Source organism: Brevibacterium spongiae, from assembly GCF_026168515.1.
In the GTDB taxonomy this organism is placed as follows: Bacteria; Actinomycetota; Actinomycetes; order Actinomycetales; family Brevibacteriaceae; genus Brevibacterium; species Brevibacterium spongiae.
The window spans coordinates 2,698,982-2,814,324 of sequence record NZ_CP093443.1 but is presented as its reverse complement, the minus strand read 5'-3'; the positions used below and the strand labels follow the sequence as shown (position 1 = coordinate 2,814,324).

The 115,343-nt window shown below is 65.7% G+C and carries 106 protein-coding genes and 3 tRNA genes (2 of these 109 running past the window's edge); 83 read left to right on the top strand and 26 right to left on the bottom strand.

Going from position 1 to position 115,343, the window contains the following annotated elements; all coding sequences use genetic code 11:
- The 8 genes from epsC to mdlC all read left to right on the top strand — a co-directional run.
- Positions 1-644: the 3' portion of a serine O-acetyltransferase EpsC gene (gene epsC / locus L1F31_RS12620; RefSeq protein ID WP_265417630.1), read on the top strand. The gene continues 103 nt to the left of window position 1, outside the view; the window shows 644 of its 747 coding nt (coding positions 104-747); the start codon falls outside the window, past its left edge; the stop codon is at positions 642-644.
- Positions 645-814: 170 nt separating this feature from the next.
- The gene (locus L1F31_RS12615; RefSeq protein WP_265417629.1) at positions 815-2,005 is read left to right on the top strand and encodes an LLM class flavin-dependent oxidoreductase; all 1,191 of its coding nucleotides are present in this window, start codon (positions 815-817) and stop codon (positions 2,003-2,005) included.
- Positions 2,002-2,715: an NAD(P)H-dependent oxidoreductase gene (locus L1F31_RS12610; RefSeq protein WP_265417628.1), complete on the top strand. Its 714-nt coding sequence runs from the start codon at positions 2,002-2,004 to the stop codon at positions 2,713-2,715. The genes L1F31_RS12615 and L1F31_RS12610 overlap by 4 nt, the downstream gene beginning before the upstream one ends.
- A gap of 1 nt (position 2,716) precedes the next feature.
- Positions 2,717-3,181, top strand: a complete 465-nt coding sequence (locus L1F31_RS12605; protein WP_265417627.1) for a MarR family winged helix-turn-helix transcriptional regulator — start codon at positions 2,717-2,719, stop codon at positions 3,179-3,181.
- Positions 3,182-3,294: 113 nt separating this feature from the next.
- The gene (locus L1F31_RS12600; RefSeq protein WP_265417626.1) at positions 3,295-4,239 is read left to right on the top strand and encodes a 2-hydroxyacid dehydrogenase; all 945 of its coding nucleotides are present in this window, start codon (positions 3,295-3,297) and stop codon (positions 4,237-4,239) included.
- A gap of 166 nt (positions 4,240-4,405) precedes the next feature.
- On the top strand, positions 4,406-6,118 hold the full coding sequence (gene ilvD, locus L1F31_RS12595) for a dihydroxy-acid dehydratase (protein ID WP_265417625.1): 1,713 nt from the start codon (positions 4,406-4,408) through the stop codon (positions 6,116-6,118).
- A 156-nt stretch (positions 6,119-6,274) separates the two neighbouring features.
- Positions 6,275-7,216, top strand: a complete 942-nt coding sequence (locus L1F31_RS12590; protein WP_265417624.1) for a D-2-hydroxyacid dehydrogenase family protein — start codon at positions 6,275-6,277, stop codon at positions 7,214-7,216.
- 95 nt (positions 7,217-7,311) lie between these two features.
- Positions 7,312-8,931 (top strand): benzoylformate decarboxylase, encoded by a 1,620-nt coding sequence (mdlC, locus tag L1F31_RS12585; protein WP_265417623.1) that lies wholly within the window; start codon positions 7,312-7,314, stop codon positions 8,929-8,931.
- 132 nt (positions 8,932-9,063) lie between these two features.
- Here the strand turns inward: mdlC and L1F31_RS12580 are convergent, their stop codons facing one another.
- Positions 9,064-9,885, bottom strand: coding sequence for an aldo/keto reductase (locus L1F31_RS12580; RefSeq protein WP_265417622.1), 822 nt, complete (start codon positions 9,883-9,885; stop codon positions 9,064-9,066).
- Positions 9,886-10,010: 125 nt separating this feature from the next.
- Positions 10,011-11,381 carry a PTS transporter subunit EIIC gene (locus L1F31_RS12575; RefSeq protein ID WP_265417621.1) on the bottom strand — a complete coding sequence of 457 codons (1,371 nt, stop codon included), beginning with the start codon at positions 11,379-11,381 and terminating at the stop codon, positions 10,011-10,013.
- 27 nt (positions 11,382-11,408) lie between these two features.
- On the opposite strand from L1F31_RS12575, the gene L1F31_RS12570 reads away from it, so the two are divergent.
- A complete protein-coding gene (locus tag L1F31_RS12570; protein WP_265417620.1) occupies positions 11,409-11,771 on the top strand; it encodes a PTS sugar transporter subunit IIB in 363 nt (120 codons plus the stop codon).
- Positions 11,772-11,894: 123 nt separating this feature from the next.
- The gene (locus L1F31_RS12565) at positions 11,895-12,347 is read left to right on the top strand and encodes a PTS sugar transporter subunit IIA (RefSeq protein WP_265417619.1); all 453 of its coding nucleotides are present in this window, start codon (positions 11,895-11,897) and stop codon (positions 12,345-12,347) included.
- A 24-nt stretch (positions 12,348-12,371) separates the two neighbouring features.
- Here L1F31_RS12565 and L1F31_RS12560 read toward each other — a convergent pair whose 3' ends face one another.
- On the bottom strand, positions 12,372-12,890 hold the full coding sequence (locus L1F31_RS12560; RefSeq protein WP_265417618.1) for an adenine phosphoribosyltransferase: 519 nt from the start codon (positions 12,888-12,890) through the stop codon (positions 12,372-12,374).
- Positions 12,891-12,979: 89 nt separating this feature from the next.
- On the opposite strand from L1F31_RS12560, the gene L1F31_RS12555 reads away from it, so the two are divergent.
- Together L1F31_RS12555 and L1F31_RS12550 are read left to right on the top strand one after the other, a co-directional pair.
- A complete protein-coding gene (locus L1F31_RS12555; protein ID WP_265417617.1) occupies positions 12,980-13,594 on the top strand; it encodes a protein-L-isoaspartate O-methyltransferase family protein in 615 nt (204 codons plus the stop codon).
- Between the two features lie 244 nt (positions 13,595-13,838).
- Positions 13,839-14,849 (top strand): hypothetical protein, encoded by a 1,011-nt coding sequence (locus L1F31_RS12550; protein ID WP_265417616.1) that lies wholly within the window; start codon positions 13,839-13,841, stop codon positions 14,847-14,849.
- A 109-nt stretch (positions 14,850-14,958) separates the two neighbouring features.
- Here L1F31_RS12550 and L1F31_RS12545 read toward each other — a convergent pair whose 3' ends face one another.
- Complete coding sequence (locus L1F31_RS12545; protein ID WP_265417615.1) at positions 14,959-16,815, bottom strand: ABC transporter ATP-binding protein; 1,857 nt, start codon at positions 16,813-16,815, stop codon at positions 14,959-14,961.
- Positions 16,812-18,602 (bottom strand): ABC transporter ATP-binding protein, encoded by a 1,791-nt coding sequence (locus L1F31_RS12540; protein WP_265417614.1) that lies wholly within the window; start codon positions 18,600-18,602, stop codon positions 16,812-16,814. The genes L1F31_RS12545 and L1F31_RS12540 overlap by 4 nt, the downstream gene beginning before the upstream one ends.
- A 407-nt stretch (positions 18,603-19,009) precedes the next feature.
- Between L1F31_RS12540 and L1F31_RS12535 the strand changes: the two genes are divergently transcribed.
- From L1F31_RS12535 to serA, 5 genes are all read left to right on the top strand, one after another.
- Entirely contained in the window at positions 19,010-20,944 is a 1,935-nt protein-coding gene (locus tag L1F31_RS12535) for an acetolactate synthase large subunit (protein WP_265417613.1), read from the top strand.
- On the top strand, positions 20,941-21,456 hold the full coding sequence (gene ilvN / locus L1F31_RS12530; protein ID WP_265417612.1) for an acetolactate synthase small subunit: 516 nt from the start codon (positions 20,941-20,943) through the stop codon (positions 21,454-21,456). Before L1F31_RS12535 ends, ilvN begins: the two co-directional genes overlap by 4 nt.
- 180 nt (positions 21,457-21,636) lie before the next feature.
- The gene (gene ilvC, locus L1F31_RS12525; RefSeq protein WP_167197632.1) at positions 21,637-22,668 is read left to right on the top strand and encodes a ketol-acid reductoisomerase; all 1,032 of its coding nucleotides are present in this window, start codon (positions 21,637-21,639) and stop codon (positions 22,666-22,668) included.
- 128 nt (positions 22,669-22,796) lie between these two features.
- On the top strand, positions 22,797-24,089 hold the full coding sequence (locus L1F31_RS12520; protein ID WP_265417611.1) for a GNAT family N-acetyltransferase: 1,293 nt from the start codon (positions 22,797-22,799) through the stop codon (positions 24,087-24,089).
- A 109-nt stretch (positions 24,090-24,198) separates the two neighbouring features.
- Positions 24,199-25,791, top strand: a complete 1,593-nt coding sequence (gene serA / locus L1F31_RS12515; protein WP_265417610.1) for a phosphoglycerate dehydrogenase — start codon at positions 24,199-24,201, stop codon at positions 25,789-25,791.
- Positions 25,792-25,853: 62 nt separating this feature from the next.
- Here the strand turns inward: serA and L1F31_RS12510 are convergent, their stop codons facing one another.
- Positions 25,854-26,609: a phosphatase PAP2 family protein gene (locus L1F31_RS12510; RefSeq protein WP_265417609.1), complete on the bottom strand. Its 756-nt coding sequence runs from the start codon at positions 26,607-26,609 to the stop codon at positions 25,854-25,856.
- Between the two features lie 20 nt (positions 26,610-26,629).
- Positions 26,630-27,481 carry an HpcH/HpaI aldolase/citrate lyase family protein gene (locus L1F31_RS12505; RefSeq protein ID WP_265417608.1) on the bottom strand — a complete coding sequence of 284 codons (852 nt, stop codon included), beginning with the start codon at positions 27,479-27,481 and terminating at the stop codon, positions 26,630-26,632.
- A 211-nt stretch (positions 27,482-27,692) separates the two neighbouring features.
- Between L1F31_RS12505 and L1F31_RS12500 the strand changes: the two genes are divergently transcribed.
- From L1F31_RS12500 to L1F31_RS12455, 10 genes are all read left to right on the top strand, one after another.
- The gene (locus L1F31_RS12500; RefSeq protein ID WP_265417607.1) at positions 27,693-28,730 is read left to right on the top strand and encodes a 3-isopropylmalate dehydrogenase; all 1,038 of its coding nucleotides are present in this window, start codon (positions 27,693-27,695) and stop codon (positions 28,728-28,730) included.
- Positions 28,731-28,926: 196 nt separating this feature from the next.
- A complete protein-coding gene (locus tag L1F31_RS12495; protein WP_265417606.1) occupies positions 28,927-30,018 on the top strand; it encodes a branched-chain amino acid aminotransferase in 1,092 nt (363 codons plus the stop codon).
- Positions 30,019-30,199: 181 nt separating this feature from the next.
- A complete protein-coding gene (locus L1F31_RS12490) occupies positions 30,200-31,660 on the top strand; it encodes an MFS transporter (protein ID WP_265417605.1) in 1,461 nt (486 codons plus the stop codon).
- Between the two features lie 103 nt (positions 31,661-31,763).
- Positions 31,764-33,371 carry an HNH endonuclease gene (locus tag L1F31_RS12485; RefSeq protein ID WP_265417604.1) on the top strand — a complete coding sequence of 536 codons (1,608 nt, stop codon included), beginning with the start codon at positions 31,764-31,766 and terminating at the stop codon, positions 33,369-33,371.
- A gap of 69 nt (positions 33,372-33,440) precedes the next feature.
- Positions 33,441-34,109, top strand: a complete 669-nt coding sequence (locus L1F31_RS12480) for a GNAT family N-acetyltransferase (protein ID WP_265417603.1) — start codon at positions 33,441-33,443, stop codon at positions 34,107-34,109.
- 13 nt (positions 34,110-34,122) lie between these two features.
- Positions 34,123-36,375, top strand: a complete 2,253-nt coding sequence (locus L1F31_RS12475; protein ID WP_265417602.1) for a prolyl oligopeptidase family serine peptidase — start codon at positions 34,123-34,125, stop codon at positions 36,373-36,375.
- A 9-nt stretch (positions 36,376-36,384) separates the two neighbouring features.
- Positions 36,385-37,464: a lipoate-protein ligase small subunit gene (lplB, locus tag L1F31_RS12470; protein WP_265417601.1), complete on the top strand. Its 1,080-nt coding sequence runs from the start codon at positions 36,385-36,387 to the stop codon at positions 37,462-37,464.
- Entirely contained in the window at positions 37,443-38,321 is an 879-nt protein-coding gene (locus L1F31_RS12465; RefSeq protein ID WP_265417600.1) for a Type 1 glutamine amidotransferase-like domain-containing protein, read from the top strand. The genes lplB and L1F31_RS12465 overlap by 22 nt, the downstream gene beginning before the upstream one ends.
- Before the next feature lie 94 nt (positions 38,322-38,415).
- Entirely contained in the window at positions 38,416-39,201 is a 786-nt protein-coding gene (thyX, locus tag L1F31_RS12460; RefSeq protein ID WP_265417599.1) for an FAD-dependent thymidylate synthase, read from the top strand.
- Positions 39,202-39,269: 68 nt separating this feature from the next.
- Entirely contained in the window at positions 39,270-39,848 is a 579-nt protein-coding gene (locus L1F31_RS12455; RefSeq protein ID WP_265417598.1) for a maltokinase N-terminal cap-like domain-containing protein, read from the top strand.
- 81 nt (positions 39,849-39,929) lie between these two features.
- Here L1F31_RS12455 and L1F31_RS12450 read toward each other — a convergent pair whose 3' ends face one another.
- From L1F31_RS12450 to L1F31_RS12440, 3 genes are all read right to left on the bottom strand, one after another.
- Positions 39,930-40,985, bottom strand: coding sequence for a zinc-binding dehydrogenase (locus L1F31_RS12450; protein WP_265417597.1), 1,056 nt, complete (start codon positions 40,983-40,985; stop codon positions 39,930-39,932).
- A gap of 83 nt (positions 40,986-41,068) precedes the next feature.
- Positions 41,069-42,037, bottom strand: a complete 969-nt coding sequence (locus L1F31_RS12445; RefSeq protein ID WP_346732463.1) for a 3-methyladenine DNA glycosylase — start codon at positions 42,035-42,037, stop codon at positions 41,069-41,071.
- 61 nt (positions 42,038-42,098) lie between these two features.
- Positions 42,099-45,017 (bottom strand): ATP-dependent RNA helicase, encoded by a 2,919-nt coding sequence (locus L1F31_RS12440; protein ID WP_265417596.1) that lies wholly within the window; start codon positions 45,015-45,017, stop codon positions 42,099-42,101.
- 129 nt (positions 45,018-45,146) lie between these two features.
- On the opposite strand from L1F31_RS12440, the gene L1F31_RS12435 reads away from it, so the two are divergent.
- The 5 genes from L1F31_RS12435 (at position 45,147) to L1F31_RS12415 (ending at position 49,194) form a co-directional block, all read left to right on the top strand.
- Positions 45,147-45,953 (top strand): fumarylacetoacetate hydrolase family protein, encoded by an 807-nt coding sequence (locus L1F31_RS12435; RefSeq protein WP_265417595.1) that lies wholly within the window; start codon positions 45,147-45,149, stop codon positions 45,951-45,953.
- Between the two features lie 163 nt (positions 45,954-46,116).
- On the top strand, positions 46,117-47,529 hold the full coding sequence (gltX, locus tag L1F31_RS12430) for a glutamate--tRNA ligase (protein ID WP_429860968.1): 1,413 nt from the start codon (positions 46,117-46,119) through the stop codon (positions 47,527-47,529).
- A gap of 2 nt (positions 47,530-47,531) precedes the next feature.
- On the top strand, positions 47,532-48,830 hold the full coding sequence (locus tag L1F31_RS12425; protein WP_265417593.1) for an alpha/beta fold hydrolase: 1,299 nt from the start codon (positions 47,532-47,534) through the stop codon (positions 48,828-48,830).
- A gap of 182 nt (positions 48,831-49,012) precedes the next feature.
- Positions 49,013-49,084: transfer RNA gene (locus tag L1F31_RS12420), tRNA-Gln, on the top strand.
- A gap of 37 nt (positions 49,085-49,121) precedes the next feature.
- A tRNA-Glu gene (locus tag L1F31_RS12415) sits at positions 49,122-49,194 on the top strand.
- A gap of 152 nt (positions 49,195-49,346) precedes the next feature.
- On the opposite strand, the gene L1F31_RS12410 is transcribed toward L1F31_RS12415, so the two are convergent.
- Together L1F31_RS12410 and L1F31_RS12405 are read right to left on the bottom strand one after the other, a co-directional pair.
- The gene (locus L1F31_RS12410) at positions 49,347-50,090 is read right to left on the bottom strand and encodes a DUF4282 domain-containing protein (protein WP_265417592.1); all 744 of its coding nucleotides are present in this window, start codon (positions 50,088-50,090) and stop codon (positions 49,347-49,349) included.
- 195 nt (positions 50,091-50,285) lie between these two features.
- Positions 50,286-51,398, bottom strand: a complete 1,113-nt coding sequence (locus tag L1F31_RS12405) for an aldose 1-epimerase family protein (RefSeq protein ID WP_265417591.1) — start codon at positions 51,396-51,398, stop codon at positions 50,286-50,288.
- Between the two features lie 116 nt (positions 51,399-51,514).
- On the opposite strand from L1F31_RS12405, the gene galT reads away from it, so the two are divergent.
- From galT to L1F31_RS12390, 3 genes are all read left to right on the top strand, one after another.
- Positions 51,515-52,747 (top strand): galactose-1-phosphate uridylyltransferase, encoded by a 1,233-nt coding sequence (gene galT, locus L1F31_RS12400; RefSeq protein ID WP_265417590.1) that lies wholly within the window; start codon positions 51,515-51,517, stop codon positions 52,745-52,747.
- Positions 52,744-54,030: a galactokinase gene (galK, locus tag L1F31_RS12395; protein ID WP_265417589.1), complete on the top strand. Its 1,287-nt coding sequence runs from the start codon at positions 52,744-52,746 to the stop codon at positions 54,028-54,030. The genes galT and galK overlap by 4 nt, the downstream gene beginning before the upstream one ends.
- Before the next feature lie 133 nt (positions 54,031-54,163).
- Complete coding sequence (locus L1F31_RS12390; protein ID WP_265417588.1) at positions 54,164-55,003, top strand: alpha/beta fold hydrolase; 840 nt, start codon at positions 54,164-54,166, stop codon at positions 55,001-55,003.
- A gap of 37 nt (positions 55,004-55,040) precedes the next feature.
- Here L1F31_RS12390 and L1F31_RS12385 read toward each other — a convergent pair whose 3' ends face one another.
- The 4 genes from L1F31_RS12385 to L1F31_RS12370 form a co-directional block, all read right to left on the bottom strand.
- Entirely contained in the window at positions 55,041-55,328 is a 288-nt protein-coding gene (locus L1F31_RS12385; protein WP_265417587.1) for a hypothetical protein, read from the bottom strand.
- 11 nt (positions 55,329-55,339) lie between these two features.
- A complete protein-coding gene (locus L1F31_RS12380) occupies positions 55,340-57,037 on the bottom strand; it encodes a sodium:solute symporter family protein (protein ID WP_265417586.1) in 1,698 nt (565 codons plus the stop codon).
- Positions 57,038-57,197: 160 nt separating this feature from the next.
- Positions 57,198-57,956 (bottom strand): DeoR/GlpR family DNA-binding transcription regulator, encoded by a 759-nt coding sequence (locus tag L1F31_RS12375; RefSeq protein WP_265417585.1) that lies wholly within the window; start codon positions 57,954-57,956, stop codon positions 57,198-57,200.
- 93 nt (positions 57,957-58,049) lie between these two features.
- Entirely contained in the window at positions 58,050-58,766 is a 717-nt protein-coding gene (locus L1F31_RS12370; protein WP_265417584.1) for an IclR family transcriptional regulator, read from the bottom strand.
- Between the two features lie 176 nt (positions 58,767-58,942).
- Here L1F31_RS12370 and leuC point away from each other — a divergent pair, with 176 nt between their 5' ends.
- From leuC to L1F31_RS12335, 7 genes are all read left to right on the top strand, one after another.
- Positions 58,943-60,427, top strand: a complete 1,485-nt coding sequence (gene leuC, locus L1F31_RS12365; RefSeq protein ID WP_265417583.1) for a 3-isopropylmalate dehydratase large subunit — start codon at positions 58,943-58,945, stop codon at positions 60,425-60,427.
- Between the two features lie 16 nt (positions 60,428-60,443).
- A complete protein-coding gene (leuD, locus tag L1F31_RS12360; protein WP_265417582.1) occupies positions 60,444-61,043 on the top strand; it encodes a 3-isopropylmalate dehydratase small subunit in 600 nt (199 codons plus the stop codon).
- A gap of 205 nt (positions 61,044-61,248) precedes the next feature.
- Positions 61,249-62,565: a UDP-N-acetylglucosamine 1-carboxyvinyltransferase gene (murA, locus tag L1F31_RS12355; protein ID WP_265417581.1), complete on the top strand. Its 1,317-nt coding sequence runs from the start codon at positions 61,249-61,251 to the stop codon at positions 62,563-62,565.
- Complete coding sequence (locus L1F31_RS12350) at positions 62,562-63,329, top strand: lysophospholipid acyltransferase family protein (RefSeq protein ID WP_265417580.1); 768 nt, start codon at positions 62,562-62,564, stop codon at positions 63,327-63,329. Before murA ends, L1F31_RS12350 begins: the two co-directional genes overlap by 4 nt.
- The gene (locus tag L1F31_RS12345) at positions 63,326-64,339 is read left to right on the top strand and encodes an NAD(P)H-dependent glycerol-3-phosphate dehydrogenase (protein WP_265417579.1); all 1,014 of its coding nucleotides are present in this window, start codon (positions 63,326-63,328) and stop codon (positions 64,337-64,339) included. Before L1F31_RS12350 ends, L1F31_RS12345 begins: the two co-directional genes overlap by 4 nt.
- 8 nt (positions 64,340-64,347) lie before the next feature.
- Positions 64,348-64,881 carry a YbhB/YbcL family Raf kinase inhibitor-like protein gene (locus tag L1F31_RS12340; protein ID WP_265417578.1) on the top strand — a complete coding sequence of 178 codons (534 nt, stop codon included), beginning with the start codon at positions 64,348-64,350 and terminating at the stop codon, positions 64,879-64,881.
- 90 nt (positions 64,882-64,971) lie between these two features.
- Positions 64,972-66,087, top strand: coding sequence for a D-alanine--D-alanine ligase family protein (locus L1F31_RS12335; RefSeq protein ID WP_265417577.1), 1,116 nt, complete (start codon positions 64,972-64,974; stop codon positions 66,085-66,087).
- 45 nt (positions 66,088-66,132) lie between these two features.
- Here the strand turns inward: L1F31_RS12335 and L1F31_RS12330 are convergent, their stop codons facing one another.
- Complete coding sequence (locus tag L1F31_RS12330; protein WP_265417576.1) at positions 66,133-66,657, bottom strand: DUF3515 domain-containing protein; 525 nt, start codon at positions 66,655-66,657, stop codon at positions 66,133-66,135.
- A gap of 32 nt (positions 66,658-66,689) precedes the next feature.
- On the opposite strand from L1F31_RS12330, the gene thiL reads away from it, so the two are divergent.
- From thiL to rsmD, 4 genes are read left to right on the top strand one after another with little or no spacing between them, the layout of a single operon-like run.
- The gene (thiL, locus tag L1F31_RS12325; RefSeq protein WP_265417575.1) at positions 66,690-67,715 is read left to right on the top strand and encodes a thiamine-phosphate kinase; all 1,026 of its coding nucleotides are present in this window, start codon (positions 66,690-66,692) and stop codon (positions 67,713-67,715) included.
- Between the two features lies 1 nt (position 67,716).
- The gene (locus tag L1F31_RS12320) at positions 67,717-69,333 is read left to right on the top strand and encodes a DAK2 domain-containing protein (protein ID WP_265417574.1); all 1,617 of its coding nucleotides are present in this window, start codon (positions 67,717-67,719) and stop codon (positions 69,331-69,333) included.
- Positions 69,330-71,477 (top strand): ATP-dependent DNA helicase RecG, encoded by a 2,148-nt coding sequence (locus L1F31_RS12315; RefSeq protein WP_265417573.1) that lies wholly within the window; start codon positions 69,330-69,332, stop codon positions 71,475-71,477. Before L1F31_RS12320 ends, L1F31_RS12315 begins: the two co-directional genes overlap by 4 nt.
- 10 nt (positions 71,478-71,487) lie before the next feature.
- Positions 71,488-72,066: a 16S rRNA (guanine(966)-N(2))-methyltransferase RsmD gene (rsmD, locus tag L1F31_RS12310; RefSeq protein ID WP_265417572.1), complete on the top strand. Its 579-nt coding sequence runs from the start codon at positions 71,488-71,490 to the stop codon at positions 72,064-72,066.
- Between the two features lie 3 nt (positions 72,067-72,069).
- On the opposite strand, the gene ehuA is transcribed toward rsmD, so the two are convergent.
- Genes ehuA through ehuB form a run of 4 tightly spaced genes read right to left on the bottom strand, consistent with a single transcriptional unit; the run spans position 72,070 to position 75,249 of the window.
- Positions 72,070-72,903, bottom strand: a complete 834-nt coding sequence (ehuA, locus tag L1F31_RS12305; protein ID WP_283255773.1) for an ectoine/hydroxyectoine ABC transporter ATP-binding protein EhuA — start codon at positions 72,901-72,903, stop codon at positions 72,070-72,072.
- A complete protein-coding gene (gene ehuD / locus L1F31_RS12300; RefSeq protein WP_265417571.1) occupies positions 72,890-73,549 on the bottom strand; it encodes an ectoine/hydroxyectoine ABC transporter permease subunit EhuD in 660 nt (219 codons plus the stop codon). The genes ehuA and ehuD overlap by 14 nt, the downstream gene beginning before the upstream one ends.
- Positions 73,546-74,352: an ectoine/hydroxyectoine ABC transporter permease subunit EhuC gene (ehuC, locus tag L1F31_RS12295; protein WP_265417570.1), complete on the bottom strand. Its 807-nt coding sequence runs from the start codon at positions 74,350-74,352 to the stop codon at positions 73,546-73,548. The genes ehuD and ehuC overlap by 4 nt, the downstream gene beginning before the upstream one ends.
- 21 nt (positions 74,353-74,373) lie before the next feature.
- Positions 74,374-75,249, bottom strand: coding sequence for an ectoine/hydroxyectoine ABC transporter substrate-binding protein EhuB (ehuB, locus tag L1F31_RS12290; RefSeq protein ID WP_265417569.1), 876 nt, complete (start codon positions 75,247-75,249; stop codon positions 74,374-74,376).
- Between the two features lie 116 nt (positions 75,250-75,365).
- Between ehuB and L1F31_RS12285 the strand changes: the two genes are divergently transcribed.
- The 9 genes from L1F31_RS12285 to L1F31_RS12245 all read left to right on the top strand — a co-directional run bounded on the left by L1F31_RS12285 (position 75,366) and on the right by L1F31_RS12245 (position 81,757).
- Entirely contained in the window at positions 75,366-76,124 is a 759-nt protein-coding gene (locus L1F31_RS12285) for a GntR family transcriptional regulator (RefSeq protein WP_265417568.1), read from the top strand.
- A gap of 101 nt (positions 76,125-76,225) precedes the next feature.
- Entirely contained in the window at positions 76,226-76,687 is a 462-nt protein-coding gene (locus L1F31_RS12280; RefSeq protein ID WP_265417567.1) for a hypothetical protein, read from the top strand.
- 24 nt (positions 76,688-76,711) lie between these two features.
- Positions 76,712-77,236: a pantetheine-phosphate adenylyltransferase gene (coaD, locus tag L1F31_RS12275; protein ID WP_265417566.1), complete on the top strand. Its 525-nt coding sequence runs from the start codon at positions 76,712-76,714 to the stop codon at positions 77,234-77,236.
- A gap of 3 nt (positions 77,237-77,239) precedes the next feature.
- Entirely contained in the window at positions 77,240-78,430 is a 1,191-nt protein-coding gene (locus L1F31_RS12270; protein WP_265417565.1) for an MFS transporter, read from the top strand.
- A gap of 167 nt (positions 78,431-78,597) precedes the next feature.
- Complete coding sequence (locus L1F31_RS12265) at positions 78,598-79,161, top strand: YceD family protein (RefSeq protein ID WP_265417564.1); 564 nt, start codon at positions 78,598-78,600, stop codon at positions 79,159-79,161.
- Between the two features lie 2 nt (positions 79,162-79,163).
- Positions 79,164-79,367, top strand: a complete 204-nt coding sequence (gene rpmF, locus L1F31_RS12260) for a 50S ribosomal protein L32 (protein WP_025777330.1) — start codon at positions 79,164-79,166, stop codon at positions 79,365-79,367.
- Positions 79,368-79,371: 4 nt separating this feature from the next.
- A complete protein-coding gene (rnc, locus tag L1F31_RS12255; protein ID WP_265417563.1) occupies positions 79,372-80,076 on the top strand; it encodes a ribonuclease III in 705 nt (234 codons plus the stop codon).
- A gap of 49 nt (positions 80,077-80,125) precedes the next feature.
- A complete protein-coding gene (mutM, locus tag L1F31_RS12250; protein ID WP_265417562.1) occupies positions 80,126-81,070 on the top strand; it encodes a bifunctional DNA-formamidopyrimidine glycosylase/DNA-(apurinic or apyrimidinic site) lyase in 945 nt (314 codons plus the stop codon).
- A 291-nt stretch (positions 81,071-81,361) separates the two neighbouring features.
- Entirely contained in the window at positions 81,362-81,757 is a 396-nt protein-coding gene (locus L1F31_RS12245) for a DoxX family protein (RefSeq protein WP_265417561.1), read from the top strand.
- Positions 81,758-81,781: 24 nt separating this feature from the next.
- On the opposite strand, the gene L1F31_RS12240 is transcribed toward L1F31_RS12245, so the two are convergent.
- From L1F31_RS12240 to L1F31_RS12230, 3 genes are all read right to left on the bottom strand, one after another.
- Positions 81,782-82,321 carry a hypothetical protein gene (locus L1F31_RS12240; protein ID WP_265417560.1) on the bottom strand — a complete coding sequence of 180 codons (540 nt, stop codon included), beginning with the start codon at positions 82,319-82,321 and terminating at the stop codon, positions 81,782-81,784.
- A gap of 373 nt (positions 82,322-82,694) precedes the next feature.
- A complete protein-coding gene (locus L1F31_RS12235) occupies positions 82,695-84,560 on the bottom strand; it encodes a BCCT family transporter (RefSeq protein WP_265417559.1) in 1,866 nt (621 codons plus the stop codon).
- A gap of 281 nt (positions 84,561-84,841) precedes the next feature.
- A tRNA-Asn gene (locus L1F31_RS12230) sits at positions 84,842-84,914 on the bottom strand.
- An 86-nt stretch (positions 84,915-85,000) separates the two neighbouring features.
- Here L1F31_RS12230 and smc point away from each other — a divergent pair.
- The 18 genes from smc to L1F31_RS12140 all read left to right on the top strand — a co-directional run bounded on the left by smc (position 85,001) and on the right by L1F31_RS12140 (position 103,772).
- A complete protein-coding gene (gene smc, locus L1F31_RS12225; protein ID WP_265417558.1) occupies positions 85,001-88,597 on the top strand; it encodes a chromosome segregation protein SMC in 3,597 nt (1,198 codons plus the stop codon).
- 188 nt (positions 88,598-88,785) lie between these two features.
- Positions 88,786-89,187, top strand: coding sequence for a hypothetical protein (locus L1F31_RS12220; RefSeq protein WP_265417557.1), 402 nt, complete (start codon positions 88,786-88,788; stop codon positions 89,185-89,187).
- Between the two features lie 112 nt (positions 89,188-89,299).
- Positions 89,300-90,442, top strand: a complete 1,143-nt coding sequence (gene ftsY / locus L1F31_RS12215; RefSeq protein WP_265417556.1) for a signal recognition particle-docking protein FtsY — start codon at positions 89,300-89,302, stop codon at positions 90,440-90,442.
- Between the two features lie 218 nt (positions 90,443-90,660).
- The gene (locus L1F31_RS12210; RefSeq protein ID WP_265417555.1) at positions 90,661-91,881 is read left to right on the top strand and encodes an ammonium transporter; all 1,221 of its coding nucleotides are present in this window, start codon (positions 90,661-90,663) and stop codon (positions 91,879-91,881) included.
- Between the two features lie 294 nt (positions 91,882-92,175).
- Positions 92,176-93,786, top strand: coding sequence for a signal recognition particle protein (gene ffh, locus L1F31_RS12205; RefSeq protein WP_265417554.1), 1,611 nt, complete (start codon positions 92,176-92,178; stop codon positions 93,784-93,786).
- Between the two features lie 157 nt (positions 93,787-93,943).
- Complete coding sequence (gene rpsP / locus L1F31_RS12200) at positions 93,944-94,378, top strand: 30S ribosomal protein S16 (RefSeq protein WP_265417553.1); 435 nt, start codon at positions 93,944-93,946, stop codon at positions 94,376-94,378.
- 1 nt (position 94,379) lies between these two features.
- A complete protein-coding gene (locus L1F31_RS12195; protein WP_265417552.1) occupies positions 94,380-94,610 on the top strand; it encodes an RNA-binding protein in 231 nt (76 codons plus the stop codon).
- A 119-nt stretch (positions 94,611-94,729) separates the two neighbouring features.
- Positions 94,730-95,230: a ribosome maturation factor RimM gene (gene rimM / locus L1F31_RS12190; protein ID WP_265417551.1), complete on the top strand. Its 501-nt coding sequence runs from the start codon at positions 94,730-94,732 to the stop codon at positions 95,228-95,230.
- A gap of 119 nt (positions 95,231-95,349) precedes the next feature.
- Positions 95,350-96,198 carry a tRNA (guanosine(37)-N1)-methyltransferase TrmD gene (trmD, locus tag L1F31_RS12185; protein ID WP_265420434.1) on the top strand — a complete coding sequence of 283 codons (849 nt, stop codon included), beginning with the start codon at positions 95,350-95,352 and terminating at the stop codon, positions 96,196-96,198.
- A 173-nt stretch (positions 96,199-96,371) separates the two neighbouring features.
- On the top strand, positions 96,372-96,713 hold the full coding sequence (gene rplS, locus L1F31_RS12180; protein ID WP_209323302.1) for a 50S ribosomal protein L19: 342 nt from the start codon (positions 96,372-96,374) through the stop codon (positions 96,711-96,713).
- Positions 96,714-96,744: 31 nt separating this feature from the next.
- Positions 96,745-97,368: a signal peptidase I gene (gene lepB / locus L1F31_RS12175; protein WP_265417550.1), complete on the top strand. Its 624-nt coding sequence runs from the start codon at positions 96,745-96,747 to the stop codon at positions 97,366-97,368.
- A 157-nt stretch (positions 97,369-97,525) separates the two neighbouring features.
- Positions 97,526-98,182, top strand: a complete 657-nt coding sequence (gene lepB, locus L1F31_RS12170; protein WP_265417549.1) for a signal peptidase I — start codon at positions 97,526-97,528, stop codon at positions 98,180-98,182.
- On the top strand, positions 98,182-98,913 hold the full coding sequence (gene rnhB, locus L1F31_RS12165; RefSeq protein ID WP_265417548.1) for a ribonuclease HII: 732 nt from the start codon (positions 98,182-98,184) through the stop codon (positions 98,911-98,913). The genes lepB (L1F31_RS12170) and rnhB overlap by 1 nt, the downstream gene beginning before the upstream one ends.
- The gene (locus L1F31_RS12160) at positions 98,900-99,217 is read left to right on the top strand and encodes a DUF2469 domain-containing protein (RefSeq protein WP_265417547.1); all 318 of its coding nucleotides are present in this window, start codon (positions 98,900-98,902) and stop codon (positions 99,215-99,217) included. The genes rnhB and L1F31_RS12160 overlap by 14 nt, the downstream gene beginning before the upstream one ends.
- 187 nt (positions 99,218-99,404) lie before the next feature.
- The gene (locus L1F31_RS12155) at positions 99,405-99,806 is read left to right on the top strand and encodes a YraN family protein (RefSeq protein ID WP_265417546.1); all 402 of its coding nucleotides are present in this window, start codon (positions 99,405-99,407) and stop codon (positions 99,804-99,806) included.
- Positions 99,803-101,458 (top strand): YifB family Mg chelatase-like AAA ATPase, encoded by a 1,656-nt coding sequence (locus tag L1F31_RS12150; RefSeq protein WP_265417545.1) that lies wholly within the window; start codon positions 99,803-99,805, stop codon positions 101,456-101,458. The genes L1F31_RS12155 and L1F31_RS12150 overlap by 4 nt, the downstream gene beginning before the upstream one ends.
- A complete protein-coding gene (dprA, locus tag L1F31_RS12145) occupies positions 101,455-102,717 on the top strand; it encodes a DNA-processing protein DprA (RefSeq protein ID WP_265417544.1) in 1,263 nt (420 codons plus the stop codon). Before L1F31_RS12150 ends, dprA begins: the two co-directional genes overlap by 4 nt.
- 38 nt (positions 102,718-102,755) lie before the next feature.
- Entirely contained in the window at positions 102,756-103,772 is a 1,017-nt protein-coding gene (locus tag L1F31_RS12140; protein ID WP_265417543.1) for a tyrosine recombinase XerC, read from the top strand.
- A gap of 69 nt (positions 103,773-103,841) precedes the next feature.
- Here L1F31_RS12140 and L1F31_RS12135 read toward each other — a convergent pair whose 3' ends face one another.
- Positions 103,842-104,837 (bottom strand): D-alanyl-D-alanine carboxypeptidase family protein, encoded by a 996-nt coding sequence (locus L1F31_RS12135; protein WP_265417542.1) that lies wholly within the window; start codon positions 104,835-104,837, stop codon positions 103,842-103,844.
- 550 nt (positions 104,838-105,387) lie between these two features.
- Between L1F31_RS12135 and rpsB the strand changes: the two genes are divergently transcribed.
- From rpsB to L1F31_RS12090, 9 genes are all read left to right on the top strand, one after another.
- On the top strand, positions 105,388-106,341 hold the full coding sequence (gene rpsB, locus L1F31_RS12130) for a 30S ribosomal protein S2 (protein WP_265417541.1): 954 nt from the start codon (positions 105,388-105,390) through the stop codon (positions 106,339-106,341).
- A 33-nt stretch (positions 106,342-106,374) separates the two neighbouring features.
- A complete protein-coding gene (tsf, locus tag L1F31_RS12125; protein ID WP_265417540.1) occupies positions 106,375-107,202 on the top strand; it encodes a translation elongation factor Ts in 828 nt (275 codons plus the stop codon).
- A 185-nt stretch (positions 107,203-107,387) separates the two neighbouring features.
- The gene (pyrH, locus tag L1F31_RS12120; protein WP_265417539.1) at positions 107,388-108,140 is read left to right on the top strand and encodes a UMP kinase; all 753 of its coding nucleotides are present in this window, start codon (positions 107,388-107,390) and stop codon (positions 108,138-108,140) included.
- A gap of 137 nt (positions 108,141-108,277) precedes the next feature.
- Positions 108,278-108,835, top strand: coding sequence for a ribosome recycling factor (gene frr, locus L1F31_RS12115; protein WP_265417538.1), 558 nt, complete (start codon positions 108,278-108,280; stop codon positions 108,833-108,835).
- Positions 108,835-109,857, top strand: a complete 1,023-nt coding sequence (locus tag L1F31_RS12110) for a phosphatidate cytidylyltransferase (RefSeq protein WP_265417537.1) — start codon at positions 108,835-108,837, stop codon at positions 109,855-109,857. Before frr ends, L1F31_RS12110 begins: the two co-directional genes overlap by 1 nt.
- Positions 109,858-110,000: 143 nt before the next feature.
- Positions 110,001-111,233, top strand: a complete 1,233-nt coding sequence (rlmN, locus tag L1F31_RS12105; RefSeq protein WP_429860967.1) for a 23S rRNA (adenine(2503)-C(2))-methyltransferase RlmN — start codon at positions 110,001-110,003, stop codon at positions 111,231-111,233.
- 99 nt (positions 111,234-111,332) lie between these two features.
- On the top strand, positions 111,333-111,893 hold the full coding sequence (locus tag L1F31_RS12100) for a DivIVA domain-containing protein (protein ID WP_265417535.1): 561 nt from the start codon (positions 111,333-111,335) through the stop codon (positions 111,891-111,893).
- Positions 111,886-112,590 carry a hypothetical protein gene (locus L1F31_RS12095; protein WP_265417534.1) on the top strand — a complete coding sequence of 235 codons (705 nt, stop codon included), beginning with the start codon at positions 111,886-111,888 and terminating at the stop codon, positions 112,588-112,590. The genes L1F31_RS12100 and L1F31_RS12095 overlap by 8 nt, the downstream gene beginning before the upstream one ends.
- A 79-nt stretch (positions 112,591-112,669) precedes the next feature.
- Positions 112,670-113,554 carry a N5-glutamine methyltransferase family protein gene (locus L1F31_RS12090; protein ID WP_265417533.1) on the top strand — a complete coding sequence of 295 codons (885 nt, stop codon included), beginning with the start codon at positions 112,670-112,672 and terminating at the stop codon, positions 113,552-113,554.
- A gap of 59 nt (positions 113,555-113,613) precedes the next feature.
- Here L1F31_RS12090 and L1F31_RS12085 read toward each other — a convergent pair whose 3' ends face one another.
- The gene (locus L1F31_RS12085) at positions 113,614-114,813 is read right to left on the bottom strand and encodes an acyl-CoA dehydrogenase family protein (RefSeq protein ID WP_265417532.1); all 1,200 of its coding nucleotides are present in this window, start codon (positions 114,811-114,813) and stop codon (positions 113,614-113,616) included.
- Between the two features lie 159 nt (positions 114,814-114,972).
- Here L1F31_RS12085 and dxr point away from each other — a divergent pair, with 159 nt between their 5' ends.
- On the top strand, positions 114,973-115,343 hold the 5' end (the start) of the coding sequence (gene dxr / locus L1F31_RS12080; RefSeq protein ID WP_265417531.1) for a 1-deoxy-D-xylulose-5-phosphate reductoisomerase. It continues 874 nt past the right edge of the window; 371 of the gene's 1,245 nt are visible here — the first part of the coding sequence; it begins with the start codon at positions 114,973-114,975; the stop codon falls past the right edge of the window.

Here is a 115,343-nt window from a genome sequence, read left to right as displayed (position 1 = left end):
TGCGTCGACGCGACCCCGCGGCGACGAGTGACTTCGTGTCTCTTGTCTCCTACCCCGGGATGCACGCGATCTGGGCTCACCGAGGACTGCACAGGCTCTGGCAGTACGAAGCGGGCAGGACTCCGGCTCGTCTCCTGTCGCAGATGGTGCGCACCCTGACCGGGGTCGAGATCCATCCGGGAGCGAAGATCGGCCGCAGGTTCTTCATCGATCATGCCAATGGAGTCGTCATCGGCGAGACCTCGGAGATCGGCGATGACGTCATGCTCTATCACCAGGTCACCCTCGGCGGCACCTCGATGGAGCAGAAGAAGCGCCATCCCACGATCGGCAACCACGTGCTCGTCGGCGCGGGGGCGAAGATCCTCGGCCCCGTCGTCGTCGGCGACAACTCTGCGGTCGGAGCCAATGCCGTCGTCGTCAAGGACGTGGCAGCGGACTCGAGCGCCGTGGGAATCCCCGCGACCGTGCGGCCGAAGAAGTCAGCAGCGACCGGGAAAGCCGACAGGGGAGAGGCAGGTGGGTCGAGTCCTGCCGGCTCAAGCTCCGCCGGTTCGCGATCTGCCGCCTCGAGCACCGTATCCGGTGACGAAGAGGCGAACCGCCCCGACTTCGTCCTCGAGGATCCCGCCCTCTGGATCTGAACTCAGCGGCTCACCACAGAAACGCCCCGCCTCACCGACGGGGCGTTTCTGTGCCCTTCGCCACCCGGGGAATACTTCTGCGACCCAATCTGTTAAGATTTCAACTAAATACTTCAAAATTGAAGTGAGACAGGTTCGAGCAGTTCGACCAGCACGCCTCAGGAGCAGACATGGAATTCGGAATCTTCACCATCGGCGACGTCACGACCGACCCCACCGACGGCACCACAGTCAGCGAACACCAGCGGATCAAGAACACCGTCGAGATCGCAAAGAAGGCCGAAGAGGTCGGCCTCGACGTCTTCGCCACAGGTCAGCACCACAACCCGCCCTTCGTGGCCCCGGCGAACCCGCCGATCCTGCTGGCCAATATCGCCGCACAGACCGAGAAGCTCGAACTCTCCACGGCGACGACGCTCATCACCACGACCGATCCCGTGCGCATCGCCGAGGACTACTCCTACGCCCAGCACCTCTCGGACGGCCGCATCAGCCTGATCATGGGCCGCGGAAACACCGGTCCTGTCTACCCGTGGTTCGGCAAGGACATCCGCGCCGGAATCCCGCTGGCGGTCGAGAACTACAACCTCCTCTACCGCCTGTGGCGTGAGAAGAATATCGACTGGGAAGGCAAGTTCCGCACTCCGCTGGGCGGCTTCACCGTCACCCCGTTCCCGCTGGACGATGTGCCGCCGTTCGTGTGGCACGGATCGATCCGCAGCCCCGAGATCGCCGAGCAGGCCGCCTACTACGGCGACGGATTCTTCCACAACAACATCTTCTGGCCGACCTCGCACACCGCGCGGATGGTTCAGCTCTACCGCCAGCGTTACGAATACTACGGCCACGGCAAGGCCAGCCAGGCGATCGTCGGCCTCGGCGGTCAGGTATTCATGCGCAAGAACTCCCAGGACGCCGTCCGCGAGTTCCGTCCCTACTTCGACAACGCCCCGGTCTACGGCCACGGGCCCAGCCTCGAGGACTTCTCGACGCAGACTCCGCTGACCGTCGGGTCACCCCAGCAGGTCATCGAGCGGACCCTGAGCTTCCGCGACTGGGCCGGAGACTACCAGCGCCAGCTCTTCCTCATCGACCATGCGGGACTGCCGCAGAAGACCGTGCTCGAACAGCTCGACCTGCTCGGCGAAGAGGTCATCCCCGTTCTCCGCGAGGAGTTCGCGAAGGGCCGGCCGGTCGATGTCCCCGATGCCCCGACCCACGAATCCCTCGTCATCCGGCACCGCGAAGGCCGCGACCCGATCCCCGGAGGCGGAGAGGGATCGCGTGCGTTCGAAGACCGGCAGGCACGCGCCGCCGAAGCGGCCCAGAATGCGACACAGGAAGGAGCGAATCGCTCATGAGCACGAACACGATGCACATCGTGGCCGTGACCACCTCGCTCAGCGAGGACTCGACCACACTCAAACTCACCGATCGAGTGCTCGCATCTGCCGCCTCGGCGGGGGAATCGGTGAGCATCGACGTGACCACGGACGTCATCAACGTCCGCAACCTCGCCACCGCGATCACGGACATGACCCTGACCGGGTTCCGTTCCGAAGCCCTCGAGTCGGCCTTCGCGACCATCGCCGCAGCCGATGCGATCGTCACCGTCGCGCCGGTGTACAAGGCCGCCCCGGTCGGTCTGCACACCCTGTTCTGGCAGCTGATCGATGACAAAGCGCTGAGCCGCAAGCCCGTGCTCATCGGCTCCACCGGCGGCACGGCGCGCCATTCCCTGGCCGGGGACGCGGTGCTGCGGCCGATGCTGTCCTACCTCAAGGGCATCGTCGTGCCCACGACTGTCTTCGCCGCGACCGATGACTGGGGGACCGTCGAGGGCGGCCGGGCGCTGACCGCCCGGATCCGCCAGGCGGGGGAGGAGCTCGTGTCCCTGACCGCGACGATCATCGGGGCCGGAAACGACGACCTCGCCGAGGTGGCCGACCCCGATCCGCGCGGAGGTGCAGGGTCGGGTGCGACCACGGGCGCCGCCTCGGCGAATCGCGGAATCGTCGACGAATTCGACCCCGCGAACGTCACCCCTTTCGCGCAGCTGCTCGAGTGCTGAGATGACGGAGATCAGGTTCGGGCTCGGGAAGGAGGCGCTGGCGCAGAACGCGTGGCGAACCTATTTCGAGACCTCGCTGCGCCTCCGTCAGGCCCTCGAAGTCCAGCTCAAGGACGATGCGGGGCTCGACGTCAGCGACTACAACACGCTGCTCCTGCTGTGGGAAGCGCCGGAGCGGACGCTGACGATGAGCGCCCTGGCGAAGAAGCTCGTCTTCTCGCCATCGCGGCTGAACTATCGGATCAAGGTCCTCGTCGACGCGGGGCTCGTGACGAAGACGAAATGCCTCGAAGACGGGCGTGCCCATAATGTGGCACTCACCGAGGCGGGGGCGCGGGCATTCCTGTCCGCCGGGTCCCAGCACAAGAGCTATGTCGACGAGGTCTTCTTCGACCATGTCAGCGACGCCGAACTCGAGGTGATCGAGGCCGTCTTCACACGGATCGGGAACTCCCTGCCCGAGTGATGAAGCGGGCCCCGGCCGAGTGATGAAGCGGGTTCCTCCCGTGTGCTGAGGCCCGCCATCTCAGAGTGACGAAGTTCTCGGCACGGGGCGGGTCTGCGTGCCACAATGTGGGCATGTCCATCACCACAATCGCCTTCCCGAACTCCGAGCTCCGCAACCGAGTGATCGCTCGGATCCCCGCTCACCAGCGTGCGAACGTCGACCTCGTCGTCTTCTCCGATGCCGAACGGTCGGCCAAGCTCAGCCGCGACGATGTCGACGTCGTCGTCCTGCCCTACCTGGATTCCGGACCGACGATCGAGCTGCTCGACGAACTGCCCAACCTGCGCTTGGTGATCACGCAGACGACCGGATTCGACCCCGTCTCCCACCTGCCCGAACGCGGGATCCAGGTGGCGACCGCCTCGGGCGTGCACACCGGAGGAACCGCCGAGCTCGCTCTGGCACTGACCCTGGCCAGCCTGCGCGGAATCGACGACGCCGTGCGCTCGCAGGTCTCGCGGGTGTGGGAGCACCATCGCTACCGTTCGCTGCAGGACCGTCGCGTGATGATCATCGGCGTCGGTGAGATCGGCTCGGCCATCGCCGACCGCTTCGACCCCTTCGAAGTCCAGCTCACCCGAGTGGCCTCGACCGCGCGTGAGGACGAGCGCGGGAAGATCCACGGCGTCGACGAGCTGCCGGAGCTTCTGCCCCACACCGAGGTGGGCGTGCTCATCACCCCGCTCAACGAGGGCACGAACCGCCTCGTCGATGAGAAGTTCCTCAGCCTGCTTCCCGACAATGCGCTCATCGTCAATGTCGCCCGCGGCAAGGTGGTCGACACGGATGCGCTCGTGGCCGAGCTCGCCACCGGCCGACTCCATGCCGCCCTCGACGTCACCGACCCGGAGCCGCTGCCGCGCAACCACGCACTGTGGGGCACCCCGAACACCCTCATTACGCCCCACGTCGGAGGCGACACCTCGGCGTTCGAGCCCCGAGTCGTGAAGATCCTCGCCGAGCAGGTCAGGCGGATCAACGACGGGCAGCAGCCGGTCAACCTCATCAAGGCCTGAGACGCCGTGAGCTGGGGCCCGAGGCGCCGGCAATAGGTCACGCGAATCTGACCTAAGCAGGGCCGGAACACGGCCTCGCGGCTGGACTCTCGCATGGTGCCCAGAAGTGGTTCCACCATGCGAGAGTCCGGCGTGCGGATGCTGAAATCGGGCGTAGCATGCCTGCATGAGCATCGATACAGACAACACCACTCCCGACATCAAACCCCGTTCTCGCGATGTCACGGACGGCCTCGAGGCCACCGCCGCACGCGGCATGCTGCGCGCCGTCGGCATGGGCGACGACGACTGGGTGAAGCCGCAGGTCGCGATCGCGACCTCGTGGAACGAGATCACCCCCTGCAACATGTCGCTGCAGCGTCTCGGTTCGGCCGCCAAGGAAGGCGTCCACGAGGCCGGTGGCTTCCCCCTGGAATTCGGCACCATCTCCGTCTCGGACGGGATCTCGATGGGCCACGAGGGAATGCACTACTCGCTGGTCTCCCGTGAGGTCATCACCGACTCCGTGGAGACCGTGATGAGCGCCGAACGCCTCGACGGCTCCGTGCTCATGGCCGGCTGCGACAAGTCGATCCCCGGTATGCTCATGGCCTCCGCCCGCCTCGGGCTCTCGAGCGTCTTCCTCTACAACGGTTCGATCATGCCCGGAACCGCGAAGATGGAGGACGGCTCGGAGAGGGAAGTCACCCTCATCGACGCTTTCGAGGCTGTCGGCGCCTGCCGTGCGGGCACCATGTCCCAGAAGGACGTCGACGCCATCGAGCGCGCCGTCTGCCCCGGTGAGGGTGCCTGCGGCGGAATGTACACCGCGAACACGATGGCTTCGGCCGCCGAGGCCATGGGCATGTCCCTGCCGGGTTCGGCCGCACCGCCGGCCATCCACCGCAACCGCACGATGTTCGCCCGCAAGTCCGGCGAGGCAGTCGTCAACATGCTGCGCCAGGGCATCACCACGAAGGACATCATCACCCGCGAATCGCTGCACAACGCGATCGCTGTGGTCATGGCCTTCGGCGGTTCGACGAACGCGGTCCTCCACCTGCTGGCCATCGCCCACGAGGCCGGAGTGGAGCTCGATCTCGATGACTTCAACCGCATCGGCGACAAGGTTCCGCACCTGGGCAACGTCAAGCCCTTCGGCCAGTACGTGATGAACGACGTCTTCAAGATCGGCGGCGTACCCGTGATCATGAAGGCCCTCCTCGACGCCGGTCTGCTCAACGGCGACTGCCTGACCGTGACCGGCAAGACCGTGGCCGAGAACCTCGAGTCGATCAACCCGCCGGATCCGGACGGGAAGATCCTGCGTGCCCTCAACAACCCGATCCACGCCACCGGTGGCCTCACCGTGCTGCAGGGATCGCTGGCGCCCGAGGGTGCCGTCGTGAAGTCCGCGGGCTTCGACGCCGATGTCTTCGAAGGCACCGCTCGCGTCTTCGACCAGGAGAAGCCGGCGATGGATGCCGTGCTGAACGGCGAACTGAAGAAGGGCGACGTCGTCGTCATCCGCTACGAAGGACCCAAGGGCGGACCCGGAATGCGCGAGATGCTCGCGATCACCGGCGCCATCAAGGGCGCGGGTATCGGCAAGGACGTCCTGCTGCTCACCGACGGCCGCTTCTCCGGCGGTTCGACCGGTCTGTGCATCGGCCACATCGCCCCCGAGGCGGTCGACGGCGGCCCGATCGCGCTCGTCGAGGACGGTGACAAGATCACCGTCGACATCGCGGCCCGCTCGATCGAGCTCCACGTCGACGAGGAGGTGCTGGCCGAGCGTCGCAAGTCCTGGACGATCCCGGACAACCATCGCCTCACCGGCGTGCTCGGCAAGTACGCGAAGCTCGTGCAGTCGGCGTCGAAGGGTGCAGTCTGCTTCTGATCCAGCTCAAGGTCCGTTGCTGACTCCGGTCGCCCCCGGGTGACGCTCAGCGGCACGGGCCGAATCCACCATCGCCGAGGCGGTGCAGACGTCACGTCTGCACCGCCTCGGCGATCGGCTCTAGGATGTAGGTCACACGAATTCAGGAGGGGAAACTTGCGCATCGTCGTTCTCGATGATTTTCAAGAGGTGGCAGCCACATTCGCGGACTGGAACGCCCTCGACGCCGACGTCGAGTTCATCTCGCGCCCCATCGTCGACGACGATGACCTGGTGAAGGTCCTCCACGGCGCCGAGGTGGTTGTGGCGATGCGTGAGAGAACCGCCTTCACCGACGGTCGGCTGGAACGGCTGCCGGACCTGCGTCTGCTCGTGACCACGGGGAGGGTCAACGCCTCCATCGACGTGGAGGCGGCGCGATCGCAGGGGATCGTGGTCTGCGGAACCGAGTCGACCACCTCGGCGACACCGGAACTGACCTGGGGACTCATCCTTTCGGTCCTGCGCAGCATCCCGGCCGAGGACGCCGCTGTCCGAGGCGGCGGCTGGCAGTCGACGGTCGGTGGAGACCTCGACGGGCACCGCCTCGGCGTGGTCGGTCTGGGACGTCTGGGAACGAAGGTCGCACGAGTCGGAGCGGCCTTCGGTATGGAGGTCGTGGCGTGGAGCCAGAACCTCGACGCCGAACGGGCCGACGGCCTGGGCGTGCGAGCAGTGAGCAAGGACGAACTCTTCTCCACCGCGGACGTGGTCTCCATCCACTACAAGCTGAGCGAACGCAGCCGAGGACTCGTCGGAGCTGCGGAACTCGAGGCGATGAAGCCAGGCAGCATCCTCGTCAACACCTCCCGCGCGGGACTCGTCGACACCGATGCGCTCATCACCGTGCTGGAAGCCGGCGGGATCCGCGGCGCGGGACTCGACGTCCACGACGAAGAACCGCTGCCGGTCGACCATCGACTGCGCAGCACACCGCGCACCGTGCTCACCCCGCACCTGGGCTACGTCACCGAAGACACCTACCGAATCTTCTTCACGCAGGCTGTCGAGGACATCGCCGCCTGGATTTCGGGAGAGCCGATCCGCGTGATCGGCTGAGCCGGAACGTATGAGCCACGGCTATGGTGAGGTGAGAGGGACGCCATCCCTCGTCGCCCCACCGCGAGAGCACGCAAAACGAAAGCAGAGGCACAATGGCCGATCAGCCCGAAGGTGAGAAGACAGTCCTCGACGCGAGTCTGGAGGTCTTTCGTGCCCACGGGATGACGACGATCTTCGGCAACCCGGGCTCGAACGAACTGCCGTTCCTCGCCGGGCTCGGTGACGACTTCCGCTTCATCCTCGGTCTGCACGAGCAGGTCGTCGTCGGCATGGCCGAAGGATACGCACGCGCCACCGGACGGCCCGCGCTGGTCAACCTGCATGCCGCCTCGGGGTCGGGAAATGGCATGGGCGCCCTGACGAACGCCCACTACGGCCACGTTCCGCTCGTCGTCCTCGCTGGTCAGCAGGTTCGCCGAACCGTCGGCCAGGAGACGATGCTGGCCAATGTCGACGCCTCGACTCTGCCCGCCCCGCTGGTGAAATACTCACACGAGCCGCTGTCGGCCACCGACGTGCCGCGCACCCTGTCGCAGGCCGCATTCGAGGCAGCCACCGAACCGAGCGGGCCCGTCTACGTGTCCGTCCCCCTCGACGACTGGGACGAGCCAGCACTTGCCGATGACGAACTGTTGGCGAAGCGTTCGGTGACGACGGCAGGAACCATGCCGGATTCGCTGCGCGGCGAACTCACCGACGTCCTCGACGGGGCGCAGAATCCAGCCCTCGTCCTCGGCCCGCAGGTCGATGCCGCGGCCGTCGCTGATCCGACGGTCTATGAGGACGCGGTGGTGCTGGCCGAGCGCCTGAACGCCTCCGTCTACGTCGCACCCTCACCGACGCGGTGCCCGTTCCCCACGACCCACCCGAACTTCGAAGGCGTGCTGGTGCCTGGAATCCGATCGGTGCGCGACCGACTGTCCGGCCATGACGTCGTCCTCGTCATGGGCGCCGCCACCTTCAGATACCACCGCTGGGAACCGGCGAACTACCTGGAGCCGGGCACCGAGGTCATCCAGATCACCCAGGATCCACGGGAGGCGACGCGGGCACCGTTCGGCCGCGCCGTCGTCGCCGATGTCGCCGGTGCGCTCGCCGACCTCGCGGAGGCGACGACCGATCGAGGAACTCGCCGAGGCGACCGCGGGTCCCGAACCGTCACCGCTCCTGCCCGATCGGAGCAGGGGATGGCCGGCACCGAGGTGCTCGATGTCCTCAACGAGCACGTCGACGACAGTGTCGTCTACGTCAATGAGACGACCACCCTCGACCTCGACTACCTCGAGCGGATCGTCATCGACCGGCCCGGAATGTATCACTTCCCGGCCTCGGGAGGACTGGGCTTCGGGTTGCCGGTCGCCGTCGGCATGGCCCTCGGCGACCCGGAGAAGACCGTTGTCGCCACCGTGGGCGACGGTTCTGCGAACTACGGGCTCACGGCTCTGTACACGGCCGCTCAGCTGGGCACGAAGACGATCTTCGTCATCGTCAACAACTCCGGATACGGTGCGCTGTCCGGATTCGCAGAGCGCATGGGAGTCCCGGACACCCCGGGCCTGACCCTGGGCACGATCGACTTCGTCTCCCTGGCACAGGGATACGGTGTTCCGGCCAGCCGGACGACGACTCGCGAGGAGTTCGACGCCGCCTACCGGGAAGCGCTGCAGGCCGACGGACCGGTGCTCATCGACGCCGTTGTCCTCGGCGCCTGAGGACAACCGGCGGAATGAACGCCTGACCGAGAACGACGAAGCCGCCGGAGAGTCGGAACTCTTCGGCGGCTTCGTCGTTCTCAGCGGTCCAGACTAGGGGAGGGCCGCCTCGGCGAGGTATTGCTGACGGGGTCAGTTCACCTCGGCGGGATCGGCGGAGACGCGACCGCCGTTTTCGAGCGCATCGATGGCTGCCACCTCGGCGTCCGTGAGTTCGAAGTCGAAGACGGAGAAGTTCTGCTCCATGCGGTCGCGGTTGTTCGACTTCGGGAAGACGATGTGCCCCTTCTGCAGGTGCCAGCGGATGATGGTCTGGGCCCAGGACTTCTCGTGGTCGGCGGCGATCTCACCGATGACGGTGCTCGCGTAGTCGACCTTGCCCTGTCCCAGCGGTCCCCAGGCTTCGATCTTGATGTCGTTCTCGGTCAGCAGCGGACGGGTCTCGACCTGCTGGAACTGAGGGTGGACCTCGATCTGGTCGACGGCGGGGATGATGCCGGTGTCGAGGATCTCGGGCAGGAACCGGTGGTCGAAGTTCGACACGCCGATCGAGGTGGTCAGGCCCTGATCGCGGTAGGAGGGGAAGGCCTCCCACGTCTCGACGGAATTCTTGTTCTGCGGGGTCGGCCAATGAATGAGGTAGAGATCGACGTGGTCGAGGCCGAGCTTCTCCAGGGATTCGCCGAGGGCGCGTTTGGACTCCTCTGCGCCGTGGCGGTCGTTCCACAGCTTGGTCGTCACGAAGAGTTCGTCACGGGCGATCCCGGACTTCGCGATGGCCCGGCCCACACCTTCCTCGTTGCCGTAGACGGCGGCGGTGTCGATGTGGCGGTAGCCGACTTCGAGGGCGTCGGTGACGATGCGTTCCGTCTCGTCGGGGTCGACCTTGAAGACGCCGAAGCCCAGCTGAGGGATCGTCTTGCCGTCGTTGAGAGTGAGTGTGGGAACCGTCATGGTGCCGCCTTTCGTCACGTATGCACTGGTCAGGACGGAGCCGAGGCTGATCGGGTCCGCCGGTTCGGCACCCGGTGAGAGCGCCGAACCGAGCCAATAACGTCACCGAGGCCCGGAACATTCCTTCAGCTTCTGCCTTCGTCCTGTGCGCGTTTCTTGCCCGTGGATTCCTCGGCAGCGATCTGGGCCTCGTCGAAGACCGACGGAGCACCCGTGCCGGTGTCGGTTTCGTCTTCGCGACCCGGGGTATGCAGGTTGAACTTGATGATCGCCCAGCGGAACAGGAAGTAGTAGATGACGGCGTAGGCCAGGCCGATGACGAGCAGGAGCAGGACGGGCCCGATGCCGCCGGAGAGTTCGGACGCTCGACCGAGGTTGAGCAGATAGTCCAGCGCACCGGCCGAGAAGCCGAATCCGGATTTGATTCCGAGTGCATTCACCACCACAAACGACGTGCCGGTGAGCACGGCGTGGACCGCGTAGAGCGGGAATGCGACATAGGCGAAGGCGTATTCGAGCGGCTCGGTGATACCGGTGACGAAAGAGGTCAGCGCCACCGAGAGCATGATGCCGCCGACGACCTTGCGGCGGTTCGGATGGGCGGTGTGATAGATGGCCAGGGCCGCGGCCGGAAGGGCGAACATCATGATCGGGAAGAACCCGGTCATGAACGATCCCGTCCAGTCCGCCGTGCCGTCCGCGCCGGAGAAGAAACAGGTGATGTCGCCGTGCGCGGTGTCTCCCGATGCGGTCGTGCACGAACCCAGCTGGAACCACGGCAGATTGTTCAGCAGGTGGTGCAGCCCGAAGGGGATGAGGAGGCGGTTGATCGTGCCGAAGACGAACCCGGTGCCCGGATTGGCTCCGTGCTCCATGAGGAAGCCGCCCACGCCCTTGTTGATGAGAGCGTCGAAGACGGGGTAGATCAGGGCCATGACCACGGCAATGACCATCGACGCGACCGCGGTGACGATCGGAACGAAACGACGACCGCCGAAGAAACCGAGGTAGGTCGGCAGTTTGATCCGGTGATAGCGCTGATAGAGCAGGGCGGTGATGATGCCGACGACGATTCCGCCGAGCACTCCGAAGTTGATGACGTTCTCACCCTCGCCGTTGTCCGAGCCGAAGCTCGGAGACATGGCCGTGAAGACTCCGGTGAGGACCATATACCCGACGACCGCGGCCAGCGCGGTGGAGCCGTCGGCCTTCTTCGCGAATCCGATGGCCACACCGACGGCGAAGATCAACGGCAGGTTGTCGAACAGAGCAGAACCAGCGGCCGCGAAGACCGTCGCCACCGGCAGCAGCCAACTTGCGAACTGGCCGAGTCCGTCTGCACCGAGCATGTCCGGCTGACCGAAGCGCATCAGCAGGGCCGCGGCAGGCAGGACAGCGATCGGAAGCATGAGAGAGCGGCCGATGCGTTGGAGTTGGGCGAATCCCGGTATCGCCTTCCTGCGTTTCTTCGGTGCCTCAGCGGATGGGATGGCCATCGGATTCCTCCTCGGAAGCCTCAGCGGATGGGATGGCCATCGGATTCCTCCTCGGAAGTGGGGCAGTCGGTCACGAGTCGCCGTAGACTTGTGACGCAGATCGCAGAACGTGAAATCGACGCCGGCGCATCAGCGCCGGAGATGAAGGTGACAGACATGGACAAAGCAGCGCAGATCCTCGCCGGCCTGGGCGGTGCCGACAACATCGACGACATCGAAGCGTGCATCACCCGGCTGCGGGTCGAGGTCGACGATGACTCGCTCGTCAATGAGCAGGCGCTCACCGCAGCCGGTGCCTTCGGTGTGGTGGTCCAGGGCAGCGCGGTCCAGGTCGTCGTCGGTCCGGAGGCCGACAACCTCGTCGATGACATCGAAGACCTCATGGGCTGAGTCACGTCTTCGTCTCCTCTGCTCGCCGGTGAGCAACTTCTGGTCGACAGTGAGCCTTGTCTGTACTCTGAGGTCAGTCTAGGCGAAATATTTCTGATTTTGGAGAAAGGCGGCCTGCTGACTATGGCAGTCACAATCGCTGCACCCATCACCGGCACGGTGGTGCCCCTGACGGGCGTTCCCGACCCGGTATTCGCAAAGGCGCTCGTCGGTCCCGGAGCTGCCATCGACCCCGGTGAGGGTGCGACGCTGACGGTCACGGCGCCCGTCTCTGGAAAGCTGACGAGCCTCAAACCTCATGCATTCGTCATCTCCCACCGGCCCGATCAGGGAGTGCTCGTCCACCTGGGCATCGACACAGTCCATCTGGGAGGCGCAGGTTTCACCCTCCGCGCCGAGGCCGGGCAGCAGGTCGAGGCCGGTGACGAGATCATCGTCTGGGACCTGGCTGCCGCACGGCAGGCAGAGAAGTCCGTGGTCGTACCGGTCGTCGTCCTCGAAGCCGACGTCGAGGACCTGAGCGTCGCCGAGGCGGGGCCGATCGATGCGGGCGACAGCCTCATCCGTATCGGCTGAGGCGTCTGAGTCAGTTGAGGCGTCTCACTCCGCGAAGAGGGTATGAACCTCGCCCGTGTGCTCGCGTCCGCCGAGCGCGGTGAGCTCAAGGACGACGGCTGAGCCGATGACTTCGGCGCCGAGATCGGCGACCAGTGATTGAGCAGCTGTGAGCGTTCCTCCGGTGGCGAGGATGTCATCGATGAGGAGGACGCGCTCGCCCTTCTTCAGGACATCGGGGCCTTCGATGGTGGCGGTGCCGTATTCGAGCGTGTAAGACACAGCGGCTGCCGGGCGGGGGAGCTTTCCGGCCTTGCGGATCGGCAGGATTCCGACGCCCGTCATTGCGGAGATCGCACCGGCGAAGAGGAAGCCGCGGGCTTCGAGTCCGCCGACGATATCGAACTGTCCGGCGAACGGTGCGATGAGCGCCTCGGTGACGGCCCGCATCGCCGGACCATCGGCCAGCAGCGGGGAGATGTCGCGGAAGATCACTCCCGGTTCGGGATAGTCCGGAATCGAGGTGATGAGGCTCTGGGCGCGGTCAAGATCAGATTGAGTCACGGCACAACGATACTCGGTGGCGGCATTGCGCCCTCCGCATGTACCGGCACAATGGGAAGGGCAGGAGATCTCTGGGGATCGGAGGAACCATGTCATCGGAGGCGCCGCACGATCGAATCGCCGAGGCGTTCGCCCGGATTCCGCGCGAACCGTTCCTGCCGGTGGCGGAACGCCGGAACGCCTCCGACGATGTACCCCTGCCGATCGGGCACGGACAGACGAATTCGCAGCCGCGCACCGTTACGGACATGCTCCGCCTGCTTGATCCGCAGCCGGGCGACACCGTCCTCGACCTCGGATCAGGCTCCGGGTGGACCTCGATGCTGCTTGCCGTCCTCGTCGGTCCGACCGGGCGAGTGGTCGGCGTCGAACGGCATGCGCAGCTCGTCGAATCCTCGCGGGAAGCAATCGAGGCCGTCACCGCCGAGTTCGCAGACCGCGAGACCCTCGCCGAGGTGGCTATCCACGAAGCCGCCCCAGGTGCCCTCGGACTCCCGGCTGAGGCCCCGTTCGACCGGATCCTCGTCTCCGCCGGTGCCGACTCACTGCCCGACGAGATCGTCGATCAGCTGGCCGTCGGCGCCACGATGGTCGTTCCCGTCGCGGGGGAGATGCTCCGAGCCGTCCGTGGCGGGCGCGACACAGACGAACTGACGATCACTCGGCACGGCTGGTACCGGTTCGTGCCGCTGATCAGCGAGTGACCTGGTCACTGCCGTCGGAGAATGCCCTCCACGACCAGTTGGGAGCCGGGCGCCCGAGTACGGCTTGAGCGACCGCCGCGCGATTCGATACCAGCTTGGTGAACCTGCAACAGCTCGGTGCAGGGGCCGAGCTGTTGCAGGTTCACCAGGCTGATAATGCGCGGCGAGCTATTCGCGAGAGCAGGCGATGAGCATTGCTATACAGTTTATTGTAGTTTGGTAGCGTTTGAATCATAATGATGTGATGTATCAGGTTTTCGTGACGGAAGGGCTTCGACGCCTTGGACTCTCGGACCGCGATATCCGCACAGCTGTCGGCTGTTGTCTGGAGCGAATTGCCCGCGGCCGCTTTGCCGTAGTGGGTACTTGCTCCAATCCCGGCCACGCCAAGATTTGGTCCTCGCTGGCCGAAGGTGATGTCGATGAGCTCGAAAGGATAGGCGACAAACGCGATGCCATCGAACGTGTGAAGATACTTATCCGAGCGCGCGCCGATCTCGTCAACAAGCAGGCGGAAATATCCTCGGAGGCTTGGCATGAAGTCTTCTCGCATCTCTCCGCTGCTCTGCTGTGGCAACTAGAGGTGGTGCAGATTCCGCACTCGCGAGTGGAAGTGATTCGTCCCAATACCAGCGGCCGATTCGCCCACCTGATCGTTCGCCGGAGAGCAGTCTGCGACGAACACGTCAAGCTGCTTGGAGACACCGCGCTCACCTCCATGGCTCGGACTCTCATCGACGTTGCTCGAGATTACGATCTCGACACCAGCGTTCCCATGCTCGACGATGCTCTGCGGAGGAACGTCGTGACGAAGCGAGAGCTGCGCACGGTGGTCGACACCTGCAAAGAGAGACGTAATCTCCGACGTGTCGAGATAGGGCTGGAGTTGGCTGACAGCCGGCGAGAGTCTCCTGGCGAATCCATCGTCGCCGTCCGACTCTTCGAAGTCGGCCTGGGCGGCTTCGAGCCCCAGGTTGAGATCTTCGATGAGAACGGTTTCTTCGTGGCGCGCACCGACTTCGCTCACAGGTCGTCCAAAACGATCATCGAGTTCGACGGTCGAGCCAAGTACACGCTCGATAGTCGCGACCATCGGCGAGAGTTCGATCGTGAACGGGAGAGAGAGCGGCGGCTGCGCGCATTGGGCTATCACGTCGTCCGTGTGTTTTGGAAGGATCTGTGGCGGTGGCAGACGTTCACCGACATCGAGCGGGTCGTGCGCGCCCGGACGCAGCAACGGGCAGCGGTCCGCTGAGCATGGTTCTCACGTCCAGCTTGGTGAACCTGCAACAGCTCGGTGCAGGGACCAAGCTGTTGCAGGTTCACCAAGCCAGTGATGACGAGGGGCAAGAAACGGGTGGACTTCACACGAGGGAGTCGCGCCAGGCCTGGTGCAGCTGCGCGAACTTGCCGGTGCCGGAGATGAGTTCGTCCGGTGTTCCGTCCTCGATGATCCGGCCGGATTCCATGACGAGCACGCGGTCGGCGATCTCGACGGTGGACAAGCGGTGGGCGATGATGATCGCAGTCCGGCCCTCGAGCACCGTGGCCAGAGCGTTCTGCACCAGGCGTTCGGACGGGATGTCGAGGTGAGCGGTCGCCTCGTCGAGGACGACGACATCCGGATCGGCGAGGAACACTCGGGCGAATGACACGAGCTGACGCTGTCCAGAACTCAGCCGACCGCCGCGCTTCTTGACATCCGTGGCATAGCCCTCGGGCAGCCGTCTGATGTACGCATCCAAGCCGACGGCGGTCGCTGCGGCAACAACATCCTCGTCGCTGGCGTTCGGGTTGCCGATGCGGATGTTGTCGGCGATGGTGCCGGCGAAGAGGAACGACTCCTGAGTGACCATGACGACCGATGATCGCAGCTGCGCATCATCGAGGTCACGCAGATCCACCTCGTCGAGGGTGATCCGACCAACGCTTGGATCGTAGAAGCGGGTGACGAGCTTGACCAGCGTTGACTTGCCCGCGCCGGTGGCCCCGACGAGCGCGACGATCTGCCCCGCAGGGATGTGGAGGCTGAAGCGGGGGAGGACATCGGGGCCGTCTGCGTACGCGAAGCGGACCTGATCGAGATCGAGCGCGCGGCCATTGGCAGGTTTCGTCGCTGCGGAGTCGGCATCATCCGCAGACGGGACCGCACTGCTCGCGTGCGCAGGCAGCGCACGTGGCTGGGTCGGCTCGACCACCTCGGGGTCGGTGTCGAGGACCGCCGCGATCTTCTCCAACGCCGCCGAGGCGGACTGATAGAGATTGAACGCCTGCACGAGTTCGTCGAGTGGGCCGTAGAAACGGCGCAGGTAGAGGATGAACGCGGCGAGCACGCCGACCTGCGTCCACCCCTCGATGACGAGCCACGCACCGATGACGATGATGACCGTCTGCGTGACGTTGCCGATCAGCCGCGTCCACCCGGCGAACCACGCCACCCCGCGCAGGGCATCGGTGTTCGCATCACGATAGCGAGCATCCTGATCGCTCAGGGTCCCGCGCCGCTCGGGCTGACGGCGATACGCCTGCACGGCGCGGATGCCGCCCATCGTCTCGACGAAGTGGACGATGACCTTCGCAATCGACGTCCGCGTCCGCCGGTAGGCGCTGCGCTGAGTCGAATGCGCGGACTTCGTGATGAAGAACAGCGGCACGAACCCGGCGAAGACGACGATCGCCAGCGGTATATCGAGGACCACCAGGGTGACGGCGATGAAGAGCATCTGCAGCACCGCCAGCGCCGTATCGAAGAGCGAATACGACAGGAACTGCTGCACCGACTCCATGTCCGAGGTCTGCCGGGACACGAGCCGACCCGAGGTCGACTTCTCGTGATAGCCCAGGTCAAGACGCTGCACATGAGTGAAGACCCGCTCTCGCAGGGTGAAGAGGATCTTCTGCGCAGTGATCCCGACCAGCCGGGTCGACGTGAACGCCAGAATCGCCCCGGCGACCGCCGAGACGATGAAGAGCGTGACCGCCCGAATCAGCGGATCCATATCGCCGTCGATCGCCGCCGGAACGCCGTTATCGAGGGCGTCGGCGATGAAGACCGGCCCGATGACCATGAATACGGCTGTGAGCACGACGATGACGGCGAGGAACACAACCATTGCCAGATGCGGTCTGACCAGCGACATCAGCAGGGCGCGCGCCTTCTTCGCAATCTCCGGCGGCAGCTGCTCGATTTCGTCGTCGCTGTCGAGACGGGGCATGCTCATGAGGGTCCTCCTTCCGTCGCCGAGGCGGCCGTCCCCGGATGCGTGTGCGCATCGGACTTCGCGCTCGCCCCCATGAGCTCGCGGTAGAGCTTCGAGGATTCGAGCAGCTGTTCGTGCGTGCCCAGTGCCGCAACCCGTCCTTCATCGAGCACAGCCACGACATCGGCCAGCGCCGCCGTAGAGGGGCGGTGGGCGATGATGAGCGTCGTCGAATCCGGCAGGATCTCCCGCAGAGCCCGCTGCACCCGATCCTCGGTGTCGACATCGACGGCCGAGAGCGGATCGTCGAGGACGAGGACCCGCGGGCGACCGATGACCGCTCGGGCCAAAGCGAGGCGCTGACGCTGACCGCCGGACAGAGACAGTCCCTGCTCGCCGACCTGCGTGTCCAACCCATCGGGCAGTCGGGAGACGAAGTCCTTCGCCGCCGCGATCTCGAGGGCCTCCCAGATCTCATCCTCGCTCGCGCCGGGCGCACCCATCTCGACATTCTCGGCGACCGACGTCGAAAACAGAATCGGATCCTCGAAGGACACGGAGACGAGGTGGCGCAGCTCGTTGACCGGCATATCCCGGATATCGACGTCGTCGATGCTCACCGTCCCGGCGGAGACGTCTTGCAGCCGGGGCACCAACGACGCCAGCGTCGTCTTCCCCGAGCCGGTCGCCCCGACGAGAGCGAGGGTCTGACCGGGCGCGATGGTGAGATCGAGGCCCTGCAGGGTCAGCCGTTCGGTATCGGCGAAATGGAAGTCGACATCGTCGAAGCGCAGCTTCCCGCTGTACCGCCCGACCTCGGGAGCATCGTCGACACCGCCGTCGGTATCGGTGATGTCGTGGCGGATGTCGATGACCTCCCAGTACCTGCCGGCGGCGGTCAGCGCCATGAGCGCATCGGCGAGCAGGAAGCCGAGCATCTCGATGGGCATACGCAGCACCATCGAGATCGTCACGGCCGCCACGACCGTGCCGATCGTCGTCCAGCCTTCGATGACTCCCCAGGTGCCCACGGCGACGATCGCCGCCTGCGCCAGAGTCGGCAGCAGCAGAAGCACGCTCCACAGCCACGAGTCGAGCTTCGCCTTGCGGACCTCCAGGGACTTCAGCCGGGTCGAGATCTCGGAGAAGCGCTCGGCGGCCCAGGGGGAGCGGCCGAAGGACTTGAGGATGCGGATGCCCTGAATGGATTCCTCGACGTCCGTGGTCAGTTCGCCCATCGTGTCCTGCGACCGGCGGGAGGTCTCGCGGTAGTGCTTCTCGAAGACGGCGACCGCGATGATCGCCGGCACCGCCATGATGATCATGATCAGACCGAACACCGGCTGCATGATCACGAGCATCACCGTGCCGACGGCGAGCACGATCGGTGTGGAGAGGAGGAACGGCAGACCGAACGCGAAGAAGCGACGCAGCTGGGACAGATCATTCACCGCGCGCGAGAGCAGCTGGCCGGACTCCCAGGAATCATGGATCGCCACCGAGGTGTACTGCAGACGATCGAACAGACGCGAACGCCACGTCACCTCCCAATGCGAGACGACGGGAGCGACGACCATGCGCCTCGCCCACATTCCGACCGCCTCGGCGATGCCGATGAACAGCACCCCGAGAACCGGCAGCCACAAGGCCGACAGATCGCGGTGGGCGATGGGCCCGTCGACGATGTATCCGGTGATCACCGGGATGATGAGCTGGATTCCGTTGGCCAGGAGAGTGAGGACGAGTACGAGGGCGTACACGCCGATGCGTGAGCGGAGATCAGGCCAGAAACGGAGGAGGGGGCGCACGATACTCCAGCCTAGTCGGACACTGTGACCTATTCCACGAATCCGGCAAACGGGCTTCCCGTTTCTCTGTGCGCTGAATCGGACTGTCTTTCTGCGCTGAATGACACTGCTGAATAGCGCTGACGGGCCGTGGACGGTGGGCAGATGTGATCGCGGCGCCGCCTCGGTGAGTCTCGCATGACGACTATCCGAAGTCTCGAATTCTGGGACGAACGTTTGCGAGGTTTGACACCCTCAAGCGCTGCGGTGAACTATTGAGGCATGACTCACCTTCTTGTCGTCGTTATTAGCCAGCGCGCGGATCTTCCGTAGCCTGTCGAGACGACACGTTCCGCGCGCCCCTACCGAATCCGGAGGGGCTTTTTTAATGCGGAGATGAGAAGGAAACCTAGGAAGGATAGGAATCGATGGCAGCCAAGCCCTCGACCGCGAAGGACACGGGCACTCAACCCGCGTCCGCACCGGTCACAGCCACACCGTCCAGTATTCGCCGCAACACCGGCCCCGAGGTCCTCACCGGCGCGCAGGCGATCGTCCGCAGCCTCGAGAAGCTCGAGGTCGACACGGTATTCGGGCTTCCCGGCGGCACCATCCTTCCCACCTATGACCCGCTCTTCGAGACCGAGAAGATCCGCCATATCCTCGTCCGCCATGAGCAGGGCGCCGGCCACGCGGCCGAAGGCTATGCGGCCGCATCCGGCAAGCTCGGCGTGTGCATCGCCACCTCGGGTCCGGGTGCGACCAACCTCATCACGGCGCTGGCCGACGCGAACATGGACTCCGTGCCGATGCTCGCGATCACCGGCCAGCAGGCCTCGACGCTGCTCGGCACCGACGCATTCCAGGAAGCCGATATCGTCGGCATGACGATGCCGGTGACCAAGCACAGCTTCCTCGTCACTCGCGCCGAGGATATCCCCGGAGTCCTCGTCAACGCCCACCACATCGCAACCACCGGTCGTCCCGGCCCCGTGCTCGTCGACATCACCAAGGACGCCCAGACCGGCACGGCTCCGTTCGTCTGGCCGGAGGAGCCGGCGCTGCCCGGCTACCGCCCGATCCTCAAGCCGCACGCCAAGCAGATCCGCGAGGCCGCGCGTCTGATGTCGGAGGCTCAGCGCCCCGTGTTCTACATCGGCGGCGGAGTCATCCGCTCGGAGGCCGAGAAGGAGCTGCTGCGCCTGGCCGAGGCCACGAACATCCCCGTGGTCACCACGCTCATGGCCCGAGGAGCTTTCCCCGACTCTCACCAGCTGCACCTGGGCATGCCCGGAATGCACGGCAGCGTGCCTGCCGTCACCGCCTTCCAGAAGGCCGACCTGCTCATCGCCATCGGCGCCCGCTTCGACGACCGAGTGACCGGCAAGCTCGATTCCTTCGCCCCGAACGCGCAGGTCATCCACGCCGATATCGACCCGGCCGAGATCGGCAAGAACCGCGAGGTCGATGTCGCGATCGTCGGCGATGCCCGCGAAGTGCTCGCCGAGATGCTCGCGGAGATGCGCAGCAAGTTCCCCAAGGCCCTGGAGCGTCAGCGCGAACCGTGGTGGCGCTTCCTCAATCGTCTCAAGCAGACCTATCCGCTCGGCTATGAGACGCACGGCGAACTGTGCGATCCGCAGTACGTCATCTCCCGGATCTCCGCTCTCACCGGCCCCGAGGCTGTCTATGCCGCAGGAGTGGGACAGCACCAGATGTGGGCGGCTCAGTTCATCGAGTTCGAGCGTCCCAAATCCTGGCTGAACTCCGGCGGACTCGGCACCATGGGCTACTCCGTGCCCGCAGCGATGGGTGCGAAGGTCGGTCAGCCCGACCGTGTCGTGTGGGCGATCGACGGTGACGGCTGCTTCCAGATGACCAATCAGGAACTGGCCACCTGCGCGCTCAACAACATCCCGATCAAGGTCGCGATCATCAACAACTCGTCCCTGGGCATGGTCCGCCAGTGGCAGACCCTGTTCTACGACGGCCGCTACTCGAACACCGACCTCAACACCGGTCACGAGACGATCCGCATCCCCGACTTCGTCAAACTGGCCGAAGCCTACGGCTGCGAAGCGCTGCGCGTGGACCGCAACGAGGATGTCGACGCCGCGATCGAGAAGGCGCTGTCGATCAATGACCGACCGGTCGTCCTCGACTTCACAGTCCCGCCGGATGCGATGGTGTGGCCGATGGTCGCGGCAGGTGTGTCGAACGATGAGATCGAGTACGCCCGCGGCATCCGCCCCGAATTCGACGGGGAGGGCGAAGAGGAAGCCGAGGCCGCCATCGCCGAGGCTGGAGCGAACGAAGACGGCACGGTGCGTTCCGTGGCTGAGATCGAAGGAGGCCTGGAATGAACAACAGCCGGCACACACTCTCTGTCCTGGTCGAGAACAAGCCCGGTGTGCTCACCCGGTTCACCGGGCTCATCGCCCGTCGCGGCTTCAACATCCACAGCCTCGCCGTCGGTGTGACCGAGCACGAAGAGCTCTCGCGGATCACGGTGGTCGTCGACGTCAACGATGTTCCCCTGGAACAGGTGACGAAGCAGCTGAACAAGCTCGTCAACGTCATCAAGATCGTCGAGCTCGAACCCGAGACCTCGGTGCGTCGTGCGCACATCATCTACAAGGTCAAGGCGAATACGGCGACACGTCCGCAGGTCGCCTCGGCGGTGGAGATGTTCCGAGCGAAGATCGTCGACGTCGGACCTGATTCCGTGAGCATCGAGGCCACCGGTGAGCTCGGCAAGGTCGAAGCGCTGCGCGAGGTCCTCGAACCCTTCGGGATCAAGGAGATCGTGCAGTCGGGAACCGTGGCCATCGGCCGCGGAGCGAAGTCGATCACCGACCGTGCCCTGCGCAGCTGACGAACACTGCGCAGCTGACGAAGAATACGGAACCGCGCGGTCACGACCGACTGCGCGGCCGCCTCGGCGAAGATTTTCGCGTTCCAACTTGTGGAACCCCTGACATCTCAAAACGTGAGCAGCAATACCGAACTGTGAAACAATGGGGACATCACCCCGTAAGCATAAGGAGCTAGAACTATGGCAGCAGAACGCTATTACGACGACAATGCAGACCTGTCGATCATCCAGGGCAAGAAGGTCGCCGTCATCGGCTACGGCAGCCAGGGCCACGCCCACTCGCTGAGCCTGCGCGACTCCGGCGCAGAAGTCCGCATCGGTCTCAAGGAAGGCTCGGCCAGCCGCGACAAGGCAGCAGCCGAAGGCCTCGAGGTCGGCACCCCCGCCGAGGTGGCCGCATGGGCCGATGTCATCACCATCGCCGCTCCCGACCAGGTTCAGGCCGAGATCTTCAACAGCGAGATCAAGGATCAGCTGGCTCCCGGCAAGACCCTCGTGTTCATCCACGGCTTCAACATCCGCTACGACTACATCAAGGCTCCCGAGGGCGTCGACGTCATCATGGTCGCCCCGAAGGGACCCGGCCACGTGGTCCGTCGTGAGTTCGTCGACGGCCGCGGTGTGCCCGTGCTCGTCGCCGTCGAGGTCGACGCCTCCGGCAAGGCCTGGGACACCGTCCTGTCCTACGCCAAGGGCATCGGCGGCCTGCGCGCCGGCGGCATCAAGACCACCTTCACCGAGGAGACCGAGACCGACCTGTTCGGTGAGCAGACCGTGCTCTGCGGCGGTGTCTCGCACCTCGTCCAGTACGGTTTCGAGACCCTGACCGAGGCCGGCTACCAGCCTGAGATCGCCTACTTCGAGGTCCTCCACGAGCTCAAGCTCATCGTCGACCTCATGGTCGAGGGCGGCATCGCCAAGCAGCGTTGGTCCTGCTCCGACACCGCCGAGTACGGCGACTACGTCTCCGGCCCGCGCGTCATCACCCCCGAGGTGAAGGAGAACATGAAGGGCGTCCTCGACGACATCCAGAACGGAAAGTTCGCCGAGCGCTTCATGAACGACCAGAAGAACGGCGCACCGGAGTTCAAGGAGCTGCGCGCCAAGGAAGAGCAGCACCCGATCGAGTCCACCGGTCGCGAACTGCGCAAGATGTTCGCATGGCTCAAGGACTCGGACGACGACTACACCGAGGGCACTGCCGCTCGCTGAGTCTGATCGCTCGACACTGAGCAGAACTGAGCAGAGGAGCCCCGGACACCGTTTGGTGTCCGGGGCTCCTGCGCATTCACCCGGGAGAATCTTCCGATGGCGGCACCGAACTGGACTACTGTGGGTGTGTGACGAATTACAGATTCGAAGACTTCGAGCCCACCATCGACGAAGCCACCGGCGATCCGGATGAGCGCACCAAGGCGTACTTCGCCTCGACGAGCGTCGGCTTCCACGACCCCCGCTCCACGGATAAGGCCCTGGTCGGACGAGTGAAGCGGGCGATCGCCGATGGGCGCAAGCTCACGGCCGTCTACGCCGACCAGGAGTTCGGACACGGACTGGACTCGTCCATCCCGGTCGCGACCTTCGCGTGGTTCGAAAAGCTCGTCAATGTCGGCGGCGGCCGACTGGTCCCCGGCCACCTCATCACCTGGATCACGGTGCGCCCGACGCATCGCCGTCGCGGACTCCTCCGATCGCTCATGACCACGGACCTCGCCGAGGCGAAGGCCGCCGGCTACCCGTTCGCCGCGCTGACCGCGACCGAAGGCGGAATCTACTCGCGGTTCGGATTCGGCGTGGCGACCTGGCTGCGTTCGATCGAGGTCGACACCTCACCCGGGTTCAAGATGGTCCGCGAACCCGATCGCCGCGTCGAGATGTGCCTGCCCAGTGAGCTGCGCGAACTGGCTCCGAAGATCTACCACCGTTTCATGCGCACCTCGCCCGGGGCGATGGAGCGCCAGCAGACTTACATCGAACGCGCCACCGGTGCCCTCAACGTCGAGACCGGCGAAGAGGACCGCGGGGTCCGCGCGGCTCTGCACTTCGACGAACAGGGTGAGCCCGATGGCTATGTGTCCTACAAGTTCGCCGGCTGGTCGAAGTCGCCGCCGACCGTTGACATCATCGACTTCGTGGCCGCCACCGATGCGGCCTACGCCTCCCTGTGGTCGTTCCTCGCCGCCATCGACCTCTCGACCCGCGTGACCTTCGGCGAGTCCGCCGAATACTCGCCGCTGCCGTGGCTGCTCACCGATTCGCGGCGCGTGAAGACCGTCGCCAGCGAGGACAACATCTGGATCCGCATCCTCGACGTCAAGGCCGCGCTCGAGGCCCGACCCTGGTACGTGCCCGGGACGCTGACGATCGACATCGACGATTCCCTCGACCTCGCCGGCGGGCGGTACACGATCACATCGAACGGCACCGATGCCGAGGTGACCCCCGCCTCCGATTCGACGCCGGCAGATCTGGGGCTCGGCATCGCCGAGCTCGGTTCCCTGTTCCTCGGCGGTGCCGATCCCGTCATCCTCGCCCGGGCTGGACGCATCGATGAGCACACACCGGGGTCCGCTGTGCTCGCCAGTGCGATGTTCAGTCTCGGCCGGGCGCCGTATTCGCCGAACGGCTTCTGATCCGGCTGGCAGTTCTGTTGAGCGATTGTTCCCAGAATCTGAGACCTTGTGAAGGAATCCTGAAAGTCTCATAAGGTGGACGCGTCCCGGACGCAACAGGAGGAAATCAGTGCCCAAGCCCGTCGTGCTCATCGCCGAAGAACTGTCACCGGCCACCATCGAAGCTCTCGGAGGAGACTTCGAGATCCGTCACACCGAGGGCGCTGACCGATCCCAGCTCCTGCCCGCCATCGCCGACGCCGATGCGATCCTCGTCCGGTCGGCCACGCAGGTCGATGCCGAAGCCATCAACGCTGCGAAGAACCTCAAGGTCATCGCCCGCGCCGGAGTCGGACTCGACAATGTCGATGTCCCCGCAGCCACCTCGGCGGGTGTCATGGTCGTCAACGCACCCACGTCGAACATCATCTCCGCAGCCGAGCTGACGATGGCTCACATCCTCGGTTCGGCTCGCTACTTCGGTGCCGGAAACACTTCGCTGAAGGCAGGGGAATGGAACCGGAAGAAGTACACCGGCGTCGAACTCTACGAGAAGACCCTGGGCATCGTCGGCCTCGGCCGCATCGGCGGACTCGTCGCCGAGCGCGCGAAGGCCTTCGGCATGCGCCTCGTCGGCTACGATCCCTACATCACTCAGGCCCGTGCGGCTCAGATGGGCGTCGAGGTCCTCGACCTGCCTGGTCTGCTCGCCGTGTCCGACTTCGTCACCGTGCACATGCCCAAGACGCCGGAGACCGTCGGCATGATCAGCACCGAGGAGCTCAAGGCCGCCAAGCCCGGAACCCGGTTCATCAACGTCGCCCGCGGCGGCATCATCGACGAGGCGGCCCTGGCCGAGGCCGTGGCCAGCGGTGAGGTCGGGGGAGCCGGAATCGACGTCTGGAACGTCGAACCGCCGGAGCACTCGGCGCTCATGGACCTCGACGCCGTCAACGTCACCCCGCACCTGGGCGCCTCGACGCACGAGGCGCAGGAGAAGGCCGGTGTGGCCGTCGCGAAGTCCGTGCGCAAGGCCCTGGCCGGCGAACTCGTCCCCGATGCGGTCAACGTCGCCGGTGGTGCCATCCACGAGGATGTGCGCCCGGGAATCCCGCTGGCTGAGCGCCTCGGTCGGGTCGTCAATGCGCTGGCCGACTCCTCGGTCACGCACTTCAAGGTCGAGGTCAACGGTGAGATCGCGGACAAGGACGTCTCCGTCCTCAAGCTGTCGGCTCTCAAGGGTCTGTTCAAGGACGTCGTGTCCGATCAGGTCTCCTATGTCAATGCTCCGCTGCTGGCCGAGGAGCGCGGGATCGGCGTCGAACTCGTCACCGACCCGTACTGCGAATCGTTCCGCAATATCACCCGCCTGACGGCGACGACGAGCACCGGTCAGCGGATCTCCGTGTCGGGAACCGTGACGGGGCCGAAGCTCGTGCAGAAGCTCACCGAGGTCGACGGGTACTCACTCGAGATCGAGCTGACGGACAACCTGCTGATCTTCCGCTACGAGGACCGTCCGGGCATCATCGGCCAGCTGGGTCTGGCTCTCGGGGCCAACAACGTCAACATCGCCGGCATGCAGGTCTCGCCCGCATCGACGAGCAATGAGGCGCTCTCCGTTCTGGCCGTGGACTCGGTCGTCTCCGACGAGGTCGTCAAGGCTGTGGCCGGTGCCGTGAATGCCTCGGCCTTCACCGGTGTTTCGCTGCAGGAGGACTGAGGCTGAACCGACAGGGTCCGACGCCGACCGTCAGGGATCGACGCTGACTCGACAGGGCCCGTTCACCCGGCAAGCCACATGGCCAGCCGAGGTGAGCGGGCCCTCATCGCTGTCCGGGTCCAGATCTCGTCGACGGCGACGGCCACGGCGATGCCGAGGAGAGCCCCGGCGAGGGCGTCGGTGAGCCAATGGACCTGCAGCGCCGTGCGCGACCACATCATCGCGAGAATCCACACCGCCGCGAGCACGAACGACCAATGGAACTTCAGTGCCCCGATCTTCGTGGCGGGTTGGGGTGATGCGGTCGGATCGATCCGCGCGGATGCGGCCGGGGCCGGCTGGGACTGCGAGTCGGGCTGGGGCGGCAGGACCGCCTCGGTGCGGGTGCGGAGATGATGGGCACGGGCGGCGATGATCGCCAGGCTGGTCGCCAGGGCGGCCGCGCCCATCGAATGCCCGGACGGGTAGGAGTAGCCGAGAGACTCGTAGAGCTGATCGCCGGGCCGCAGCCGGGTGACGATCACTTTGAGCACCTCAGAGGCTGCGATGCCCGCGAGCATCGCTGTGACTAGGAAGATCGCGGCGCGGAACCGCTTGCGGAGAGCGAAGAAGGCGGTGAGCACGCCGGTGCAGATGGCCACACCGGTCCCGCCGCCTACCTCGGCGAGGGCGACGGCGACCCAGTAGGGCACGCTCCCGTGATCGATGCCGACGAGGCTCAGCCACGACTCATCGAGTCCGGTGGGCCCGATGTGGTCGAGGCGCAGCCACAGGCCGAAGGCGATGACGGCCAGGATCGCCGGCAGGCACGACCACACCAGCCAGGACGGCTGCCGGATCAGGCGTTCCAGAGGCCGTAGGTGTCAGCCAGCGATGCGATCTTCTTCGCACGGGCCAGACGCGGCAGGTAGGAGCCGTCGGTGATCTCGGATCCGCCCTGCGCGGCCTCGAGCATCTGGCGGGCCCAGTCGCGTTCGTCCTCGCTCGGGCTCATCGCCTCGTTGAGGGTGTTGACCTGGTCGACGCTGAGGACGAGCTTGCCGGTCATGCCCATCATGTGGGTGACCTCGGCGTCGGACCAGACCTTCGCATCGTCGGCGTCGGCGGCAGACGGGCCGTCGATGGGGCCGGGCAGACCGCCCATGCGGGAGGCGATGGTCAGCCGTGATCGCGCATAGGCCAGAGCCATCGGGTCGCCGGAGAATCCGGTGTCCTTGCGGAAGTCGTTCGTGCCGAATGCGAGTCGGAAGGTTCCCGGCGCCTCGGCGATGCGGGTGGCGTTCTCGACTCCGCGAGCGGATTCGAGCAGCGCGAGCACCGGCAGGCCGGCCTTGGCACGCATGGCGGTGTAGGAGACCTGTTCGGGGCGTTCGGTCTCCGGCAGCATCACTCCGCGCATGCCGGGGAGCATGGCGACGGCGGCGAGGTCGTCGTCCCAGAATTCCGATTCCATCTTGTTGATGCGCACCCAGGCCGACATTCCGTTCTCAAGCGCGCGCACCACGTTGTCGCGAGCTTCGAGCTTCTTGTCGTCGGGCACTGAGGCCTCGAGGTCGAAGATGACGGAATCCGCTTCCGAGGTCTGCGCGGGAGTGAAGAGCTCCTCTTTGGCAGCGTTGACGAGCAGCCAGGACCGGGAGAGCTTGGCGGGCAGGGCTGCGGCACGGGCATTGCGGATGGTTTCAGTCAATGATCGACTTTCTCTCGGGGCTGGGATCTGGACGCCCCCACGGGGTTTGGGGTGCTATGTCCATCTTCGTCGCTGCCGAGGCAGATGTGTAGCCGGCAACAGTGATTGAGACGTGAAATTGTTCATGGTGACACAGGAGTGCGCCGAGGATGCGTGTCCATATCGTAGGACGCAGTAGTTGAATGGTGAGATGGAGTTCTATTCTGTGACTATGAAGTTCTCAATCGCAGTCATGCCCGGAGATGGAATCGGCAACGAGGTCGTCCCCGAAGGCCTCAAAGTCCTCCAGCGCGCCATCGACGTCTCGGGCGAGCCCGTCGAGCTCGAACTCACCGACTACTTCGTCGGCGCGCAGCGTTGGCACGAAACCGGCGAGACTCTCACCGACGAAGAGCTCGAATCGCTGCGGAAACATGATGCCATCTTCTTCGGCGCCTGCGGAGATCCGTCCGTGCCTTCGGGCGTGCTCGAGCGCGGAGTCATCCTCAAGATGCGCTTCGGGCTCAGCCATGCCGTCAACCTGCGGCCCTCGAAGCTGTTCTCCGGAGTGACGAGTCCGCTGGCGAATCCCGGCGAGATCGACTTCGTCGTCGTCCGCGAGGGGACCGAAGGCTCCTATACGGGATCGGGCGGATCGGTGCGCACCGACACCCCGCAGGAGGTCGCAACCGAGGTCTCGGTCAACACCTGGTACGGAGTCGAGCGCGCCGTGCGCGATGCCTTCGAGCGTGCGCAGTCGCGGAACAAGAAGCTCACCTACGTCCACAAGCACAATGTCATGGTCCATGCAGGGCATCTGTGGCGTCGCGTCGTCGAGAAGGTCGGGCAGGAATACCCCGAGGTGGCCGTCAACTACGAGCACACCGATGCGTGCACGATCTACATGGTCACGGACCCGAGTCGGTACGACGTCATCGTCACCGACAACCTCTTCGGCGACATCCTCACCGACCTGGCTGCTGCGGTGACCGGCGGAATCGGCTTGGCCGCCTCGGGCAACCTCAACGTCGAAGGCACGGCGCCCAGCCTGTTCGAGCCCATCCACGGATCGGCTCCTGACATCGCAGGTCAGCAGATCGCCGACCCCACGGCATCGATCCTCTCGGGAGCCCTCATGGCCTCCCACCTCGGACTCGACGTCGTGGCGAAGTCGATCGAGGCGGCCGTCGAAGCCGACCTCGCCGAACGTGACGGAACGAAGCGGACCACCGCCGAGGTGGGCGACGCGATCGCAGCACGGCTGGGCTGAGGTCCCGCCCCGATAGGACGATCACCGCGGTCGGCGGCATTATCGTGAACGCCGCGACCGCCTCGGCGAGGTGCGGAACCGAGCGACGAATATCCCCGACTGCAGGGACGATGAAGCCATCACCCCGGTGCGACGAGCGCCGGGGTGATGGACTACCCTGACAGTGTCACTCATCACAAATGAGAAAAGAGTTCTAATGACTGAGTTTGCCGTTCTCAAGAATGTCCAGCCGCAACCCGAGCTGGTGCGCGAGGACATCAAGAAGGACCCCGGTTTCGGGCTGTACTTCACCGATCACATGGCGCATGTCAGGTACACCCTCGATGACGGCTGGCACGGACACGAGGTCCGTCCCTACGGACCGCTGGTCCTCGACCCCGCTGCTGCAGTGTTCCACTACGCGCAGGAGATCTTCGAGGGGATGAAGGCCTACCGTCACGCGGACGGTTCGGTGTGGACGTTCCGTCCTGAGCGCAATGCCGCGCGCATCAACAAGTCCGCCGAGCGTCTTGCACTGCCGCAGATCTCGGAATCCGACTTCATCGACTCGATCAAGGCCCTGGTCTCACTCGACCAGCAGTGGGTGCCCACTCCGGAATCCGAGGCCGATGAATCGAGCCTGTACCTGCGCCCGTTCATGGTGGCCACCGAACGGTTCCTGGGTGTGCGCTCCAGCCATGAGGTCGACTACTACGTCATCGCCAGCCCCGCCGGACCGTACTTCTCGGGCGGCATCGAGCCCGTCTCGATCTGGCTGTCGCGGAACTTCAACCGTGCGGGCGCCGGAGGCACCGGATTCGCCAAGTGCGGCGGAAACTACGCGGCCTCGCTGGCTGCGCAGAACGAGGCAGCGGCTCAGGGCTGCCAGCAGGTGCTGTTCACCGATGCAGCCGAGGGCAAGTACATCGAGGAGCTCGGTGGAATGAACCTCATGCTCGTGACCAAGGACGGGCGCCTGCTCACCCCGGCTCTCGGCGATTCGATCCTCGACGGCGTGACTCGTCGTTCCCTGCTCGACCTGGCTCCCGAGCTGGGGCTCGAGCCTGAAGAGCGGAAGCTGACGATCGATGAGTGGCGCGAGGGCGCCGCCAACGGCGACATCGTCGAAGCCTTCGCCTGCGGCACCGCTGCAGTTGTGACGCCGATCGGCCGAGTCGTCGGCAGCGAATACACGATCGACCACGGCGAAAAGCCCGGTGAGAAGACCATGGAGTTCCGCAAGACGCTGCTCGACATCCAGTACGGGCGCGCCGAGGACAAGAATAACTGGATGGTCCGCCTGGCCTGAGGCCTCCGGGGTGATTCCAAGCTGACACTTCTGGGTTCGGGCTGACAGGGGGCCGGATGCTGCGACGATTGCAGTGTCCGGCCCTTCTGCTGTCGCGGGGTTATGGGTGGTTGCGGGGGCTGTGCGTCCTGCAGTGCGACTGATTTACTCAATTGTGCGTTAATTGAGGTATTGTGTCCCCGTGCACACGACCACCTCGGCGTCGGTTCCGACAGCCTCCGAAGTCATCGCTCACCTGCCGTGGAAATGGCGCACTCAGGGTGCCATCTTCATCATCGGCGGGCTGGGTTTCATGTTCGACGCCTGGGACGTCGCCCTCAACGGATTCCTCATCCCGCTGCTCAGCGACTACTGGGATCTGAACGTCGGCGAGGCCGCATGGATCGCGACGGCCAACCTCATCGGCATGGCTCTCGGTGCGTTCATCTGGGGCGGCATCGCCGATGTCATCGGACGGAAGAAGGCATTCACCCTCACTCTCCTCGTCTTCTCGATCTTCACCGTCGCCGGGGCATTCGCCCCCGCCTACGGGTGGTTCATCCTCTTCCGGTTCCTCGCCGGATTCGGGCTCGGCGGATGCATCCCCGTCGACTACGCACTCGTCGGGGAGTTCACGCCCAGCCGCCACCGCGGTCGCGTGCTCACCGCTATGGACGGATGGTGGCCGATCGGTGCATCTCTGTGCGCATTCGTCTCCGCCTATCTGCTGGAATTCGGCGATTGGCGACTGATCATGCTCATCATGATCGTCCCGGCCCTGCTGACCGTGGCGGTGCGCTTCGGGATTCCGGAATCTCCTCTCTACCTCGCTTCGGTCGGCCGGTACCAGGAAGCCGACGCCGTCATCGCTCGACTCGTCGAACGCACCGGCGCGGATGTTCGCGAGTGGACCCATGAAACGCCGGCACCGGCACAGGCACCAGCACCGACACAGGCACCGGCACCGACGTCGCACGTCGGGACAGGCGACGGTGCCCGACCCGAAGGCCAGGCCGACCCCAAGGTCAGTCGGCAGCTGCGTGCCGCCAGCGGCCAGCTCGTGCAGCTGTGGCAGCACTCGGCGAAGACGACTCTCGTCTCGTGGTCGCTGTTCGTGTCCGTCCTTCTTGTCTACTACGCGGCACTGACATGGCTGCCCGGAATCCTCAAGAAGCAGGGCCTGGCCGATCAGGCGGCGTTCCTCGTGACGGGATCGATGACCGCGGTCGGCATCCTCGGCGTGATCGTCTCCGCCCTCATCGTCGAAAGATTCGGGCGCAAGGCAGTGCTCGGGTTCTCCTCGATCCTTGCGGCGGCGCTCCTCGTTGGGGCCGCGGTGTTCATCGAAGCGTCCGGAGCCGAACTCACTTTTGCGGCGAAGGCGGCGATCATCGGGTTCGGATTCGTCATCCAGATCGCGATCCCAACCCTGTACACCTACGTCTCCGAGCTCTACCCGACACGGCTGCGGGGTTCGGGGTTCGGCTGGGCCTCAGCGGCGTCGAGACTGGCCACGGGCATCGCCCCGATCGTGTTCGGGGCCTTCATGTGGCCGGTTCTCGGTCTCACCCTGACGTTCATCCTCACCGGAGTGCTCGTCATCGCCGCGGTGCTGCTCATGATCTTCCTCGCCCGAGAGACAACCGGCGAAGAACTGAGCTGATCGACGCGGCCGGAGTGGCCGTGCGGGTGTCTGGTTAAGCGCCTGACCTGGGGATACATGTACTGGAAAAGTCGTGTCAGTGCCTCCCTGTAGAGTTTTTGTCATGGAAGCAGAGCAGGTTCCGAACGTACTCACCGAGATCCGTCGGTGGCGCACGAGCCTGTCCGAACTGCCCCCGGCAACGACCGAGGAAGAGGCCATCGACCGGATCACGGCGTTGGAAGAACTGACCTCGGCAAGCGCGGCTGCGCAGGCTCGGGAGACTCTGACCTTCGACATGCTCCGACGGAACCGCGAAGCCGAAGACGGAGTCGCGAGCAGAAAGCAGGGACTCGGTGTCGGGGCCGAAGTCGGCCTTGCGAGAAAGGTCTCCCGCTACCGTGGTGACGGACTGCTGAAGTTCTCGCGCACTCTGCTCATGGATCTGCCCCGCACCTATGCGGCGATGAAGGGCGGCGACATCTCGGAAGAGAAGGCCCGCGTCGTCGTGAAGGAATCCGACTGGCTGCCTCGCGAGAAGAAGCACGAGCTCGACGAACGCATGGCCGAACGCCTCCCCGAGGTGGGAGTCAGGCGACTCGGGAACGAAGTGCGGGCACTGGCACAGAAGCTTGACCAGAAAGCCGCGGTCGAGCATCTCGAGCGCCGCATCGAAGAGCGCACTGTGACCGTGCGCCCAGCACCGGGAAACATGGCCTACCTGACCGCGTTGCTGCCGATGCCGCAGGCTGTTGCCGCCTACTCCAACCTGCAGAAGGCCGCGCAGAGTCTCATCGCGACAGGTGAAGCAGACGGTCGGACACAGAATCAGATCACCGCGGACCTCCTGGTCGAACGTCTGACCGGGCAGGAGACGGCAGCTGCTGTGCCCACGGAAATCCACCTGATCATGCAGGCGAGCAGTCTGTTCGAGGCAGGGAACGACCCGGCATGGTTCCCGGGCGTCGGTCCGATCCCCGCGCAGTCGGCCAGGGACTTCGTGACCGAGAGCGACGCCGCGATGTTCGTTCGCAGGCTCTACACCCGCCCATCCGACGGCCAGCTCGTGCGGATGGACTCCCGTCGGAGGGAGTTCTCGGGCCTGCTCCGGCGCATGGTCACCTTCCGCGACGACGTCTGCCGCTCGCCCTGGTGCGAAGCGCCCATCAAGCACGCCGATCACGCCGACTCGTTCGCGTCCGGCGGTGAAACGGATTGGGACAACTCGTCAGGTCTCTGCGCCGCCTGCAACTATGCGAAAGAACTCATGGGATGGCGCCACAATGCGACCCCGGATGCGCTCGAAGTGATCACTCCCACCGGTCACCACTACCGCGCGCGGACCAAACCGATCAGCGGCCCCGACCCGGGGCTCGTCCACGGTGAGGTCGTGGCAGAAACGACCGCGCCGCCGGGGAACCGGCCCGAACCACCGCCGCCGGGGAGCCAGCCGGAGCAACCGTCGCCGCGGAGGCGACGCGAACCACCAGCGCCGGGGAACCAGCCCGAACCACCGCCACCGAGCAGCAGTCCGGAACGACCAACGCACAGAGACAAACCGATTCAGGTGCTGCTCCCATGGCGGTCGATCCGCCGAACCACACAACCATCGACCGTCGTCATCGGCGGCACCCGCATCGGAGTCGACGTCTATGACGCCGATGATGAGCCGTTGAGCTCTGCCGAAGAACAGCTCCTCACCGGAATCCTCGATCACGCAGGTTTCCGGTGAGGAGAAGGGGCGACGGGTCGTCACCGAAAGTTCAACTGTTCGTCTCACCACTGCTCTAGAGTGTTGGCCATGAACGCCTTCAGCGGGCAACCGGAGCCTGGCAGACAGCCCAGCGCAACGGTGGTCGAAGTGGTGTGGGGACTCCCGATGGGACTGGGACCCCGCTGGCAAGGCGTAACTTCGGGGCCTGGCGTTGCCGGTGTGCTGCCGCCGCGGGAAGAAGTCGAAGCCATCTACGGCGCAGCCGCCGCAGAACCCCCGCTGAACGAAGATCCCAAATTCGCAGCGCTGTTCGCCGATGTCTACGAAGTCTCTGTCCAAAAGGGGCAGGTCGTGATGGCGCTGGCGCGCAACCAAGCCGACGGACGACTGACCGCCTTCGCCTATGGCCACCATTGGAAGTGGGAAGAGCAGAAGTATCCATGGGCATTCGACCTGCAGAGAAGTCTCGGTGAACGCTGCGTCGAACTCGAATCGACCTTCGCCCTCAACCTCCTCGCCCGAGACCCGGAACGCCGCGAGCAGGGAATCGGACGGCGCACTCTCCAGGCATGGCTGCATGCGGTCGCAGGGTATGGATGCTGGCTGCAGACCGACGACATCGACAGCCCCGCCCGCCGCCTCTACCAGAGTCTCGGGTTCACCGAACTCGGGCACGGTCCTGAAGCACCCAACGGTCGCCCCGGCCTGGTGATGCACAGGATGCCTGACGCGAATCCGCCACGTCAGCCGTGGTGACTAGGATGGGGCCATGCGTGAAGAAGACCCCACACTGACAGCCCCGACGACGAGCGCTGAGTTGCCCGAGGACGAGAACCTCTGGCTGGAAGACATCTACGGTGACGAGCAGATTGCCTGGGTCAAAGACCAGAACGCTCGGACGCTCGAACGATTCCAGGACGGGCTCTTCGACGCCATCGCCGGAGATCTGCGCACGGCACTGGATTCCGATGACCGGATCCCGATGGTCACCAAGCGCGGCGACCACCTCTATAACTTCTGGCGCGACAAAACCAATCCCAAAGGCCTGTGGCGACGCACCACCTGGGACAGCTACCGCACCGCGGAGCCCGACTGGGATGTGCTGCTCGATCTCGACGAACTTGCCGCCCGCGAAGACACCGCCTGGGTCTGGTCCGGTGCCATGGTCCGTCGCAGCGACAACCGCCGCGCACTGGTACTGCTCTCCCCGGACGGAGGAGACTCGCACCGGGTCCGCGAATTCGACCTCGACGACAGAGCCTTCGTCGACGGCGGATTCGACATCCCCGCTGCGAAGACCCGCCTGGCCTGGCTCGACGACGACACCCTGCTCGTGGCCACCGAGACCGACGCCGATTCGCTGACCACCTCGTCCTACCCCCGCCAAGCTCGAGTGCTCACACGCGGACAGGCCGTAACCGAGGCCCCGATCGTCGCCGAGGTGCCCCGCGACCACGTCGCCATCTTCGTCGGCAGCGACGTTCGCCCAGGTGCCGAGACCACGGACCGCGCCGTCATCGTCGACGCCCTCGACTTCTTCAATTCCCGGGTGAGCTACCTCGACCTCGACGACATCCGAACCGCCGAGCAGACATTGTCTTCTGACCCGGAAACATGGGCCGGCACGCTCACCTGCGTCGATGTGCCCACCGATGTCGAGGTCGGCTTCGAACGCGACCTCATGCTCTTCCGTCCCCAGTCGAGCTGGCACACTGCCACCACCGAGGTGCCCGCCGGCGGGCTCGCAGTCGCCGACGTCGCGGCGGTCAAGAACGGCGACATCACCCCACGCGTGATCTTCGCTCCTGACGCCCACACCTCACTGCAGTCCTTCACCTTCACCCGCGACTACCTCGTGCTCGAGCTGCTCTCCGACGTGCAGTCGAAGCTCACCGTGCTCGACCTGAACAACGACTTCGCCGAGTCCGCCCTGCCGGGAGTTCCCGCCAATCACATGGTCGGCCTCGGCTCGGTCGACAAGTTCGATCCGGCCACGGCCAATGACTACTGGATGGTCAGCACCGGTTTCCTCACTCCCTCGACCCTGTCGTACGGGACACTGGGAACGGTTTCGGCGGGAGCGGCCGGCGCGGATTCGACCGGCGCGACCAGTGAGCACCCCGACGGGACGGCCTCGATCGATACCCGCGAAAGTCCCGTCGCCGAGGTGGTCAAGACTGCCCCCGCATTGTTCCCGACCGAAGGGCTGAGCGTCGAACAGCACTTCGCCACCAGTGCGGACGGAACGAAGATCCCGTACTTCCAGATCGCAGCTGCCGATATCATCCTCGACGGAGCCAACCCCACGCTGCTCGATGGCTACGGCGGTTTCGAAGTGAGCCGCACCCCCGGCTACTCGCCCGTCGTCGGCCTCGGCTGGCTGGGCCGCACCACCAACGGCTGCACGCGTCGACGTGGGGTCTACGTGTTGGCCAATATCCGCGGTGGAGGCGAGTACGGACCCGAGTGGCACACCTCGGCGATGCGGGAGAACCGGATGCGCTGCTATGAGGACTACTCGGCCGTCGCTCGCGACCTCATCGATCGCGGGGTGACGAGTCCGCAGCGCCTGGCCTGTGCCGGCGGCTCCAACGGCGGACTGCTCGTGGGCAACATGCTCACCCAGTACCCCGAACTCTTCGGTGCAGTCTCCTGCGGCGTCCCGCTGCTCGACATGGCCCGGTACACGAAGCTCAGCGCCGGCTACTCGTGGAAGGCCGAATACGGTGATCCGGATGTGCCCGAGGACTGGGAGTTCATCAAGAACTTCTCCCCTTACCACCTCCTTGAAGAGGGCCGAATCTACCCGCCGGTGCTGTTCTGGACGGCAACCTCCGATGACCGTGTCGGACCGGTCCAGGCACGGAAGATGACCGCCCGGATGCAGTCAATGGGGATCGACGACGTGTGGTTCTTCGAAGACACCGAAGGTGGACACTCGGCCGCTTCCGACAATGAGCAGACGGCGTTCACCAGGGCACTGAGCTACCGCTTTCTGTGGAACGCACTGACAGGGGAGTAGGTTGGAGACATGACGAACGAAGCACAGCACTTCCACGGGGAATACAAGGTCATCGGCGGCAAACTCGTCGTCGCCGACGTAGTGACAGATGGCAAGACCATCACCGAGGTGAAGATCTCCGGCGACTTCTTCCTCGAACCGGAAGAAGCGTACTTCGACCTTGCCCCGGCACTCGTCGGCGCCAGTGTCAACGCCGACAATGCAGTCCTGCGCGGACGCCTCGACGAGGCGCTGGCAGGCTACGGTTCGGAACTGGCGATGCACGGGTTCTCCACTGCCGATATCGCCACGGTCGTCCGCCGTGCCCTCGGTTCGGCCGCGAACTTCACCGACTTCGACTGGCAGGTCATCCGCGGCGAAGTGCTGCCCACCCAACTCAACGTCGCCCTCGACCAGGTGCTGCTCGAGGAGGTCGCGGCCGGTCGCCGCCAACCGACCCTGCGGTTCTGGGAATGGGACGACACCGCAACTGTCATCGGCGCCTTCCAGTCCTATGTCAACGAACTGCGCCCCGAAGGTGTGGACAAGCACGACGTGCAGGTTGTGCGCCGCATCTCCGGCGGCGGAGCCATGTTCATGGAGGGCGGCAACTGCATCACCTACTCAATGTTCGTCCCGCCCGCCCTCGTCGCCGGTCTCGACTATGAAGAGTCCTACGTCTTCCTCGACCAATGGGTGCTCGCAGCGCTGAAGTCCCTCGGCGTCGAAGCCTTCTACAAACCGATCAACGACATCTCCTCGACCGGCGGAAAGATCGGCGGTGCGGCACAGAAGCGGATGCGCGACGGCACACTGCTCCATCACGCCACGATGAGCTACGACATCGACGCCGACAAGATGGTCGAAGTCCTGCGCATCGGCGAGGCCAAGATCTCCGACAAAGGCGTGGCAAGCGCGAAGAAGCGCGTCGATCCGCTGCGCAGCCAGACCGGTGAAGCCCGCAAGGACATCATCGACGTCATGGCCGACACCTTCGCCACCCGATACGGAGCCACCTACGGCACATACACCGACGCCGAGCTGCAACGGGCGCAGGAACTCGTCGACGAGAAGTTCGGCACAGAGAAATGGACGCACCGGGTCCCGTGACGGCGGATTCGGCGCGTACCGCGCCGCGGGATGACACGACATTGGCACCCGCCGCAGACATCGCCGAGGCGGTCGGTCAGTTTCGCGGCACGATCGTCGCCCTCGGCGGGGGCGGGTTCTCGATGTCGGAGACCGGAGAGTCGGCCATCGACGATGCACTCCTGCGGATGGCCCGCAATCGCCGCTCACGTAACGGCTCCGTGTCCGAGGATGCCGCAGTCGAGGATGCCGCCGCCGCGCTCCCGCGGGTCTGCTTCGTGCCCACGGCATCCGGCGACAGCCGCGACTACATCGAGCGCTTCGAAGCGGCATTCGCGGGCCGGGCGCAGACCCACGTCCTCTCCCTGTTCGGGCAGAGCCCGTGGGACTACCAGGACCCGGGCATTCTCGAAGGCATGGACCTCATCTACGTCGGCGGTGGATCGACGGCGAACCTGCTCAGCCTGTGGCGCCGGCACAGAGTCGACGAGGTCTTGCGCCGTGCCGCGGCCGGCGGAACGATCCTCGCGGGCATCAGCGCGGGTGCCAACTGCTGGTTCGAGGCCTCCTCGACGGACTCATTCGGCCCGTTGGCCCCACTGACGGACGGGCTCGGGTTCCTCACCGGCAGCACCTGCCCGCATTTCCACAGCGAACCCGGCCGGGAGGAATCCTTCCTCCGGTGGATCGCCGATGGGAGCCTGCCCAGCCCGGGGACCGCCATCGATGACCATGCCGCGGTCGTGTACGAGGACGGCAGAGCCACCTCGGTGATAGTCGAAGCCGAGGACGCGCAGGCTTTCGTCGTGGACGAGTTCGGTACGCTGCGGATCCTCGACGAACTCCGCCGGGTCAGGGCCGTCGATATCGACGGGTGAACCGGGGAGAAAATCGACACGGGCCGGCCGACGAATCACGCTCGTTGGGTCTGTAGGATTGGGAGTCAAACACGTCGCCTTCTCAAGGAGAGCCATGCGCCAGGTCGAACCGTCCGTTGAACTGCTCGCCAAGCCCAGCATCGATTGGGAGGCGATGAGGACTTACCTCGACGAGGTCGGCGGATCGTCCTGGGCGGACCGGGTCGAAGATGCGGAATCTCCCGACGCCGAGGATCTTCTCGAGTTCTCCGGACGCATGTGCTACCGGTCGTGGGAGCCGGGACTCAACCCGAACGTCTCACGGGTGCGCACCGATTCCGCCCAGTATCTGGGCAATGTCGTGAAGTCCCAGCACGGGTCCGTGCTCGAACACGCGAACTTCACTTTCGTCCTCCACAACGTCTCCCGCGTGCTCACCCACGAGCTCATCCGCCACCGTGCGGGATCGGCCTTCTCGCAGGAATCCCTGCGCTACGTCCGCCTGTCCGACATTCCGTTCTGGTTCCCGGAGTGGGCACGCGAAGACCCCGAGCTCATGGAGCGCAGCCTCAAGGTCCTCGACACGCTCGAAGAGCACCAGAAGTGGATGGCCGAGCACTTCGAACTCGACGAGGAGGGCACGAAGTTCTCCCACAAGAAGCACATGACCTCGTTCATGCGCCGCTTCGCCCCCGAGGGCCTGGCCACCGGCATCGTCTACACCGCGAACCTGCGGTCCCTGCGTCACGTCGTTGAGATGCGCACGGCCAAGGGCGCCGAGGAGGAGATCCGCCTCATCTTCAACAAGATCGGTGAGGTGATGCGCGAAGAGGCTCCCGCAGTCTTCGCCGACTACGAAGTCGTCGACGGCGAATGGATCCCCGGCACGCGCAAGGCCTGACCGACCCGCTACGAACATCCCCGACGCCGAAGTCGGGGATCCGACCCCAGACACCAGGAGGAACCGTCATGGCCGATATCTACGCAGCTCAGCTCAACCCCGGCAAACTCGATGTCGTCACCGAATGGGTGGCCGAACAGGACTGGGCGAGCGACCTCGACCTCACCTCGAACCCGCTGGAGCAGGTCACGTCCTACCGCTTCGATGACCCGGCCGGTGAGGTCGGGCTCGAGGTCCACATCGTCCGCAGCGGTGACACATACCTCCAGGTCCCGCTGAGCTACCGCGGGGCACCGCTCGACGGTGCCGACGATGCATTCGTCGCGAATATGGAGCACTCCATCCTCGGCAAGCGCTGGGTCTATGCCGGGATGGGCGACCCGGTGTTCCGGCAGCGCCTCGACGATGCGATCGCCACCGCCGGAACCTCGGCCAAACAGTACCGCGTCGACGATGCCGGAAACCGCGGAGAAGAGATCACCGAGGTGGCCCACGCCTTCGGGACCGGACCGCTGTCCGGTGCCGGTGACGTGGAGATGCTCTACCAGCTCAACCTTGACTCACCCGTCGAAAGCTCCGAAGGCGGCCTGCTGCTGGGCCGTTGGGCCGGGCAGGAGAACTCGGTTGTCCTCGCCGTCATGGTCTGAGGACCGAGTCGTGCCGGTCTGACGGTTACTGCGCGAGTCCGACGGCCACCTGGCCGGCCCGACTGCCGCCCAGCCTGACCGCTACCGCGCCAGGTCGATGATCGTCATCCCGGCTGCACCGGCCGGGGTGTTCATCGCCTCCATCGCCGCCGGCGCCTCATCGAGCCCGATGACGTTCGTGACGAGATCCTGCGGGCGCAGTCGGCCGTCGACGACAAGGTCGACGAGCTCCGGATAGTCCGCAGCAGCCATCCCGTGCGAGCCGAGCACACTGAGCTCGAGCGCGATCACCCGCGGCACATCGACGACCGGTTCGTCCGGCAGCAGCCCGATCTGCACGTGCCGACCGAGAGGAGCCAAGGCCCCGATCGCCGCCCGGATCGTGTCCGCCCGTCCCAGGGCGTCGACGGTCACGTCCACCCCGTCCGGGTTGGTCGACGCGAACTGCGCGACCACCTCGGCGCTCAGCGCATCGGGGTCGAGATCGCGGGCATTGACGCACTGTGCGGCACCGAGGTCTCGAGCAGAGGCCAGTGCGGCATCGCTGACATCGACGGCCACGACCTTCGCGCCGAGAGCATGGGCGATAATGATCGCCGACAGCCCCACCCCGCCGCAGCCGAACACGGCCACCGTCTCACCGGCGGCCAGTCGAGCACGCGTGCGCAGTCCGTGGAAGGCCGTGGCGAACCGGCAGCCGAGCCCGACGACCGCCGCTGCGGGCAGGTCCTCGGGAACGGCCACGAGGTTCGCATCGGCATTGTGGATGACGACCTGATCGGCCCACGACCCGAAATGTGTGAAGCCAGGCTGTGTCTGATTCGGGCAGACCTGCGCATTTCCCGAGACGCACCACCGGCACGTTCCGCACCCGCAGACGAAGGGCACCGTCACCCTCTGACCGACGGTGAAGCCAGTGACCGCCGCCCCCGCCGAGGCGATCCGACCGACGAGCTCATGCCCGGGGACGTGCGGCAGGGTGATCGTCGAATCGTGTCCTGACCAGGCATGATGATCGCTGCGGCAGACTCCGGTGGCTTCGACGTCGATGACGACTCCCGCATCAGGTGCGGTTGGAGCGTCGATGTCGAGCAGCTGAGGGCGGACGGAGAATTGGTCGAAGACGATGGCGCGCATACGGCACATCGTAAGCGGTGTGGTCAGGCAGGAGACAGCGTGTCCGGGTTGTGGCGCAGCCTCAGCGCGGATGGGCTCCAACGTCAGCGCGGATGGATTCCGGCGGCGGCCAGAGCATCGAGCAGCCGACGCCGCAGCCCCTGCGCCCTGTTCGAGAACTCCTTCTGCCGATCCATGTACTCGGCCTTGCCCGCAGCGGTCTCAATGGCGACGACACCGTAACCCCACCCCCGCAGATCGTAGGGGGAAGCCTCCATATCGAGGGTGCGGATGTCGAGCGCCAGATCGAAGCAGTCGACGACGAGGTCCGAATCAGCGATCGGTGAGATCTTCATCGCCCACTTGTACAGATCCATCCCCGCATGCAGACAGCCCGGCTGCTCATTGGCGATCATGCCCTCCCTGCTCGGCTGCAGAGTATTGAGCGGGCGGGCAGGTTCGGTGAAGAAGCGGAACGCATCATGGTGCGAACACTGGATCCGGTGGCCTTCGACGACGGCATCGGTCTCGGCGGGGCTGAGGCGCAGCGGCACCTGCTGATGCCGGCGCTGCTCGTCGGTGAGCTGGTAGACCATCGCCCATTCGTGGATGCCGAAGCACCCGAAATTCGCCTCCCGATCAAGCGTCGATGACAGCAGGGAGGCGATGAACTTCGCCCCATCCCCACGGTCGGTCCGCCAAGCCTCGAGATCCACCTCGGCGAAGTTCCGGGCCTCGTCGATGCGATACCAACGACGATCGAAATACCGGTGATCGGCCGCCTCGGCGAGTTCGACGCGCACGCCCGGACCGGGATGCCATTTCTTCAGCTGCCCGACCTTGAACGGGTAGTAGGTGAAGAGGAAATCCTCGACCGGATGGGTCTCCTGCCGCATCCGGCGGGCGATGTGCGCATCCGTGCGCTCGGCGATCCGATGCTCGTGCTGATCACGCAACGGCCGCCAGACCGAAGCAGGCACGACACCATCACCGAGGTGGCCCGACCGAGGGTCGGCACGCTCGGTCTCCGCCGTGTACGGGGCGGGAGCGGTGGAGGAGGGTGCGGATGTCACCGCATCATTGTCCCAGACCGCGGATGTGCTCGCATTCTTCCCGCCGGTGACGCCGGACGGATCACCGCCCGGACCGTTTCGTGCCCTTCGCGGCGGGTGCGGTCAGAGGATCCTCCGGCCACGGATGCTTCGGGTAGCGACCCCGGTTTTCGGCTCTGACATGGGCGTACGCATTCGCCCAGAACGATGCGAGGTCTCCGGTCACCGCCAACGGCCGCCGGGCGGGGGAGAGCAGATGCATCGTCACCGGCACCCGGCCGTCGCAGATGCGGGGGACATCGGTCCACCCGAAGCACTCCTGGAGCTTGACCGCGAGGATCGGGCTCGGGAGCTGGGTCGGCTGAGGTACAGTTTCGTCGTCCGCACTCGACCCGGCGCGGTCGGGATCCGGGTAGTCCAGGCGGATACGTGACCCGCTGGGCACCTCGAGATGGGTCGGCGCGAGTTCGTCGAGGCGGGCCGCCTCGGGCCAGGGCAGCAGAGTTCGCAGAGCGGAGACGAGATCCACCTTGCCGGGATCGGCGCCCCGCGCAATCCGATCAAGCGCCTCCGGGCACCACTGATCGAGAGTGTCCGACAAATGCCCCCAGGTCACGTCCGGCCACGGCGGACCGAACACAGTGCGCAGCAGTCCCATCCTGGCGCGCAGCGATTCGAAGGCCTCCGACGGGCGCAGCACCTCGCGGGCTCCGCGCTCGCGCACCGAATCGGCGATGGCGCGGCGCGCCAGCTCGGAGCTCGCCTGGATCGGGGTGGCCGAGAGCTCGATTCCGCCGAGGCGGCTGCGCCGAACCGCACGCACCTTCCCACCTGCGAAGGTGGCCGTCTCCTCCGTATGCAGCAGACCGGCACCGGCGAGTTCAGCGGTGTCCTCATCGATCGGCACCGCGGAGCGGATGATAGCGCGCGATCCGGCCAGCCCCACCTCGGCGATCGCCAGCCATCGGCTGCCCTGCAGAGACGAATCGCGCGGCAGGCTGGCCGCGGTGCCCGAGGCCAGCAGGTACTCGGAGTCCGAGGCGCTGCGCAAACGCGCGATCTGCAGAGGATAGGACAGGGCGGTGACGAGACCGAGATCGTCGGGGCCGAGAGCGGGGCGGGCCTCGGACTGGGCGGCCGACGAGGCAGTCGGCGAGGCGGTCGCCGGAGCGCTGTGACGGGACGCGGTGGACACGTCGCCGCTTTCTCCACCGCTGGACGACGCGAATTCGTGTGCGATCGCAGCGAAGCGCTTCCGATCCTGGACGAAGCGCGCATCCTTGCTGCGGCGCAGCTGCCGCAGCAGGGCGACGAGATCGGCGCCGGGCGACCGCTGATCGGATTCGATGACGGCGATGGCCTCGGCCGCGAGTTCGGGGGAGAGCAGCGCCGCCCCGTCGAGGAGACCCCGTGCCGACCACACCGAGGCAGGAATCGCGGCGATCGCCCGCCCGGTCTCGGTCACACGCAGGGCAGAGATCGGGAGGCCGGGGGCCGCCGCGCCGTCGCGCTCACCGGCGTCGGAGTCGCGCTCGCCGGCGTCGTCGATTGGGCCGCGCTCGCCGTCCGAACCGTCAGAGTTGCCGGGTACTTCGACGGCACCGATCGCCGTGAGATTGTCGACCGCCTGCCGCGTCGGCCGCTCCGGCAGCGGTTCGGGCAGCAGCGACTCATCCCCGCCCCAGACAGCCAGGGCCAGCACCGCTGAAGTGAGGTCGGAGGTCGCGATCTCGGGCGGAGTGTGCTCGGGCAGGCTCGCCCAATCGGCTTCGGACATGCAGCGATACGCCACACCGGGCCCCTGCCTCGCCGCACGACCGGAGCGCTGCGTGCCAGAGGCTTTCGATTCGCGCATCGTCACCAGCCCCGACATGCGCCGCCGTGTATCCAACCGCGGTCCACGAGCGAGCCCGGAGTCGACGACGATGCGCACCCCCGGCACCGTCAGCGCCGACTCGGCCACCGAGGTCGAAACGATCGCCCGACGGGCCGCGCCCACTTCGGCCGGGCGGAGGATCGCATCCTGTTCCCTCGCCGGAGTCCGGCCCGTCAGCGTATGCACCTCGACCGCCGAGGCGGTCCCCGAACTGCCACCCGTGCCTGCGGGACCGCCGGCACCTGACCCCACGCGCCGCCGCACCCGGGCAGCCACCTCGTCGACCTCCCGGGCGCCCGGGGCGAAGACGAGCACATCACCGGATGCGTTCTCACTCAGTGCCCGCACCGTCGTCGCCGCCACATGATCGAGGAAATCCCAGGTGACACCCCTGACATCGAGGGGACGCTCCTTCGCCGGCGCCCACCGGATGTCCAAGGGGTGCGCATCCGCGGCCACCGACAGCAGCGTCGCCGGTGCCTGCTCACCCTCACCGAGGCGCTGCGCCCACAGCCTGGCATCGAGGGTCGCCGACATAACGACGACGGAGAGGTCCTCGCGCAGATCCGCCAACTCCCGACACATCGCGAACGTGAGATCCGTATCCAGCTGCCGCTCGTGCACCTCATCGAGGATCACTCCGGACACCCCGGAAAGCTCCGGATCGCGCAGCAGCCTGGCCATGAGCACGCCGGTGGTGACGAACTCGATGCGCGTGCTCGTCGAGGTCCGCGCTTCCCCGCGGACCGTGAACCCCACCACCTCGCCGAGGCGGGTCCCCGTCAACGCAGCCAGTCGCCTGGCCGCGGCGCGGGCCGCCATCCGCCGCGGCTGGGTGACGATGATCCGGCCCGGTGCCGTGCCTACGACGCCGGTCGAGCTGTCGGGATCGGCTGTGCCACACGATCCGGCAGCGCCGGTTGAACCGGGGGAGAACTTCGCCAGGTGTTCGGCGATCATCGGCGGCACCACGGTGGTCTTACCGGTGCCGGGAGGAGCCTCGACGACCAACCTCGGGGCGGGGCCCACCTCGGCGAGGTTCAGCTCATCGATGAGCTGGGCGGCGGGCAGGCCGGCGCCGATGCGGGCGAGATCGAAGGTGTGCGGGAGGAGCGGATGGGGCATGGCACCAGTCTCTCAGCCCGGGGACGGCACTCGTGCATGCGCCGCCGTGCAGCGCTCACGCGCTCCCGAGTCGGACCCCACGTCGCACCGGCGCGCGGAAGCGGCTCGTCACTGACTAGACTGGGGCACATGCGTATCGCCAGATTTGTGCATCAGGACGAACCCAAATACGGAGTGGTCGAGGGAGAGGTGCCGCCGATCACCGACGGCAGGTGGGACACCTCAGGACTCGAACTCGCCGTCCTCGACTCAGACCCGTTCTTCTCACCGGCCCAATCGACGGGGGAGAGGCTGAAGCTCGACGATGTGCGTCTGGTCAGCCCCATCCTGCCGCGGTCGAAGGTCATCGGCGTCGGCCGCAACTTCGCCGACCATGCCGCCGAACTCGGCAACGAAGTGCCCGTCTCGCCGCTGACGTTCTTCAAACCCAACACCGCGGTCATCGGCCCCGGCGACCCCATCCGACTGCCCGCCATCAGCGAATACGTGAGCTACGAGGCCGAACTCGCCGTCATCATCGGCCGCGTGGCCAAAGGTGTGAAGGCCGAGAACGCCTTCGACCACGTCCTCGGCTACACCGCGGGCAACGACGTCACCCTGCGTGACATCCAGAAAGCCGACAAGCAGTGGTCGCGCGCGAAGGGCTTCGACACCTCCTGCCCGCTGGGCCCGTGGATCGAAACCGAACTCGACGTCGACGACCTGAACATCCGTTCCTGGGTCGACGGGGACCTCAAGCAGGACGGCACGACCGCCGACTTCATCTTCGACATCCCGACCCTCATCGAGCACCTGTCCGAGACGATCACCCTGCTGCCCGGCGACGTCATCCTCACCGGCACCCCGGCGGGCGTCGGCCAGATCGTGTCCGGCAACCGCGTCGACATCGCCATCGAGGGGCTCGGCGTGCTGTCGAACCCCGTCATGGACGCCTGAGCAGGCGCCCAGCCACACCAGCGCGACAGCGCCCAGCCACACCAGCGCCACCGCGCACCGACTCGCACACCACAGACTCACACCCGAGAAGATCACACAAAGGACAATCGTGAGCGTCACAGTTCGTTTCTGCCCATCACCCACCGGCACCCCGCACGTCGGCATGGTCCGCACGGCCCTGTTCAACTGGGCCTATGCCAAGCACACCGGCGGCAAGTTCGTCTTCCGCATCGAGGACACCGACGCAGCCCGCGACTCCGAGGAGAGCTTCGGCCAAGTCGTCGAGGCCCTCAAATGGCTGGGCCTGGATTGGGACGAAGGCATCGAGGTCGGCGGCGACAACGGCCCCTACCGCCAGTCCCAGCGCGGTGAGATCTACGCCGAGGTCATCGAGAAGCTCAAAGCCGGCGGCCACATCTACGAGTCGTACTCGACGAACGAAGAGGTCGAAGCTCGGCACAAGGCAGCAGGCCGCGACCCCAAGCTCGGCTACGACGGTTACGACCGCGACCTGACCGAGGACCAGAAGGCCGCCTTCCGCGCCGAAGGCCGCGAACCCGTGTGGCGAGTCCGCATGCCCGATGAGGACATCACCTTCACCGACCTCGTCCGCGGCGACATCACCTTCAAGGCCGGCACCGTGCCCGACTTCGTCGTCGTCCGCGCCAACGGACAGCCGCTGTACACCCTGGTCAACCCCGTCGATGATGCGCTCATGGGCATCACCCATGTGCTCCGCGGCGAGGACATCCTGTCCTCGACACCACGCCAGATCGCCCTGTACGAGCACCTCAAAGCCATCGGAATCGCCGAGGCGACACCTGAGTTCGGCCACCTGCCCTACGTCATGGGCGAGGGCAACAAGAAGCTGTCGAAGCGCGACCCAGAATCGAACCTGTTCCTCCACCGCGAGAACGGCTTCATCCCCGAGGGACTCATCAACTACCTCGCCCTGCTCGGCTGGTCCATCGGACCCGACCGCGACGTCTTCAGCGTCAAGGAGTTCACCGAGGCATTCGACATCCACGATGTCCTGCCCAACCCGGCCCGGTTCGACGTGAAGAAGGCCACCGCCATCAACGCCGACCACATCCGCCTCCTCGAAGTGGATGACTTCCGTGATCGTCTGGTGCCCTATCTCCAGGCCGCCGAGGTGCTTCCCGAGTCCCCGTCGGAGGAGCAGCTGGCGATCCTCGACCAGGCGGCACCGCTCGTGCAGACTCGGATGAAGCTGCTCGGGGAGGCCCCTGACCTGCTCGCGTTCCTCTTCACCCCTGACGCCGACCTGACAATGGCCGAGGACGGGCTGAAGACGCTCAAGGACTCCGCCCCCGAGGTGCTCGCCGCCTCCATCGAGGTCCTCGAAGGACTCGAGGAGTGGACGACCGCGAAGCTCGAAGAGGTGCTCTCGGCGAAGCTCGTCGACGAGATGGAGATCAAACCGCGCCTGGCCTACGGTCCGCTGCGCGTGGCCGTGTCCGGCCGCAAGGTCTCCCCGCCGCTGTTCGAGTCCATGGAGATCCTCGGCAAGGACTCCTCACTCTCCCGCCTCAAGGCGCTCGCGGCGCAGCTGTGACCATGGTCGAGCAGAAGAACTGGACCCGTGGGGGACTGCACTTCCGTGACGTGACGGTTACCGTGCCCTTCGACCATTTCGGACGGTCGGGGGATGCCGCCTCGGCGGGGGTGAGACTGCCCGAGACGTTGAGCGTGTTCGCACGGATCATCGCCACCGAGGAGGCGAGCACCAAGCCCTACCTCGTGTACCTGCAGGGCGGGCCCGGGGTCGAGGCACCACGCCCGGTGACGCCGGTGAGCCCCGGCAGCTGGGTGGCCCGCGCGCTCGAGGAGTTCCAGGTCGTCATGCTCGACCAGCGTGGGACGGGGCGGTCGAACCCGATCGGCTCCGTCGACGGGGACATCACCGGATTGGAGACGGTCGGTGAGGATCCGGCCGCGATCGCCGAGGCGCTCTCCTTCTTCCGCGCCGATTCGATCGTCGAGGACGCGGAGATCCTGCGCGGCCACCTCGGCGCGGATACCTGGTCCCTGCTGGGGCAGTCCTTCGGCGGATTCACGACTCTGCGGTACATCTCCGCTCATGCGAACGCGCTTCACGAGGTGTACTTCACCGGCGGGCTGCCGGCCATCGGTCTCGACCCGGCGGAAGTCTACGGGCGGACCTGGGAAGGCATGATCGGCAAGTCCGAACAGCACTACCGGGCGTTCCCCGGCGACCGGGAGAAGATGCGCAGGCTCAGCGATCTCGCATCGTTGGGTGAGGGCATCGCCTTGCCTGGGGGAGCGCGGGCGACGCGGGAGCGGATCCGGCTGCTCGGGCACTTCCTCGGTGCCTCCGACGGGCCGGAGAAGCTTCACTACCTGCTTGACCTCGATCCCGCCTCGGCGGCGTTCCGGCACGATCTGGCTGCGTCGCTGCCGTTCTCGGGGCGCAATCCGCTCTACGCGGTCATTCACGAATCCTGCTGGGCTGACGGAACGGTGACGAACTGGGCGGCGAGGCGGGCGATGCCCGATGCCGTCCGTGAGGATCCGACCCTGCTGGCCGGTGAGCATGCCGGGCCCGAATCTCTGCACGAGGATCCGGAGCTCGCCCCCTTCGCCGAGGTGGCTGAACTCGTTGCCGCACGCCGGTGGCCCGCTCTCTACGACGTCGATGCGCTGCGGGCCGCCTCGGTGCGAGGTGCTGCGGCGGTGTACTTCGACGATGCGTACGTGCCGGTGGAGTACTCGCTGGCCACGGCCGAGCACCTGTCCGGGGTGAAGCCGTGGGTGACGAACGAATACGAACACAACGGTCTGCGCGCCGACGGCTATCGGGTTCTCGACCGGCTCATCGGCCTCGCCCGCGGGTAAGGCTCGCGCCCGTCGGCTCAGGCGGACCGAGCCTGTCGGTGGGCCGGGTGCGGGGAACCTGCTGTGTTAAGAAGGTCACACCGAAAAGGAGCCTCTCGGATTTGTCGTGAGGCAGGGTGCTTGTGTAGAGTTATATCTCGTTGCTCAGGGAAAATCTCCACGGGGATGACCTTGAAAAACATTGGGCTATGGTGTAATTGGCAGCACGAGTGATTCTGGTTCATTTAGTCTAGGTTCAAGTCCTGGTAGCCCAGCGGACACAGTCCGGAGTTCTCCAGGAGTGTTGTTCTAGCCCCCGTCGTCTAGTGGCCTAGGACGCCGCCCTCTCAAGGCGGTAACGGCAGTTCGAATCTGCTCGGGGGTACGGTTGAGCCCCACATCGATGCGTCGGTGAGGGGCTCACTCTAATTCACAGGCTGTGCTTCGCAGAGCTGCGTTTGTGGTCACTCCGCCGAGGCGAATCGGGAGTACAGGCCCAGCGCCCTCGGCGGAGTGACCACAAACGCGGTGCGCGGGTCAGCGGGAGACGGAATCAGCGATGCGCTTCGTGTGCTCAGCCGTCTTGATGTTGGACACGATGAGTTCGAGCACGAGCCGGACGCCGATGACCCACAGTGCCGGAATGATCCAACCGAAGATGATCGAGAGGATCAACGGCAGCACGCTGAAGCTCGGTCCGTCGCTGAAGTAGCTCGCAGCCGAGCCGGCGGCGATTCCCGCGCTGATGCCGGCGATGATGGTGCCGATGTAGGACAGCGCCGCGACGACGATCGCGATGATGTAGATGAAGCCGGCCCACTTCACTGCGATGAAGTTGTCGAAGCGGATGTCGAACAGCGATTTGAAGAAGCCGGGCTGACCCGATGCCTGCTGCGGGGCCTGACCGTAGGCGGGCTGACCGTAAGAGGGCTGAGCATACGTCGGCTGCCCGTAGCCGTGCTGTTCTGCTCCCTGCTGATACGCCCCCGGCTGTGTATAGGCGCCCTGATGGTAGGCGTCGGGCTGAGAGTAGGCACCCTGCTGATAGGCCTGCGCCTGGTAGCCGCTGGGATCATAGGTTCCCTGCTGAAAGCCGGGCTGCGAGTCGTGGCCGGCCTGCGAGTGCTGGCTGGACTGCAGGTTCTGGCCGTCTCGTGGATCCTGACTGGCCTGCGGGTCCTGTCCCTGTTCGTCCGATCCGGCGTTCGGACGATCGGGAGTCTGCTCAGTCGGAGTCGGCTGGTCGTTATTCGGATCGTTCGGGTTCTGTGGAGTCGACATGCTCGTCCCTTTCGCGAATGGAATGCGTCCCGTCCGGAATGCAGTCCCTGGCTGTCTGCTTGTAGTTGCAACCTATCAGGGTGCCCTTTCACGCGGCACGACGTTCGTCATACCGGCAGACCCGCGGGCGCAGGGAGCCACAGGCAAGCAGGCACCGGCCGTCGTGTGGGCCGGCAGGCGAAGGGACGGCGAGACTCAGTCTCCGCGCGCCCCAGAAGGCCCTGCTGCTTCTGCACACGATTCGGCCGACTCCGCAGAAGACTCAGCACCTTCGCGTGCGCACTCTCCGCTCGACAACAGCGACAGGCTCCACTCGACAGCGAGGTCCTGACCGGGCTCGACAACGTCGAAGTCCTCGCCGGCGGTCCCGGCGGCAAAGGCGTTGGGCGGACACGTCATCGGCTCGATCGCGATCGCCTGTCTGGACAGATCGTCACCGAGGCCGTCGCCCGTGCACACCTGCCAGGTGCGGAAACCAGGTCCCATCCCGACGACGATCTCACGATCGTCGACTCCCTTGAGCCGAGCCCGCGACCACCCGTCACTCCCGCGCCGAGGCGAACCGAAGGCATCATCGAGCACCGCACCGCCGATCGTGCGAATCGCTCGGAAGTCCTTGCAGACGATGCACGCCGACTCCTCGGCCGCATGGTCGGCCGGGATCACCGTGCCGTCATCGAACGGGCGGACACCGCGGGGGATGAGGCGGTCATCGGGCTGGAACCAGGTGGTGGCGGGGACGAGCAGCTGAGCCTCGTCGACGAGGATGCCCGTGGGGATGCCTGTGGAACTGCCAGCGGAAGTGCCGGTGGAAGAGCCGCTGGGTCTGCCGGCTGCGGCTCCAGCCGCGGTGCCGGGGGACAGCCACGGATGGAAGCCGAAGCCGAACGGGGCCGAATCGGTCCCGAGATTCCGGGCACGGGCGCGGATGCTCAGCGCCGCCTCGGCGAGCTCATAGTCGATCGACAGGGCGAAGGTGAACGGATATCCCTCGCTCGGTCGCAGAGAGAATTCGAGGCTCACCGCGCACTCCGTCCGTTTCGCCACAGTCCATTCGACACCGGCGACGAGACCGTGCAGGGCGGTCTGGCGTTCGGGTTCGGTGATCGGCAGCTGATGGCTTCGCCCGCCGAAATCGAAGCGGCCGTCGGCGATCCGGTTCGGCCACGGGGCGAGCACAGCGCCGTCGAACGCTCCCATCGGCACGACGACCGGGCGCTCGCCGACGGCGAAGCTGAGCAGGGACGCACCGATGGGGGAGATGACCGCAGTGGACTCGTCGCGGGCGAGTTCGATATCGGCGGTCATGGATCTCCGGGGTCGGCGGCGGGAGGAATCGTTGCCGATATTCTACGCCGACGGCGCACACAACGGCGGCCTGATGTTAGCATTATGATCGAAAATGATAACTTTTGGGAGGTCTGATGTCAGCGTCGCATCGCCGGACGAAACTGTCCGATGGTCGTGAGGCCCTGTTCTTCCAGGACCCCGACTCACCAGCACCGACGATCGACGCGGACCCCCGGCCTCGGGAAGTCCGACCCGCCAGCGGCACTGTGCGCTTCGACGTGCTCACCGGGGAATGGGTGGCCGTGGCCACGCACCGACAGTCGCGCACCCACCTGCCGGCCGCCGCCGACTGCCCGCTGTGCCCGTCGACGCCCGATCGACCCACCGAAGTCCCCGCCGCTGATTTCGACGTCGTCGTCTTCGAGAACCGCTTCCCCTCGCTGGGACCCGACCTCGGTGACGTCCCGTCGCCTGCGTCCGTCGACGCTTCCCTCGCCGAGGCGGCCGCGCCGACGAATTCCACCACCGCCGAGGCAGCCGCTGCCACGGTCGAATCCGTGACCTCTGCGCTGTCGGCTCCCGGCCACGGCCGCTGCGAAGTCGTCGTGTTCTCCTCCGAGCACGACGGGTCCTTCGCCGAGCTCGGCGATGTGCGCGCCCGCACCGTCATCGATGCGTGGGCACATCGCACCGCCGAACTGCAGGCACTGCCGGGCATCGAGCAGGTCTTCGTCTTCGAGAACCGCGGCGAGGAGATCGGGGTGACGATGAATCACCCGCACGGTCAGATCTATGCTTACCCGTATGTCACACCGCACACGGCGATCACCTCGGCCAGGGCGAAGCAGCACCTGCGCGCGACCGGACGGCCGCTGATGGGCGACGTGCTGGCCTTCGAACGCGGTTCGGGGGAGCGGATGGTCCTCGAATCCGAGCACTTCTCCGCCTTCGTGCCCTTCGCCGCCCGGTGGCCGATCGAAGTCCACATCGTCCCTCACCGACAGGTGGGCGGCCTCGACGAACTCAGTGACGCCGAGCGAGACGATCTGGCCCGCACCTATCCCGAGGTGCTGCGACGCATCGACGGACTCTATCCGACCCCCACCCCCTATATCGCGGCCTGGCACCAGGCACCGGTTCACAGCGAGGACCGGTCGGCCGAATGGCTCCATCTTGAGATCACGAGCCCGCGCAGAGCTGAGAACAAGCTGAAGTTCCTCGCCGGATCCGAAGCAGCCATGGGCGCCTTCGTCGGCGACGTCTCCGCCGAGGAGACCGCCGCCCGGCTGCGCGCGGTGAGCGTGGCCAGAGGTGAGGCGCACGCGTCTGGTTCGGCGGACTCGACGAGCGAAGGAGGCGACCGATGAACCGGGCCGGACCGACCGCCGCGAGTCTCGCGGCCGAATTCACCACACTGTTCGGCTATCAGCCACTCGGCTGCTACCGGGCGCCCGGACGCGTCAACCTCATCGGTGAGCACACCGACTACAACAACGGATTCGTCCTGCCCATCGCCATCGACCGGGCCGTGCACGTCGCCATCGGACGCCGCCCCGAACGATCCGAAGCCCAGAGCGCCGAAGATGTCCACGGCACAGCGGAGCCGCCTCTGCGAGCAGAGAGCATCCGGATCATCTCCGACCATCGCGACGATTCTGGCCTGCGGCTGTCCGGCCAGTTCACGGCCGAGGAGCTCGCGCCGGGAGTGCTGCGCGGCTGGCTCAGCCATCCCGCAGGAGTCGTCGACGAGATCGCGAAGACCACGGGCACGGTCGTCGAAGGCTTCGACCTCTACATCGAATCGACCGTACCCGTCGGTGCCGGACTCTCGTCTTCTCACGCCCTCGAAGTGGCCGTGCTCATCGCACTCGACGAGGTCTGCGGGCTCGGGCTCAGCGATGCGGAGAAGGTGCTGCTCACCCAGCGGGCTGAGAACGACTTCGTCGGTGCTCCGACCGGAATCGTCGACCAGGCCGCCTCCATCATGACCGAGGACGGGCACGCGCTCTTCCTCGACTGCCGTGATCTCAGCACCCGCCAGATCCCCTTCGATCTCGACGCCGAGGGGCTGAAGCTGCTCGTCATCGATACGCGAGTCTCGCACTCCCACAGCGAAAGCGGATACGGAGTCCGCAGGCGGACCTGCGAAGACGTCGCCGCGCTCTTCGGCGCCGAGAGCCTGCGCGAAGTCGACGAGGCTGCAGATCTGAGCGACCTGACCGACGAGCAGCAGAAGCGGGTGCGGCACGTGTTCAGCGAGAACGCCCGCGTGCATGCCACTGTCGATCTGCTCGACGGGGCGAGCGACAGCGGGTCCGGCGACAGCGCAGACGGTGTGAAGGGAACCGCAGCAGGGAACGGGATCCGAGGCATCGGCGAACTCCTGCTCGCCTCCCACACCTCGCTGTCGAAGGACTATGAGGTGTCGTGCGTCGAGCTCGATGCCGCGGTCGCAGCGGCGATGGATGCCGGTGCGATCGGAGCGCGGATGATCGGCGGCGGTTTCGGAGGATCGGCGATCGCGCTCGTCGACGCTGATGCCGTCGACGACATCAGTGCTGCCGTGACCGAGGCGTTCGCGGAACGCGGCTACCGAGCACCTGACATCTTCGCCGTCAGCGCGGGTCCGGGAGCTGGACGACTCGCCTGACCTCCGCTGTCGACTGACTCCACCGTCGAATGACCCCACTATCGACTGACCTCACCCTTGACCGGTCGCACCTATCGGTTCATTATTGAAATCACGGTTCTGATTATGAACTGATACCGATGGGGAGGCCGGGATGGAAACCCGTGAGGTCAATGGAGTCGTGCTCGGCATCGAGGCCTTCGGCACGGATTCGACACCACCGGTCCTCTGCCTCGGCGGACCGACGATGCTGTCCTGGCCGGACGCGCTGTGCGAATCGCTGGCAGATCGAGGGCGATACGTCGTGCGCTGCGATCTCCGTGATGCCGGTGCCTCGACCAGAGGCGACCTCGAAGCCCCCGCATACACGCTGCGAGACCTCGCCGCCGATGCCGCCGCTCTGGCGGACACCCTCGGCAGCGGGCCCGTGCACCTGGCGGGCATCGGCATCAGCGGGATGGTCGCTCAGGTCGCGGCCCTCGACCACCCAGAAGCGTTCGCCGCTCTCACCCTCATCGGTTCACGACCCGTCGCCCCCGGACCGGTCGACGAGGATCTGCCCGACCACGACGCGACGGCGATGAAACGGCTCTTCTCCCGGCCCGAGCCGGACTGGACGGACCCCGCCGCGGTCGGAGAATACGCCGCCGAGGCGGCGCGCATCCTCGGCGACGATCCTGAGGAGGCTCGGGGGAGAGCTCAGCGGATCTGGGACCGGACGGACAGCTCCGATCCGGCCGCTCACCTCGCCGACCAGGTGGGAATGGTGTTCTCTCGGCTCGACTGCAGGCCCCGGTGGCGGGAGAGGCTGCCGGAGCTGACGCTGCCGACACTCATCGTCCACGGTCGGCTGGCCCCGTTCTTCCCCGTGGGAAACGGCGAAGCGCTCGCCCGCGATATTCGGACTGCCCGACTGCTCGTGCTCGACGACGCCGCACGTGACATTCCGCAGTCCGCGATCACCGAGGTGGCTGCGGCGATGGCAGGGCTCTGACCGTCGACATCGGCCGACCGATCTGTGAACCGCGGTGTCAGTCGCTGCCCGGAGCCGCCTCGGTGCCGGTGACGTCATCCGGGTCGTCGATGATCTTCAGCGGTCGCAGCTTGGCCCAGGCAAGGAAGAGCAGCGCGGCGATGATGAGGCCGATGCCGGTCCACAGGTTCGCATCGATGCCGCCGGTGCGCTCCGCCTCGTCGGGGGTGAAGGCGAAGATCCCGGCGAGGGTGAGGATGATGCCGAAGACACCCAGCAGCACTCCGATGAAATTGCGGATGTCGAAGGCGCCCGCGGTCTTGGTCAGTTCGTGTGATTTGCTCATGGTCTGCTCCTTCACCCGAAGGTCACGTTGAGGATGATGACGAGGACGAGTGCGACTCCCGCGACGGGAACCGGACGCTTCCACACCGGCGGCTTCGGTTCGCTGAAGTCCTCGAAGTCGGCTTTCGGGGTCTCCGAGTAGACGAGCCCGCGCAGCTCAGCTGGCGGCTTCGGTGAGGTGAAGTAGGTGACGATCACCGAGAGCACGATGTCGACGACGAACGCGGTGCTCGCGGCGAGGAAGGCCGCACCCTGACCGGGCAGGTCGAAGACCCCCGTCTCGCTGAGGATGAAGACGGCGACAGCCGAGAGCGTACCGCCGACGAGGCCGACCCAACCGGCCGTCGCAGTCATCCGTTTCCAGAACATGCCGAGGATGAACGTTGCGAACAGCGGTGCGTTGAAGAAGCCGAACAGCGTCTGCAGGTAGTCCATGAGGTTGGAGAAGTTGCCGGCGATGAGGGCGGTGAAGATCGCGACGATGCAGGCGCCGATCGTGGCGAATCGGCCGACCTTGAGGTAGTAGTCGTCCTCGCGGTCCTTGACCACGTACTGCTGCCACAGGTCGTAGCTGAAGACCGTGTTGAACGCGGAGATGTTCGCGGCCATCCCCGCCATGAATGCGGCGAGCAGACCGGCGATCGCGATGCCCAGCAGACCGTTCGGCAGGACCTCGCGCATGAGCAGCAGGAGCGCATCGTTGTACGTCACGCCGGTCTGAGCCTGTGCGGTCGCCTCGTCGACGGAGGCGGAGATCTGCTTGAACTCCGTGAGCTGGTTGACGAGCACCGCAGCGATCATGCCGGGGATGACGACGATGAAGGGGATGAGCATCTTCGGGAACGCGCCGAGGATCGGGGTCAGTCGAGCGGCGTTGATGCTCTTCGACGCCATCGCCCGCTGGACCTCGACGAAGTTCGTCGTCCAGTAGCCGAAGGAGAGCACGAAGCCGAGGCCGAAGACGATGCCGACGACCGAGAGCACGGGGTTGTCGAATCCGGAGAGCTGCTCACCCGGCCAGCTGCTCAGCTGTTCGGCTCCGAGCATTCCGTCGTTGCTCACCCGGTCCACGAGGCCGTCCCAGCCGCCGACGCGGTTGAGGCCGATGAGCGTCAGCGGCAGGAGCGCTGCGACGATGACGAAGAACTGGAGCACTTCGTTGTAGATCGCGGCGGTGAGGCCACCGAGCGTGATGTAGGACAGGACGATCACGGCGGCGACGACGAGGGCGATCCACAGCGGCCAGCCGAGGAGGCGGTTGACGATCGTGCCGAGCAGGAAGAGGTTGACGCCGGCGATGAGGATCTGCGCGACCGCGAACGACAGCGCATTGACCAGGTGGGCGCCGGTGCCGAAGCGTTTGCGCATGAACTCCGGCACGGATCTGACCTTGGATCCGTAGTAGAAGGGCATCATGACGACACCGAGGAAGAGCATCGCCGGGACTGCGCCGATCCAGAAATAGTGCATCGTCGGCATGCCGTACTGGGCACCCGTTGCGGACATGCCCATGATCTCCACGGCGCCGAGGTTGGCCGAGACGAAGGCGAGAGCCGTGACCCAGGCCGGAAGGCTCCGCCCGGAGAGGAGGAACTCGATGCTCGAGGAGATCCCGCGTTTGGCGAACCAGCCGATCCCGAGGACGAAGACGAAGTAGATCGCTATCAGCAGATAGTCGATCCACTGTGCATCTAAGCGGATTGCTTCCAAGGTTCCTCCAACGGCGTCGGTGAATGGCATTCTGTGGGCTGGGCCACCTAAGCACGACACTTTAGAGGATTGTGAGCCTGATCGCTAGTGATCGAACCTGAACTGTTTTGATCGTTTGTCCGGAGGGTGCTTCGGGGAGTGGTCTGCGGGCGGTCGAAAGTCACACCGCTTCGACGTCGACGCCCGCCTTCTGCAGGGCCCCGACCTCGGCTTTGTCACTCTTCGCATCCGTGATGAGGTGGTCGATCTCGTCGGTCGGGACCGTGAGCACGGACGAGCGGATTCCGACCTTCGTGTGATCGACGAGCGCGATGACCCGTCCCGCGCCTGTGGCCATGGCGCGATCTGTGTCGGCGACCGGGAAGGCGGGGGTCGAGAGGCCGAAGTCCGCGGCCAGGCCGTTGCCGGAGAGGAAGACGGTGTCGGCGCGCAGCCCGAGCAGCTGGGAGACCGTCCCACCGCCGACGAAGGCACGGATGGAATGTCGCAGCATTCCGCCGACGACGATGACCTCATTGTCGGGGGAGGAGACCATGGCCTCGGCGACGAGCAGCGAATTCGTGACCACGCGCAGGCCCGAGAACCGCGTGAGCTCCTTGGCCAGCAGCTCGGTCGTCGTGCCCGGCCCCAGCGCCACGACATCCCCGTTGCGCACACGGGCGGCCGCGGCACGTGCGATCGCCGTCTTCTCCGCCAGCGCCTGCTCGAGCTTCTCCGCATAGCTCGACTCCCGTGCGCTCGAGGCCAGCACGGCACCGCCGTGTGTGCGGATGAGTCGCCCCTCCTCGGCGAGCTGATCGAGGTCGCGGCGAATCGTCACGGCCGAGGTGTCGAGCTTCTCGGACAGGGCAGTGATGGAGACGGCGCCGTCTCTCTCGATCGTTTCGACGATGATATTGCGTCTCTGGGCGGCGATCATGGGGCCATAGTACAGACTGCGGGCCCGGGGAAGAGTTCCCCCGGGCCCGCATAGCGTCGGTCGAGACGAGATCATGCCTGTCGAGTCAGTTCATCACCCGCGCACGAGAGCTTCGGTCAGAGTCCGGGCGGCATCGATGACGGACTTCGCGTGCAGACGACCCGGCTGCCGGGTGAGCCGGTCGACGGGTCCGGAGATCGAGACGGCCGCAACCACGCGATTGCTCGGCCCGCGCACAGGGGCCGACACCGAGGCGACGCCTCGTTCACGTTCGGCGATCGACTGCGCCCATCCTCGGCGACGGACTCCGGAGAGCATCGTCGCGGAGAACCGGGCCCCGCGCAGTCCGGTATGCAGACGGTCGGGCTCCTCCCAGGCCAGCAGCACCTGAGCGGCGGAGCCGGCCCGCATGCTCAGGGTTGCTCCGATCGGCACGGAGTCGCGCAGGCCCACGGGGCGTTCGGCGGCGGCCACGCACAGGCGCAGATCCCCCTGGCGGCGGAAGAGCTGAGCGGATTCACCGGTCTGATCGCGCAGCGCTCCGAGCACCGGGCCGGCGGCGGCCAGCAGGCGATCCTCACCGGCAGCCGAGGACAGCTCGGCCAGGCGCGGTCCGAGGACGAAGCGTCCCTGCAGATCACGGCCGACGATGCGGTGGAATTCAAGGGCAACAGCCAGGCGGTGGGCAGTGGGGCGTGCCAGTCCGGTCAGCGTCACCAATTCGGCGAGAGAGGCGGGTCCGGCCTCAAGTGCGGAGAGAACCATTGCGGCCTTGTCGATGACCCCGACGCCGCTACCATTGCTTGTCATAGACACCATTGTGCGCGTCTCAGTGGGCGAGATGCAAGTTCGCATTGCGATACGGGCGAGTAGATTTCGATTACGCACTCACTCCAGTGCAGACAACCCAGTTCGTCGACGCGTCGAACCTCGTCGCGTCAGCTCTACATCGGATGCAGGGAACCCCTGCATCGGCGGGAGGAACCATGCCACGCACATTGGCCGAGAAGGTCTGGGCCGATCACGTCGTCTCACTTGGTGTTGACGGTGCGCCGGACCTCATCTACATCGACCTCCACCTCGTCCACGAGGTGACGAGCCCGCAGGCCTTCGACGGACTCCGACTCGCCGGGCGTCCAGTGCGCCGCCCCGACCTCACCATCGCCACCGAGGACCACAACACCCCGACCTGGGACATCGACAAGCCGATCGCCGAACCCACCTCGGCCACGCAGATCAACACCCTGCGCAAGAACGCCGAAGAGTTCGGGATCCGTCTGCACAGCCTCGGCGACGCCGATCAGGGCATCGTCCACGTCGTGGGACCGCAGCTGGGCCTGACCCAGCCGGGCACCACCGTCGTCTGCGGCGACTCGCACACCTCCACCCACGGCGCCTTCGGAGCGCTCGCCTTCGGCATCGGCACCTCCGAGGTCGAACACGTGCTCGCAACCCAGACGCTGAGCCTCAAGCCCTTCAAGACGATGTCCATCACCGTCGACGGCGACCTGCCCGAAGGGTCGAGCGCGAAGGACATCATCCTCGCCATCATCGCGAAGATCGGCACCGGCGGGGGACAGGGCTACGTGCTCGAATACCGCGGCTCCGCAATCCGTCAGCTGTCGATGGAAGCGCGCATGACGATCTGCAATATGTCGATCGAAGCCGGCGCCCGCGCCGGAATGGTCGCCCCCGATGAGACGACGTTCGACTACGTCAAGGGCCGCCCGCACGCGCCCGAAGGCGAAGACTGGGACGCCGCGGTCGAGTACTGGAAGACCCTCTACACGGACGAAGGCGCGGAATTCGACGCCGAGGTCGTCCTCAACGCCGAAGACATCGAACCCTTCGTCACCTGGGGCACGAACCCCGGCCAGGGTCTGCCGCTGTCGGCCAGCGTGCCCAGCCCCGATGACTTCACCGATGAGAACGACAAGGCCGCCGCGGCCAACGCCCTGGCCTATATGGGACTGACGCCGGGTACGCCGCTGCGCGAGATCGAGGTTGACACCGTCTTCCTCGGCTCGTGCACGAACTCCCGGATCGAGGACCTGCGCGCCGCCGCCGACGTCGTCCGTGGTCGGAAGAAGGCCGAGAACGTCCGCTTCATGGTCGTTCCCGGCTCCGCGAAGGTCCGCCTCCAGGCCGAAGAAGAGGGTCTTGACACGATCTTCAAGGACTTCGGCGGCGAATGGCGCTTCGCCGGCTGCTCGATGTGCTTGGGCATGAACCCCGACCAGCTCGCCGAAGGCGAACGCTGCGCCTCGACCTCGAACCGCAACTTCGAAGGCCGTCAGGGCAAGGGCGGACGCACCCACCTCGTCTCACCGCTGGTCGCCGCCGCCACCGCGGTGCGCGGAACCCTGTCCTCACCCGGCGACGTCGCCGACCTGCCGCGAGACGCCGAACCCGTGGAATGGGCCGATGAACGACTCAGCCTCAACCTGACCCCGATCTCGGCGAACGACTGACGAAGGAAGACGAGCCATGGAAGCTTTCAGCACCCACACCGGCATCGGCGTCCCTCTGCGCCGATCTAACATCGACACCGACCAGATCATCCCGGCGAAGTTCCTCAAACGGGTCACCCGCACCGGCTTCGAGGATGCCCTGTTCTACCGGTGGCGGACCAACGACGACTTCGTCCTCAACGACCCCGACTACTCGGCCGGCTCCGTCCTCGTCGCCGGACCCGACTTCGGCACCGGCTCGTCGCGCGAACACGCCGTCTGGGCGCTCAAGGACTACGGCTTCCGCGTCGTCCTGTCCTCGCGCTTCGGCGACATCTTCCGCGGCAACTCCGGCAAGGAGGGCCTGCTGGCCGCTCAGCTCGAGCAGCACGACATCGAGCTGATCTGGAAGATCCTCGAAAACCAGCCGGGCACCTCCATCACCGTCGACCTGAACGAGAAGACCGTGACCTGTGACTCGGTCACCGTCCCGTTCCAGATCGACGACTACACGCGGTGGCGCCTGCTCGAAGGCCACGACGACATCAGCCTCACCCTGGCCAAAGAGGACGACATCGTCGCCTACGAATCCTCCCGGTTCGCATTCAAACCGACGACCCTGCCCGCAAAGGTCTGACCCTCGCCGAGGCGGTCGACCGCAGCCATCGGAGACTCGCCGAGGCGGTCGACCGTCATGGTCGGCCGTGAAGGTGGGGACCGCCTCGGCGAATCGGCGGTCGGCTTCCGCCTGCGATAGTCTAGGACCGTGCCCCGACCACCGTCCGGGCACCGTCTCCGGGTGTCGCTGTGCCCGGATCCGATCACCGGAATCAGGGAGGAACATGCTCGAAGTACGTGGGGGAAACCCGCTGGACGGCACCGTCAGAGTCCGCGGCGCCAAGAACCTGGTGCCCAAGGCGATGGTCGCCTCCCTGCTGGGAGAGACCCCATCCGTGCTCCGGGGCGTGCCGCAGATCCGGGACGTCGAGATCGTCACCGGACTCCTCGAACTCCACGGGGTGCGCGTGAGCTCCGCCCCCGACGGCGACCAGCCCGATGGTGAGCTCCACCTCGACCCCGCCGATGTCGCGCAGGGCTCGATCGTCGACATCGACGCCCACGCCGGCTCCTCCCGCATTCCGATCCTCTTCTGCGGACCCCTCCTGCACAGCCTCGGACAGGCCTTCATCCCCGACCTCGGCGGCTGCCACATCGGGGACCGGCCCATCAACTTCCACCTCGACGTGCTGCGCAAGTTCGGTGCCGAGGTCGACAAGACCCCCGGCGGCATCATGCTCAAGGCCACCAGCCGCCTGCAGGGCACGAAGGTGAAACTGCCCTACCCCTCGGTCGGAGCCACCGAACAGGTGCTGCTCACGGCAGTGCGCGCCGAAGGCGTGACCGAGCTGCGCGGCGCCGCGATCGAACCCGAGATCATGGACCTCATCGCGCTGCTGCAGAAGATGGGCGCGATCATCACCGTCGACACGGACCGGGTCGTGCGCATCGAAGGCGTCGACTCCCTGCGCGGCTTCATCCACCGCGCCCTGCCCGACCGCAACGAGACCGCCTCATGGGCGTCGGCGGCACTGGCGACCGGAGGAGACATCTTCGTCGCCGGCGCCAGCCAGCCCGAACTCATCACCTTCCTCAACATCTTCCGCAAGATCGGCGGAGAGTTCGATGTCCAGGAGACAGGCATCCGATTCCGCCATCCCGGCGGCAAACTGCGCTCCTTCGCCCTTGAGACCGACGTCCACCCCGGCTTCATGACCGACTGGCAGCAGCCTCTCGTCGTCGCCATGACCCAGGCCGAAGGACTGTCGATCATCCACGAGACCGTGTACGAGAACCGCTTCGGCTTCACCGACGCACTGCGCGCCATGGGCGCCCAGATCCAGCTCTACCGCGAATGCCTCGGCGGCACACCCTGCCGCTTCGGCCGCCGCAACTACAAGCACTCGGCAGTGATCTCCGGGCCCACCGGACTCAAGGGCACCCGGATCGACGTGCCGGATCTGCGCGGCGGCTTCAGCCACCTCATCGCAGCCCTGGCCGCCCAGGGCACGAGCGAGGTCCACGGCATCGAACTCATCAACCGCGGATACGAGAACTTCCTCGACAAGCTCACCGGCCTCGGCGCCGAGGTGTCCGCATGAGCGCGGTCACCGAATCGGATTCGGGCGATCACGACCTCGTCTCCTTCGACCCCGCCTCGGTGCGTGCGCAGAACCGCGCGGGCACCGTCGCCGCGACTGCCGCCTTCGGGCTCATGCGCACGGCCACGAAGATGAGCGTGCGCGGGACCGAGCACCTGCCGGCGAAGGGCACCGGGATCATCATCGCGGCCTACCATTCGAACCACCTCGACCCGATCCTCGTCGGGCTGGCGCTGAAGCGCAACGGTCGGATGCCGCACTTCCTCGCGAAGTCCTCACTGTTCTCCGGTGTGCTCGGCCGCATCCTCAAGACCATCGGCCAGATCCCCGTGCTGCGTGCCTCGGCCTCGGCCGGGGACTCGCTCGAATACGCGAAGGACGCCCTGGCCCACGGCCAGACCGTCGTCATCTACCCCGAGGGCACGCTGACGAAGGACCCGGAGCTGTGGCCCCAGCATTTCAAGACCGGCACCGCCCGGCTGGCCCTGGAGACCGGGGCCCCGATCATCCCCGTCGCCCACTGGGGGCTGGACACTGTGTTCCCGCGCGGGCAGAAGAAGCTGCGCTTCAGACCCTTCAGCCATGACTCGATCGTCGTCTTCGGCCCGCCCGTGGACTACTCGGACCTGTGGGATCACAGGACTGAGAAGGCGACGATGGGCAGACTGTCCCAACGGCTGAAGAATACGATCGCACGGATGGTCTCGGAGCTGTCCCGACGTGAGCTGCCGGGCCGATTCGAAGAGAAGGAGACGGGCGAATGAGTGTGGACAAGATCACGGTCCTCGGAGCCGGATCGTGGGGGACGACTTACGCCTCGGTCATCGCCGATGCCGGATTCCCCGTCACCCTGTGGGCCCGCCGGCCCGAGGTCGCCGAGGAGATCAACACCTCCCACACCAACGACCGCTACCTCGGTGACCGTGTCCTGCCCGAACGGCTGAGCGCAACCGCCGACGACATCGCGGCCGTCACCGACGCCGAGGTCATCGTCCTCGCCGTGCCCGCCCAGACCCTGCGGACCAACCTCTCCCGGTGGAAGCCGCACCTGCGCCCCGGAGTCATCCTCGTGAGCCTGATGAAGGGCATCGAGGTCGACACCGGCAAACGCATGTCCGAGGTCATCGCCGAGGTCGCCGAGGTGGAACCGAACCAGATCGCCGTCGTCTCCGGCCCGAACCTCGCCCGTGAGATCGCCGACCGGCAGCCGACCGCCACCGTCGTGGCCTCGGCCGATATCGCCACCGCCGAGGTGGTCGCGGAGATCAGCGCGAACGCGTACTTCCGCCCGTACACGAACACCGACGTCGTCGGCGTCGAGATCGGCGGTGCGATCAAGAACATCATCGCCCTGTCCGTCGGCATCGCCGACGGCCAGAAGCTCGGGGACAACTCGAAGGCCTCGATCATCACCCGCGGCCTCGCCGAGACCTCCCGGCTGGCCGCAGCCATGGGCGCCGAGGCGCACACCCTGTCCGGTCTCGCCGGACTCGGCGACCTCGTCGCCACCTGCGCCTCACCCTTGTCGCGCAATCGCACCTTCGGGCGCCACCTCGGTGAGGGGATGAGCCTCGACGACGTCATCGCCCACACCTCGCAGACGGCCGAAGGCGTGAAGTCGGCGCCCGCGGTGCTGGCGCTGGGACGCAGGCACGGGGTCGACCTGCCCATCACCGAGGCGGTGTGCGCGGTGCTCGCGGACAGACTGCGGGTTGACGAACTCGCCGGTTTGCTGTTGTCTCGGAAACGTAAGCACGAAGGACCCCCGGCCTAAGGAGCACAATGAGCGCCAACTCACCGTTCTACAACCTTCCCGAACTCCCGACCTTCACGCTGACCAGCACCGACATCGAAGACGGTGGGGTGCTCACCGGTCCGCAGCTCTCCGGCGCCATGGGCGTGGACGGCGGCGAGGACGTCTCCCCGCAGCTGTCCTGGTCCGGTTTCCCCGAGGAGACCAAGGCCTTCGCCGTGACCTGCTTCGACCCCGATGCCCCGACCGGATCGGGTTTCTGGCACTGGGTCGTCACCGACCTCGACGCCTCGGTCACCAGCCTCGACGCCAATGCCGGCGACCCGAGCGCGAACCTGCTGCCTGCGGGTGCTGTGACCCTGCGCAACGACGCCGGGGAGCCCCGCTTCGTCGGTGCCGCACCACCGGAGGGACACGGCCCGCACCGCTACTTCTTCATCGTCACCGCCTTGGCCGAACCGCTGGGCATCGACGACTCCGCCTCGCCCGCCTTCGCCGGTTTCAATATGTTCTTCAAGGGCATCGCACGGGCGTGGCTGGAATGCACGTTCGAGCTCAAGTGAGCTAGAGTCTTTCAGTCCGCGCACGCCCCACGTCGTGCGCACCCCGTGTTCGATCCCCGTGCGCGGGAGCTCCGCACAGCAAGGAACCTCATGGCAGACAACGATCACCGGCCCCTCGTCGCAGTTCTCTTCGGCGGCCGTTCGAGCGAACATTCCGTCAGCTGCGTCACCGCGGCCGGAGTGATCGGTGCCATCGACACGGAAGCCTTCGACGTCCTGCCGATCGGCATCACGAAGACCGGTGTGTGGCGGATCGTCGACGACTGGGCGAGCATGCGCTTCGACCCGCAGGCAATGCCCGAGGTCACCGACAACGGCACCGAGGTGATCCCGCCGCTCTCAGCCGACGGGGCTCCGCTGCTGGCCCGCGACGCGGAAGGACACTATTCCGAACTGGGCGCGGTCGACGTGTTCTTCCCGGTCCTGCACGGACGCTTCGGTGAGGACGGAACCCTGCAGGGCCTGTTCGAACTCAGCGACACCGCGTTCGTCGGCTCCGGAGTGTTCTCATCCGCGGCGAGCATGGACAAGCACTATACGAAGTCGCTCATGGCCCAGGCCGGGATCCCCACCTGCCCGTGGGAGCTCGTCACCGAGACGATGTGGGAGACCGACCGCAGTGACGTCGAGAGCCGTGTGGCCGGTCTCGGCCTGCCCGTGTTCGTCAAACCCGCCCGCGCGGGTTCGTCCATGGGCGTGAGCCGAGTCGCCGAGGCGGCCGACCTCGCAGCCGCTCTGACCGGCGCATTCGAACACGACTCCAAGGTCATCGTCGAACCCGAGGTCAGCGGCCGTGAGGTCGAATGCGCTGTGCTCGGTTCGCTCTATGACACGGAGCTGCGTGTCTCCTCACCGGGCGAGATCAGCGTCACCGGGGACCATTCCTTCTACGACTTCGACGCGAAGTACCTCGACCTCGCCGATGCCGAGGTGACCTGCCCTGCCGAGCTCGACGAGCAGGTGACGGCTCGCGTGCAGGAACTGGCCGCCTCGGTGTTCCGGCTCTTCGACTGCACCGGTCTGGCCCGCGTCGACACCTTCGTCACGGACACCGGCGAGGTCGTCATCAACGAACTCAACACGCTGCCCGGATTCACCCCCACCTCGGCGTACCCCTATATGTGGGCGCAGTCAGGTGTCGAATACTCCGAGCTCATCAGCGAACTCATCTCCATCGCCCTGGTCGATCACGCCCGCGGGAAGTGAGCGCGGGCAGCGGCGGCGCGCAGCGGTGACGTCGGCGGGTGAGCTCTAGCCGGCGATGTCCTCGGCGCCGACGCATTCGGCCTCGGGCGGGAACTTCGACAGGGTCGGCGAGATCGCAGCGAGCACATCATTGCCGGACTGCGCCTTGCGGTTGACGAGGACTTCGACGGCAGGTGTGCGCCCGTAGCTTGTGAACTTCCACGTCGAATCGTCGTCTTCTGCCGGCTTCGAGATCCAATCGACCCCGCTCACGCTCACACACTGATCAGTCGTGGGACCGGGCGGTGTGACTCCGCAGCGCAGCACTGCGACATTGGGATCTCCCCACGCCTTCGTCCCCTGCGAGGAGGTCGTGCGCGACTTCTCACCGGCGATCTCATCGGGCAGGGTGAGCAGGATATCGGCACATTTCGGATTCGCAGCGTCCTTGGCCGGTTCGACTATGACGGTTCGCGAGCACCCGGTCAATGCGACCCCGGCGAGCACAGTGGCCACAGCGACGACGGTGAGAGAACGACGACGGTGCGCAGGCCGGGCATTACGGCGCGTCGAAGCAGGGCGAGATCTCATAGGACTACCGTATCTCCCGATAACCTGGAGCCATGACCCGACTGTCCGAACTTGGCGAATCACACATCATCTCCCGCGTGCTCACCGGCAACCCCACCAGCGGGAACGTGATCGTCGGGCCCGGAGACGATGCTGCAGTGACCGCCCCGAACGGTCGGCTCGTCTCCACAGCGGACATGCTCGTGGAGAACGAGGACTTCACCCGCGACTGGTTGGACTGGGAACTGCTCGGCCGCAAGGCCGCGGCCCAGAACCTCGCCGATGTGTGCGCCATGGGCGCCCTCCCGCACGGGCTGCTCGTGTCCCTGGCAGTGCCCGCTGACACCGACATCGCGTCCGTCGAGGCCCTGTACTCCGGGCTGATCGCCGAGGCGGAGCGTGCAGGGGACGAGCTCGAGTGCACTGTGCCGATCATCGGCGGCGACCTGTCATCGGCGGGACTCATCGTCGTCGCGATCACCGCGCTCGGGACCGTGGGGGAGACGTCCGCGATCCTCCGCTCCGGGGCTCAGCCGGGCGACTCGCTCTACCTGGCAGGAACGGTGGGGCGGGCCGCCGCGGGACTCGACCTGCTCTTCGCCGGGCTCCGGCCGGGCACGGCACCACCCGAACTCTCGGCCCTCATCACCACCCAACTGGCCCCACGACCGGACTACGGCGCACTGCTCACACTGGGGGCCGCCTCGGCGATGATCGATGTCTCCGACGGACTGAGCACGGATCTGGCCCGCATCGCCGCCGCCTCCGGGGTCGGCATCGACCTCGACAGAGCCCTGCTGCAGGAGCTCATCGACCCCCTGCTGCCTGCCGCCGAGTACGTCATCGCCGCGCGGGCAGACGGTGCGGAAGTGGCGCCTGGCCCCACTGTGACAGCAGACGAACTGGCCCAGTCCTGGGTGCTCGACGGGGGAGAGGACCACGGCTTCGCCGCGTCGGCGCTGTCGAGTCAGTGCCCTGGAGTAGGCTGGCGGAGAATCGGAGAGATCCGCACCGGAGACGACGTCAGCCTCGACGGCACACCCGTGCCGACGAGCGGTTTCAGCCATTTCGGGAAGTGACATGAGCAACGCCATCAGCCTCAACGGTCGCCTGGCCGCCCGCTGGGCCCGTCGTGCTGTCGATCGGCTGCGCAAGGAGCGCAACGAGATCGACGAACTCAACGTCTTCCCCGTCCCCGACGGCGACACCGGCACGAACATGTACCACACGCTGCGCTCGGCCTACCTCGCCGTCGAGGAGCTCACCGGACCCGTCACCCTCCCGCACGTCGTCGCAGCATTGGCCGCCGGTGCCGGGCGAGGAGCGCGCGGCAACTCCGGGCTCATCCTCGCCGTCGCACTCCAAGGTGTGGCCGATGCTCTGGCCGAGGTCACGGTCGCCACCGCCGACGCGATGGCCGCCGCGCTGGAGACCGCCTCCGACCGGGCCCGGGCCGCCGTCGCCCGCCCCGTCGACGGCACGATGCTCACCGTGCTCGACGCCATGGCCACCGAAGCCCGCGAGCATGCCGATGCCGGAGCCGACCTCGTCACCGTCATCGCGGCCGTGCGGGAACGCTCGCGCTCGGCTCTGCGCGAGACCACCGGTCAGCTCACCGTGCTGCGCGAAGCCGAAGTCGTCGACGCCGGCTCGACCGGAATCGTCGAACTCTTCGACCTCCTCTACGCGACAGTGTCCGGCCGCACCCCACAGGATTCGATGCTCACCGAGGTGGCCCGCGCCCCGAAGATCATCCACGAGGCCACGGCCGAGGAGCTCGAGATCGTCGCGATCCTCGCAAGCGAGCCACCGGCCGATCTCGCGGACGAACTCGACCGCCTCGGCGGGAGCTCGATCGTCGTCAACGCACTCAAGGTCCACGTCCACGTCGCCGACGAAACGACCGCCGCCACCGTCATCGACCACCTCGGCGGGTACGGGATCGCCCGCCTGGACATGGAGGATCTGCGGCTGCACGAGGAAGAAGGCGAGACGAAGCTCATCGCCCTCGTCCAGGGCACTGGGCTGCTCATGCACACAGCCCTCAACGGGGCCACGGCGCTGACTCCGGCCGTCGGCGAGCTGCGGGAGTCGATGGCGGAGATCATCGCCGTCGAGGAGCGGCCGGTCATCGTCATCCCCAGCTCCACCTCGGCGCTCAAAGCACTGACAGGACTCAGCGCGCAGATCGTGCGCTCACGCAATGTCGCCACCCTGCTCTCGGCTCTGGCCGTCTACGATCCCTTCGCCCCGGCCGAGGAGATCTTCGCCGATATGACCGAGGCTGCGGCCGGGACCCGGGTCGGCACGATCCTCTCGGCCGAACAGCTCGCCGCGAACCCGCCGACCGGGGTGCTGCCGGTCGTCGCCGAGGCGACCGACGGTCCTGCCGGGCGGCCGGGGGACGACCATGCCGAGCGTTCCGTCGCGGCTGCCCACCCGGCACAGTTCTACCGGGTGTTCATCGAGGGCAAGGCGAAGACGCAGAGCACGGAGCTGTCCACCCTGGCCGTCAAACTCGCCGACCGTCTGCTCGGCGCCGGGGGAGAGCTGCTCACCGTCGTCCACGGCCCCGACTGCGCCCCCGAGGTGCTCGACCACCTGCGGGACTGGATCCAGAAATCCCACGACAACGTCCACTTCCAGGACATCGACGCCAGGGACTCCGGGGTGCTCGTGATCATGGGGGTCGAATGACGACCCGGCTCGAGGACAACTTCCGGCCGAGCGATCGGAAGAACCTCGCCACGCGCGGGGTGCACTCTGTGACCGATCTGTTCCGGTTCTTCCCCCGGCGCTACCTCGTGCCGGGGGAGCGGACCGAACTCGGTGCGCTGCCGCTGGGGGAGACCGCGATCATCCAGGCCGAGGTGATCACGGTGAGCACCCGGCGGATGAAGCAGCGCCGCGGCACCATCACCGAGGTCGTCGTCCACGACGGCCGGCAGTCGATGAAGATCGCCTTCTTCAACCAGCCCTGGCTGGAGAAGGCTCTGAGCCCCGGGCTGACCGTCGTCTTCGGAGGCAAGGTCGAATCGTACCGGGGGCAGCTGACGCTGGCTTCTCCGGTGTGGCTCAACCGCACCGAGGATGATCACGATTGGACGCCCGATGACCTCGACTCCCCGTTCCCCATCTACCCGGCGGTGAAGAAGATCGCGCAGTCGCGGCTGTGGAGTGCGATCAAGACGCTGCTCAGCGTGGCCGGACCCGAAGAGTTCGCCGACCCGCTGCCGAAGGGCCTGCGGGACAAGCACGACCTGCCCGATCTGCGCACCGCACTCGAGGACATGCACAAGCCGCGGAGGATCGAGGACGTCGAACGCGCCCGCCTGCGCTGGAAGTGGGAAGAGGCCCTGGCCCTGCAGACCGAGTTCGCCTCCCGGAAGGCCTCCTTCGCCGCCGTTCAGGCGACACCGCTGCTCACCCGGGGTCCGAAGAGCCGCCGCTTCGACGAGTCCATGCCCTTCACTCTCACCCCCTCCCAGGTGAGGGTCGGCGAGGAGATCGCAGAGGACATGGGCCGCGACCAGCCGATGCACCGCCTCCTGCACGGCGATGTCGGCTCCGGCAAGACCCTCGTGGCGCTGCGGGCCATGCTCACCGCCGTCGATTCCGGCGCTCAGGCCGCCATGCTCGCCCCCACCGAGGTGCTCGCGACTCAGCATTTCCACTCCATCCAGAGCCTCCTCGGCGAGCAGATGGCACTGTCACCGCTGCTGTCCGAGGACGATCAGGTGACGGTGGCGCTCATGACCGGGTCGATGGCGGCCCGCGAACGGCGCGAACTCGCCCTCGACCTGGCCACCGGAACCATCGACATCGTCGTCGGCACGCATGCGCTGCTGTCGGAATCGACGATGTTCGAGAGCCTCGGACTCATCGTCGTCGACGAACAGCACCGCTTCGGCGTCGAACAGCGTGAGGCGATGCGTGCGAAGGGCGGAGTGACCACCCCGCACACGCTCGTGATGTCGGCGACCCCGATTCCGCGCACCGTCGCGATGACCGTCTTCGCCGACCTCGACGTCTCGACGCTGACCGAGATGCCCGCCGGGCCGAAGGACATCGCCACTCACGTCGTGCCGATCGTCGACCAACCGAACTGGTTCGCCCGGGCCCGGGCACTCATGCGGGAGACCATCGAGGCGGGACGCGGGGTCTTCGTCGTCTTCCCCCGCATCGAACCCACCGATATCGAGGACCCGGAGACCGGCGCCGTGATCGGGCAGAAGCAGGGAATCGAAGACCTCAGCCGCAAGCTCGAGGACACCCCCGAGCTGAAGGGGGCGAGGTTCGGTCTGCTGCACGGGCGGATGTCGACGGGCGAGAAGGACAGGGTGCTCAAGGACTTCCGCGACGGCGACATCGACATCCTCGTGTCCACGACGGTCATCGAGGTCGGCGTCGACGTGCCACGGGCGACGATGATGGTCATCGCCGAGGCCGAGAACTTCGGAGTCGCTCAGCTCCACCAGCTGCGCGGACGCGTCGGACGTGACGGCAGTGCGGCCATGTGCTTCATGCTCACCGAACTGAGTGAGACGGATGAGAGCTACGCACGCCTGCAGGCGGTGGCCGAGACCCTCGACGGTTTCGCCCTGGCCGAGTACGATCTGGACTCCCGCGGTGAAGGCGATGTCCTCAGCGCCTCCCAGTGGGGCGGTTCATCGCTGCGGCACCTGTCGATCCTCCGCGACTCCGAGATCGTGGCCGAGGCGAAGACGGTCGCCGAGCAGATCGTCGAGGTCGACCCCACACTCGAGGCGGTGCCGGCGCTGAAGGCCTTCATCCGTCGTGTTCTGCCCGAAGACGACGCACACTTCATCGAAGCAGGCTGAGGAGGCAGGTATGAGAATCATCGCCGGAGCGCACAAGGGCGCCAGGCTGTCCTCCCCGTCGGGGGCGAACACCCGTCCCACGGCCGACCGGGTCAAGGAATCCCTGTTCTCCATGCTCGACGGGTACGGAGTGCTGCAGGCAGCGAACGTCCTCGACCTCTTCGCCGGCTCCGGTGGGCTCGGCTTCGAAGCGATGTCGAGGGGTGCCGCGCAGGTCGACTTCGTCGATTCGTCGCTGGCGTCGCTGCGCACCCTGCAGGCCAATGCGGACAAGCTCGGCCTCGACCATTCCGCGAAGGTCCATGCCGGTGACGTGCTCCACTTTCTGGCGGGACTGCCGGGACCGGATGACCCCGAGGCACGGACCTTCGACCTCGTGTTCATGGACCCGCCGTACCCGCTCGGCGAGGACGCGGTCACGCAGATCCTCGGACGTCTGGCCGCCCACCTGGACATGGAGTCGATCGTCATCGTCGAACGTGCCGCGCGCTCACCGGAGCCTGCGATGCCCGACGGGCTGGAGGTATTCCGCTCGAAGACCTTCGGCGAGACCGCTGTGCACTTCGTCCAGCTGGTCGGGGAGGGTTGAGCCTCAGAGCACGCTGGAGAGGAACGAGCGGGTGCGTTCGTGCTGCGGGTTGTTGAAGATCTGATCCGGCGGACCCTCCTCGAGGACCTGACCGCCGTCGAACATCATCACCCGGTGTGAGACGTCGCGAGCGAACTGCATCTCGTGGGTGACCAGCAGCATCGTGATGTCCGTGGTCTCAGCGATATCGCGGAGCACGCCGAGCACGTCGCCGACGAGTTCCGGGTCGAGCGCCGAGGTCACCTCGTCGAGGAGGAGGATCTCCGGGCTCATCGCCAGCGCGCGGGCGATCGCCACACGCTGCTGCTGACCGCCGGAGAGCCGAGTCGGGTGCGCATCGGCCTTGTCCGAGAGCCCGACGCGTTCGAGCAGTTCCTTGGCTTCCCTGCTCGCCTCGTCCTTGGATTTGCCGAGCACATGCACAGGGGCTTCGATGATGTTCTCGAGCACCGTCATGTTCGGGAACAGGTTGAACTGCTGGAAGACCATGCCGATGCGTGTGGTCATCGCTCGTGTCCGCTTCTTCGGCATCTCGACGCGTTTGCCGTCGCGTTCTTCGAACGTCAGCGGCTTGCCGTCGATGAAGATATAGCCGTCGGTGAGGTCCTCGAGCGTCATCACCAGGCGCAGGATCGTCGTCTTGCCCGAACCGCTGGGTCCGATGAGGGTGACACGTTCGCCGGGCGCGACCGTGAAGTTGAGGTCCTTGAGCACGGTCGTGGGTCCGAAGCTCTTCTCCACGTCCTTGAACTCGATCGCCGGCGTGGCCGATGCAGAGGGTGCTGGCCCCGTCGCCGAGGCAGAGGGTGCGGTTGGGGTGTTCTCAGTAGCGGGCAAGGCGTCGATCCAATCTCTGAATGAGCAGTGAGGTCGGGTAGCTGGCGGCGAGGAAGATGATGCCGGCCAGGGTGAAGGCTTCCGTGTAGGCGAAGGTCGATCCGCCGAACTCCTTGGCGGCCGTGACGAGTTCGACGACGGAGATCGCGAACAGGAACGGAGTGTCCTTGAACATCGCGACCGCGTAGTTGCCCAACGACGGGATCGTCGCCCGCAGCGCCTGCGGCAGGACGATCGCGGTAAAGGTGCGCACCGGCGGCAGCGACAGCGCCGTGGCCGCCTCGAACTGTCCCGGCGGCACCGAGTCGATGCCGGCCCGGTAGCTTTCTGACATGTACGTCGAATAGTGGATGCCGATGACGATGAAGCCGACGACGAGAGCCGGCACATCGACGAGTCCCGGAATGTCCGAGAACGCGTAGTAGACGAACAGCAGCTGCACGACCAGCGGGGTGTTGCGGATGAACGCGACGATGAGGCGGACGAGCCAATTGATCCAGCGCGGCAGGCCGCGGATCGCCACGGCGAGGATGAGCCCGAGGATCGCGGCGATGATGGTGCCGACGACGGTGGCGATGAGTGTGTTGACGAAGCCGCGGAGCAGGATGGGGAGAGCATCAGCGGCGAATTCCCAATTCCAGTTCACAGCTGATCCCTCGTCCCTGCGCCGAATCCGCCATTGGTGCCGTTCGCAGCGGCGCCCTCTGACTTCAGGCGGTCCTTGCGCACGGCATCTGCACGGGCGGCCCGGCGGGCCTCACGGCGGTCGGTGCGCGAGTTCGGGCGTCTGCGGCCCAGTGCGGCGGTTGCTCTGCGTTCGAGGAAGTTCATGAACTCCTGGAGCAGCCAGGCGAGAACGAAGTAGATGAGGAGACCGATCGCGTAGGCGAACATCGTGTCACCGGTCGACTGACGCAGCTGCTCGGTCTTGTCGGTGAGGTCGGAGAGCGTGATGAAGGAGACGACCGCTGTGCCCTTGAGGAGCTGGATGAGCAGGGTCGCGATCGACGGGATCATGAGCGCCCACGCCTGCGGGAAGATCACGCGGATCATCCGGCGGGTGGGGGAGAGGCTGAGCGCGATCGCGGCCTCCCACTGACCCGGGGCGACAGTTTTGATCGAGGAGCGGACCACCTCGGCGGAATAGGCTCCGTAGTTGAGTGCCAGGGCACCGATGCCGCAGGCCATGGGATCGAGATCGGCGCCGAGGAGCGGAAGCACGTAGAACAGCCAGAACAGCTGCACGAGCAGAGAAGTGCCGCGGAAGAATTCGACGATGATCCGGGCAGGGATGCGCAGCCACGCGCTCGGCGAGGTCATCGTCAGCCCGAGGACGAGCGCGATGAGCACGGCCCCGATGCTGCCGAGGACGGTGAGGATGATGGTTGTCTGAACTCCCTCCCACAGCTGTGGGAGGAAGTTCAGCAACGTTGAGAAGTTGTCGTTCATGGTGCTGGGGGACGTGCCGACTCAGGAGTCAGCGGTGGGAAGTTCGCCCTTGCACAGCTGATCGGTTGTGATCGAGCCGTCTGGACGCTCTTCCTTCGTGAATCCGTAGTCACCGACGGCGTCGAGGTAGGACTTCTCATCGGAGACGATCTTCTCCAGGCCCTTGTTCCATTCGTCGCGCAGTTCCTTGTCATCGGTGCGGAAGACTGTGGCACCGGCACCGACCTGTGGGACGCCGTCGATCTCCTGGACGAAGGAATCGCTGACCTCGACACCGGCATCGGCGTTGTTCTTCGCCATCCAGTTCAGTGAGATGGCGGTGAGGGCGAAGACGTCGGCGCGACCGGTCGTCACGGCATCCATGCCGTCCTGCGGGGTGCCGACCTGCTGGGTCTTGATGCCGAGGTCCTTGGCGTAGTCGGACTCGATGGCGCCGGTCATGGTGGCGAGTTTGACGCCCTTCTTCTTGACGTCTTCGAGGTTCTTCATCCCGTCCTGCTTGCCCTCCTTCGTCATCAGGGCAGTGGTGTACATGAACTCGGGATCGCCGAAGGACGCCTGTTCGCAGCGATCGGGCAGGATCGACATGCCGGCCGAGATCGCGTCGAAGCGATCGGCGTTGAGGCCGGGGATGAGTGAACCGAATTCGGTGTTGACACCTTCGACGTCCTCGACGCCGAGCTCCTTGAACACGGCCTTCGCCAGAGAGACTGATGCTCCCTGGAGCTCTCCGCCCTCTTCGAAGCTGTACGGGGCTTCGCCGGCGAAGCCGATGGTGATCTTTCCGTCGTCGATGGCCTTCTGCAGAGTCGACTTCTCTTCGCCTCCGCCGCAGGCGCCGAGAGAGAGCGTCAGCGCGAGGATCGATGTCGCGGCGGCCAGTCCTTTGAGTTTCATGTGCTGTTCCTTCCTTGAACGTCGACACATCATCGTGACGTGCGTCTCTTGGACAGTATTCAATACCGATGTTGTCGGAATGTCACACTGTCTGACAACGTTATATGATCGTAATCGTGACGAATCCTCCGACTTCCGAGCTGCCGGTGCTGCGCAAGGTGATCCGATCCTCGACGATCGACCTCATCGCCGACCAGCTGCGCAACGCCATATACAGCGGCTCGCTGGAGCCCGGACAGTCGATCAACGAGGTGCGCACGGCCGAGCTCCTCGTCGTTTCCCGGCCCTCCCTGCGCGAGGCTCTGCAGCGCCTCATCAGCGAAGGCGTGATGACCCACGCGCCGGGTCGCGGGGTGCATGTGAGACGGATGCGCGTGGCCGATATCGACGACGTCTACGCCGTCCGTGAGGCCATCGAGTCCCAGGCGGTCAAGCTCGTCATCCGCGGTGGGCGTCCGACGTCGCGGATCACTCGCGCGCTCAGAGAGCTGGAGCACGCGATCGAGGAGAACGTCGCGCGGACGATCGGCGATGCCGACCTGTCGTTCCACCACGCGCTCGTGGCATGCTCGGGATCGGACCGACTGACCGACCTGATGAAGGTCTCGATGGTGCACACGCGTCTGCTGTCCCTGTCCGATAAGCGCGGGTATGAAGTCCGCTGCGATGTCCTCGACAGCCACCGGGAGCTCGCCGAGGCGGTCACCGCCGGTGACGAGCCCCGATCCCTCGCCGTCGTCGCCCGGATCATGGCCGAGGCGACGTCACGACTGCACGGTCCCGACGCCGAAGGCCAGGCCGTGGTGGTCAGAGGACAGGACGAGGACGCACCCGCCGACGACCAGTGGCTGCGACTGCGGGAGAACATGCCGTAGTGAACGTGCGGGAGCCCTGGCTGCGGCGAAATAGGGCACGGCCACCCGTGCAGTAACGTGGAAGCAAGGGTCATTGCGTCGTCCCGGATGGAGGTGCCATCGTGTCCGAGCAATCGAGCTCGAGCTTCTGGTCCTTCGCCAAGGAATCCTGGCTGGTCACTGTCGCCGGGATTGTGATCGGGTTCTTGGCCTCTTGCATGGTCATGGCCGCCTGGGGAGTCATCGTTGCCTGGTTCGGGTTCATCTACCTCATCGCTTTCACCCTGGCACTGCTCGTTCTGTTGGTTGTGCCGATGAAGAGCTTCGGCGAGCTGTGGGGGATGCGGCGGTTCTGGTGGTTCGTGGCTGCGAGCGTGATCGCGGTGGTGCTTACTCTGATCTATTCGGCGGTGAACGGTGCGCTGTTCAGCGGAACTCCGACCCGTGTGGTCATCGAAATCCAGTTCTTCCACTCGGCGATCTTCTTCGTAGTCTCTGTTCTCGTCGCGGCCGTCCACCGGTCGCTGCAGGCGCGGAAGGCCGCGCACACAGACCGCTCACGCCACGAACCCTCATCCTCGTGAGACCGTCCGGGATACGATGAGTCCATGAAGGTCGTCTGCCCCGGTTCCTATGACCCGATCACCATGGGTCATCTCGATATCATCGCCCGCAGCTCCCGGATGTTCGAGGAGGTGGTTGTGGCCGTCGTGCACAATCCTTCGAAGTCCGGTCGCTTCGATCCGGAGATCCGTGCGGACCTCATCCGCCGGTCCCTGGCCGACGACGAACGCACCCGGAATGCGGAGAACGTGAGCATCGACCTCGTCTCCGGGGGCCTCCTCGTCGACTACTGCTCCAGAATCGGCGCACCCGCCGTGGTCAAGGGACTGCGCTCAGGCACTGACTTCGCCTACGAACTGCCGATGGCGCTGATGAACAAGCACCTGACGGAGCTCGAAACGATCTTCGTCCCCGGCGATCCGAAGTTCGAACACGTCTCCTCCTCCCTCATCAAGGAAGTCCACGGAGGCGGCGGGGACATCGAAGGCCTCGTCCCCACCTCGGTGCTGGCGGCTCTGCGCGGCGATGGCGCCGGCGACAACGGTGCCACCGGCGACGGCGCTCGCTGAGGGATGAGCGCAGCCGCATCACCAGCCAACCGGGCCTGGTTCCCGGGCCTCGTCCTCCACACCGTCATCGCCCACGCGACCTACAACGGTGTGCGCGTCCTCATCTCCTACCGGACCCTCGAACTCGGCGGATCGGGAGTCGTCCTCGGTCTGATGACCGCCGTGTACTCCCTCGTCCCACTGCTCACCGCACTCTTCATCGGCCGCCTCGTCGACCGGGGCTACGCCACAGCGGTGCTGTGGGTCGGCACCGTCCTGTCGATCCTGCCCGTCGCGCTCGCGGCCGCAGCCCCCAACCTCGGCGTGCTCCTCATCGCCACGATGAGCCTGGGCTTCGGCCAGCTGCTCACCACTGTCGCCTCCCAGGCGCTCATCCCGCAGAGCTTCAAGGCCTCGCAGCTGACCGCGAAATTCGGGCATCTCACGCTCGGGGTCTCGATCGGTCAGACCATCGGTCTGCCCCTGGCCGGCATGGTCGCCGACGCCACCTCGGGGCAGGCGCACATCACGAACGCCCTGTGGTTCATGACCGCACTGTCCGCGCTCACCCTCATCGCGGCCGTCATCGTGATGCTCCGCGGACGCACCCCGCACGTCTCCCGCGCCGAGGCGGCCGAAGGCGCCATCGCCCCGTGGACGCTGCTGTCGCTGCGGGGAATGAAGCCGGCGATCTTCGCGTCCATGGCCACTCTCGCAGCCGTCGACCTCATGACCGCGTACCTGCCGCTCATCGGGCAGCAGAACGGTCTGTCGGTGACGATGGTGACCTGGCTGCTGGCGGCGCGCACGCTGGCCTCGGTGATCTCCCGCCTCTTCATCGGGTCCCTGACCCGGAAGTGGAAGAACCTCTCTCTGCTGTGGACCGCCTCGGCGGCCGCCGGAGTGTGCGTCGCCCTCATCCCCGTGCTCAGCCAACCGTGGACGCTGGCGGTCCTGCTCACCATCGCGGGCTTCTGTTTCGGGCTGACCCAACCGCTGACGATGACCTGGGTGTCGACGCTCTCGGACCCGGCGAACCGGGCCGCGGTGCTCTCGATCCGCCTGGCCGGCAACCGACTCAGCCAGGTCGCGATCCCCTCAGCCGCCTCGGCGCTGACCGTCATCGCCGGTTCCGGGATCGTCTTCACCATCTCCGGGGCGCTCCTCCTCCTGGCCGGCGGCGTCACCTGGCGCAATCAGCACGAGCGATGGTGAAGGGCGGGAGGACACCCCGCTCTGCGTCGAACACTCGGCGTCGTCCGGGACGGCGGGGATCGGGGAACCGGGCGGCCGCCTCGGCGAGGGTGAGCAGGAACACCCGGCGAGCATCACGGACCCGATTGGTAATGACCGACCAAGATGATTAGAATGGTGAGTCGCGTGTGAACGCAGGAGCGACATCCTCAAACGCACCAGGAGGACGGGGCATGAAGAACAGATCTGAATTCGTCTATGATCTCAGATCCATGGGACTGCTCGGTCATCCGGGTGAGTGGGAACGGGTGAACACCACCTTGTCTGCTCCAGCGGATCTCAAGATCGAAGTGATCGGGGTTGCGGAAGGTTCACCACTGACGCTCGAGCTGATGTTCGAGAGTGTGTCGGAGGGAATCTACGTGTCGGGCACAGTCTCGGCTACGGCCCGCGGCGAAGACGCAAGGACACTCGAGCCCATCGAGCTGCCGATAGATGTCGACATCCAGGAGATGTACGTCTATGAGCAGGCCGAAGGCGACGAGGACTCCTACGTCATCGACCGGGATCAGCTCGACCTCGAGCCCGCGATCAGAGACGCCGTCGTAATGGCTCTGCCGTTCAATCCCTCACGGGATGAGAGCGACGAGTTCAGCTACACCCTGGGGGAGGACCTCGAGGTGGACGCGGACGAATCCGAATCGCCGTTCGCATCATTGAAGAATCTGTTGGAAGAGAAGAAAGAGAGCTAGACGTGGCTGTTCCGAAGCGTAAATTGTCGCGCAGCAACACCCGCCACCGTCGTTCGCAGTGGAAGGCCAAGGCTCCGAACTTGGTCAAGACTGTGGAGAACGGTCGCGTTGTGTACTCGCGTCCCCACCAGGCCAAGGTCGTCGAAGACGCAGCCGGCACCCCGCTGTACCTCGAGTACAAGGGCCGCAAGGTCGCTGACGTCTGAGACTGTGGACACTGACACCACAGCAGCACTGAAGAAGAGTCTCGGGATCGATATTGATCCCGAGACTTTTCGTCTCGCGCTCACACATCGTTCCTTCGCCTTCGAAGCCGGTGGCATCCCCACCAACGAGCGCCTCGAGTTCCTCGGCGACTCCGTGCTCGGTCTCGTGGCCACCGAGTCGCTGTTCTACGACAACCCGGACCTGCCCGAGGGGCAGCTGGCGAAGATGCGCTCGGCCGTGGTCAACACGCGCGCCCTGGCATCGATCGCCCGCCGACACGGGATCGGCGAACACATCCTGCTCGGTAAGGGTGAGGAGCTGACCGGAGGTCGGAACAAGGACTCGATCCTCGCCGACACCGTCGAAGCGCTCATCGGCGCCACCTTCGTCTCCCGCGGACGCGAGGTCGCCTTCGCCTTCGTCCACCGCCTCATCGACGGCATGCTCGACGACGCGGTCAACCTCGGTGCCGGCATGGACTTCAAAACCACCCTGCAGGAAGCCGCAGCCGACCTCGGCCTCGGTGCCGTGAGCTACGAGATCACCTCGGCTGGTCCCGACCATGCGATGGTCTTCACTGCCACCGCTCTGCTCGGTGAGAACAGCTGGGGCTCGGGCGACGGATCCTCGAAGAAGGCCGCCGAAGCCGCCGCCGCGGAGGTCGCCGTGAAAGCCATCCGCACCGTCTACCCGGACTACCAGCGCTGAGCTTCCCCGTGCTGCTGGGTTCTGCGCTTTCGGACGGGGCGATGTCCTGATGCCTGAGCTTCCCGAGGTCGAAAGCGTCCGCCGCGGCGTCGACGAATGGACGGCCGGAACGATCATCACCGGCGCCGAGGTGGCCGACCCCCGAATCCTGGGCACGACGTCCCAGCGGCGCATCGATCCCTCCGCGGTGGACGGGTTCCTCACCGCTGTCAGCGGGCAGCGGATCGTCCACGCCGAGCGGCGTGGGAAGTTCATGTGGCTGAGCCTGGGGGAGGGCGTCGGCTCTCCTGCCGGGCAGACTAGCGTGAATGCCGGGCGGGCTGGCGATCCGGCGCCCCAACCTGAACTCGGCATCCTCGTCCACCTCGGGATGAGCGGGCAGCTGCGCATCCACTCACCGGGCGAGGAAATCCACCGGCACACTCGTGCTGTCCTGCACCTCGACAGCGATCGGGAACTGCGCTTCGTCGATCAGCGGATCTTCGGCCATATCGGCGTCCAACCCCTGGTGCACGGGTACGGACGGCTCGTGCCCGCCTCGGCGATCCACATCGCACCGGACCCGCTCGAGCCCGCGTTCGACCCCGAACGGGTCGTCGGGGAGCTTGTGAAGAAGCGCACCGCGATCAAGGCCGCACTGCTCGACCAGACGCTCATCAGCGGAATCGGGAACATCTACGCAGATGAGGCCCTGTTCCGGGCGGGAGTCCACCCTCTGGCAACGCCTGCGCGGACGAGGAAGAGCCGCCTCGTTGCGGTCCTCGAATCCGCGACGAAGGTGATGAGCGACGCTCTGGCCGTGGGCGGAACGAGCTTCGACGCCCTCTACGTCAACGTCAACGGCGAATCCGGATACTTCGACCGCGCACTGCTCGTCTACGGCCGCGGCGGCCAGGAATGCGTGCGCTGCGGGACCGAGATCGCGAAGATCACCGTCGGCGGCCGCGGCACCCACTTCTGCCCCGTCTGCCAGAAGCCCCCGCGATACCGCTAGGGGCGGTGGCGCGCCGGTAGGTCGCCGACCCGCGACGCACTGCGGGGCCCCGCGAGCATCCCGCACCGCTGCTCGCAGTTCCTACCTGCAGCCTCACTTCCTACCATTGCCAGAGCATCCGTCACCGTCGGCTCCATTGCGCACCGGTCCACCGCGCCGAAGTGCCGCTGAGGGTGAGGGATGCTTCCGAGCGTGGCTGGTGGACAGCTCAAAACGGAGGGTAGACACTGGCTCTGTGAGTAGACTCGGCAATGAGACGCCAGCTCGGTGCTCATTCGGAGAGGAACGAACATGTTCGAGGTTCCGACGTTCATCGGTGCGATCGTGCTGCTGCTCGTCAGGGCACTGCTGACCGTGGCCTTCGTTCGCGAATTCTTGGTCAAAGCCAAGGACATTCCGCGGTTCGCCAAGGCGGATGGTCTCAACGTCCCGACCGCGTGGTTCGTCGCCGTCGCTGAACTCGCTGCGGCAGTGTCGTTCGCGACCGGAGTTCTCGCTCAGTGGGCAGGCATCGGCGTCATCGTGCTCATGCTCATCACCACGTGTCTGCACGTGTTCAAATGGCACTCGAAGTATTGGGCGTCAGCGGGAGGCCCCGAATACGACCTGCTCCTGCTGGTGCTGTCTGCGGTGATCGTCGCTTTCGGGACCGGACCGATCGCGGTTCCGACTCTGTTCGGGATGTGAAGCAGAAGTCCCGTACGCCGGTGGTCACCGACGGCGAGCAGAATGGGCTGAGTTCGTATTCAGGCTCAGTGTCTTCAGGAGACTCTGTTGCCGGGAGGAGTTTGCGAGATACGCTTTGTGGCCGTCGATGAGGGCCCTTTGCGCCTCGGTGTGGTCAGGCGGGGAGAGAATGTTCGCGGGGTTCGTCGGGGAGATCCAGAGAGCCTCGACCTCGATGATGCGGCCGTCTCGAAGCCTCGCAGCTGCCGCCAGACGCGGTCGCAAACCCGACGCGGGAATGAGGATGCGGTCGAGATCCCGCCACGCGATGCGACGAGCGCGGCCGGTGAAACCGCACCAGACGAACTCGTCGGGAGTGATTTCCAACCGGGCTCGTGAGCCCATGTGGAAGTTCACCCACGCGCCGATCAGCAGGATGACCGGGCCGAAGAGGAAAAAGAGGGCCACGGGATCGCCGACGATGGCAATGACGATCAGGGTGATGAACACGAGCCCTGCCATGACCACGAGCATCCAGCCGATGAATTTCGAGATGTTCCCCTCGCGTCTGATGACCGTGTTCATCGGTTCAGGCTCCGCCTTTCGCTCGAGTCAATTCGGACACCCTCCGCTGTCGCTGTCGTCACGATTCGACATCCTATCCGTTTCGGGGCGAATTCACCGACGGGGAGCTGCTTGTCGGAGCCGGAGCCGGGGCCGAAGCAGGGGCCAGAATTCGAGCGTTGTAGACCGGAGTATCGAGCACCGCAGCCGTCACGTCCTACAGCTGCGGCAGCATCAGTCACCGCTGCGGGCAAATCGCATCGTTGCAACGGACTGAATTGGCGCTAACGGTGAGGGATGCCGCGGGGGCTTCGGCGGGAAGACGACGGCGGCTCGGATGCACCTGAGTGCATCCGAGCCGCCGTCTGACTGCGCGGAGAGTGACTGCTTCGCGTCAGCTCTTGCCCTTGGGCTTCTTTTCGCTGCCTGCTGACTGTTCCGAGGTCGAATCCGAGCTGAGGACCGTGGTCTTCGAGGACTTCGCGCCCTTCTCGTCGTCGGCGTACTCGCTGACCTCGTCCGCCGGCAGTTCGGACGTCTCGAGACCGAAGACCGAACCGTCGTACTCGTCGATGGCCGTGGCCACCGACTGCTCGAGGACATGGTTGGCCAGCTGACCCTGGATGATCAGCGGATCCCTGGACAGGTCCTTCCACACCGCCACGCACAGCAGCAGCATGACGATGACGAACGGCAAGGCGGAGACGATCGTGATGTTCTTCAACCCGTCGAGCGCCTCGGCGGGATCGGAACCACCCGCCAAGAGCATCACAGCGGCCACAGCACCGGTGGCGATACCCCAGAAGAGGACGAGACCCTTGCCGGGCTCTTCCTTGCCGTTGGCCGACAGGGTGCCCATGACGATCGAAGCCGAGTCCGCACCCGTGACGAAGAAGATCGCGATGAGGACGACCGTGACGATCATGAGGATGATCGCGATGAGGTTCGGCAACGGCAGAGCGCCGAGGAGGTCGAACAGGATCGTGTCCATGTTGATGTCCGGCTCGCCGTCGACCATCTTGGCCAGGGCCTTGACCGTGCCCTCGCCGCGTTCTGCGCGCTCCTGGATGCCGATGGCACCGCCGCCGAAGATCGCGAACCAGATCGTCGAGACGACGGAGGGAACGATGAGGACGCCGGTGACGAACTGACGCACAGTGCGTCCACGCGAGATGCGGGCGATGAAGAGGCCGACGAACGGCGACCATGAGACCCACCAGGCCCAGTAGAAGACAGTCCACGACGACAGCCACTCATTGACGCCCTGCCCGTCAGCCGCGGTACGCGACGCCATCTGCGGGAGATCCTCGATGAAGGAGCCGATCGAGGACGGGATGACGTTGAGGATGAACAGGGTCGGACCGCCGATGAAGACGATGAGCGCGACGATGACCGCGAGGATCATATTGATGTTCGACAGCCACTGGATGCCCTTCTCGACACCGGACACGGCCGAGGCGACGAAGGCAGCGGTGAGGATCGCGATGATGATGACGAGCACCGGTGAGGAGACATCGGACATGATGCCCGCCGACTCGATGCCGCCGCCGATCTGGATCGCGCCCAGACCCAGCGAGCAGGCGGAGCCGAACAGGGTCGCGAGGATCGCGAGGATGTTGATGACCTTGCCGCCGATCCCGTTGACGGCACGCTCGCCGAACAGCGGGGTGAACATCGACGAGAACAGCTGCGAGCGTCCCAGACGGAACGAACCGTAGGCGACGCCGAGTCCGACGATGGCATACATCGCCCAGGGGTAGAGCGTCCAGTGGAAGAGCGTCGTGCCCATCGAGGTGCCCATCGCCTCAGCGGTCGAGCCGTCCACGGAGTTCGGGGGAGGCGACATGTAGAAGAACAGCGGCTCGCCGACGGCCGAGAACACCAGGCCGATGCCCATGCCCGTGGCGAACATCATGGCGATCCACGACGAGGTCTTGAACTGCGGCTTCTCATCGTCGCGGCCCAGCGGGATGCGACCGAACTTGGACATAGCGACGATGATGACGAAGATCGTGAAGATCGTCGCGGCGATGACGAAGAGCCAACCGAAGTTGTCCATCACGCCGGTCAGCAGGGTGCCGGCGACGGTTCCGAGGCTGTCGGGGGCGACGAAGCCCCAGACGACGAAAGCCACGGCGAGGATGCCGGCGGCGAAGAAGACGATCTTGTCGAGCCCCTGGCGCCGCAGCGGCTTCTGCTTCGTCGTCGGATTCTTCAGGTGCTCGATGAGCTCCTGTGTTTTGCTGTGTTCACTGCTCATGCTCAATCGGGCCGATCGGATGCGGGCCCCTCGATGCTGCAGAGGAGGGCAGGCATTCCCTTCGGCATTCCTTCCTTGACTGGACGGCATCGGACTGGCTCCGAAACGATCCGAGCAGAGTGCACCCGATCGCCTCTCACATGATCTTTGCAGACAATGAGCGAACTGTGGAGTGTTTTCGTCTCCTCGGACCATTTTCGGTCGCCTTCACTGCGCTTCACCGCCACAAACCCGCGGTGAAAAGTCAGAGGCCCCGTCGCGCACGACGGGGCCCCTTCCAGCTCCCCCGGCTGGGCTCGAACCAGCGACCCTTCGATTAACAGTCGAATGCTCTGCCAACTGAGCTACGGAGGAAAACGGCGCAGTCGCCTACGCACGAGGAGAAACTCTACCAAAAGATTCAGGATCTTGCCGCCTGCCCGGATATGCTGGTGCCCAATATGCATCTCAAAAGCCTGACACTGCGGGGATTCAAGTCCTTTGCCTCGGCAACGACTCTCAGATTCGAGCCGGGCATCACGTGCGTCGTCGGTCCCAACGGCTCAGGCAAATCCAATGTCGTCGACGCCCTGTCCTGGGTGATGGGCGAACAGGGTGCGAAGAACCTGCGCGGCGGGAAGATGGACGACGTGATCTTCGCCGGCACCTCGAAGCGCCAGGCTCTGGGCCGCGCCGAGGTGACTCTGACCATCGACAACACCGACGGAGCCATCCCCGTCGACTACACCGAGGTGACGATCTCGCGGACCCTGTTCCGCACCGGCGGATCCGAATACGCCGTCAACGGGGCCCCCGCCCGACTGCTCGACATCCAAGAGCTCCTCAACGACTCCGGCCTGGGCAAAGAGATGCACGTCATCGTCGGCCAAGGCCGCCTCGACGCGATCCTCCACGCCGACCCACTGGAGCGTCGCAGCTTCATCGAAGAAGCCGCCGGAGTCCTCAAACACCGGCGCCGCAAAGACAAAGCGGTCCGCAAACTCACCGGCCTGCAGACGAACCTCGACCGCCTCACCGACCTGCGCACTGAACTCAACCGTCAGCTCGGACCCCTGGGCAGACAGGCCGAAGCCGCGGCGAAGGCCGCCACCGTCCAAGCCACTCTGCGCGACGCCACCGCCCGCCTGCTCGCCGATGACGCGGTGCGCATGCAGTCCTCACTGGCGACGACGAGCGAAGGCGAGGACCACAGCGACCGCATCACCGAACTCGACCGGCTCCGCACCACCACCGAGGCGCGCCTGAGCGAGATCGAAACCCGCCTGTCCGGCCTCGACGCAGAACTCGAGGCGCAGCGGACCGCGGAGTCGAAGACCCAGACGCAGATCGTGCGCGCCCAGGGCCTGAGCCAGCGCGCCGAGGACAAACGCTCCCACCTGCTCTCGGAGGTTGCGAGCCTGGGCCGCCGCGAATCCAAATCGCCCGATGAGCTGCGCGCCCAAGCCGCTCGGTTCAAGGACGAACTCACCGACGCCGAGGCGGCAGTGACCGAGACGAACACCGCGCTCGAAGCCACTCAGCAGCGCAAGGAAGAACTCACCCAGGCCCTGCGCACCGCCGAAGACGAGGTCAAAGCCGCCCAGATCGCCATCACCGAGGCCGTGAAGAACAGATCCGCCCTGCAGTCGAAGCAGACCCATGCCGAAGAGCGCATCACCGACCTGGGCGCCCGCATCACCGCGAACAGGTCCGAGATCGATGCCGTCACAGCCCGCATCGCCGAACGCAGCGCCGAACTCGAGACCGCCGAGACCGGGGTCGAAGACGTCGAAGCGGGAGAGACCGAACTCGACACCGCCTACGAAAAGGCGGTGGAGACCCAGGAAGCACTCGAGTCCGAACGCACCGAACTGCAGGAACAGCAGGCGCAGGTCGCCTCCGAACTGTCCTCGGCCAAGGCCCGTGCCGAAGCGCTGGCACTGGGCACCGCGCTCGAAGCCGACCTCGAAGACATCGTCAACTCGAACCTCCCCGGCGTCGGTCCCGCAGTGACCGAGCGACTGAGCGTGACCACCGGCTTCGAAATGGCCGCTGCCGCCGCACTGTCGACCACGGTCTCCGGAGTCATCGTCGACGACGGTGAGGCCGCACTGGCAGTGCTCGACCACCTCGGCGAAGACACGAACGTGTCCCTGACGATCCCGACCGGCACCGAGGCGGCCGCCGGCAAGGGCGGCAACGGACGAACCGACCTCGCCCCGCTGCCGACACCGGCGAGCCTGATCGGCACCCCGACCGAGGACACCGCGGCGACAGAGCAATCCGTGAAAGAGGACGAACTGCGGTGGCTGAGCGAACTCGTCACCAGCGACATGCCTGAGCTGCGCGCCCTGCTGGCAGCCGCCCTGCACGGTGTCGTCTGCGTCCCCGATGCGCGCACCGGCGTCGCCCTGACGCGCACCCGCCCCGAACTCACCGCGGTCACCGTCGACGGGGAGGTGCTCTCGGCCACGCGCATCAGCCGAGCCCGCACCGCCTCGGGCACCCGGCTGGCCTCCCAGACCGCGCTCGAGGACACCCGCACCTCGATCACCGCGCTCGAAGACCGGACGGAGACGCTCAAGGCTGCGCTCGCCGACATCGAACCGCGCCTGGCCGCAGCCCGGCAGGAATCGGCGGCAGCGCTCGACGCCCTCCACTCCTCGGATGCGAAGATCATGGCCGCGGCCGAGGAGGTCTCGCGCATCACCGGCGAGATCGGCGTCGCCCGCACCCGCCTGCAGAGGGCCGAAGAGAACGAGACGGAACTGAACTCCCGCCTCGAAGCCGCCCGACGCGACGTCGAGACCGCACAGGCGGCGCTGGCCGGAGCCGCCGAGGTCGACGAAGTCGTCGACACCTCCCGGCGGGACGAACTGAGCACTCAGGTGTCGCAGTCGTCCGAGGACCTCGTCGAGGCGCGGATCAACCACCGCTCGGCTGCCGATCGGGTCCGGTTCTTAAGCGACCGGGTCGACTCTCTGCTGCGGGCGGCCAAGGCCGAAGAGGCGGCGCGGGAGCAGACGCAGCGCACGATCGCGAAGAAGAAGCGCGCGGCCGCCTCGGCGCAGCTCATCGCTGAGACCGCGGCCGAAGCCGCGGAACTCGCGCAGGCAACGGTGGACGAACTCGGTGAGGCGATCCAGGTCCTCGTCGACGAACGCGGCGGTCTCCGCGAAGAGAAGGGCCGCCTCGGCGAGGAACTGGGCACCACCAGAACCCAGCTGCAGAAGCTCAAAGACGCCGCCGCCGAGGCGGAGCTGGCCAAGGAACGGTACCGACTCAGGCTCGAGGAGATCGCGCACCGGGCGGAGGAGGAGACGGGCCTGGGCATCGACCGGCTCATCGACGAATTCGGACCCCACCTGCCCGTTCCCTCGTTCGAAGAGGGCACCGAGGATCGACCGTATGTGCGGACCGAGGTCGAGAAACGGCAGAAGCAGGCGGCGGCCTCGCTCAAACGCATCGGCACGGTCAACCCGCTCGCACTCGAGGAATACGAGGCGCTGAAGGAGCGGCACCAGTTCCTCGAGAAGCAGATCGCGGACATCGAAGCCTCGCGCAAGGACCTCATGCAGCTCGTCGAGGAAGTCGACAAGCATGTCGAACGCGTCTTCGCCGAGGCGTATGCGGACACCGCGCGGGAGTTCGAGGACATCTTCTCCCGGCTCTTCCCCGGCGGTGAGGGAGCGCTGAGCCTGACCGACCCGAACGATATGCTCACCACCGGCGTCGACGTCCACGCCCGGCCGGCAGGCAAGAAGGTCAAGCGGCTGTCCCTGCTCTCCGGCGGGGAGCGGTCGCTGGTGGCGGTGGCCATGCTGGTGGCGATCTTCAAAGCCCGGCCCAGCCCGTTCTACGTCATGGACGAGGTCGAGGCCGCACTCGACGATCTCAACCTCTCGCGCCTGCTCACCGTGTTCGAGGAGCTGCAGGACTCCTCGCAGCTCATCGTCATCACCCACCAGAAGCGGACGATGGAGATCGCCGATGCGCTCTACGGTGTGACGATGCACGGCGACGGAGTGTCGAAAGTCATATCGCAGCGCATCCCGTGAGTCCCACCAGCCGACTTGTCGCCGATGCCCAGGACAGTCCCAGGGAATTCTCCAAGTGGCATGCGGGCCCGGAACACAAATGTCGTCGCCCGGGACTATAGACTTGGGCCGAGACACAGGTATTCGAAGAACGTGAGGAGCGGGACGTCCATGGCCGAGGCTGCTGTACTGCGAGGTGGCTCTAGGGCATGAATTCCGTACTTGTCGTCATCGTGGGACTCGCGATCTCCTTCGCTCTGGCGCTCGTCGTCGTCCTCCTCGTCGCTCTGCCCGGCCTGCGCGCCGAGGGCCGACTGAGGTACTCCTCCGAAGTGCAGCGATTCCGGCTGCCCGCCGAATGGACCGGCTACGACGACGAAGTCCACGAATTCTTCGGCCACGACGACGGCACGTCGCACCTGGCCACCCGGGAGCAGGCGGCGGTCACCGCGATCCGCGACCACTCGTATGTGCTCAGACCGCAGCCGCGCCGTCACGCAGCCCCCTCGCTCATCACGGTGCGTCCGCGCACCCGCCATTGGAAGATCCCGGAATCGGGAACCGGGTGGAGGACCACCGCCGGACTGCTCTTCGGCAGCCGCGGTTCCTGACCGCACCGACTGATTCCGGTGTGGGAAACCACTGACAGACATCCCCGGACGAATCCGGGAACTCGAGCGCCGACGGCCCGACCGCAGGCTCTCAAAGGAGGACGGAAGAACAATGGATCAGCCGATCATCTTGCTCATCGTCGCAGCCATCGTCTTCATTCTCGTCGTGGCGCTGGGCATCTCCCTGCGCGTCAGCGGCAAGAAGCGAGGGCTGCCCGAAGAGCGCAGCATCGATGCCGACGTCACCGGTGAGATCAGTGCCGATGAGGTCGCCGAGGCGGTCGCGAAGGAGAAGGCGCAAGCGCGCGGTTCGGAGGTTCCCACAGAACCGGCCAGCCGGCTGGTGCGCCTGCGCGAACGGCTCGCGAAATCGAACTCCGGGCTCGGTCGCGGACTGCTCAACCTCCTCTCACGCGACAACCTCGACGAATCCGCGTGGGAGGAGATCGAAGACACCCTCATCCTCGCTGACGTGGGAGTCGAGCCGACGACCGAACTCGTCGACCGCCTGCGCGAACGCGTCAAGGTCCTCGGCACCAGGGATCCCGAAGAGGTGCGGGGGCTGCTGCGTGAGGAGCTCATCGCACTCGTCGACCCGACCATGGACCGGTCCCTGGCCGATCAGGGCACGAACGGCGATCCGGCGGTCATCCTCGTCGTCGGTGTCAACGGTGCGGGCAAGACGACGACCGTGGGCAAGATCGCCCGCGTGCTCGTCGCCGAGGACCGGACGGTGCTGCTCGGCGCCGCGGACACCTTCCGCGCCGCCGCCGCCGAACAGCTGTCCACGTGGGGTGAACGCGTCGGCGTGGAGACAGTGCGCAAGGAAGAGGGCGCCGATCCCGCCTCGGTGGCGTATTCGGCAGTGGAGAAGGGCCAGACCGACGGAACCGACGTCGTCCTCATCGATACTGCCGGGCGTCTCCAGAACAAGCGCGGACTCATGGACGAACTCGGCAAGGTCAAGCGTGTGGCCACCCGCCCGCTGGGGGAGGGCCACGAGATCGACGAGGTCCTGCTCGTCCTCGATGCGACCACCGGGCAGAACGGCATGCAGCAGGCGAAGGTCTTCGCCGAGGCGGTCGACGTCACCGGCATCGTGCTCACAAAGCTCGACGGCACGGCCAAGGGCGGCATCGTCGTGGCAGTCCAGCGTGAGCTGGGCGTCCCGGTCAAACTCATCGGGCTGGGCGAGGGTGCCGACGACCTTGCTCCGTTCACTGCCGAAGGATTCGTCGACGCGCTGCTCGACTGACCGGACGCTGGCTGCCTGAACTGGCAGGCCGTCTGGCTGGCGGCGCGGACTGTCTGCGCTGATTTCGCCGGGTCTCACCCCGTATTCGCGGGGTGAGACCCGGCTTGTCATATTGCGGAAACATAGTCGACTCACCACTGTGACATGCGTCATGGAGACTGTGTCTGCCCGGTTCGCTTCGGAACCGGCGGATACAGCCGATACAGATAAGAGACGACATGGAACTCGATGCAGTGAATGTGTGGATGATGGTCGCCGCGGGGTTGGTTCTGCTCATGACCCCCGGGGTGGCGTTCTTCTACGGAGGAATGACGCGGATCACCTCAGCCATCAACATGATGATGATGGTCTTCTCCGCGATGGCCGTCGGCGGACTCGTCTGGGTCCTCTACGGCTACGGGCTGAGCTCCGGTGATTCGATCGCCGGAATCGTCGGCAACCCGCTGTCCCAGCTGGGACTCACCGGTGCAGTGGCGGATGACCCTGCCTCGCTGATCTCGATCGGCTACGGCTCGACCTTCGCGATGATCGCGATCGCCCTCATCGCCGGAGCCGTCGCCGACCGTGCTAAGTTCTCCACCTGGCTGGTTTTCTCCGCCGCGTGGGTGACCCTCGTGTACTGCCCGCTGGCGTTCATGGTCTGGGGCGACGGACTGCTCAGCGAATCGGGTGCGATCGGCAGCCTGTTCGGACCCGCCATCGACTTCGCCGGAGGCACGGTCGTGCACATCAACGCCGGCATCTCCGCCCTCGTGCTCGTGGTGGTCATGGGACGCCGTGCCCGCTTCTCGACCCCGCACAAGCCGCACAACATCCCGATCACCGTGCTCGGAGCCGCGCTGCTGTGGTTCGGCTGGTTCGGATTCAACGGCGGAGCCGCCTCGACGATCGAACAGGGCGGGCTCATCTGGATCAACACCCTGGCTGCCCCGGCCGCGGGCATGATCACCTGGATCATGATCGAACGCCTGCGGGCCTCCAGGCCATCCAGCATCGGCAGCGTCTCGGGAGCGATCGCCGGCCTCGTCGCGATCACCCCGGCGTGTGCGAACGTCGACCCCTACGCTGCCGTGCTCATCGGCATCGCGGCAGGAGCGGGCGCGATCTTCGCCGTCGAAGCGAAGAACCGACTGCGCTACGACGATGCGCTCGATGTCGTGGCCGTCCACCTCGTCGCGGGCATCATCGGCACCGTGATGATCGGGTTCTTCGCCTTCCCGCACGACGACGGACCTGCTGGCCTGTTCTACGGCGGCGGCTTCGAACTCCTCATCGCACAGGTGCTGGCCTGCCTCGTGGCCATCGTCTTCGCCGGTCTCGTGACACTCGCGATCTCCCTGGTGCTGCGGTCGACGATGGGTCTGCGGATAGACCCGCGGGAAGAGCTCGAGGGAATCGACGCCTTCGAGCACGCGGAGCAGGCTTACTCGTTCCGGTGAGCGCCTCAGCACCCGCCACAGCACGCGGCGGAGCATCCGCCACAGTACGCGCCGGAGCATCTGTCACCGCTAGCGACATCTCCTCCAGGTAGTGCGGCATCCGTCACCGTCAGCGCCGATTCGCCCCGTTGCACCGGGTGGATATGCCGCGAACGGTGACGGATGCTCGATGCAGCGGCGGCGAACGGGACGGCGAGGGTTCACGGGGCATTGTCAGCGGCCACGGTTTCAGCCGGACCCGGGTGAGTTGCTAGGCTTAAGAGTCGACCAAATCATCGTGAAGAAGGCTTGTACGTGTTTAACTCTCTGTCCGACAGGCTCACCGCGACTTTCAAGAATCTGCGCGGGAAGGGCCGGCTGTCCGAAGCCGACGTCGATGCCACCATTCGTGAGATCAGACGTGCCCTGCTCGACGCCGACGTCGCCCTGCCTGTCGTGCGTGCCTTCACCGGCCGGATCCGTGAGCGCGCCCTGTCCGAGGAAGTCTCGGGCGCACTCAATCCCGGCCAGCAGGTCGTCAAGATCGTCAACGACGAACTCGTCGGCATCCTCGGCGGCGAGACTCGCAGGCTCAACTTCGCCAAGCGCCCGCCGACGGTCATCATGCTTGCCGGCCTCCAGGGTGCCGGTAAGACCACGCTGGCGGGAAAGCTCGCGTACTGGCTGAAGTCCGAAGGCCACCGCCCGATGCTCGTCGCCGCCGACCTGCAGCGACCCAACGCGGTCAACCAGCTCCAGATCGTCGGCGAACGTGCCGGTGCCGTCGTCTACGCCCCGGAGCCGGGCAACGGCGTCGGCGACCCGATCCAGGTCGCCACCGACTCGATCGAGGTCGCGAAGTCCAAACTCCACGACGTCGTCATCGTCGATACCGCCGGTCGTCTCGGCATCGACGAAGAGCTCATGCAGCAGGCCGCGGACATCCGCACCGCGGTCACCCCCGACGAGGTCCTCTTCGTCATCGATGCGATGATCGGCCAGGACGCGGTGAAGACCGCCGAGGCGTTCCTCGAAGGCGTCGACTTCACCGGTGTCGTGCTCTCGAAGCTCGACGGCGACTCCCGCGGCGGTGCCGCACTGTCGGTCGCCGAGGTGACCGGAAAGCCGATCATGTTCGCCTCGACAGGCGAATCGATGAAGGACTTCGAGCAGTTCCACCCGGACCGGATGGCCGACCGGATCCTCGACATGGGCGACATCATGACGCTCATCGAACAGGCCGAGAAGAACTTCGACGAAAAAGAGACCGAAAAGCTCAAGAAGAAGGTCGAAGCCGGCGAGGACTTCGACCTCAACGACTTCCTCACACAGATGTCGGGCCTGAAGAAGATGGGGTCGATGAAGAAGATGCTGGGCATGATGCCCGGCATGAGCCAGTACAAGGAACAGCTGGCGAACTTCGACGAACGTGAGGTCGACCGGGTCGAAGCCATTGTGAGATCGATGACACCACAGGAGCGGACGAACCCGAAGATCCTCAACGGCTCTCGCCGTGCCCGCATCGCCAAGGGCGCCGGCACCACCGTCACCGCCGTCAACCAGCTCATGGAGCGCTTCACCCAGGCGCAGAAGATGATGCGCCAGATGACCCGCGGCGGAGGAATGCCCGGAATGCCCGGCGGCGGGGGAATGCCCCAGATGCCCGGAATGGGCGGAATGCCCGGTGGTGCCGGAAGCCGCAAGAAGAAAGCGGTGGGGAAGAAGAAGGGCCGCAAGGGCGGTCAGTCCGGCAACCCTGCCAAGCGTGCCCAAGAGGCCCAGGAGCTGGCCGATAAGAAGGCAGGCAAGACCAAGGATCCGGTCGGTTCGGCCTTCGGCGGAGTCGATCTGGGCGCGGACGAGGAATTCGATCCCTCGAACCTGCCCAAGGGCTTCGGCGGAATCTTCCCGGGTGGCAAGAAGTAGAGCCTTCTGGCACAATTGGCTCTTGTACTTTTGCTCTCGGTCCGGGCCCTCTCATCCGCGCCGGAGTGATCGTCCCAGCCGCGGCTTCCAGCAGGTCAACCCCACGATTCTTCTGGATCAGCTGTGCACACAGAACACAAAAGGAGACACCACTAAAGTGGCAGTCAAAATTCGTCTGACCCGCATGGGCAAGATCCGTGCACCCTTCTACCGCGTCGTCGTCGCTGACTCGAAGACCCGCCGTGACGGCAAGGCCATCGAGCAGATCGGCATCTACCACCCGACCCGCGAGCCCTCGGTCATCGAGATCGATTCGGAGCGCGCTCAGTACTGGCTCGGTGTCGGTGCTCAGCCGAGCGAGCAGGTCAAGGCTCTGCTCAAGCTCACCGGCGACTGGCAGAAGTTCACCGGCGAGGGCGAAGCGGTCAACACCGTCAAGCCGCAGCCGGAGAAGGAAGCCTACGTGGCTCCCAACGCCGAATCGGTGATCAAGGAAGCCATCACGCAGAAGGGCGGCAAGTCCGCTGACGCTGCTGAGGCTCCGGCCGAGGAAGCAGCACCTGAGGCCGCTGAAGAAAGCGCTGAAGCCTGAGATGTTGGCTGATTCGCTCGAGCACTTGGTCCGCGGCATCGTCGATCATCCCGACGACGTGTCCGTTCGCTCGCGTTCATCGCACCGCGGCACGACCCTCGAGGTCCGGGTCAACCCCGAAGACCTCGGTCGGGTCATCGGCCGTGCAGGCAGGACCGCCAAGGCCCTGCGCACCGTGATGAACTCACTGGCCGGCCGTGAGTCGGTGCGAGTGGACCTCATCGAGGCGTAACACCACCTTCCCGAGAGGGGATGCCAGCGCATATGCGCAGGCATCCCCTCTCGTGCATTCACCCTGCTGTCGCCGACTACACTGGTGGGTGCACACGACCGCAATCTTCGAGGAGCAGAATGGACACGGTGATCGCCCGCCTGGGCAAGCCGCACGGGATCAAAGGCGAGTTCACCGTCGAGGTGCGCACCGACCGCCCCGAGGAACGGCTCACCCCCGGAACGAGCTTCGCCACCGATCCGGACATCGGAACGCTGACGCTGAAGTCGGCGAGGTGGCACCGCGACCGCCTGCTCCTGACCTTCGACGAAGTCCCCGACCGGAACCGCGCCGAAGAGATCCGCAACACCCTCATCCTCGCCGAGGCGGACGAAGACGAGGACGATGACGACGCCTGGTACCTCGATGACCTCATCGGGCTGCAGGTCTATGAGAACGACGCACTCGTCGGAGAGATCGTCGACGTCACGAACGGCGCCGCCCAGGATCTGCTCCACATGAAGCACACCGCCGGCCACGTCGTGCTCATTCCGTTCGTCACCGCGATCGTGCCCGACGTCGACATCGAGTCCGGCCGCGTCAACGTCACCCCGCCCGCCGGTCTCTTCGACGCCGAATGAGCGAGCCGCACCCGATGACCGACCACGACACCACCGGTGAGGACGGCGCCCCCACCGAGGCGGTGCGCCCGGACGCCGCGAACGCCGACGTCACCGGCGCCGAGGCGGTTGGTCCGGCGATGACGATCGACGTCGTGTCGATCTTCCCCGAGTACCTCGCCGGGCTGCAGCTCTCGCTCATCGGCAAGGCCGTCGACCGTGGGCAACTCGCCCTCAACGTCCGCGACCTGCGCGATTTCACCTTCGACCGGCACAACACCGTCGACGACTCTCCCTACGGCGGGGGAGCGGGCATGGTCATGAAGGCCGAACCCTGGGCGCTCGCGCTCGAAGAGATCCTCGCCAGCAGGCCAGGGGACGTCCAGGCCGCGCAGCCATCGGGTGGTGCGCAGCCCACGGATGGTGCGCAGCTCATTGCTGGTGCGAAGCCCACGGGTGGTGCGAAGCCCACGCTCATCGTCCCGAGCCCTGCAGGGGAGGTGTTCGACCAGCGCATCGCCGAGGATCTCGCCTCCAGACAGCACCTCGTCTTCGCCTGCGGACGCTACGAAGGCATCGACCAGCGAGTCATCGACTGGGCCGGTGAGCACTTCGAACTGCGCCCCATGAGCATCGGCGACTACGTTCTCAACGGTGGGGAGGTCGCGTCGATGGTGATGATCGAAGCGATCAGTCGGCTCATCCCCGGAGTCATCGGCAATCCTGAGTCTCTGACCGAGGAGAGCCACGAAGACGGTCTGCTCGAATACCCGATCTATACGAAGCCCGCAAGCTGGCGGGGGCGGGACGTGCCGGAGATCCTGCTCAGCGGCAACCATGCCGCGATCGCCCGGTGGCGGCGTGATCGACGGTTGGAGCGAACGGCGGAGGTCAGACCCGATCTGCTCGCCCGTCTCTCCGATCTGAGCCGAGACGATCAGGCCGCTTTGGAACGGTTTGAGTCTGAGCGCGGAACCGTGACAGAATAGAGCGTCGCGTTTGTTGGCCCTCACCTGCTTCAGGGGGATGTGGGCCCACAGTGATCCGCCGCATCGAGTCGGCGGGTCGACGGGGAGTGATCCCGACAGACGATTCAATCACCGGTTCACCGGTCCGATATGCGTGTCCTCGACCTGGAGCAGAGGCCACAGGAGAAACCACAATGCAGAAGCTCGATGTTGTAGATGCAGCCTCGCTGAAGTCCGACGTGCCTGAATTCCGCGCCGGCGACACCCTCAACGTTCACGTCAAGGTGATCGAGGGCTCGCGTTCGCGTATCCAGGTGTTCAAGGGCATCGTCATCCGTCGCCAGGGCGACGGAGTCCGCGAGACCTTCACCGTTCGTAAGATCAGCTTCGGCGTCGGAGTGGAGCGTACCTTCCCGGTGCACTCGCCCAACGTCGACAAGATCGAGGTCCTCGCTCGCGGTGATGTCCGCCGTGCGAAGCTCTACTACCTGCGCGAACTGCGCGGCAAGGCTGCTCGCATCCGCGAAAAGGCCTGATTTGCCCGGCACTGTGGGAGATGATCACACCGTGCCGAACAGACATGAAGACGCGACCTTCGGGTCGCGTCTTCTGTATTCGGCACGGTTCTGGAAGACGGTCGCGGCCATCGCCGTGATCATCGTCATCCTCGGCGGGTCCGTGCGCGGATTCGTCATCCAGCGCTTCACCATCCCCAGCGCATCGATGGAGCCGACGCTGAAGATCGACGACTCGATCACCGTATGGCGGCCCGATGCGCTGCGGTCCGACATCCAACGCGGCGACATCGTCGTCTTCGACGGTCGCGGCTCCTTCGTCGACGATGCGCTGCCGACCCCGCTGCAGAAGATCGGCTCCTGGGTCGGTCTCGGCCCCCGCGACGTCTACTACGTCAAACGCGTCATCGCGGTCGGCGGTGACACCCTGCAGTGCTGCGACGCCGAGGGCCGCCTGCTGCTCAACGGCGAACCTCTGCGTGAGGACTATGCCCCCACCCCCGCCTCGGCAGTGGAATTCTCCGTCGAAGTCCCTGCCGACACGATGTGGGTGATGGGCGACAACCGGAACGACTCGGCGGACTCGCGATCACTGCTCGGCCGCCCCGGCGGGGGATTCATCCCCACCGACCGGGTCATCGGACCCGTCATCGGCCACGGCTCCTCGATCGACTGAGACTGCGTGCAGGCGAGGCTCACATCGCTGCTGAGGATCCGGTCAGGTTCGTGCTGGTACGCTCAATTCAGTCCCAGCGGAACCCGTGGCCGAATGTGAAAGCGAACGAATGACCAGCGACTCTCAAGCTTCCCCGCCCCCCGCCTCGAAACGGTTCATGCGCGGGCTGTTGGAGACCGTGGCGATCATCGTCATCGCCCTGCTCATCTCCACGGCGCTGAAGACGTGGGTCGTCCGCTCGTTCTACATTCCCTCGGAATCCATGATGACCACGCTGCAGGTCGATGACCGGGTCCTGGTCAACCAGCTCGCCCCGCGCTTCGGTCCGGCCAATCGCGGAGATATCGTCGTCTTCGACGATCCCGACCACTGGCTCTCGGCCGCCGACACCGTCGAATACACGCCCAACCCGATCCTCGAGTTCATCGGACTCGCCCCCTCGGACGCGGGAAACCAGCTGATCAAACGCGTCATCGGCGTCGGCGGAGACACCATCGAATGCTGTGACGCCGAGGGGCGTCTGATGGTCAATGGGGAACCGATCGACGAGACCTACCTCGATGAGGGCACGGCGCCGTCCGAGGTCGACTTCAAGGTCACCGTGCCTGAAGGGCGCTACTGGGTGATGGGCGACAACCGGGGCAACTCCGCCGACTCGCGCTACCACATGGACACCGAACCCTTCGTGGCCGAAGAGGACATGGTCGGCACCGTATTCCTCATCAACTGGCCGTTCAAGCACTTCAGCTGGGTGTCGAACCCGGAGGACGTGTTCGCCGACGTCCCCGATTCGCAGGGAATCACCGGGAACTGATGGCAGCTCGCGGACTGACCGACCTCAGCGTCGAAAGCGGATTGCTGAGCGAGGGCTTCGACTTCGTCATCGGCGTCGATGAGGTGGGACGCGGCGCCCTGGCCGGACCGGTCAGCGTCGGTGTCGCGCTGTTCGACCTGCGGGTCCTCACCAGCGCCGAGGTGCCCGCCGGCATCCATGATTCCAAACAGCTCAGTGCTCGGTCCCGGCAGGACGCCACCGACAGAGTGCGATCATGGGCGGCCGCCGCGGCAGTGGGATCGACGAGCCCGGCCGAACTCGACGAGATCGGCATGACCATGGCGCTCAACCTCGCCGGGCGCAGGGCGTTCCTGTCGATGCTGGAGGAGTGGGCGGGTGTGTTTCCCGCCCGGACGATGATCCTCCTCGACGGCCGCCACGATTGGCTCTCGGCCCCACTCACCCTCGACTGCCTGGGGATATTCGGCGACTGCGCCGATCTCGAACTGCCTCCGGTGCGCACAGTGATCAAGGGCGACGGCTCCGTGCCTGCCATCGCCGCAGCCAGCATCGTGGCGAAAGTGACTCGCGACGAGACGATGGTCGCCCTCGCCGCAGACCATCCGCACTATGGTTGGGAATCAAACGTGGGATACGGAACGGCGACGCACCGACAGGGCATCGTCGACGTCGGTCCCAGCATCCATCACCGCAGGAGCTTCCGCTTGCACGCGGATTCAGAAGGGAGGGCCAGAGATGAGCGCCGATGATCTGGACGACTATGAGGCTCAGCTCGAGCTCCAGCTGTACAAGGAATACCGTGACGTCGTCGGCCTCTTCGCCTATGTCGTCGAGACCGAACGCCGCTTCTATCTCGCCAACCACGTCGACCTCAAGGCACACAACGATGCCGGCGACGTGTACTTCGAACTCACCCTGCGTGATGCGTGGGTGTGGGACAGCTACCGTTCGGCCCGCTTCATCAAGACCGTGCACGTGCTGACCTTCAAAGACGTCAACATCGAGGAGATCTCGAAATCCGATCTCGAACCCCCGACGTCGATCCGGGGCTGAGCCGCGAGCGCTGACGGTGATTGCGCGGGCAGCGTCGACTGTGCGTCCGTGGGCGCCGACTCACACACCAGATGCAGTGGATGTGGCGCTGACTCAGCCATGATTCGGCTGTGGACGGTCGAACCCCTTCCACAGGTTCATTCCGGGCTCTTCCCTGCTCTCCTGCCGCCATGGTCAGCTGGCCGACATGGGACAGACACGGACAACCGGCAGCAAGCGCACCGTGAGAGGCATGCGCAAACAGGCTCTGGGCGACAGGGGAGAAGACCTCGCTGCGGCCTACCTCGAACAGGCAGGGCTGCGCATCCTCGAACGGAACTTCCGCGCTCCTCGCGGCGAACTCGATATCATCGCCCGAGACGGTGACATCGCCGTGTTCGTCGAGGTCAAGACCCGCCGTACGGCCGCGCTCGGATCACCGCTCGAAGCCATCACACCGACGAAGCTCGCCCGCATCCGCACCCTGGCCGGAATCTGGCTGCGTGGCCAGAACGAATACTTTCCGGCCACCCGCATCGACGCTCTCGGCATCATCATCGAACCGAGAATCCAATACTTCCACTGCCCGAACGTCCAGGTCGACTCATGAGCGACGAGGCTGCCGCAGCCGCACCAGAGGAGTCGGACTGCGCGGGTTCGGGTGACTCGGTTTCGGACTATGTGGGTCCGGAACTCGGGCTATCTGAATCGGCCGGTGCGGAGACCGCTTCTCACGTGATCGGGCGGGCCTCGGCGGTGGCTCTCTGGGGACTGAGCGGAAAGGTCGTATCGATCGAGGCAGGCGTCAGCGCCGGCCTGCCCGGCATCGACATCGTGGGGCTGCCCGACGTCTCCGTGAGCGAATCCCGCAAACGCCTGCGTTCGGCTCTGGCCTACCTCGGCACTCCCGTGGCCAGCCAGCACCTGACGATCAATCTCACTCCCGGCACCGTGCCGAAAGTCGGCACCGGATTCGACCTCGGCATCGCCGTCGCCGTGCTGAAAGCCTTGGGAAAGATCTCCTCCGAGGACACCGGTGATGTCATCCATTGCGGTGAGATCGGTCTCGACGGTCGGATCCGCCCCGTCACCGGAGTGCTGCCGTGCCTGCACTCCGGTGTGCAGGCAGGATTCGAACGGTTCGTCGTTCCTGTCGGAAACGCTGCTGAAGCCGGCTTGGTCGGGCGTGCTCGTGTTCTGTCGGTGGCGTCCCTCGCCGATGTCGTCAACGCCTACGGCGGATCGATGGCGGTACCGCCGCTGCCCCCTGTCCTCGACATGGACAGGCCCGTGTCCATCGCACCAGATCTCCATGATCTTGCTGAGGTCCAAGGCCAGGCCGAAGGTCGCTTCGGACTCGAAGTCGCAGCCGCCGGGGGACACAACCTGCTCATGCGCGGCACACCCGGAGCCGGCAAGACGCTGCTCGCCCAATGCCTGCCCGGCATTCTGCCTCCGCTCGATGACGATGAAGCCGTCGAAGTCGCCACTGTCCGATCCCTGCGCGGTGAACTCGACGGCAGCGACGGACTCGACCACCGGCCCCCGTTCGAAGCTCCCCATCACCGCAGCACCGTCTCGGCGCTCATCGGGGGACGCAGGCCGGGAACGGTCGGTGTCTTGAGCCGCGCCCACCGCGGGGTGCTGTTCATGGACGAAGCTCCCGAGTTCTCCCGTGACGTCCTCGAAGCGCTGCGGCAGCCGATGGAATCCCGTCGTGTCCACATCCACCGGGCGTGGGGATCCATGGTGCTGCCGGCAGCCTTCCAGCTCATCATGGCCGCGAACCCGTGCCCCTGTGGTGTCGGAATGGTCGGGTCCGGCGCCGACTGCCGGTGCACGCCGATGGACAAACGCCGCTATCGCAACAGACTCTCCGGTCCGCTGCTCGACCGCGTCGACCTACAGCTCGAGCTCTTCCCCGTCTCACCGGCGGACCTGCGCCTCGGGGGCGGTCAGGAGACGAGCCGGACCGTGGCCGCGCGCGTGGGGGAGGCCCGCCGACGTCAGGCCGAGCGCTTTGCCGACTGCACGTGGCGGCTCAACGCCGAAGCCCCCGGCCCGTGGCTGCGTGAGCACTTCGCACTGACACCGACAGCGCTGTCCGACCTCGACCGGGCACTGGACACCGGACGGATCACGATGCGCGGATATGACCGGGTGCTGCGGGTCGCGACCACTCTGGCCGACCTCGCAGGAAAGTCGGCACCTGACCCCGATACGTTGAGAACGGCGCTCGCCCTGAGGACACAGGAATCATGACCGTGCAGACGACTGATGAGATCCGCGCGGCCATCGCCGCCCTGCTGCGCATCGGCGAACCGGGAGACGGCCTGCTCAGGCGGCTTGTCGACGACATCGGACCGGTGGCCACGCGAGCGATCCTCACTGCAGTCGGCCGTGGCGAGACGACCGCGGACGAGGCCATGGCGGGGCTGAGCTCCACCGGCGCCGAGGCGGCCACCCACGGGCAGATGCACGACGCCATCGAACGGTGGGCAGTCCGGGCAGGAGACGATGATGCCGCCGATGACGGTCGCGACCTTGAGAACATCGCCCGACTCGGGGGCAGGCTCGTCATCCCCGGTGACGAGGAATGGCCGACCCTGCTCGAGGACCTTGGTCCCGCTTCACCACTGGGACTCTGGGTGAGGGGCGCCGCCGGCCTCAACGTCGTCCTCTCCCGCACCGTCGCCGTCGTCGGAGCCCGGGCGGCCAGCAGCTACGGCACCAAATGTGCATCCGACCTCGCATGGGATCTCGCGGCACGCGGCATCACCGTCGTCTCCGGGGGAGCGTTCGGCATCGACGCCGCCGCACATCGCGCGGCCATCGCCCGCGAAGCACCGACGGTCGCATTCATGGCCGGGGGAGTCGACCGCTTCTATCCGGCGGCGAACGCCGAGCTGTTCGAGCAGATCCTCGCCACCGGTGCGATCGTGTCCGAGACCGCCCCGGGAATGACCCCGATGCGCCACCGGTTCCTGCTGCGCAATCGGCTCATCGCCGCCTCGGCGCAGGTGAGCGTCATCGTCGAAGCCGGATGGCGCAGCGGTGCACTGAACACCGCCAGGCATGCTCTCGAACTCTCCCGCCAGGTCGCAGCGTTCCCCGGATCCGTGTATTCGGCGTCCTCGACCGGTGCTCACCGACTCGTACGCGAACATGAGGCTGAACTCGTCACCTGCAGCGATGATGTCATCGCGCTCATGGACGACGAGGCACCGGCACTCTTCGACGCCGCCGGAGACGCCCTGACGGGGTCCGATGCCGACAGCAGTGGGGAGCGTGGTTCTGCTGCACGGCCCGACCCCTTGGAAGGTCTCGATGAGCGGGAGAAGATCTGCCTCAACGCGCTGACCACATCGAAACCCCTCGACGTCGGCACGATCGCCTCCCGGGCGGGACTGACGATCGCAGATGCGCTCAACGCCCTGACCGCCCTCGACCTCGCGGGTGTGGCCGAACGACGTGACACGGGGTGGATGAAGCTTCGCACACCGCACCGTACTCGTGGGTAGAGCGTCGCGGATCTGCTGGTTCGCGTATCCTGAGGGCTGTGAGCACACCGTCGACCGTCGCCGAGGTGGTAGCAGGCTATGCCGACCACCTGAGATCCCGCGACGTCTCCGAGCACACAGCTCGCGCCTATGTCTCCGACGTCGCCGACTTCCTCGACCACGCGGTCCACTCGATGAAGATCCGTCGCGGGTCCAAGGGCGACACGGCCTCCGATTCGCAGGGGCACCAGAGGCAGCGGATCGACCTGACCTCCATCGAACTCGACGACCTGCGGTCGTGGCTGATCGCTCTCGACGATGCCGGTGCAGCGAAGTCGACGGTGGCGCGCAAGATCGCCGCTGTCCGGTCCTTCTTCTCATTTGGAGTCAACAACCTGGGACTGCCCAACAACCCTGCGGCACGGCTGCGGACACCGAAGAAGGACTCCCGCCTGCCCACCGTGCTCAAACCCCAACAGGCCGCCGCGCTCATCTCCGCCGCCGAAGATGCTGCCACCGACGATGCTGCTGACGAGCCTGTGGGCACGGTTGACAACGATCCGCTTGAGGCAGCCAAACGCCTCCGCGATGCCGCGATCCTCGAAATGCTCTACGCCACCGCGGTGCGCGTCTCCGAGCTCACCGGACTCGACCGCGCTGATGTCGACCATCGCAAAGCGATGATCACCGTGCTCGGCAAGGGCAACAAGGAACGCCGAGTGCCGTTCGGCGCACCGGCCCAGACGGCGCTCAACGACTGGCTTGCCGCCCGTGACCTCTTCGCCGGCCCCAACAGCGCAGACGCACTGTTCCTCGGGGTCCGCGGAGGACGGATAGGAGCTCGCCAGGTCCGCGAGCTCGTCCATCGCTACGGCTCCACCGACCCGAGCGCACCGGACATCGGACCCCACGGGCTGCGGCACTCGGCTGCCACACACATGCTCGACCGCGGCGCCGACCTCAGACAGATCCAGGAGCTGCTCGGCCATTCGACGATGAGCAGCACCCAGATCTACACCCACGTCTCGATGCAGCGTCTGCAGGAGACCTACCGCAGGGCCCACCCTCGCGCCTGAGCGCACCGGCGGAATGCGGTGACACCATCGCGGAACGCGTGAGTGCACCGGCCATTTCTATCGGCGGTTCTATCTGCGGAACTCCCAGTGCCAGGCCTCGGGCAGCGACCCTGACTGCCTCGCCCACCCGGGATGGATCCACCCGAACTTCGGACCATTGGCCCGCATCCACTGATGCTGAGCAGTGCCGAAGGAATTGATGCCGCTGCCGAGGTCGACCGCCAGCGCCCATCCATGGTTCGACGTGCCCGGAGTCGCCGCCATCCGCCCTTTGCGCTTCTTGAGGATCACCTGCGTGGCATAGTCACGGTAGGCATCGGTGACGGAGATCGGGGACCCGAACCGCGCTTCGAACGCCTGCGACATCCGATCGAAGGCAGCCTGCGCATCACAGCGCAGCATCTGACCGGGAGCCGACTTCAACTGACACATCGCGGAGGCTGGGATCCTGCCGTTGCTGTGCCCACCCCAGGCTCCCGCTCCCGACGTCGCGGAACCCCCGCCTCCTCCTTTCGGCTCTTCGGCGGGCTTCCGCGACAGTGGCAGCAGCAGCGACTGCTCCTGCCCGAAGAGCTCGCCCGGATCGATATAGCGCTTGTCGGAGTCGGCCGGCCACGCACCGATATGCAGACTGGACCGTTCACAGTGGCCCCCGGCGCCGACTGTGCCGATGCGCTCGCCGGCCGAGAATGTCTCACCCTTCTTCAGGGATGTCGTCGCCGGTTGGAACGAGAGCACATGCCCGGAGTCGGTGAGCACGCTGAGAGTCGCGGTGCCGGCAACCGTGCCTGCGAAACGGACCTCACCTGCCGTAGGCGCTCGCAGCGGCTCGCCTTCCTCGGCAAGAACATCGATTCCACGGTGCCCTTTCAGCCAGGGCTTGTCCGGAGGGTCGAATGCCGTGATGATCTCCATCGCCGGCACTGGGGTGACCCAATTCTTCGGCGCGGTCGTCGACGCAGCACCGGCGGCGCTCGCCTCCGGGGCGGCGCCCCCGAACACGAGCGCCACTGCGAGAACCGCAGCAGAGAACAGGTGGAACCGGCCTTGCGCAAAGAGATCCATAGGTGCATGGAAACCGGTGCCTCACCGCGGTGTCACCCCTCACGATCACTCCTGTGGACGAACCCTCTGCCTCCACAGGCCGCCGATGTTCGAGTCGCCAGTCAGTCCACAGGAGACGGTGGTTGAGTGGTCCGCAACCACAACGGTCCGACGCCACACGCCCGACCCGAGCCATCGGCACCACCGATCTCCGCACCCGTCCGTCCACACCGGGCGACGCCCGAGTCGGCGGGGCGAGACCGGGCGGGTGGGCCGCCTCGGCGAAGGGAGGTCCCCGATTGGAAATGGCTTGCCCAACCGAGCTAGACTGAGGCCAGCAGAAGCGTGTCTTCTGACTACGCGTATTCGAATTCTTCTCCTTCCCATGGTGCAGGCAGCCATCAGGTGTGCCTGTGGGGCGGATGAACCGGATACCAGGAATCAACCGAAAATGTCATCGACGTTCACCGTCGGTCGGATCGAAGCGAGCCCATACGGGCCCGAATCGGCGAAGATCGACGCGCGCGTGACGTAAAAGCACCCTGCGGTGCACAGAAAGGAGGGCGTCGGCATGGCCGTCGTCACCATCCGCCAGCTGCTCGACAGCGGCGTTCACTTTGGACACCAGACCCGTCGTTGGAACCCGAAGATGAAGCGCTTCATCTTCACCGAGCGCAACGGCATCTACATCATCGACCTGCAGAAGTCGCTGGGCTACATCGACAACGCCTTCGAATTCATCAAGGAAACCGTCTCGCACGGCGGTTCGATCCTGTTCGTCGGCACCAAGAAGCAGGCCCAGGAATCCATCGCCGAACAGGCGAAGCGCGTGGGTCAGCCCTTCGTCAACCAGCGTTGGCTCGGCGGTATGCTCACGAACTTCCAGACCATCTCGATGCGTCTGCGCCGCCTCAAGGAACTCGAAGAGATCGACTTCGACGACGTTGCAGGTTCCTCGCACACCAAGAAGGAACTGCTCATCCTGCGCCGCGAGAAGGACAAGCTCGAGAAGACCCTCGGCGGTATCCGCGACATGCAGCGCACCCCGTCGGCCGTCTGGATCGTCGACACCAAGAAGGAACACCTCGCCGTCGACGAAGCCAAGAAGCTGGGCATCCCGGTCATCGGCATCCTCGACACCAACTGCGATCCCGACGACGTCACCTACCCGATCCCGGGCAACGATGACGCCATCCGCTCGGTCTCGCTGCTGACCCGCGTGGTCGCCGACGCCGTGGCCGAGGGCCTCATCGCCCGCCACTCCTCGGACGAGCAGTCCGGTGAGAAGAACGTCTCCGCCGTCGAGCCCATGCCCGAATGGGAGCGCGAGCTGCTCGAAGGCAAGACCGACGAGAAGCCCGCCGAGGCTGCTACCGAGTCCGCTGAAGCCGCTCCGGCCGCCGAGGAAGCTCCGGCCGCCGAAGCTGAGACCGCTGCTGAGGAAGCTCCCGCCGCTGAGGCCGAGACTGCCGAAGCCGCTCCGGCTGCTGAAGCTGCCGACTCCACCGAGTCGACCGAGTCCTGATTTCCTTTAACTCCACCACCCTGAGGAGAAAGAATGGCAAACTACACTGCCGCTGACATCAAGGCACTGCGCGAGAAGACCGGCGCCGGAATGATGGACGTCAAGAAGGCTCTTGACGAGTCCGACGGTGACCAGGCCAAGGCCATGGAAGCTCTTCGCGTGAAGGGCCTCAAGGGCGCCACCAAGCGCGAAGGCCGCTCCACCTCCGACGGCCTCGTCGCCTCCCACGTGGACGGCGGCGTCGGCACCATGATCGAACTCAACTCGGAGACCGACTTCGTCGCGAAGTCCGAGCCGTTCATCAAGCTCGCCGACCAGGTCCTCGAACTGGCCGTGGCGAACAAGGCCGATTCGGCCGAGGCTCTGCTCGCCGCTGAAACCGACGGCAAGCCCGTCTCCCAGTTCATCACCGAGTCGGGTGCCACCCTGGGCGAGAAGGTCGACCTGCGCCGCGTGGGTCGCATCGAAGGCGCCAAGGTCGCGTCCTACCTGCACCGCACCAACAAGGACCTGCCCCCGCAGGTCGGTGTGCTGCTGGCCTTCGAAGGTGACGACGAGACCGTGGCACACGATGTCGCAGTGCACATCGCCGCCATGAGCCCGAAGTACTTCTCCCGCGAAGACGTTCCCGCCGATCTCGTCGAGAACGAGCGTCGCATCGCCGAAGACACCGCGAAGAACGAAGGCAAGCCCGAACAGGCTCTGCCGAAGATCGTCGAGGGTCGCGTCAACGGCTTCTTCAAGGAGAACTGCCTGCTCGACCAGGGATTCGCCAAGGATCCCAAGCAGTCCGTGGCCAAGGTGCTCGAGGCTGCCGGCGTCAAGGCCACCGGCTTCCTGCGCTACCGCGTCGGAGCCTGAAACACCACTGACCGCTGAACAGACGCAGAGTCTGCTCGGCAGGTTCGCTCGGTGAGTGAGAACTCACCTGCGAGACGGGGTCGGACCGATCGGTCCGACCCCGTTTTTCGCTAGACTGGCCCAGACGATTCACCCGACAGACAATCCATCCGGGCACCGATCTGCCCGCACGGAAGAAGGACTCCATGACAAGCACCCCGGTTCACGAATCTGCTCACGCCAGCCGTCCCGTCCGCACACATCGCCGCCGTGTCCTGCTCAAGCTCTCCGGTGAGGTCTTCGGCGGCGGACGGATCGGCGTCGACCCGGATGTCGTGGCCGCAGTCGCCCGCGAAGTCGCCCCCACCGCCGAAGAGGTCGAAGTCAGCATCGTCGTCGGCGGCGGCAACTTCTTCCGCGGAGCCGAACTGTCCCAGCGCGGCATGGACCGCACCCGCGCCGATTACATGGGCATGCTCGGCACCGTGATGAACTGCCTGGCCCTGCAGGACTTCCTCGAGCAGACCGGAGTCGACACCAGGGTGCAGACCGCGATCCCGATGTCCCAGGTCGCCGAATCCTACATTCCCCGCCGCGCCATGCGGCACATGGAGAAGAACCGCGTCGTCATCTTCGGCGCCGGAGCCGGACTGCCGTACTTCTCCACCGACACCGTCGCCGCGCAGCGTGCGCTGGAGGTCCACGCCGACGAGGTGCTCATCGCGAAGAACGGCGTCGACGGCGTCTACACTGCAGACCCGAAGGTCGACCCGAACGCCGAGAAGCTCTCCGAGATCACCTACCAGGAAGCCCTGCAGCGCGGCCTCAAGGTCGTCGACGCCACCGCCTTCAGCCTGTGCATGGACAACAAGCTGCCGATGCACGTGTTCGGCATGGAAGGCGAGGGCAACCTGCGCAAAGCCATCATGGGTGAGAAGATCGGCACCGTCGTCCACTGAGACCCGCCCAGACACAGGCGGCTGTACCGACTCGCATCCACGCAGGTGAGGACACCCCTGTGAGGATTCGGTGCGGCATTTTTCAGTGATGACCCATAGAATGAACTCAAAGCTTACAGAGATGGAAAGAGTGAACCGTGATTGAAGAGACACTGGCCGAAGCCAGAGAGAAGATGGACAAAGCCGTCGAATTCACGCAGGACGACTTCGCGTCGATCCGCACTGGCCGCGCCAACCCCGCACTGTTCGCCGACATCGAGATCGACTACTACGGTGCCCCGACTCCGCTGCAGCAGCTCGCATCGTTCCAGACCCCCGAGGCGCGCACGATCCTCGTGACTCCCTACGACAAGGGCACGCTCGGCGACATCGAGAACGCTCTGCGCAACTCCGACATCGGAGCGAACCCGGCCAATGACGGAAACGTCATCCGCGTCGTCCTCCCGGAACTCACCGAGGAGCGCCGCAAGGAATACGTCAAGATCGTCAAGGGCAAGGCCGAAGACGGCAAGGTCTCCATCCGCAACATCCGTCGTCATGCCAAGGACGTCCTCGAACGCATCAAGAAGGACGGGGACGCCGGCGAGGACGAAGTCACCCGCGGAATCTCCGAACTCGACGACCTGACGAAGAGCAAGGTCGAGAACATCGATCAGCTGCTCTCGAAGAAGGAAGCCGAGCTCCTCGAGGTCTGATGATCTCCGTGACCGGGTCCGACAGCCCAGCCGCAGGTCCGGCTCCCTTCGAGGAGCCGGACCCGTCACGCGATGCCGCGTCGGCTGAGACGCCGTTCCCCAGGCGACGGGATCTGCGCAATTCGGACAAGGTGTATTCGCCCGACGATCCGGACTTCAATCCCACCCCCGAGGTGGACGCCGCGTCCGAGGAACCCGAGCCCAAGGACTACGGTCGCGCCGGTCGCAACCTTCCAGCCGCCATCGGCATGGGGCTGCTCATCGGCGGCGTCGTGCTCGCCTCGCTCATCTTCCTGCCGATCTCATTCCTCTTCATCATCCTCGTCGGCATCGTCGCGGCGATGTGGGAACTGGCGAACGCGCTCTCGCGTTCCGGGTCGCTCGTCTCCCGTGTGCCCACGATGGTCTCCGCAGCCTGCATGGTGGTGGCGACGTTCGTCGGCGGTCGTGAGGCCCTGTGGGTGACCTTCGCCGCCAGCGCCGGTGCGATCATGCTGTTCACGATGGTCGAGCGCCGGAAGAACCCGGTCAAAGACGTCTCGCTCTCGCTCTTCGCGCTCACCTACGTCGGCCTCATGGCCTGCTTCATCGTCTTCCTGCTCACTCAGCAGGATGGCAACTTCTACGTCATCATCTTCCTCGCCTCCGTCGTCGCCTCCGATACAGGCGGCTACGTCTTCGGTGTGCTGTGGGGCAAGCACCCCATCGCTCCCCGGATCTCGCCGAAGAAGTCCTGGGAGGGCTACCTCGGGTCCACGATCTTCGCTGCGATCGTCGCGACCATCCTCGCCGTCACCGTCGTCGACGCCCCCTTCTGGACCGGCCTGGTCATCGGCGCAGTCATCCCCGCCTTCGCCACCCTCGGCGACTTCAGCGAATCGATGATCAAACGCGATCTCGAACTCAAGGACATGGGCACTCTGCTGCCCGGCCACGGCGGTGTGATGGACCGACTCGACTCGATCCTGCCCACGGCCCCGGTCGCCCTCGTCCTGTTCATGGTGCTGCCCGGCTACCTCTGATCCGCCCTCGCCGGCGACGTGGCCGCTCACACACGACAGCCTCTGCACCGACATGAGACAATGGGGGCGTGAGTACTCCAGCAGGCAGAAGGCAGACCAGGCCCGTCGTCGAACACGCCGACGGCACGACATCGAAGACCCCGATGCGCGATGGCCGTCCCCTCCTCAACTTCAAGTCCGCCCGAGTCAAGCAGCCACCTCAGCACTTGGCCGATATGAGCATGGACGAACGCACCGCTGCGGTCACGGAGATGGGTCTGCCGGCCTTCCGCGCCAAGCAGATCTCGACTCACTACTTCAGCCACTACGTCACCGACACCGAAGCGATGACGGACCTGCCCAAGGACAAGCGGGCGGAGATCCAGGAACGGTTCTTCCCGCATCTGCTCACCGAGGTTCGTCGTCTGCGCACGGAGAACGGCGACACCATCAAGTTCCTGTGGCGTCTCTTCGACGGAGCCCTCGTCGAATCCGTGCTCATGCGCTACCGCAACCGAGTCACACTGTGCGTGTCCAGCCAGTGCGGCTGCGGCATGAACTGCCCGTTCTGCGCGACCGGACAGCAGGGTCTGACCCGCAACATGTCCACGGCCGAGATCGTCGAACAGGTCATCCGCGCCAACCAGGTCATCGCCGCCGGCGAACTCGCCGCGGCCCCCAAGTCGGATATGCCCGGTGCCGGCGAAACCGCGCTCGGTGCGGAATCCGACGATGAGGACGACCTGTCAGGGGAGTCCGCGTTCGACGGAAACGGCGAAGCCGCCTCGGCGAGCGGACCCGAAAGGGTCTCGAACATCGTCTTCATGGGCATGGGCGAACCCCTGGCCAACTACAAGCGCGTGATGAACGCGGTGCGTCGATTCGTCGGCCCCGCCCCCGAAGGACTGGGCATGTCGGCCCGCCGGATCACGATCTCCACGGTCGGGCTGGTGCCGGGCATCAACAAACTCGCCGCCGAAGACATCCCCGTCACCTTCGCGCTCAGCCTCCACGCACCCGATGACGAGCTGCGCGATGAGATGATCCCGGTCAACACCCGGTGGAAGGCCGATGAGGCCATCGACGCCGCCTATAACTACTATCAGGTCACGGGTCGGCGCGTGAGCATCGAATACGCGCTCATCAAGGACATGAACGATCACGTCTGGCGTGCCGAGCTGCTGGCGAAGAAACTCAACGCGCGCGGTCGCGGCTGGGTCCACGTCAACCCGATCCCGCTCAACCCGACCCCCGGCTCGGTGTGGACGGCCTCGGAGCCGGAGGTCGCCGACGAATTCGTCCGCCGCCTGCTCGATCACGGCATCCCGACGACGATCCGCGACACCCGCGGCTCCGACATCGACGGTGCCTGCGGCCAGCTCGCAGCCGCCGACTGACAGGTCCACGGCCGGGATCAACCGGCCTCGAGGACGCATTTTCGGTGCTGTCCATCTATCATGGTGGAAACACGACAGCCACTCGCTTCTGGAGGAGACATGGCGGACACGACTTTCCCTCGAATGTCCGGTTGGAAGAACGGATACGACCCCAAGCAGGTCGACAGCTTCTTCAAGCGTGCACGTGAGTCCTTCGAGCGGCCGACCCCACAGCCCGGCGACCTCGATTCGCGGGCGGTGCGCACCGTCGGTTTCGATCTCGTCCGCAAGGGCTACCACGTTGCCGTCGTCGACGCCGCGCTCGACCGCCTCGAAGACGCGTTCGCCAAGCAGGCCCGGGACCGCCTCATCGCACAGTCCGGTCAGGACGCCTGGGTCTCGGAACTCACCCGCGTCGCCGCGTCCCTGCGGGGACGCCTCGTCCGTGAGGCCGGGCAGCGCTTCGACAATCCGCCTCCCGGCGTCATCGGCTACGACATCGACCAGGTCGATGACATGTGCGACAAGGTCAATTCCTACTTCACGCAGGGCGTGGCGATGAGCGTCGACCAGGTCCGCCGCGTGCTGTTCAAGACCGCGAAGGGCAAGAAGGCCTACAACGAGGACCAGGTCGATGCGTTCATCGACCGCGTCGTCGAAGTGATGGCCTCCGTTGACTGATTTCCACTACTTCTCCGTCCCCACGAAGGCGGATCCCGGCACGCTCAACCCCGTCTACGAGATCCTCGACTTCCCGATCGCGATGGGCCAGGCCGACGACATCGTCCTCACCGGCCCCGCACCGGAGAAACCCCTCGTCGACGGACGCGAAGTCACCGATCCGCGCCTGATCAAGGCACTGTCGGTGCCCGTCGAACTCGACCGCGCCGAGGTGCTCGACCGCAGTGCGAAGCTCGCCGGAGTGCTGCGTGCTATGGGAGTGATCGCCGAATCCGGTGCCGTGCTCACCTTCGCCGAGGATGTCCCGCCGTTGGCGCGGTCGCTCGGTGTCCTCGCTGCCGCACGCGTCGGCCTGACCGTCGACCTGCGTTCCGGTGGCGGTTCGGGTGCGGTTGCGGCTGCCGTTGGAGGTTCCTCCTCGTCGGCCGAACAGATCGTGCTGTGCGCCATCGACGCCGAACCTGTCGAACCGGGACGCGCATCGGTGCGGGTCACCCGTTCGCGGTTCGAAGGAGTCGGAGTGAAGATCGGGTCCGAGACCGCGAACCTCGATCAGGCGATGCGCGACTCCCGCGTCGAATTCGCCGCCGTCGTCCCGCTGGCACCTGACCACACACTGCTGCTCACCGACTCCGGCGAGATCGACGCCGAATCGAGCCTCGAGTGGCTGCGCAGCGAGGTCCTCTCTGCCTCCTGAGGAGCAGACGTCTGGGGGCTTCGACGCCGATGGTGGTGTCGACGTTCCGGCTTCTGCGGATCTGCGGTCTGCTGAGACGGTGTCTACTCTGCGCGCAGCTGGCTGTGTCTTCGCCGAAGACGAAGCGGCGATCCTCATCGAGGCGGCGGCCGGACCTGATGACGACGACTTTGAGCCGCAACTCGATGAGCTGGTGGCCCGCCGCGTTGCCGGTGAACCCCTCGAGCAGATCGTCGGCTGGGTCGATTTCTCCGGGATGCGTTTGAGTGTCCGGCCGGGAGTGTTCGTGCCACGGCAGAGAACGGCTCTGCTCGCCGCGCATGTGGTGTCCGCGGCCCGGCGGATGATGGACTCACGACGGAAAGGAACAGAGGCAGACGCTGACGTCGCTGCCGTGCGACCTGTTGTGCTCGAAGCATTCTGTGGGGTCGGGCCGGTCGCCTCGGCGGTGGCGGGCAAGGTGCCGGGAGTCGATCTTCACCTCGGTGATGCGCAGGCGGAGGCCGTGCGGTGCGCTGTGGAGAATGTCGAACGCTGCCTCCAGTCGGGGGACTCCGCACAGGTGGGGAGGTCCGCACAGGTGGGGGAGTCCGGCACCACCGTGACGGGGCATGCCCTCGACTGCCTGAAGGGACTGTCCGACACACTGCGGCGGGCTATCTCTGTCATCGCGGCCGTGCCGCCGTACGTTCCTGAAACGGCAGCCGATTTTCTGCCGCATGAGGCCCTCGACTTCGAACCGAGCAGCGCACTGTTCGGCGGACATGACGGACTTGACTTCGTCCGCCGACTCATCACGGAGTCGCTCGCTTGGTTGGCCCCTGCCGGTGTGCTGCTCATCGAGCTCGGGCTGGGCCAGGCTGCAGGGGCCACCGCGTACGCAGCCGAGCGGGGGCTGGAAGCCCAGAGCCATTACGGCGAAGATGAGCAGACCGTGGTCCTCGAACTGCGTCGTCGAAACTGACAACGGCCGGCTGAAATCGAGTGATTTCAGCCGGCCAGTCGGTGAGTGGTCAGCCCCACTCAGTTCGCGAAGGCGTTGATCCCGGTCATCGCACGGCCCAGGGTCAGCTGATGCACTTCGTGCGTGCCTTCGTAGGTGAGCACGGTCTCGAGGTTGACCGCGTGACGCAGCGGCGGGTACTCGCTCGTGATGCCCGAGCCGCCGAACAGCGCACGCAGGTCACGGCAGACATTCATCGCGGTGTCGACGTTGACCATCTTGCCCAGGCTGATCTGCTCCGGACGCACACCCTTCTCCGAGTCCTTGATCTTGCCCAGGTGAGCGGCGAGCAGAGTGATCTGCGAGTACTGGCCGAAGGCCTTCGCGAGTTTCTGCTGAGTGATCTGGAACGATGCCAGCGGGCGATCGAACTGGACGCGGGTGCCGGTGTACTCCAGAGCGGAGAGCAGCGCATCGCGGGCGGCACCGGTGACACCGAAGACGATGCCGTAGCGGGCCTCGGACAGGCAGGACAGGGGGCCCTTGAGTCCCTTGGCCTTCGGCAGCATGGCATCCTCTGGCAGGCGGACGTTGTCGAGGACGATCTCACCGGTGATCGACGCACGCAGCGAGATCTTGCGGTGGATCTCCGGAGTCTGCACACCCTCGGTGTTCGAGGGGACGACGAAGCCGCGGACGACGTTCTTGCCCTTGTCGTCGACCTCTTCGGTCTTGGCCCACACGACCATGACGTCGGAGACAGGGGAGTTCGTGATCCACATCTTCGCGCCGTTGAGGATCCAGTCGGATCCGTCCTTCTTCGCGGTCGTCTTCATGCCCGACGGGTCGGAGCCGACATCGGGTTCGGTCAGACCGAAGCAGCCGATGGCCTTGCCGGCGGCCATCTTCGGCAGCCATTCTTCCTTCTGCGCTTCCGATCCCCAGTGGTGGATGGCGAACATCGCCAGCGAACCCTGCACAGACACGAGCGAACGCAGACCGGAGTCGATGGCCTCGAGCTCACGGCAGGCCAGTCCGTACTGAGTTGCGGTCGATCCGCCGCAGCCGTAGCCGTCGAGGTGCATGCCCAGCAGACCGAGCTCGCCGAGTCCTTCGGCCAGCTCGCGGGCGGGGATGGTGGCGTCGAGGAAGTAGTCGCCGATCTTCTCACGGACGTTCTCGTCCAGCCACTTCTTCACAATCGACGCGAATTCGAGGTCATCGGCTTCGAAGACCGAATCCAGTCCAAGAATATCGTCAGGGCTCAGCGTTGTGCTCATATCCATCTCTTTCGCCATTGATTCTTTATCATTCACAGTTTTACCGGAACTCCGACGATGAGCGGTGTCCCGAAGCACTACAGATCGACGCGTTCGGCGGGGCGACACTCCGGTTCGTGTCGAGTCATTTCCCAGAGAACTTTGGCATCATCGGTTGGCGTGAGTAAACGTGGTTTCATTGTAGTCGGCTCAACCGGTTCGGTCGGCACCCAGGCCCTTGATGTCCTCGCCGAACACCGGGACGAGCATCGGATCGTGGGCCTTGCCGCCGGGTCCCAACTCGACCTGTTGCTCGACCAGGCGCTGACGTTCTGCGTTCCCGTCATCGGGCTCACCACCCCGCCGGCCGGGGGAGAGACCGAGGTTCGGCAGCGGCTGACCCAGTTGGCCGCCGAGCGGGGGATCGCCGATCCCGTCGAAGCCATCCACCTCGGTGACACCGCCGCCGAGGCGGTCGCGGGCTTGGACGCGGACATGGTCCTCAACGCGATCACCGGTGCCGCCGGCCTCGGCGCAACCCTGGCCGCTCT

Coding starts and splice junctions, on each gene's coding strand:
- L1F31_RS12615 (WP_265417629.1), top strand. CDS start 815: ATGGAATTCGGAATCTTCACCATCGGCGACGTCACGACCGACCCCACC.
- L1F31_RS12610 (WP_265417628.1), top strand. CDS start 2,002: ATGAGCACGAACACGATGCACATCGTGGCCGTGACCACCTCGCTCAGC.
- L1F31_RS12605 (WP_265417627.1), top strand. CDS start 2,717: ATGACGGAGATCAGGTTCGGGCTCGGGAAGGAGGCGCTGGCGCAGAAC.
- L1F31_RS12600 (WP_265417626.1), top strand. CDS start 3,295: ATGTCCATCACCACAATCGCCTTCCCGAACTCCGAGCTCCGCAACCGA.
- ilvD (WP_265417625.1), top strand. CDS start 4,406: ATGAGCATCGATACAGACAACACCACTCCCGACATCAAACCCCGTTCT.
- mdlC (WP_265417623.1), top strand. CDS start 7,312: ATGGCCGATCAGCCCGAAGGTGAGAAGACAGTCCTCGACGCGAGTCTG.
- L1F31_RS12580 (WP_265417622.1), bottom strand. CDS start 9,885: ATGACGGTTCCCACACTCACTCTCAACGACGGCAAGACGATCCCTCAG.
- L1F31_RS12575 (WP_265417621.1), bottom strand. CDS start 11,381: ATGGCCATCCCATCCGCTGAGGCACCGAAGAAACGCAGGAAGGCGATA.
- L1F31_RS12570 (WP_265417620.1), top strand. CDS start 11,409: ATGGGATGGCCATCGGATTCCTCCTCGGAAGTGGGGCAGTCGGTCACG.
- L1F31_RS12565 (WP_265417619.1), top strand. CDS start 11,895: ATGGCAGTCACAATCGCTGCACCCATCACCGGCACGGTGGTGCCCCTG.
- L1F31_RS12555 (WP_265417617.1), top strand. CDS start 12,980: ATGTCATCGGAGGCGCCGCACGATCGAATCGCCGAGGCGTTCGCCCGG.
- L1F31_RS12550 (WP_265417616.1), top strand. CDS start 13,839: ATGTATCAGGTTTTCGTGACGGAAGGGCTTCGACGCCTTGGACTCTCG.
- L1F31_RS12545 (WP_265417615.1), bottom strand. CDS start 16,815: ATGAGCATGCCCCGTCTCGACAGCGACGACGAAATCGAGCAGCTGCCG.
- L1F31_RS12535 (WP_265417613.1), top strand. CDS start 19,010: ATGGCAGCCAAGCCCTCGACCGCGAAGGACACGGGCACTCAACCCGCG.
- ilvN (WP_265417612.1), top strand. CDS start 20,941: ATGAACAACAGCCGGCACACACTCTCTGTCCTGGTCGAGAACAAGCCC.
- ilvC (WP_167197632.1), top strand. CDS start 21,637: ATGGCAGCAGAACGCTATTACGACGACAATGCAGACCTGTCGATCATC.
- L1F31_RS12500 (WP_265417607.1), top strand. CDS start 27,693: ATGAAGTTCTCAATCGCAGTCATGCCCGGAGATGGAATCGGCAACGAG.
- L1F31_RS12495 (WP_265417606.1), top strand. CDS start 28,927: ATGACTGAGTTTGCCGTTCTCAAGAATGTCCAGCCGCAACCCGAGCTG.
- L1F31_RS12485 (WP_265417604.1), top strand. CDS start 31,764: ATGGAAGCAGAGCAGGTTCCGAACGTACTCACCGAGATCCGTCGGTGG.
- L1F31_RS12480 (WP_265417603.1), top strand. CDS start 33,441: ATGAACGCCTTCAGCGGGCAACCGGAGCCTGGCAGACAGCCCAGCGCA.
- L1F31_RS12475 (WP_265417602.1), top strand. CDS start 34,123: ATGCGTGAAGAAGACCCCACACTGACAGCCCCGACGACGAGCGCTGAG.
- lplB (WP_265417601.1), top strand. CDS start 36,385: ATGACGAACGAAGCACAGCACTTCCACGGGGAATACAAGGTCATCGGC.
- L1F31_RS12465 (WP_265417600.1), top strand. CDS start 37,443: ATGGACGCACCGGGTCCCGTGACGGCGGATTCGGCGCGTACCGCGCCG.
- thyX (WP_265417599.1), top strand. CDS start 38,416: ATGCGCCAGGTCGAACCGTCCGTTGAACTGCTCGCCAAGCCCAGCATC.
- L1F31_RS12455 (WP_265417598.1), top strand. CDS start 39,270: ATGGCCGATATCTACGCAGCTCAGCTCAACCCCGGCAAACTCGATGTC.
- L1F31_RS12450 (WP_265417597.1), bottom strand. CDS start 40,985: ATGCGCGCCATCGTCTTCGACCAATTCTCCGTCCGCCCTCAGCTGCTC.
- L1F31_RS12440 (WP_265417596.1), bottom strand. CDS start 45,017: ATGCCCCATCCGCTCCTCCCGCACACCTTCGATCTCGCCCGCATCGGC.
- L1F31_RS12435 (WP_265417595.1), top strand. CDS start 45,147: ATGCGTATCGCCAGATTTGTGCATCAGGACGAACCCAAATACGGAGTG.
- gltX (WP_429860968.1), top strand. CDS start 46,117: ATGGTCCGCACGGCCCTGTTCAACTGGGCCTATGCCAAGCACACCGGC.
- L1F31_RS12425 (WP_265417593.1), top strand. CDS start 47,532: ATGGTCGAGCAGAAGAACTGGACCCGTGGGGGACTGCACTTCCGTGAC.
- L1F31_RS12410 (WP_265417592.1), bottom strand. CDS start 50,090: ATGTCGACTCCACAGAACCCGAACGATCCGAATAACGACCAGCCGACT.
- L1F31_RS12405 (WP_265417591.1), bottom strand. CDS start 51,398: ATGACCGCCGATATCGAACTCGCCCGCGACGAGTCCACTGCGGTCATC.
- galT (WP_265417590.1), top strand. CDS start 51,515: ATGTCAGCGTCGCATCGCCGGACGAAACTGTCCGATGGTCGTGAGGCC.
- galK (WP_265417589.1), top strand. CDS start 52,744: ATGAACCGGGCCGGACCGACCGCCGCGAGTCTCGCGGCCGAATTCACC.
- L1F31_RS12390 (WP_265417588.1), top strand. CDS start 54,164: ATGGAAACCCGTGAGGTCAATGGAGTCGTGCTCGGCATCGAGGCCTTC.
- L1F31_RS12385 (WP_265417587.1), bottom strand. CDS start 55,328: ATGAGCAAATCACACGAACTGACCAAGACCGCGGGCGCCTTCGACATC.
- L1F31_RS12375 (WP_265417585.1), bottom strand. CDS start 57,956: ATGATCGCCGCCCAGAGACGCAATATCATCGTCGAAACGATCGAGAGA.
- L1F31_RS12370 (WP_265417584.1), bottom strand. CDS start 58,766: ATGACAAGCAATGGTAGCGGCGTCGGGGTCATCGACAAGGCCGCAATG.
- leuC (WP_265417583.1), top strand. CDS start 58,943: ATGCCACGCACATTGGCCGAGAAGGTCTGGGCCGATCACGTCGTCTCA.
- leuD (WP_265417582.1), top strand. CDS start 60,444: ATGGAAGCTTTCAGCACCCACACCGGCATCGGCGTCCCTCTGCGCCGA.
- murA (WP_265417581.1), top strand. CDS start 61,249: ATGCTCGAAGTACGTGGGGGAAACCCGCTGGACGGCACCGTCAGAGTC.
- L1F31_RS12350 (WP_265417580.1), top strand. CDS start 62,562: ATGAGCGCGGTCACCGAATCGGATTCGGGCGATCACGACCTCGTCTCC.
- L1F31_RS12345 (WP_265417579.1), top strand. CDS start 63,326: ATGAGTGTGGACAAGATCACGGTCCTCGGAGCCGGATCGTGGGGGACG.
- L1F31_RS12340 (WP_265417578.1), top strand. CDS start 64,348: ATGAGCGCCAACTCACCGTTCTACAACCTTCCCGAACTCCCGACCTTC.
- L1F31_RS12335 (WP_265417577.1), top strand. CDS start 64,972: ATGGCAGACAACGATCACCGGCCCCTCGTCGCAGTTCTCTTCGGCGGC.
- L1F31_RS12330 (WP_265417576.1), bottom strand. CDS start 66,657: ATGAGATCTCGCCCTGCTTCGACGCGCCGTAATGCCCGGCCTGCGCAC.
- thiL (WP_265417575.1), top strand. CDS start 66,690: ATGACCCGACTGTCCGAACTTGGCGAATCACACATCATCTCCCGCGTG.
- L1F31_RS12320 (WP_265417574.1), top strand. CDS start 67,717: ATGAGCAACGCCATCAGCCTCAACGGTCGCCTGGCCGCCCGCTGGGCC.
- L1F31_RS12315 (WP_265417573.1), top strand. CDS start 69,330: ATGACGACCCGGCTCGAGGACAACTTCCGGCCGAGCGATCGGAAGAAC.
- rsmD (WP_265417572.1), top strand. CDS start 71,488: ATGAGAATCATCGCCGGAGCGCACAAGGGCGCCAGGCTGTCCTCCCCG.
- ehuC (WP_265417570.1), bottom strand. CDS start 74,352: ATGAACGACAACTTCTCAACGTTGCTGAACTTCCTCCCACAGCTGTGG.
- ehuB (WP_265417569.1), bottom strand. CDS start 75,249: ATGAAACTCAAAGGACTGGCCGCCGCGACATCGATCCTCGCGCTGACG.
- coaD (WP_265417566.1), top strand. CDS start 76,712: ATGAAGGTCGTCTGCCCCGGTTCCTATGACCCGATCACCATGGGTCAT.
- L1F31_RS12270 (WP_265417565.1), top strand. CDS start 77,240: ATGAGCGCAGCCGCATCACCAGCCAACCGGGCCTGGTTCCCGGGCCTC.
- mutM (WP_265417562.1), top strand. CDS start 80,126: ATGCCTGAGCTTCCCGAGGTCGAAAGCGTCCGCCGCGGCGTCGACGAA.
- L1F31_RS12245 (WP_265417561.1), top strand. CDS start 81,362: ATGTTCGAGGTTCCGACGTTCATCGGTGCGATCGTGCTGCTGCTCGTC.
- L1F31_RS12240 (WP_265417560.1), bottom strand. CDS start 82,321: ATGAACACGGTCATCAGACGCGAGGGGAACATCTCGAAATTCATCGGC.
- L1F31_RS12235 (WP_265417559.1), bottom strand. CDS start 84,560: ATGAGCAGTGAACACAGCAAAACACAGGAGCTCATCGAGCACCTGAAG.
- smc (WP_265417558.1), top strand. CDS start 85,001: ATGCATCTCAAAAGCCTGACACTGCGGGGATTCAAGTCCTTTGCCTCG.
- L1F31_RS12220 (WP_265417557.1), top strand. CDS start 88,786: ATGAATTCCGTACTTGTCGTCATCGTGGGACTCGCGATCTCCTTCGCT.
- ftsY (WP_265417556.1), top strand. CDS start 89,300: ATGGATCAGCCGATCATCTTGCTCATCGTCGCAGCCATCGTCTTCATT.
- L1F31_RS12210 (WP_265417555.1), top strand. CDS start 90,661: ATGGAACTCGATGCAGTGAATGTGTGGATGATGGTCGCCGCGGGGTTG.
- L1F31_RS12195 (WP_265417552.1), top strand. CDS start 94,380: ATGTTGGCTGATTCGCTCGAGCACTTGGTCCGCGGCATCGTCGATCAT.
- rimM (WP_265417551.1), top strand. CDS start 94,730: ATGGACACGGTGATCGCCCGCCTGGGCAAGCCGCACGGGATCAAAGGC.
- trmD (WP_265420434.1), top strand. CDS start 95,350: ATGACGATCGACGTCGTGTCGATCTTCCCCGAGTACCTCGCCGGGCTG.
- rplS (WP_209323302.1), top strand. CDS start 96,372: ATGCAGAAGCTCGATGTTGTAGATGCAGCCTCGCTGAAGTCCGACGTG.
- lepB (WP_265417549.1), top strand. CDS start 97,526: ATGCGCGGGCTGTTGGAGACCGTGGCGATCATCGTCATCGCCCTGCTC.
- rnhB (WP_265417548.1), top strand. CDS start 98,182: ATGGCAGCTCGCGGACTGACCGACCTCAGCGTCGAAAGCGGATTGCTG.
- L1F31_RS12160 (WP_265417547.1), top strand. CDS start 98,900: ATGAGCGCCGATGATCTGGACGACTATGAGGCTCAGCTCGAGCTCCAG.
- L1F31_RS12155 (WP_265417546.1), top strand. CDS start 99,405: ATGGGACAGACACGGACAACCGGCAGCAAGCGCACCGTGAGAGGCATG.
- L1F31_RS12150 (WP_265417545.1), top strand. CDS start 99,803: ATGAGCGACGAGGCTGCCGCAGCCGCACCAGAGGAGTCGGACTGCGCG.
- dprA (WP_265417544.1), top strand. CDS start 101,455: ATGACCGTGCAGACGACTGATGAGATCCGCGCGGCCATCGCCGCCCTG.
- L1F31_RS12135 (WP_265417542.1), bottom strand. CDS start 104,837: ATGGATCTCTTTGCGCAAGGCCGGTTCCACCTGTTCTCTGCTGCGGTT.
- rpsB (WP_265417541.1), top strand. CDS start 105,388: ATGGCCGTCGTCACCATCCGCCAGCTGCTCGACAGCGGCGTTCACTTT.
- tsf (WP_265417540.1), top strand. CDS start 106,375: ATGGCAAACTACACTGCCGCTGACATCAAGGCACTGCGCGAGAAGACC.
- pyrH (WP_265417539.1), top strand. CDS start 107,388: ATGACAAGCACCCCGGTTCACGAATCTGCTCACGCCAGCCGTCCCGTC.
- L1F31_RS12110 (WP_265417537.1), top strand. CDS start 108,835: ATGATCTCCGTGACCGGGTCCGACAGCCCAGCCGCAGGTCCGGCTCCC.
- rlmN (WP_429860967.1), top strand. CDS start 110,001: ATGCGCGATGGCCGTCCCCTCCTCAACTTCAAGTCCGCCCGAGTCAAG.
- L1F31_RS12100 (WP_265417535.1), top strand. CDS start 111,333: ATGGCGGACACGACTTTCCCTCGAATGTCCGGTTGGAAGAACGGATAC.
- L1F31_RS12085 (WP_265417532.1), bottom strand. CDS start 114,813: ATGAGCACAACGCTGAGCCCTGACGATATTCTTGGACTGGATTCGGTC.